This is a genomic window from Salegentibacter sp. BLCTC (assembly GCF_015143665.1).
Lineage (GTDB): Bacteria > Bacteroidota > Bacteroidia > Flavobacteriales > Flavobacteriaceae > Salegentibacter > Salegentibacter maritimus.
Window position 1 is genome coordinate 173015 of the sequence record NZ_WYEW01000007.1, and the last position, 115343, is coordinate 288357.

Consider the following 115343-nt stretch of genomic DNA (forward strand, 5'->3'; position numbering starts at 1 on the left):
GTTATATTCTTCTTCGCTTTCTACTACAATCTTCATTTGCATATTATAGTGTGCGTCCCCGCAAATCTTATTACAAAGCAAGAAGTAATCGAATTCATATGAGTCTAATGGTGCTTCTCCTTCAGCCATTAAAGCTTCGCTATTCTCTTTTCTTATCTCATTAATGGTTTTAACCTTATCTACCATATACTCTGAGTTTCTCATTTCTTCGGTAGTAATATCCGGGGTAAAGGCAAATTGTGTCACCATTCCGGGAACAACGTTCATTTGCGCCCTAAAATGTGGGAAGTAAGCAGAGTGCAATACATCTTGCGACCTAAATTTAAAAAGGACCTTCTTTCCTACCGGAAGGTGGAGCTCTGTAGTTATCTTATCATCATCTGCATAACTATCGTTCACATTAAGACCAACCGTATTTATACCTTCAATAAAACGAACATTGGCCTCTCCAAGCGTATTGTCCTCACCTGCATATCTAGCCTGCCAGCTAAATTGCTTTGCATATATTTCAATTACAATAGGGTCTTCATCTTCCCCAATATTCATAATATCACTCCAGGTAAAAAGACCATAAATAATTAAACCTGCAAGGGTAATTACCGGAATAATGGTCCAAATAAATTCCAGTTTGTCGTTATCGGCAAAGAACAGCGCTCGATTGCCCTTCTTTCCTTGATATTTATAAGCGAACCAATGCAGTAATGCCTGTGTAATTACCTGCACTACCATAATGAGCCCAATAGATATAAACATTAAAGTATCTACCTCATTACCATGTTCAGAGGCCGATTCGGGAAGATATAATTTACTCCAGTGCCAAAAACTATATGCCATCCCAATATAAAGGAATATCATAAACCAAAGCATAAGCTTTGCTTGCTGCCTATTATCATTATCATTAGCTATCGCCGAACTTTCGGCGCCAGGGCCTTTAGAAAGCTCAAAAATCTTAGACATTTGCCAACCGGTAACGGCCAATAGGGCTAGTACAATTATTACTAAAAATACGGTCATTTTATAATTTCTTCTTTAAACAATCTTTTATTAATAATGGAAATGTTCACTTTCCTTAATATATGGGTTACGTTTAGCCAGCAATGGAGCTTTGGTAAGCGCATTAAAGATTACAAAAGTAAACAATCCTCCAAAGAAAAACACTGCACTAATTTCAGGCAAACCTATAAACCAGGATTCTCCCACCGTTGCCGGCATTACCATTGTAAAAACATCTAAATAATGTCCAACAAGTATAATAATACCCGTCATTACAACAAACCAGTTCATTCTCTTGAAATCGCTGTTCATTAATACTAATAGTGGGAAAAGAAAGTTTAAAGCTACCATACCAAAGAAAGGCAAGCTATAGTTCTCAATTCTACTAATAAAGTACACTACTTCTTCAGGAATATTAGAGTACCAGATAAGCATAAATTGTGAAAACCAAAGGTAAGTCCAGAAAATACTTATTCCGAACATAAATTTAGCTAAATCGTGAATATGACTATTATTCACAAAAGGCAGATAGCCTCTAGACTTAAGGTAAATACTAACCAAAGCAATAACAGTAATTCCAGAAACAAACATACTTGAGAATACATACCATCCAAATAAAGTACTAAACCAGTGCGGGTCTAAACTCATAATCCAGTCCCAGCTCATCATAGATTCAGAAACAAGGAAGAAAACAAGAAATCCTGCAGAAAGTTTGAAGTTCTTTTTGAAGTACGCATTATCTGTAGCTTCATCAAGCTTTCGTGAATTTTTAACAAGAAAATGTCTAAACAAAAACCAACCTGCAAGGAATATAGCAGCTCTTATAAGAAAGAAAGGTACATTTAAGTAAGCTGTTTTGTTCTGAATAATTTCGTCGTGTGCCACTACCTCCGGATCCATCCAAACGAATAAATGGTTTAAGTGGAAACCTGAAAGTGCCAAAAGAACAAACATAATAATACCTCCAGGAACAATATAAGCTGAGATAGCTTCCATTACCCTAAACAATACCGGAGACCAACCTGCTTGTGAAGCATACTGCAAGGCATAAAATGCCAGGGCTCCCAATGAGATCATAAAGAAAAAGAAAGCAGCTACATAAACAGCAGCCCAGGGTTTATTTTGCAATTGATGCAACTTATGCTCCAAATGTTCTGCATCGTGTGAACCGGCAGCGTGCGCATCATTTACCACCCCTTGCTCGGCATCAGCAAAATTTGCTTCAGCTTCTTCATGGTGAGATGTTTCACCGTGATGCCCTTCAGTGGCTATTATTTCCTTAACATCATCCAAATTTGATGGCGCCTGTAGAAACCCAATTACAAGTCCAATAGCACCAACAATCATAAAAATAATTGCTGTTAATTTTAATTTACTGGATAGCGTATACATATTTATAGATCTAAATGCTTTGTTCTTAATTATTGTTTTCTTCCTCTACGGTTAGCGCAGCTCCTTCGCCCTGAGCTTCCTGTGCATTTTGCTGTGCTCTATCTACCTCTACCGGATTTGCTTCAGCAACCGAGGCTTCTTTTACTTCTTCAAACGGGATTTCCTCGCCACCTTCCAGCTCATTTTTTAAGTTCATTACATAATGGGTAATCTTCCAACGTTCCTCTTCACTGGTTTGTACAGCATAAGAACCCATAGAGTTTAACCCGTAGTAAATTACATGATAAACACTTCCTTCTGTAATGGCACGTCCTACATCATCATACGAAGGAACCCCCAGAATTTTTTCACGTTCTGTTAAAATTCCTTTACCATCACCATTATCCCCGTGGCATACAGCACAATAAATAGTGTATAACGCCTTCCCTTCGTTAAGGTTATCTTCAGTATATGGAAGAGGATTATTTAGGTTGGCTTTAGCATTAGCCAGTCCTTCTGGCGAATCCTCATAATCATAAGGCATCCATCCCCTTGGAATAGTTCCCTCTACCGGAAGTTTGGCTTCCTGGCCATTTTCAAAAATATCATACTCCCCATAAGTCTCGTATCCTACCGGCTTGTACATATCTGGCATGTATTGATAATTAGGTTTGTCGCTATCTGCACAAGACATAACAACTCCTCCCACTAAGAACAATACTATCGCTTTATAGAACAAATTTTTCATTCTGTCTATTTATTATCTATTAATTTAATTTCTGCAGCCCCGGTATCATAAAGAAATTTAGTTAATTCCTCTACATTGTTATTTGCAACATCAACTTCCATTAGGAACATATCATCAGTTGTTCTAACGTCTGGGTTCTCTGCTTTTTTAAATGGCCAAAGTTTACTTCTCATATAAAAAGTAATCACCATAAGGTGTGCTGCAAAAAACACAGTAAGCTCAAACATAATCGGCACGAAGGCAGGTAAATTTTCTAAAAAACTAAAACTAGGTTTTCCTCCAATATCCTGAGGCCAATCCTCTATCATGATAAAATTCATCATAGCAATCGATACCGCAAAGCCCACAAGCCCGTAAAGGAAAGAGGTAATTGCCAATCGTGTAGGTGCCAACCCCATGGCTTTATCCAAACCGTGAACCGGCATTGGGGTGTAAATTTCACCAATATGATAACGAGCTTCTCTCACCTGCTTCACACCTTGTAAAAGCAAGTCATCATCATTATAAATAGCGTGTATAACTTTTGATGCCATCTTAATTACTTATTTTTTAGTTCAGTTGCCTGTGCTACCCAGTCTCCTCTCATAGAAGCATTAGGGAAGTTCTCTATTACTTCATCAAGCAATTCAAAATCGTCTTTGGCAAGTTTACTTACCTGAACATAGGTATAAAGCCCTAATTGATGCAAACGTTGTTCAAGGAAAGGACCTACTGCTTTTAGTTTTTGTAAGTTATCTGCAGTTTGATTCTCAGGATTAAAAGAACCTGTTCTACCTAACATTGCATCTATTCTGTCTTTTTGTACTTCAGTAAGTACTAAAGCATCAGCATTTACGGTATCATTATGCTCAGTATTACCTTCTGCATTAGTCGAATCGCCATTTTCAATTTTCTTATCAAGCTTGGTAGCGATATTTTTCTTAGGCTCACCAACATTAACCGGAGTATAGTGCTTTACATCGTCTCCGTGCTCAGATCTTAGTTTCTTATACTTATCTCCAGAAGATTTAAGTATGGTTTTAACCTCTGCCTGTGCAATAACCGGGAAAGATCTTGCATACAAAAGAAACAACACAAAAAAGAATCCTATTGTTCCAATAAAAATACCAATATCAACAAAAGTTGGAGAGAACATTGTCCATGAAGATGGAAGGTAATCACGATGTAGTGAAGTAACAATAATCACAAAACGCTCAAACCACATTCCAATATTCACAACAATAGAGATAAAAAACGAGAACATGATACTGGTTCGCAATTTCTTAAACCACATAAACTGCGGAGAAAATACATTACAGGTCATCATGGCCCAATATGCCCATGCATAAGGCCCGGTTGCTCTGTTAAGAAAAGCATATTGTTCATATTCTACACCAGAGTACCAGGCTATAACCAGCTCTGTAATATAAGCTACCCCAACAATAGAACCTGTAATCATAATTACAATGTTCATCAATTCAATATGTTGTACGGTAATATAATCTTCAAGATTAGACACCTTTCTCATTATTATAAGAAGAGTATTCACCATAGCAAACCCGGAGAATACCGCTCCTGCAACGAAATAAGGAGGAAAGATAGTGGTATGCCAACCAGGAATTACCGATGTAGCAAAGTCAAAAGATACAATAGTATGCACCGAAAGTACTAAAGGCGTTGCCAAACCGGCAAGAACCAAAGAAACTTCCTCAAAACGCTGCCAATCTTTTGCACGTCCACTCCATCCAAAACTTAAAATTCCGTAGATCTTTTTATTGAAAGGAGTAATTGCACGGTCACGAATCATTGCGAAATCAGGTAGCAATCCTGTCCACCAGAAAACTAATGAAACAGAAAGATAGGTTGAAATAGCAAATACATCCCAAAGCAGGGGTGAGTTAAAGTTTACCCACAAAGAACCAAATTGGTTTGGAATTGGAAGTACCCAATAAGCCAACCAGGGTCTTCCCATGTGAATTAAAGGGAACAAACCGGCCTGCATCACAGAGAAGATAGTCATCGCCTCTGCAGAACGGTTAATTGCCATTCTCCATTTTTGCCTAAACAACAATAGTACAGCAGAGATTAGCGTACCGGCGTGCCCAATACCTACCCACCAAACAAAGTTGGTAATATCCCAGGCCCAGCCAACAGTTTTGTTAAGTCCCCAGGTTCCAATACCTGTGGAAATAGTATAAATTATACAACCTACACCCCAAAGAAAGGCAATAAGGGCAATTGAAAAGACAATCCACCAGGATTTATTCGCCCTTCCTTCTACCGGTGCCGCCACATCCACAGTAACATCGTGGTAGGTCTTATCCCCGGTAACTAAAGGCTTTCGTATAGGTGCTTCGTAATGAGACATATCCTTATTAATTGATTTCTTTATTAATTTATTAAGCTTCTGTGGTATTTCTAATTTTCGTCTGGTACATCACATTTGGCTTTGTACCTAAATATTCCAATAAATGATACATTCTATCATCTTCCTTCTTATCTCTAATCACAGCACCTTCATTGTTAATATCACCAAATGTCATAGCCCCCTTATCACAAGCTGCAGAACAAGCAGTTTGGAATTCACCATCTTCAACTTCACGTCCTTCACGTTTAGCATCAAGAATGGTCTTTTGAGTTTTCTGGATACACATAGAACACTTCTCCATAACCCCTCTAGAACGCACAGTTACATCAGGATTAATAACCATTCTACCAAGATCGTTGTTCATATGATAGTCAAACTCCTCATTTTCGGCATAGTTAAACCAGTTAAAACGGCGTACCTTATAAGGGCAGTTGTTTGCACAATATCTAGTACCCACACAACGGTTATAAATCATTTGATTTTGCCCCTGTCTTCCGTGAGAAGTTGCCGCAACAGGACATACAGTTTCACACGGAGCGTGATTACAGTGCTGGCACATTACAGGCTGGAATATCACCTGAGGATTATCTGCAGGCTCCTCCAACTCCCCAAATTCAGATAACGAACTACCTAAACCAGATATATTCTCTTTCTTATCTAAATCGTCTATAAAACTATCTTCAGAAGAATAATACCTATCAATACGCAACCAATGCATATCCCGGGAACGTCTAACTTCACTCTTCCCTACAACCGGAACATTATTTTCTGCATGACAGGCTATAACACACGCACCACAACCGGTACAAGCATTAAGATCTATCGAGAGATTAAAATGATGACCAACACTACGATCAAAACTATCCCACATGTCAACTTCAGGAGAAGTTACAGGCTTTTCAACGTGATCTAACGAAACCTGCGGAACAACATTCCATTCCTTTGCATCTTTCGTATTAAAAATCTCTAAAGTAGTTTCTTTAATAATATCTCCACGCCCCATTAAAGTACTATGAAGCTGAACACAAGCAAATTCATGAATTCCAGGAGCTTTCTCAATGCTTACAGATTGAACTGCGCTTAAGTTTTTATATAAAGAATAGGCATTTACACCTACCTGCATTTCCTTTTGTATTGCAGCTTTCTTTCCATAGCCAAGAGCAAGTCCTACCGAACCTTTAGCCTGACCAGGCTGAATCATCACAGGCACATTTTTAACTACAATACCGTCTAAAGTTACATTAGCGTAACTTCCATTTAAGCCACCATTAGCTACATTCTCATTCTCAAGCCCCATTGCATCTGCATCGGCTTTTGAAACAGTAAGGTAGTTATCCCAGGAAGCCCTTGTTAACGGATCTGGCATTTCTTGCAACCACGGGTTGTTGGCTTGCTGCCCATCACCCATAGAAGGCTTAGTGTAAAGCGTTAACTCAATTCCACTAGCCTCAGAATCACTAGAAAGCTCACTTACAGCTCTAGAAATATCTACAGATTCAGATTGCGAAACCACTGCTTCAACAGGAGAATTAGCTTTAAAAACACCATCGTGCAACGCAGTATTCCAGGAAGAAATACTACCGCTCCAGGTTTCTTTTATATACTCGTGATAAGATTTATCATTTCCAGACCATTTTAACAAACAATCCTGAAACTGCCTTGTATCAAATAATGGTCTAATAGTAGGCTGCATCAAAGCAAAATCTGAAGCAGTATACTGGATATCCTGCCAACTCTCTAAATAATGAGGAGTTGCCGCCACAAATTTACAAAGCTCAGCGGTTTCATCAGGTTTCATACTAAAAGCTAAAGAAACATCCACACCAGCTAATGCCTCAGTGAATTCCTTAGCGTTCGGCAAAGAATAAGCCGGGTTTACACCCGCCATCAATACCGCTCCAACAGCACCAGACTTCATATCTTCAACTGCCTGCATCACCTCTTCAGCATCACCCTGACGAATCATACGAGGATTATCAGTATTCATCACACGGCTTCCAAGCGCCTCGTTAATAGCCAGCACTATAGCCTGAGCATTCACGTCTGGAATACCAGAAACAACTACAGCCCCACTTCCAGCTTTTCTCAATTGACTGGCCGCTTTCACAACAGCATCATCTATTTTGGCCGGTAAATTACTGGTAGAAGAACTTCCAGAAACATAACCATATAAAGCTGCCAACACAGCTTTTTGCTGCGAAGGGGTAACAGGGTAACGCTTATCAGCATTCGCACCTGTTAAACTCATATTAGATTCAAATTGAATATGCCTTGACATCTTACCATTCTCAGGAATACGCCCTTTTGCATATCCAGCATCATAACCACCCCCCTGCCAATCACCAAGGAAATCAGCACCAACAGAAACAATGGTTTCCGCTTTAGAAAAATCATAATTCGGTAATGCACGCATCCCAAATTTAGCCTGATAAGCATTCAAAGCATCACTTTCAGAAACAGTGTCATAAACTACATGACGTACATTAGGATACTTTTCCGAAAATTCATTAATCAATTTTGTAGTTGAAGGACTTGCAAAAGTTTGAGTTAACAACAAGATATCTCCAGAAACATTATCAAGAGCAGATCCGACCTGGCGATCAAACTCCTCCCAAGACACATTCTTCCCTTCAATCATTGGGCGTCTAACCCTATTAGAATCATACATTGACAATACCGAAGCCTGTACACGGGCATTCACCCCTCCTTTAGCTTTCGACAAGTCATTATTTTCAATTTTTATAGGCCTACCTTCCCTTGTTTTTACTAACACACTCGCAAAATCAAAACCATCTGCAATTGTAGAGGCATAGTAATTAGCAACCCCGGGAACAATACGCTCCGGCTGCACAACGTAAGGTATAGATTTAATAACAGGCCCTTCACATGCAGCCAGTGAAGCTGCTGCCGTACTAAACCCAACATATTTCAAGAAATCCCTTCGTGAGGTTTTTGAACTCTCAAGCGAATCTTTATCCCCAAGGAATTCATTAACCGGAATTTCTTCAGCAAATTCTTTTTGTTGGAGCGTCTCAACAACAGAGCTGTTTTCATTTAGCTCTTCAACACTTTTCCAGTATTTTTTGTTTGATGACATATATATCTAGATATTAACTTCTTTATTAACCCCGAACAACCGGGAAAAAATTTTTAGTAATGGCATTTAGCACATTCAAGACCTCCCATTTGAGCAACAGTAAGTTCTTCTACACCGTATTTTTTAGATAACTCTTCGTGAATTTTCTCGTAATACTCATTGCCTTCCATTCTAACTTTGGTATCACGATGACACTCTATACACCAACCCATAGTTAGCGGCGCATCCTGATAAACCACTTCCATCTCCTCGATAGGACCGTGACATTTTTGACATTGTATTCCACCAACAGTCACGTGTTGTGAGTGATTAAAGTAAGCAAAGTCTGGCAAATTATGAATTCTAACCCATTTCACAGGCTTTTCTTCCCCTGTATAATCTTGCTCAGCAGGATCCCAACCAACAGCATCATACAGCTTAGCTATTTCGCCATCATAAAACTCCTTTGAATACTCAGCAGTAGCAGTCTCTGGAGAAACCTCTGAGATAGTCACATGGCAATTCATACACACATTTAAAGATGGGATTCCAGCATTTTTAGAGGTTCTAGCCGATGAATGACAATACTTACAATCAATCTGGTTATCCCCAGCATGTATCTTATGAGAATAATGAATAGGCTGAATTGGCTGATACCCCTGATCTATTCCAACCTGCATAAAGAAACCATAAGCAAACCATCCAATTACCAGCAAGCCAAAAACAGCACTCACCAGAACCAGAAATTGGTTCTCAACAAAAGACTTCCAAATTGGCTTCCCTTTTGTTTTTTCTGGAATCACAACCCCACTTGCCTGAGCAAAGTTCCTTAGCGTCCTGTTTACCAAAAACAACACAGTAAGCAACATTATCAAAACAAAAACCAGGATACCTAAAATAACATCTACCGAAACACCACCACCTGAAGACTGCCCTCCAGCACTTTCAGCACCAGCCTGCGCAGCTTTAGGCTCCGGCTTAGGCTGCTCTACATAAGCAAGTATATCATCAATATCTGCATCTGACAGTTGAGGGAACGCCGGCATAGCCGTTTGATTATACTCTTCGTATATCGCAACAGCCTCATCATCTCCTGAAGCGATTAACTCCTGACTGTTCTTAATCCACCGGTACAACCAATCCATATCCCTCTTTTCGGTAATCCCATGAAGGGCCGGACCAATAGAAGCAGAGTAAGGCTTGTGACATGCTGCACAAAGTGAATTAAACAGGGATTTCCCATTCGCGGGATCCCCAAGGTCTGACATAGCAGACGAATCTCCTGAAGATTCATCAGTTTGCTCCTGGCCTTCAGAAGAAGCCTCTTGTGTAGCTTCCTCCTGTGCAATTCCCAAAACACTGAATGAGATAAAAAATGCTACACTTAAGAGCAATAGTCGCGAAGTTGAATGGCGGTATTTCACCTTTTTCATATTATAAGTTGAATTAACGTCTTAACTTTGGTACGATTTTTAAAGGCTCAAGCCTTAATAATATTAACATTTCGCACCTTTAAATTCGGCAACAAAAGTAATACTTAAAGTCGATTTTAGGAATGTTACATAAGTGTTAATCGGTAATTTATACTAGTTCTAAATAATAAAACACATCTTGTTTAAGTTATTAAATTATACTTTTGCCATAAATAAATAAATATGAGAAAATTAAGCTTAAACAAACTTCTATTAAGTTGTTTTGTCTCAGGCATTTCTTTGCTAAATTTAACAGCACAAGAGGGCCAGGTGAATATTACTGAAGACAACAAAATAACTAAACTCTTAGAGCTAAAATCTGAAATGAGCAGTGCTAATGAAATTGGAGACCGCTATAAAATCCAACTTTTCTATGGCAATAATGGCGAAGCTAATGAAGTGATTAAAGAGTATCGCAGCAAATTTGAATATCCTTCTATTATAGCCTATGAAGCCCCCAACTACAAAGTATGGGTTGGAAATTTCAGAAACAGGCTGGAAGCAGACAGGGCCCTTTTAAAAATAAAAGAAAATTTTCCCTCTGCATTTATACCAAAACCCAGAAGAAAATAAGCCAACAAACCAGGTTTCAACAAAACCAGATATAAAAAAAGCGGCTCAAAGCCGCTTTTTTTATTAAAGATTAAAACCAAGTTTATCTCAGTTTCTTTTTAACCTCTACTTCTCGGAAGGATTCTACTACATCTCCTTCTTTAATATCATTGTAATTCTTAATCTGAAGACCACAATCGTATCCTTTAGAAACTTCTTTCACATCATCCTTAAAGCGCTTCAAAGAAGCAAGCTCCCCGGTATAAATAACAACACCATCTCTAATTAAGCGTACACCAGAGTTTCTATAGATTTTCCCTGAAGTAACCATACATCCTGCGATGGTTCCAACCTTAGAAATTTTAAAAGTCTCTCTAATCTCTGCCGTACCCGTAATCTCTTCTTTCAGCTCTGGAGAAAGCATTCCTTCCATCGCATCTTTTAGATCATTAATAGCATCGTATATAATAGAATAAGTTCTGATATCAATTTCTTCCTTATCAGCTACCTGCCTTGCGTTTCCGGCCGGACGAACATTAAACCCAATGATTACCGCATCTGATGCCGAAGCAAGCAACACATCACTTTCTGTGATAGCCCCAACTCCCTTATGGATTATATTCACCTGAATTTCTTCAGTAGATAATTTAAGGAAACTATCGGTTAAAGCTTCTACAGAACCATCAACATCACCTTTAAGGATAATATTAAGCTCTTTAAAGTCACCTAAAGCAATCCTACGTCCAATTTCATCAAGTGTAATGTGACGCTGAGTCCTAACAGTTTGCTCACGCTGCAACTGAGTTCGTTTAGCTGCGATATCCTTAGCCTCACGCTCATCTGTCATCACCTTAAACTTATCTCCTGCCTGAGGCGCACCATCCAGACCCAAAATAGAGACTGGTGTTGAAGGTCCTGCCTCCTTCACCTCATGACCACGCTCATCGTGCATAGCTTTCACCTTACCGCTGTGGCGACCTGCCAATACATAATCACCAATTTTTAGAGTACCTGCCTGCACAAGAATAGTAGCTACATATCCCCTTCCTTTATCAAGGAAGGCTTCCACTACAGTACCAGTGGCTATTTTATTAGGGTTAGCTTTTAACTCAAGGATCTCAGATTCCAATAAAACCTTCTCCAAAAGATCTTCAACCCCCATTCCTGTTTTAGCTGATATATCGTGAGACTGAACTTTACCACCCCAATCTTCCACGAGCAAGTTCATACTTGCCAGCTTTTCTTTAATCTTCTCTGGATTCGCCGTAGGCAAATCAGCCTTATTAATTGCAAAAACAATAGGAACACCTGCAGCCTGGGCATGTGAAATAGCCTCTTTGGTTTGCGGCATCACATCATCATCGGCAGCAATAACAATAATTGCTATATCAGTCACCTGAGCTCCACGCGCACGCATTGCCGTAAAGGCTTCGTGCCCCGGAGTATCCAGGAAAGTCATTTTTTGACCATTCTTAAGCTTTACACCATAAGCTCCAATATGCTGTGTTATACCACCGCTTTCCCCTGCAATAACATTTTCTTTACGAATATGATCTAACAAAGATGTCTTACCGTGGTCTACGTGCCCCATTACAGTAACAATTGGCGCCCTAGTTTCAAGATCTTCCGGGTTCTCAGGAACCTCTTCTACAACCTCATCAATATCTGCTGTTACAAAGTCAACTTCATAACCAAATTCATCTGCCACAATAGAAAGGGTCTCAGCATCTAAACGCTGATTCATCGTTACCATCATTCCAAGAGACATACAAGCCGAAATTACTTTCGTTACCGGCACATCCATCATCGTAGCAACTTCACTAACGGTTACAAATTCTGTAACCTTTAAAGTTTTACTATCTGTCTCCTGCTGAGCAAGATCATCTTCTGAACGTTGACGGTGTTGATCCCTTTTATCTCTTCTATATTTAGCTCCCTTACCCTTACCGGATTTACCCTGAAGTTTTTCAAGGGTCTCACGAACCTGCTTTTGCACTTCTTCTTCGCTAGGCTCTTCTTTAGCAATAGGTTTAGATCTTTTCCTTGGATTTTTCTTACCTCCCTGGTGAGCCCCTCCGGGCTTCACATCTTTACTAATTCTACGCCTACGTTTCTTGCGCTTATCTTTTTCCTTTTTATCCTCGGCAGCCTTCTTGTCATCTTTTTTCTTTTCCGGCTTTTTAAATTGAGAAAGGTCAATTTTCTTCCCGGTAAAATTAGGCCCATCAAGCTTAGTGTAATTGGTCTTATGAGTGGTAGACTCAACCTCTTTTACTTCTTCCTTTTCAGAAGATCCGGCTTCGGTCTTCCCAGGCGCCTGAGGCTTTTGCTCTTCTTTAGGAGAGGTTTCTTCTTTTGGTTTTACAGCATCAGACTTATCTTTCCTGACTTCTGCTTTCTTAACTTCAGGGGTTTTGGCTTCAGGCTTCTTGGCTTCCTTGGGCTGTTCAGGCTGCACTGGCTTTGGCTTTTCTTCTTCTTTTTTAGCTTTTGGCTTTGGCTTAGGCTCCAAGTCAATCTTGCCTACTTTTTTCGGACCAGCCAATTTTGTTCTTGAAGAAACTTCTGTTTCTTCTTTACGCCGCTCATCTTCTTTCTTCTCCTCGGCCTTGCGCTTTTCTTCAAGCTCTTTTTCTCTTGCTAAACGCAATTCTTCCTTCTCCTTTCTCTTTTCTTCACCCACCTCTTTAGACTCAACTTTCTTGGATTTGTCGGTCTCAAATTCATCAGAAAGCACCTGATAAACTTCGGATGAGATTTTAGTAGTAGGACGTGCTTCTATATCGTGACCTTTAGAATTTAAAAATTCTACAGCCCGGTCTAACGAAATATTGAATTCACGTAATACTTTGTTTAGTCGCATTGTTTTTGCTTCAGCCATAAATTGCCCTCTAAATTAACCTCTTTTAATTATTTATATTCTAATGAATATTTTACTACTCCTCAAATTCTTCTCTTAAAACCTTCACCACTTCACGAATGGTTTCTTCTTCTAAGTCGGTAAGCCTAATAAGGTCTTCCAATTCCTGTTCCAAAACACTTTTCGCAGTGTCCAGTCCAACTCTTGAAAACTCCTTAATCACCCAACTTTCAATTTCATCAGAGAATTCTTTTAACTCTACATCTTCTTCAACTCCTTCTCTGAAAACATCTATTTCATAACCGGTTAGCTGCCCGGCCAATCTAATATTATGCCCTCCACGACCAATAGCTTTAGACACCTCTTCAGGCTTAAGCATTACCTCAGCGGTTTTATTTTCTTCATCTAGTTTAATAGATGTTATTTTCGCAGGACTTAAAGCCCTGGTAATATACAATTGGTCATTATTGGTGAAATTAATCACATCTATATTCTCATTCCCCAGTTCACGCACAATACTATGAATTCTAGATCCTTTCATCCCTACACAAGCTCCAACCGGATCTATTCTATCATCATAAGTATCTACCGCCACTTTTGCCTTTTCACCAGGGACACGAACTACATTCTGTATAGTGATTAAGCCATCAAATACCTCAGGGATTTCCTGTTCAAACAATTTCTCAAGAAAAACCGGAGCGGTACGCGAAAGTATAATGGTTGGCTTATTTCCTTTAAGCTCAACGCTTTCTATTATTCCTTTAACATTATCTCCTTTTCTGAAAAAATCTGAAGGAATTTGCCGGTCTTTTGGTAAAACAATCTCATTCCCATCGTCGTCTAACAAGATAATCGCCCTATGCCTAATATGGTGAACCTCTGCAGTGTATATCTCACCTTCAAGCTCTTTAAAATGCTTAAAAATATTAGTGTTATCATGTTCGTGAATTTTAGAAATAAGGTTTTGCCTTAAAGCTAAAATAGCACGACGCCCTAAATCTACAAGTTTCACTTCTTCTGAAACGTCCTCTCCAACTTCAAAATCAGGCTCAATTTTCCTGGCCTCGGTAAGAGAAATTTCCTGATTAGGATCCTCTACCTCTCCATCGGCAACCACAACCCTATTTCTCCAAATCTCGAGATCTCCTTTATCTGGGTTTACAATAATATCAAAATTATCGTCTTCACCATACTTTTTCTTCAATGCACTTCTAAACACATCTTCAAGGATGGCCATAAGCGTTACACGATCTATCAATTTGTCATCCTTAAACTCCGAAAATGACTCAATCAAGGCGATATTTTCCATATCAATTTTGAGGTTAAAATGTTATCATGACTTTAGCACTGGTAATTTCAGAATAAGGCAAAACCAACTCTTTTTGAACGGTATGTTTTCCTTTTCCTACAGGTTTTGGCTCTCTGGCTTTCCAGTTAAGCTTAATCCCATTCTGATCTACTTCAGTTAAAGTCGCTTCAATTTTTTCGTTATTGGTAGTCACCTCTAGCTTTCTGCCAAGGTTTTTCCGATACTGCCGCTCCAGGTGTAAAGGCTCAGAAACTCCCGCCGAGCTAACTTCCAAAGAAAAATCTTCTTCATCCCTGTCTAGATTATGCTCAACCTTTCGGCTTACTGCTATACAATCGTTAACAGAAACGCCATTATCACCATCTATTACTACAGAAATCTTGTTGTCTTTAGAGACATTAAGGTCTATTAAAAATAATGAATTATTTTCCTGAAAAGCTTCCTTCAACAAATTTTCTACTTTATCCTGCAACATAGCTTATAAAAAGAGGGGACTTTATGTCCCCTCGCTGTACTTTTTTAGTTTCAACGCTGCAAATATAATAATAATTTCAGAGAAAGAAAACCAGACTTTAAATGAAATTTTATTCTTAACTTTAATAAAGCAATCATTTTTAATCTCTTAGAAACATTTATGAAAAAGATCCTCGTTCCAACCGACTTCTCGGATACCGCTGAATATGCCTTGAAAATTGCCGCTCAATTGGCAAAAAAGCACCATAGTGAAATCTATCTTTTACATATGCTAGAGCTACCTATGCAGCTTATAGACCCTGTAGGTAGCGGCAATAACCAAAATTTACCGGAATCGTTGTTTTTTATGAAGTTAGCCCACCAACGATTTGCCAAGCTAATGGCCAAACCTTTTTTAAAAGATATAAAAGTTCACGAAACGGTAATGTTTCACCAGGCTTTTGATGGTATTATGGAAGTAAGCGAAGAATATAAGTGTGATATTATTATAATGGGTTCCCACGGCGCAAGCGGATTTAAAGAAATGTTTATTGGGAGCAATACAGAAAAGGTGGTTCGCTCTTCTAAAATCCCTGTTCTTGTTATAAAAAACGAACACGAAAAGTTTGAAATACAAAACTTTATTTTTGCTACCGATGCAGACACTTACAGCCGAAGCACCCTGGAAGCCGCTTACGATTTTGCAATATTGGCCGAAGCTAAATTTCACATACTTTTTATAAACACTCCTAATAATTTTATTACAAGTAACGAAGTTAGGAAGCGAATAGAAAACTTCGTTTCAGGCACCAGGGTAAAGGACTACAAAATACATATTTACAACGATATAAGTGTAGAGAAAGGAATCCTAAATTTTGCTTTAAAAAAACCAAAAACCTTAATTGGAATTGGCACTCATGGCCGCAAAGGTTTGGCCCATTTTTTTAATGGCAGCATTAGCGAAGATTTGGTAAATCACGCAAACATGCCTGTGCTAACTCTCAAAATTTAGATAAAAGATTTTAAAGCACCATTTCTAATATTTTTCCACAAATAATTCCAAAAAGACCTGGTTTGATACCGTTGGGTTTTAATATCTCTCTGCTCTTTCTCTGCTGAAGTAGCCTTGTTATTAACAATTAGATTTGCTAAAGCAGAAAGGAGCTTATTTTTTTCTTTTCCGTCTTCCCGAAGCACCTCAACTTTAAAATCGTTGTAAATCAATTTCATATCACCTGTGGCACTTTTATTATCTCCCACGAAATTAAACCGCATATTGTTAATTCCCCCCTGCGCCTTTACGTTTAAAGCCGGCTGTAAAAATTTATTAATCCCTTCACTTGAGATATTATCTAACTGCCCAGAAATTGCAAATGCATCTACAGCACTGGAAATATCAAAATTCCAGTTTACAGTAAGATTAGCCTCTCCCATAAATTGAGTTTTCACATCAATAACTGTTTCAGGAAAATCATTTGCATCCATCCCCATATTGGTAATATTATAAATACTGGCATCTAAATTTTTAAAACTAACCTTGCCAGCACCCCTTTTTGCCCTTACCAATTCTTCATATTCTACATTCAAATTCCGCACTTTAACAGTATCAAGTTTTAATTTAAAAGGCAACTCCCTAATCATTTTACTATACATAGGTTTCCGCCGGGTATCATCCTCAATTCGTTTATCGCGATAAATTTTTATATCGCTATCTTCTATTACAAGTTTATCACTAAGAAGGCTTAGAGAATCATTTTTAAGGTTCCAGTTAAAAGAATGAAAAGTAAATTCATTCAAAATTAAATTGAACCTATCCTTCTCATACGGAATTTGCTGTTGAAATTCCTGCTTACTATATAGAGGCTTAATCCTTAATTTACCAAAATTAAGCGAGTCTCCCTGCATTTCTATTTTCTCTACAAAAAGGTCATGTTCTTCATTAAGATTAAAGAATAAACTATCTGAGACCAACTGAAGGGATTCATAATCAAAAGGAAGCCCCGTTTTTAAAGATTTTCTATCTACGCTCACACCACTCATTTCAAGTGATGTGATGCGAGAAAAAAACTGCTCCTTAAGCGAATTTTCCTTAGTCATTTTAAAGCTACCATCAACAATCTTCAGGGATTTAATAAGCAATTGCTGTTTTACCGAACGTCCTTCCTCCAAACTATCTTCTTCTTTCCCGCTAATTGCGTCTGTAAAAATTGTTACTTCGGGCTTTATAATTTCTAAGCTAGTAACTTCTACATTTTTATTGCTTAGGTACTCCAGAATATCCACGCCCTCTATTCGCACCTCCCTGGCAGTGATTATTACTTCTTCATCGCGATAAACCGCCTTGTTTAAGGAAACACTTCTACTCAGCATACTCGCATTCAAGTCCTTATAATTAAAGGTAGCTTTTTTAAGACTTTCTTCTAGTGATGTTTTTATTTTATGCTCTATAAATAAATTACCTCCAATAATAATGGCCAGGAACATTAAAAGAACACTACTAACACCAAGAACTATTTTAAACCTTTTCTTCAAATTATCATTTTTTTATAATTGAAATTTACAATTTCAAAACACGCAGCGTCCCTGTTTAAGAGTTTTTAACTTAAAAATTTAACCCCAAAGTTTTCTTTGCGTTAAATTTTAGTAAAAGGCCATAAACATCAAATTTTCAATGGTTTTTGATTGTATATTTGCTCTTCAATCCAGTAAAACTCATGATTTTAAAACTAAGCATCAAAGTAATATTTATAGCCGTAGAAATATTTCTGGCGGTGTACAGCTTTACGCTTAGCGATAGTCTGCTTATTAAATTTTTATTTTTTGCAGTAACAGCAGTAATTATAGCTTTTTCTCTAACTAAAATAACTAATAAATTACTCCCTTTGGATAAGGATTATATTTCTTCTGAAGAAAAAAATAATTAGAGCATTTCGGTTATTGCCGATTAAAAAGTTTTTAAATAAATTAGTTGTTTTTCAGGCCACTCCCATTACTACTAACATAAAGCTTTTGCTGAATTAGAATCTAAAGCCTGGAATTAGAATACAAATTTTAAAATCTTTCTAAACAGCTTCTTTTCATTATATTAATTTTTATGAAGCTAATTTGTATTTCAGACACCCATAACAAACACGAACAAATTTCAATTCCCGATGGCGATATATTAATTCACGCAGGAGATATTACCGAAGGTGGTACCGAAAGAGAGGTTCGCAACTTTCTGGAATGGTTTGCTTCCCAACCACATAAACATAAAATATTTATAGCTGGAAATCACGACTTTTATTTTGAAAAAGCCTCAGATAAGGAAATTAAAGAAATCATACCAAAAAATGTATCCTATTTAAAAGATAATACCGTAAGTATTAACAACATTAAATTTTGGGGCTCACCCATAACTCCCGGAGACGGCACCTGGGCTTTTAATAATAAACAAACGCAGAGTATAAACAAACATTGGGAACAAATTCCAGAAGACACTCAAATTCTCATCACCCACACTCCCCCCTACAAGATTAAGGATATTTTAAAGAATGGGCAGCATGCGGGTTGCGCCTCTCTTTTAAAAATCCTGCAAAAACGCCAAATAAAGATTCATATTTTTGGACATGTTCACGATTCTTACGGTGTCACTTCTATTACAGGAACCAAATTCATTAATGCATCTTGCCTGGACAATAAGGACAGGCATCTACATAAACCTATAGATATCTTAATTTAAGCAAACTACCTTGAAACAAGCTCGCGGGGCATTCGTTACAAACAATGTTTAATTTCGAGGTTAGCCTTGGGTTATTACACCCCCTTTTCGCTGCCAAGAAACACAAAAACTTCTTTTAATCGCTATAGAGAAAGATCTTCAATTCATATGTAAGGCAATTCTTTCATTTGAAACTATTTAAGGTTTAATTAAAAGTAAAAAACCTACTTTAGTCGTTAAATATTTGCTAATCACAGGATTATTAAATGTTTTTTAACAGAGATAAAGAAATCTAAGTGTAATTTAGCCAACGCTAACACCTATAATACCAATAACTATGAAATTAAATCCTAATCCTGATACAACTCTAGATGATTTTAAGAGCTTAATTTCCCATAGTATCTTTCACCTTAAATCAGAAAAAAATTCAAATTACACAATATTGCACCGTGCCATTATTAAAAAATATTTTGACGCCAAAAATGTTCAAATTAATTATAAAAAACACACGGTAGATTTACAGATACCTGTAGGAAAAAGAAAATATACAGGAATTACTTTCGAATGCCAGGATTTAGAACGTTTTCTAAAATCCTGCCTAAAGAAAGATAAGAAAAGTATTCTATTTTATCAGGAGGCGTTAAGTCATTACAACATATACCGGGCAGCTTAGCATTATAAGCTCCCACACTCCATAAGCCGTCTAAAACGTGTATACCTGTCAAACTGAACCGAATTCAGGATGACAATTATAAAATCTTTTAGACGGCTTTTTTATTCAGTTATTATTAGCCACATAGCTTAGGCCTGTCTCACATAAATTGGTTAATTTTGAACTTTTTCAGCAAAAAGCCACAATTCAAACACTTTTGCAGCGTTAATCAGATATTATGAGCAAAAATCAACAACCTACAGATTATAAGAAGTACTTCATTTTTGAAAAAAAGAATTATAAATTTATGTTTATTGGGCTAGCAGTTATTAGCCTGGGGTTTATATTAATGGCAGGTGGCGGTAGCGAAGACCCCAATACCTTTAACCCCGATATCTATAACTTTCAACGCATTAGATTGGCACCAGCCTTAGTGCTTCTTGGCTTCGCGATAGAAGTATATGCAATTCTTTTAAATCCAAAAAAATAATACATTGAACGAATTAGACGCTGCCATTCTTGGAGTTATCCAGGGGCTAACCGAATTTTTACCTGTTTCCTCAAGCGGGCACCTGGAGCTCGGTAAAGCATTGTTAGGCGATAATAGCATACCTAGCGAATCTCTATTATTTACTGTAATTCTCCACGCCGCAACTGCTTTGAGTACTATAGTGGTATTTAGAAAAGATGTGATGGAAATTTTAAGGGGATTTCTAAAATTTAAATGGAACGAAGAGTTTCAGTTTTCGCTCAAAATTGTACTTTCTATGATTCCCGCAGCCCTGGTTGGACTTTTCTTTGAGGAGCAATTAGAAGGTTTATTTGGCGGAAATATAATTTTTGTTGGTTTCATGCTTATCGTTACGGCACTCCTACTATGGCTGGCAGACAAAGCCAAAAACACCAACAAACCGGTAAGCTACAATAATGCCTTTGTAATTGGTGTAGCCCAGGCCATTGCTATTTTACCCGGTATATCCAGAAGTGGTGCTACCATCTCCACATCGGTGCTATTAGGTAACGATAAAACCAAAGCCGCAAGATTTTCTTTTTTAATGGTGGTGCCATTAATATTAGGTAAAATTGCCAAAGATCTTCTAGACGGTAATTTAATGGAAAGCACTACCTCTTTTCCGGTACTCGCAATAGGTTTTGCAACTTCATTTATAGCAGGACTTGCAGCTTGCACGTGGATGATTAGCATTGTAAGAAAAAGCAAACTTTCCTATTTTGCGATTTATTGTTTTATAGCAGGAATTGTTTCTATAGCCGTTGCATATTATAATTAGAAACCTCAAACAGCCTTTATGACTACCGCAAGTAAAAAATTTACTCCCGATGATTTTAAGAACGGCCAGGTTCTCGTTTTTAATAAACCCCTGGAGTGGACTTCCTTTCAACTGGTAAATAAAGTACGTTGGTTAATTAGAAAAAGTTGCGACATAAAAAAAATTAAGGTAGGTCACGCCGGCACGTTAGATCCCCTGGCAGATGGGGTTTTGGTAATCTGCACCGGAAAATTTACAAAAAAAATTCCCGAATTACAGGGAACCGAAAAGGAATATACCGGCACTTTTACCCTGGGAGCCACCACGCCATCTTTTGATATGGAAACCGAAATTGACAAAACTTTTGAAACCAAGCATATTTCTAAAGAAAACATAGAAGCGGCTGCTCTCCAGCTAACCGGAGAAATTGAACAGGTACCTCCTGTTTTTTCAGCTTTAAAAAAGGATGGCAAACGCCTTTACGAATATGCCAGAAAGGGAGAAGAAGTTAAGGTTAATAGCCGACCTGTCACAATAAAAGAATTTGAGGTTGATGCCTCAAGGTTCCCTCAAGTAGATTTCAGGATAGTTTGCAGCAAAGGCACTTATATAAGAAGCATAGCAAACGATTTTGGCAGGGCACTTCATTCCGGTGCTTATCTTTCGGCATTAAAAAGGACCCGGGTTGGAGAGTTCAACATAAAAAGTGCTTTAGACCTTGAGTCTTTTGAAAAATTATTACCTTCAGCATAAAATAAACCAACTCAGGTTTTGTTTTATAGCAATGGATTTTTTTGAAAAACATAAAGCACTTATTCTTACCCTACTTTTTTGTTCGGTTCTAATCCTTGGACTTTATAATTTCAACCTCTCTCAAAAGAAAGATTTTGAACAACAAATGTTAGTAGACCTGGAAGAATATATTAAAACCAAAGAATCTAAAGAAGAAAACCCAAAAGAAGATCCCGAGCCAAAAACCAACCAGAAATCACCAGAAACTCATAGAGCTTTTAACGAAAATCAAAAGGCTAGAGAAGAAAATTTTAACCGGGAACTGGACAAGATTTTAGAGAAAAACAGCCGCAACCAGGAAGAAAGTTCAGAAAAAGAATCTTCATCCAACACAGAAGGAAGCATAGCTACCGGAGAAAAAAAGGAAAACAAAAAACGATCAGACGGGGATGATTCTTCCAGAAACATTTCAAGCCAATCGGGAAGTTTAAGAAATAGTTCTATCTCGTTTTCCCTTCGTGGTCGAAACGCGGTTTCTATTCCAAACCCTATATATACCTGCGATACCCCTGGGAAAATTGTAGTAAATATCACTGTAAATACCCAGGGAAGGGTAACCAGCACTGCTATAAACAAAGCAAGTTCTAACTCAAACAATGAATGCTTAACCGAAAAGGCATTATCCTATGCTAAAAATGCTGTATTTTCGAAGTTAGCGGGCCGAAATGCACAACCCGGCACAATCACCTATAATTTTAAACCCTAATAATGAAAAAACTAAACCGCTGCGGATGGTGTGAAGGCGATGCTCTTTATGAAGCATATCACGATGAGGAATGGGGCGTACCCATATATGACGATGCTACTATTTTTGAATTTCTTATACTCGAAACCTTTCAGGCCGGTTTAAGTTGGATTACCATTTTACGAAAACGCCAAAATTTCAGGAAGGCATTTGATGATTTTGATTATAAAAAAATTGCAAACTATTCCGAAGAAAAAATTCAGGAATTACTTCAAAACCCCGGAATTATACGGAATAAACTAAAGATTAGGGCTACCGTAACCAATGCTAAGGCTTTTATAGAAGTTAAAAAAGAATACGGAAGTTTCAGCAAGTATATTTGGGGGTTTGTTAATGAAAAACCTATTCAGAATACACTAGAAAATTACAAAGAAGCCCCCGCAACTACCCAAATTAGTGATAAATTAAGTAAAGATCTAAAAAAGAAGGGGTTTAAGTTTACAGGACCTACAGTAATATATGCACATATGCAGGCTACGGGAATGGTGAACGATCACGAAACCTCTTGTTTTAGGCATTCAGAGGTAAAAAAACTGGGAAAATGACTCTATATCTTTATCACTCTTATCTCAATTCGTTGGTAACAGTATAGCTATAGTCTACTAAAACAATTTCTCCTGAACCATCTGGGTAAACCGCTTCTTCATATTCTTCATCAATTTCCTGAATATCTTCAAATTCTTCCACACAGGTTCCACCTGCTACAATTACGGGGCAGTGAGCATCTTCCCCATACCCAAGAATACTCCAGGTCATTTCATCTTCCTGCCCTTTATAAGCTAAATTTACCCGAGAATAACCTTCCACATCAAAAGAAGAATTATTAGTATGCGTAACCCTATAACTTAAGGTTATTGTACCTTCGCGTTCATCTCTGTTATACTCAAAATAATCTAATTCAGATACAATATTAACCTGTTCAGGTTCTTTCGGCTCATTATTAGAAGGTTCACAGGCCAATATTGTTATTAGAAATAGGCAGCCAAATATTTTTTTCATTTAGATATCTTTTTATCTATAAATTTATGAAGAAAAACCTAAATAGCTAAGAAATTCATCTCGCGGAATTTCTTCGGCACCCAGGCTTTCTAAATGCCTTGTATAAACCTGGCAGTCTATAAGTTTTACTCCCTCTTCTTTTAACTTATTAACCAATGTAATAAAGCCGTATTTAGAGGCATTGCTCACCCTGGTAAACATACTTTCACCACAAAACATATTTTTATCTTTCAGGTAAATCCCATAAAGACCGCCAACTAAATCCCCGTTCTCCCAAACTTCTACAGATTGCGCTATATTAAGTTTGTGTAAACTGTTATAACTTGCTATCATCTCCCGGGTAATCCAGGTACCATGCTGACCATCACGCCTTATTTGAGCGCAGGCTTCTATTACCGCGTTAAAGTGTGTATTAAAGCTTACTGTATACTTCTTTTTTCTAAGCAACTGTTTCATGCTTTTAGAGACTTTTAATTTTTCAGGGAAAAGCACCATTCTAGGATCCGGGCTCCACCACAGCAATGGCTGTGAGGCATCATACCAGGGAAAAATACCATGATTATATGCATAGATTAATCTTGAAATACTTAAATCTCCCCCAATAGCCAATAAGCCCTGTTCATCTGCTTCAGTAATGGGTGGAAATTTTTCGTTTGGCTCTAAATAATGCAATTAAATGGTTTTATAGGTTTGTGAGGAAATGTACAAAAAGAAAAAGCTTAGCCCTCTTAATAGGATGCTAAGCTTTTTATAATTGGAATTGTTTTCTGCTTTAAGGTTAAACCTTAAAAAATAGAATCTTTTAAGATAACCTCATTAATTTTCTTTGAAGAAAATCTCTAGAATGGAAGATCGTCATAATCTTCTTCATTTAGATTATTTGCCGGTTCAAAATTATCTGGTGGTGGCACATTTTGCCCTCCGGTTGGCTGCTCTGCCTGTAAATTCTCTATTCTCCACCCCTGGATAGAATTAAAATATTTTGTTTCTCCTTGTGGGCTCACCCATTCTCTACCTCTTAGGTTAATTCCAATTTTTACAGGCTGCCCCACCTGAAAATTGTTAAGCAAGTCTGTCTTGTCCTGTACAAACTCCACCATAAGATGTTGCGGATATTGCTCCTCGGTAGTCACTACCATTTCTCTTTTTCTAAAACCGTTATTCCCAAAGGTTTTGGTTTCCCCTATCAATTTAATTTTACCTTGTACTTCCATCTTAATCTGTTTTTGCTAATAATAATTTCCAGGCAGCATCAACATTGTTCTTTTCTAAAAACAACTGTGCCTGTGTATGAATATCTTCTTTGTTGCTAGTTTTTACCAAATCTGCCAAATCTTTATTTTCGGCTATAAAACTGTTAATTTGTTTTCTTTGAGGGAGGGCTTCTACATTACCCAGTTTCCCTAAATCGTTCCCGGTTAGTATTTTACTTTCCCTAATTTCAGCCGGGATCGCATCTACTCCTATCCCAAGGCTTGAAAGTGGTTTTGGTACCTCGAACATTCCCGGGTTGGCACGGGTATACCAGTTACCACCCATTCTTGCTACGAGATCTATTTTATGCTGATCTATAAAACCATCTTCATCTAGAATGTGTTCATTAATATGCATTTTAAGAACCTCACAAATCACCAGGTTTCCGGCACCTCCTTCCTGGCCGGTCTCAATAACCTGCTTTACTTTACATTCAAATTGCACCGGAGACTCCGCTACTCGAAATGGCCGTACCAGCTCAGACTTCAACATTGAAAAGCCAGCTTTTTCAAATTCATTTACACCTTCAGCATACTCGGTACTTGAAAGGGACATTTGCTGAACAATATCATAATTCACAATATTGATCACCACCTCATCTATATCTTTTACATTGTTGTAAGTATGCTTCACCGTATTATCACGACCTCTTCTGGCAGGAGAAAAAATTAGCGTAGGTGGATTAGATCCAAAAACATTAAAAAAACTAAATGGCGATAGGTTAGGACGGCCATGAGCATCTATAGTACTGGCAAAGGCAATGGGCCTTGGCCCAATAGCTCCCAGCAAATAACGATGAAGTTTTCCTGTACTAACCTCCTTAGGATCTATAGTAAGCATACTTATTTTTTGGCAAAGGTAACGAAACCATTAGGGAATGAAAAGCCGGGTTATGCAATAAAATTCGTTTAAAAACGCTTATCTTTAAATCTTTCAAAGCTTAAAGGCCTTTATGAACTTTACAGACGAACGTAGCTTTAATCGCTGGTTTATTATTATTTCTTGTTTTATTGTTGTGGGTCTGGTATTATGGAACACCAGTATTTTTTTTCAACGTTTAAAAGAAGACGAAAGGGCAAAAATGAGCGTGTGGGCTAAAGCACAGGAAGCCCTGGACAGGGAGCCCCCTCCTGAAGATGCCGATTTAGATCTTATTCTTGAAATTTTAAACAACAATACATCCATACCCATTATCCATACTGATGCCGATGGAAAAATTGCCTATACCACTAATATAGACCCCGGTAAGCTGGAAGATACAGCACGTGCAAAGAAATTATTAGCCGACCTGAAAGATGAAAACGAGCCTATAATTATCAATCTTGGAAATGGAGAGAAACAATATATCTACTATGGGAACTCTCCCGTTTTAAACAGCCTTAAATATTATCCCGTAGGCCTTGTACTTATAGGGTTCCTGTTTATTGGTGTAGTCTATTTCTTTTATACCACTACTAAAAGTAGCGAGCAGAATAAGCTTTGGGCCGGGATGGCAAAAGAAACGGCACACCAAATTGGCACCCCCTTATCCTCCCTTATTGGCTGGACAGAAATCCTGAAGCAGGAGAATGTAAATACTACCTACATAGTAGAAATGGAAAAAGATATTTCGCGTCTGGAAACCATTACAGAGCGATTTTCTAAAATAGGCTCTGCCCCCATTTTGGAAGAAACAAATATCATTGCAGCCACCCAACATAGTTTTGATTATTTGAAAAGCAGAAGTTCAAAACTTATAGCGTTTAGCATTGATGTTCCCGAAGGAAGCATACCTGTAATGCTAAATCAGCAGCTTTATAGTTGGACTATAGAGAACCTTGTAAAAAACGCTATAGATGCTATGCGCGGAAAAGGAAAATTAAACATCAGCATTCAGGAAGATCAAAAATGGGCACATATTTTCATTAAAGATACAGGCAAAGGGGTAGAAAAAAATAAATTCAATCTCATTTTTGAACCCGGCCATACAACCAAAAAACGAGGTTGGGGCCTTGGTTTATCTTTGGCAAAAAGAATTATTGAAAGCTACCACCACGGTAGGATTAAAGTAGCAGAAAGCGAAATCAACAAAGGCACTACTTTTAAAATTTCGCTTAGAAAAATTTAGAATCCAGAAAGCTTTTCCCGGAGATTTGTGGGAATTGCGCAACTCCTGTTTTTATTAAAATCGTAACATACCACCACATCTTTAGCCTCGGCACAAACAGCGTCTTCTTCATCTAGAATTAAATGTTTTAAGCCGAAACTGCTATTCTTAATAAAATCCAGTTTAGTTTTTACAATGGCCTTACCGGGATAATACAGCGACTTTTTAAAATCACATTGGGTTGAAACCAACATAGTCCCTATATTGGTTTCTTCATACATTTTGTAAATCCCCGACGCTTCCCAGAAATTTACCCGGCCAGATTGCAGATAACGCATAAACGAAATATTATTTACATGCTTATACATATCTAAATCGCTCCAATCTATTCTTAATTGGAGCGTTAATTTATAGTCTTCAATCTTCATTACAGGTTCACGTGAATAGAAGATGCCAATTTTTTAAACTCCTCGTCTTCCATTTTAATACTTTTAGAGAAATCCATATCGCTCATCGAGTTAAGCGGAATAAGGTGTACGTGTACGTGCGGCACTTCCAGGCCAACCACTGCCATTCCAACGCGTTTACATTCTATTGTTTTCTCTAAAGCAATAGCTACTTTTCGGGAAAAACGCATCAATTCCTGATACACCTCTTCTTCCAGGTCAAAAATCTTATCTACCTCTTTCTTCGGAATACAAAGAACGTGGCCTTTTGCATTAGGGTTTATATCCAGGAAAGCCAAAAACTGACTATCTTCTGCTACTTTATAGGCAGGGACTTCACCTTTTACAATTTTTGTAAATAAACTAGACATAATACATATTGAATTAGTTGGTTATTTTAATAAATATAAAATCCTTTTCACAAAAACCTGGTTAAAGGTATTGGAAAAGGATTTTTAAAACTGTTAAAACTGAAAATCTACTCTCTCCAGATCTCCAGAACCTTAAATTTCATAGTACCACTTGGCACATCAATCTCTGCGATATCACCAACTTCCTTGCCCAATAAACCTTTTCCTATAGGGGAGTCTACTGAAATCTTACCCGCTTTAAGATCGGCCTCACTTTGAGCTACCAATTTATATTTTACTTCCGCACCATTGGTTTGGTTCTTTATTTTTACATGGGAATGTACCAGCACTTTCGAGGTGTCTAATTGAGACTCGTCTATAACCCTTGCATTTGCAACCACTTCTTCCATTTTAGAAATCTTCATTTCTAAAAGGCCCTGTGCTTCTTTTGCTGCATCATATTCGGCATTTTCACTCAAATCTCCTTTATCCCGGGCTTCGGCAATAGCTTCTGAAGCTCTTGGCCTTTCTACATCACGTAAATGGTTTAGTTCGTCTTTCAATTTTTTAAGCCCCTCTTTCGTATAATAAGATACTTTGCTCATAACTACATCGTTTATATAAATAGAAAAAATCCCATAACGCGACGGGATTTAATTAACAAATATAATAAATTTACACCTTGAAAACAATAATATTATTTAGCGAAATATTTATCGATCTCATGAAAAAAAGGCTTATTTTACTTCTATTTTCAATATTTTTTAGCGCGTGCTCCCCAAATGATGATAATTCGCATAACAACCCTAACCTTATCAATTTAAATTTTAGGCTTCAGCTAAATTTAGATTTCCCAGAATATAATGATCTTCAATATCCCGGTAATAGCTTTGTAACTTATAACCAGGGCATACGTGGTGTTGTGGTTTACAACATAAACAATACGCAGTACACTGCTTTCGAGCTAAGCGACCCTAATCATCCGCCAAACAATTGTTCGGCCATGACTGTTGAAGGGGTAGTTGCTACCTGTAATTGTGAAGATGCCAATGCTTATAATATAATTACGGGCGAATTACTGGAAGGTGATGGAAAGTATTCTATGAAGCCTTACCGAATTGAACGCCGCGGAAACAACATAGAGGTTTATAATTAAAAACCTCTCCCCTCCCATAAAAAAGAAGGAGAGAGGCGACAAACAAATTAAAATTTCAAGGTAATTCCACCTAAAAGGTTAGTGGTAGCTTGCGGATAATATCCGGCACCATCAAGGGTTTGCACCCCGGTAGCAGTATCTGGGTTTTCTATATTAAATGTATAGTAATAGCCGTTAGACACATATTCTTCTCCAAAAATATTATTAACCAATCCTGTAAAAACCACTTCTTTAAAGAATGGTGCATTTCTCCAGGTATACTGAATATTAAAATCGTTCACAAAATAAGCATCTAGCTTAGATGTTTCAACTTCAATATTACTCATATATTGCTCGCCTACATATTTTGAAAGAAGGCTTAATTCAAGCCCGTTTACCGGTAAATAGCTAATTCTGTTACCCCCTACTACAGAAGGAGAGAAAGAGATATCTGTATTGCCATAGTCTACGAGTTCCCCATCCCAGGTAGCTACAAAATCTTTATTTTTATTTTGACTTAATGCCAGGTTTGGCCTTAGCACTACTTTTTCTGAAAGCCTAATTACCGCATCTATTTCCAGGCCTAAACGATAGCTGTTTCCACTATTTTCCCGAATAAAAGCACCTACATCATCAATACCACCGGTAAGCACCAATTGGTTTTGATAATCCATATAATATAAATTGGTATTTAATTGAACCTTCGGGCTATTATATCTCCAACCTAATTCATAATCGTTTAATTCCTCATGTTCCGGATCTCCGTTTTCATAATCGCTTCTTCTTGGCTCTCTATTGGCACGGGCATAAGAAAAGTAGAATTGATTTTGACTGTTCAATGCATAGGTTAAACCTGCCTTAGGATTAAAGAAGGTAAAAGAATCGTCTATAAGAAATTCGGTTCCTTCAGATAACATTCCCTCAGTTTCATAGTCTATGGTTCTAATTTGCATATCTAAATATCCGGCCAACTTCTCTGAAATTGCATAGGTTGCCTTTCCGTAAAGGTTGAAATCTGTTTTTGTTCCCACGTTTTCATAATACGGCTCATAAGGGTCCTTATTTTGGGCAAAACGAGTATAGATTACTTCGCCAAAGTGATCGCCGATATATCTATTCCAGGCACCACCAAAATTAACATCCCAATCTGCATCCTTATAATTTAACCCAAAAGTGGTTCCATAGAAATCATTATCCAGCCATTTAGTCCCTACAAGGTCCGATGTACTAACCTCCTCACCATTAGCCTGAAAATTTGGAAGTCCAAATTCATTTAAAGTGGCATCTTCCTCATATTCTTCATAATAACCACGACCATAGGTATAGTGGAAAGCCAGGTTAGAAGACCAGTTACTGCTATATTCCTGGTTCCATAATAGCTGATAATGATCTTGTTTATAATTATCGGTTTGATTCTCGTAAAATTTAGTATTTCCTTCCTCATCGGTATATATTCCGGCAGGATTATAGGTTCGGTCGTTTTCAAGGGTTTCCCCATCTATACCGTACCAGGCCTGGTAAGTTCTTTCACTTCCGCCGAAAGTTATAGCCTTAACCAGTGTATTTTCGTCTACATACGTGGCTTGTAAAAAGTAGGATTTTAAATCGCTGCTGGCCCTATCTATATAGCCATCGCTCTTAATTTGTGAAGCCCGGCCGGCAATTTCCCAGTGATCGTTTAATAAACCTGTACTAAATTTAAGTGTATGTTTATGGGTATTAAAAGAACCATAACTATTAGAAATTTCGGCATTTGCTTCTTCGCTATAAGCATCGGTTAAAATATTAAGACTGGCGCCAAAAGCTCCTGCACCATTGGTAGAGGTTCCTACTCCTCGCTGCAATTGTAAATTTTCTACAGAAGAAGCAAAATCTCCCAGGTTCACCCAAAAAGATCCAAGGCTTTCAGCATCATTATAAGGAATACCATTTATAGTTACGTTTGTACTCGTCGTTCCACTTCCCCGTACTCTAAGTCCTGTGTATCCAACACCGGCACCAGCATCACTGGTAGTAACCACATTGGGCATATAGTTCATAAGAATAGGAATATCCTGTCCCAGGTTTCTGTCTTCAATCTCCTCATTGCTAAGGTTGCTATAAGTTATGGGGGATTGTGCGTTCACCCTTAAAGAAGATAGGAAAACCTCATCCAGAACTTCCTGTACGTCTGCAAGGTCTACATTTAGGGTTTGATCTTGATTGAGTTCTACGTTTAAACTTTTTTGGTTTCCGTAAGAAAATACAAGCTGGTAATCACCTTCTTTAAGCTCCAGGCTATATTTCCCATTTTCGTCGGTAGCGGTTCCTTTGCCCGATTCTACGGCATAAACGGCAACACCCTCTACCGGGGTTTCCCCACGGGTAACCTTACCTTTTAAAATGTGGGTTTGAGCTAAAGCCTGCAATGAAATAAGGCATAGGCCACTAAAAAATAATAAAGATTTCATTCGTAATAAATTATTTTACGAATAAAAGGGGCTATTATTCTTTGGTTTTTGAATTAAATAAAAAATCCTGAAATTGCCCACCGGTGTTTTGGCATTTTCAGGAGTACATACTTTTTACGCTTTCTGCGTATGTCCCTTGGCAGCATTACCCGCCCAGGTTCTTTGGGTATGATCTCAGCCACACTTAAGTGGCACCCCTTTGAGATTGGCCGCAAATGTATAAAGCTTTTATGGATATACCATACGTTTTAGGTCTATAAATTTATCGTTTAAAATTAATTCTACAAGCCCAACTGAGGCCACCTTAGCTCAAAAAATTAAGAACACTCAATTGCCGGTATCGTTTCGTATAAATGGCGTAATTTTGGTGACAAGAAATTTATGCGAAATACAAAACGATCAATAACTTATAAAGTAATTAGCGGCTATCTCTTAATAGCCGCATTAGCTGCTGTTGCTGTTTGGCTGGTATGGAACCAGGTGGTTGCTTTTAGCCAGGTTTCAGAAAAAAACAACAATAACAACGAACAGCTTTTTATGCTGAGCGATATCACCACCAGCTTATATGAAACTGAAAATTTAAGCAGGCAGCTTATTCAAACCGGAAATGAAGCAGGCCTTGATAAATACCAAAGTCAAATAGACAGTATAAAACTTAATATTAATAAGTTAAAAACCGGTTATGCCGATAGTTCGATAAAAAATGAACTAGATAGCATCAAAAAATTACTTTCTGACAAGTCTACCAACCTTCAGGAATTATATGAATTAAGAGAACAACAGCGAAATCAAAACTATTACTCACAGGTTTTAACCGAATTAAAAAAAGTAGATCCTTCTTTTGATGATTATAATTACAACCAACGTTTCTCTAATCTGGAACCACACCAACGAAGGCTATTAATTAGATTGCTGGAATATTCGCGTGAAGACAATGCCGAAAAACTCACCAACCGAACAGCCGATTCTATAATAGGTTCTGTTAGAAATGTATTAAGTGAATTGGAAATTGCTACCAGGCGTTTTCAAAATACTGTAGATAAAAAAGAACAGGAATTTCTGGAAAATGATATGATTATTAACCAGCAATTGCGCCGTTTACTGGGGAAAATTGAATTAGAAGAGCGGGAAGCCTCCATACAACGGGCAAAAGTTTCCCAGGATATGATAAAAGAGAGCTCTCAAATTTTCATAATTGCCGGAATAGTAAGCTTCTTAATTATATTATTATCACTTATTTTTATCATTAAGGATATCACTAAAAGTCAGCAGTACCGTAGCCAACTGGAGGAAGCCAAAGATTTTGCAGAAACCTTATTAAAAAGGCGGGAACAATTTATGGCCGCCATTACCCACGATTTAAGATCGCCTTTAAATACGCTTATTGGCTATACAGATCTTATTGAAAAATCTTCCTTAAACACCAAGCAATCGCATTATATAGACCAGGTAAAAAAATCGTCTAGCTTTATTTTGCATCTGGTAAATGATTTATTAGATCTTTCTAAACTGGAAGCAGGAAAAATGACGGTGGAAAAACTACCGTTTAATCCGGCTAAACTCATAGAAGATACGGTTTACAATGCTCTACCGGCTCAAAGAAATGAAAATGTATCTATCGTTTTTCGGGCTTCTAAAGCTTCAGATACGCAAGTTCTTAGCGATCCATTTAGAATAAAGCAAATTATTGCCAATTTAATTACCAACGCCTATAAGTTCACCAAAGAAGGTGAAATTAACATCCAAATAGACCTTAAAAAGGAAATTGAAGACAGTTACTGCCTTGTTATTTCAGTAAGAGATACCGGTATTGGTATTTCAGAAGAAAAACAAGATGAGATATTTGAAGAATTCTCACAGGAAAACACAAAAATAGAAAAAGCATACGGCGGAACAGGACTTGGACTTGCCATTACAAAAAGCTTAATTGAGTTGCTTAAAGGTGAATTAAAGCTAAAGAGTGAACAGGGTAATGGTAGCGAATTTATAGTTTTTCTCCCGGTTAGAAAATTGGCTACTGAAACTATTAAAGAGCCGGAAAAATTAGCTACACCAGAATTACCTGACCTTACCGGCAAAACAGCACTCATTGTAGACGACGAACCCTCCCAGCTTTCCTTAACACGTGAGTTGCTAAAATCTATGGGAATGCAATGCGATAGTGCATTTAATGGAAATGAAGCTCTGGATAAACTGAAAACCCGAAACTATTCTTTGGTATTAACCGATATACAAATGCCAGAAATGGATGGTTTTGATTTAATTAAAAATATAAGGAAAAAGTATAAAACCGGAGAGTTACCTGTTATTGCCTTATCGGGAAGAACAGATGTTGATGTAGAAACATATAAACTGGCCGGATTCAACAAAAGCCTTTTAAAACCCTACAAGCCAAAAAAACTTCAGGAAAGTATTGCCGATATTTTTAAACTGGAACTTAAAAGCAAAATAAATAATAACCTACAACATTCTAAGAATAATCACTATAACCTTCAGGATATTTATGATTTTTCGGCTGGAGACCAAGAAGCTGTTCAAAGTATTTTAGAGGCCTTTATTGAAAGTTCCAGGTCACAAATAGAACTTATTGCACTGGCTCGCAATGAGAATAATTTTAAGGAAGTGGCCAGATTAGCGCATAAGATGGCACCTATGTTAAAGCAAATAAAGGCAGTACCCTTAGCGAAAAAACTAGAGAGATTAGAACAGCATGAAGCTTTTACAAACCAGGAGTTCAAGGAGTTGAGAACCGGCATTTTAAGCCTAATGAAAGAACTCGAACAGGAAATTAAAGTTTAATATTATACTGTTTTAGTTTGTTGTAAAGTGTTTTACGATCTATAGAAAGTAACCTGGCAGCTTTACTCTTATTTCCTCCAGATTTTTCCAAAGCATCTAAAATTAACTGCTCTTCGTTTTTATTTTTAAATAGACCATATTCGGTTTCTGTATTCGTATGGTTTGCCGTTGCAATTTCATGTGGTAGCACTTTAAGAGGTATCATCTCGTCCTGGGTAAGCAATGCTGCGCGCTTTACCATATTTTTTAATTCCCTTAAATTCCCGGGCCAGTTATAGTTCTTAAAAGCTTCTATAGCACTTTCGGTAAAACCTATCACATTTTTCTCCAATTCGGTATTGGCCTCATCCAGGAAATATTCTGCAAAAAGCATTAAATCTTCTTTACGCTCCTTTAGAGAAGGAACCTTAATTGAAAATTCATTTAACCTATGGTAAAGATCTTCCCTAAACTCACCATCTTTTACAGCTTGCGCAAGATCTTCGTTAGTAGCGGTTATTACCCGAATATCTACATGCAACTCATTATTGCTACCTACGGGTTTAATTTTTCTTTCCTGAAGAGCCCTTAATAATTGAACCTGTAATTCATAGCTTAAATTACCAATTTCATCCAGAAACAAAGTACCACCATTTGCTGCTTCAAAATGCCCGGTTTTGTCGTTTATAGCCCCGGTAAAAGAGCCTTTTAAATGCCCAAAAAATTCACTGGAAGCCAATTCTCTTGGAATCGCACCACAATCTACTGCAATAAATGGCTCACCGGCACGCTTACTCTGTTCATGAATACTCTTTGCCACCTGTTCTTTCCCGGTTCCACTTTCGCCCATTATTAAAACAGACATGTTTGTAGGAGCTACCAGCTGTATATAATCACTTAATTTTAGCGCAGCTTCGCTAACTCCTTTTACAAAACTAGTTTCCTTAGGTATAGCAGCAGGTTTTGATAATGGTTTAGCTTGTTTTTTCTCCTTCCCCGGTTTTACCTGGGTATGGGTTAGGGCATTTTCTATAGTTTGTAAAATTGATTCAGGCCTAAATGGTTTAGATACGTAATCAAAAGCTCCAATTTTCATTGCCTCTACCGCCATACTAATTTCGGCATAACTGGTCATAATAATAACCTGAGTTTCGGCATTTTCAGCCTTTACCTTTTTTAGAACATCAAGTCCGTTTGTATCAGGTAACCTAACATCAGAAAGAATTAGGTTAAAAGCGGTTTCTTTTAACTTTTTAAAAGCTTCTAGTCCACTAAAAACCAATTCAACCTCATAGTCTCGCTTAATCAGAAACGTTTTAAGCATGGTTCCAAAAGGCACATCATCTTCAACTATAAGAATTCTTGTCATTGATTTTTATTTAAACGTCTTGCAAATTTAACAATCTAAAACTCATTAAGTTTAAAATAAGCATAAAAAAAGAGACCTCGTTAAAGGTCTCTCTTCAATGACAATCTAAATTATTTATTAACCTGTCATTGGGTGGTATCCATTTTCCAATTTACAAAAAGCAGCGTTTACATAAAATCTTTCCATTCTTAAATGACTAAAAAAAGTGTTAGTTAGTAGGCCGTTAAGGCTTTTTAACCATTTAAGATTTTCTTCCTTTCATTACTTTGTTGCTCTAAAATTGGCACCGAAAGAGTTGGTTTCTCTTAATATTCGGTTGTTAAATTAAAATCTCTGTTGATCCTTTTGGTAGGGCAAAATAAGATCAACAAAGATTAGTGGTTAGTTGAACCGATAAAACTATTTATCTTCTTTTTTTATCCAGTTCCCGTCTTTATCGATATAAGCCTTTTGTTTTTCTCCATCTACATTAAGCGACAGCTTATATATTTGCTTCCCGTCTTTTTCTTTTACCCAGGCTTCTTCTGCAACAGCTCCATTTAGGTCAGTCATTATTGCATCTTTAATTGCTTGTGGAAGCACCAGTACATCTACTTTTTTATAATCCTCCTGAACTTCCTGTACCTCTTCTACATCTTCCATTTGCTCCATCTTTTCGGGATCTTCTACCTGAGCCTGAACATTTTGACTAAATAAAAACATTCCTCCTGCGGCCATTAAACTTAATCCTAGCTTTTTCATAATGATAAAATTTTAGATTTGTGGTTATATTATGCAAAGTATATAGGAATAATTATACCAAAACCTTATGTTTTCAATTAAAATATTGATTATCAGTAAATTAAAGCATCGCTGAGTTTAGAATTAGCAAAATATTATGTAGAAAAACACATCTTTTAAGAGAACATTATGTAGAAGTGTGGATTACCAAAAGTAAGCCACAAAAAAAAGAGACCCTTAGGCCTCTTTTTCTCCGAAAATCTAAATTATACAACAGTATCTTAAGCTGCTATATTTACTTTAATTTAGCATAAGTGAGATATAAAAAATCATACCACTTACCACCCAAACCCTTAATAAACTGAAAACAAACACATTGGTTAATAAAATCCCCAAATCTCTACACACAACAAACAAAAAAACAGGGGATTATTTCTACACAAGTGTAGAAAAGCACCCCATTATTTTAATGGATCACCTCTTCTAGCTTTCTTTTCGGCATTTATTTTCTTGGCTTTGAGGCGCTTTAATTTTGCCGCTTTTCCGGGCTTGGTCTTCTTTCTAGCTTTAGGTTTTTTTATATTTTCCCGCAACAGATCAAAGAATTTTTCAATAACAATTATCTTATTTTTATGTTGACTTCGGCTTTCTTCACTATGCAAAATTAGAAGATGATCTTTAGTAAGTCTTGAAGCCAATTTCTTTTGTAAGCGCAATTTCTCCTCTTCCAAAAGTCCTTTAGAAGTTTCCACATTGAAATAAAGTTCAACCTTCGAAGAAGTTTTATTTACGTGCTGGCCACCGGAACCTGAGCTTCTCACGGCTTTAAAACTGAGTTCCCGTGTTATTTGCGCTTCATCCAAAACAAATTAATTAGGTTGGTGAGAAGGCTTTAAAAGATCGGCTACTGTTTTTACAGGATTAAAAGTTTCTAAAGGAACCTCCACAAAAACCGTATTCCAATATGCCATACCACCATTCCACAAACCAGGTCTCTCTAAAGCTTTTAAAGCTTTTCCATCCTTGGTTTTATGAGCAATAAAACTCATATTATCATCTACATACTGCTGAAGTTCAAAACTTTCTCCTTTATAATTTTTAAGACTACAGGCAATGTCTACAGGATTAAAATGAGTAGAATTATTAAGGATCTCCAATTGCTCTGCATTATCCTTGTCTATTTGTGCTCCTTCAATAATTTGCAACGAAATTTCACCATCTTCATTTTTAACCAAAAAAGGGCCACCTCCCGGTTCACCTTCATTTTTTACCATTCCACATACCCTTACAGGCCTGTCTAGTTTCTTACATAAATACTGCATTTTCTCCTCCCCTGTAAACTTGTTAAAAGAAGAAGTTACTTTCTCAAAAAGTTCTTTTTCCAAAAACTCTGCTATTTCGTCTAATTTAGTTTCCGAAATATTTCCGGCATCTAAAAGTCGCATATAGTCAAAAATCTGATCTTGCAGGCTAAGAAGTTTTCCGCCCAGCATTTTCTTCATTTCAACAACCTCAGGAATATTCTTATTAATCACTACATTATCTATGTTTTTAATAAAAAGAACATCGGCGTCCTGCTGTTGCAAATTTTCAATTAAGGCACCATGCCCTCCCGGTCTAAAAAACAGTCGGTTCTCTTCATCTCTAAAAGCTTCATTATTCTCATCTACCGCTATAGTATCGGTTTTTGGATCCTGATAGGAGTAGGAAATCTCAAATTTAGTATTAGTAGCTTCCTCTAGTCTTTCTTTTATTCTTTCAAATTCATTTTCAAACTTTTCTTTATCCCCGTCAGAAACTGTAAAATGTAATTTAGTTACACCATCTACCGAAAGATATTTTGCCGAGCTATGTAAATGTTCCTCAAAGGCGGTAGCAGTAAAATCATTATAAGCATGAAAAGGAACCAAACCTTTTGGCCAGTCACTCAGCCCAAGTCCCGAATTAAACAAAATTGTTTTAACTAAAATGATTTGTTGCTCATCGGTGGTTTTATTAGAAAAATTCTCGGTATTATCATTTGCCTTTTTCAGGGCTTCTTCATAAAATGGAAGCTTCTCTATTTTCTCAAAAAACAATTGCAGGCCTTTGTTTTCTTTTCTATCTAAATAATCACGTAGGCCTTCTTTATCGGGTTCAAACTCATCTACAAAATTATGTAGTGCCTTAAACATTCTTGTTGCTGCACCAGAAGCAGGAACGAATTTCAGCAGCTTAAGTTCTTGTTTCCTGTTTTCAAAAGTCTTTATAAATTCCTTTTGCTTTTCAACACTATAAACAAAAATCCCATTACCAGGGGTTGCTGCCTGTTGTATATCAACTTTTATATTTCCTCTTTCAAATATTTGAATTTGTCTTTCAACCTCCTGGGTTGAAAGGCCTTTTTCTTCAATTTGCAAAATATCTATTTCGCTAAACTCCACGTCTATTTACCTTTTAAAAGTTTGTCTATTTCCTCTATAGCTACATTAAAACGATCTATAAGATCGCCCTTTAAAACTACGTAAGGCTTTTGATGATTTTTGAGCTCTTTCTCAAAGCGTTTGAACATACCTATTCTATCGTCAGGTTTATCCCGAAGATCATCTGGTGTCCAGGGAACGTCAATATACGTTAAAAAGTACAGATGGTATTGGTTGTTTAACGCATGTTTAAGAAGTTGCGAATCGCAAAAACCATCGTAATAAGCCTCTGAATAGACTTTTAGCTCTAAAAGGTTGGTATCACTAATTAGCAATTTATTAGCTTTTTCGGTAAGCGTATTTTCACGTTTCATTTGGCCTTCTGCAATAGGGATTAAATCTTTAGGTTCACAAACCTTCCTTTCTTTATCCCATTTTTCCTGAAGATATTCCCTCATAAACTCTTCTACCCAAACGGTATTATAATGATTAGCCAGCATTTCTGCCAGGCTTGTTTTTCCGGTAGATTCGGGTCCAAAAAGAACTACTTTTATGACGGACGAAGGTCGTTGCGCAAGTTTTTCTGCCATGCTTTATAGCCGTAAATAGCGATTATAGTGAATACAAAATATTGAAGGGCCGTTAAGGTAAGGCCTTTATAAAAATAGAGAGGTACCGAGATTACATCTCCAATAATCCAAAAAATCCAGTTTTCAACTTTTCTTTTGGCCATTAGCCACATACCTACAAAGAAAATTGCCGTGGTAAAAGTATCTATATAAGCCGTCCAATTGATCCATTTATCAAAATATTCATAGACAGCAAACACAAAAAGCAGGGTAGCAATAAAAATAAACAAGCTTTGCCAATTTTCTCTTTGGGTAGTATTGGTAATAGGCGTAAAATGCTCGGCATCTACTTTCCGTGTCCAAATATACCACCCATAAATACTCATAGAAAAATAATAAGCATTTATCATCATATCGCCCAGCAATTCCCATTGCCAAAGTAGATAAACAAATATCATGGTGCTTATAATCCCGGTAGGATAAACCAAAATATTGTTTTGTTTGGAATAAATTACCGAAAGAAAGCCGAAAACTACCGCAATGGCTTCCAGTATTATAAATAAGGTTGGATATCCGTAATATTGATCAAAGAAAAAATCAAAAATCGGCTGCATAGTTGCTAAGATCAGATTTTACAATTTTTATATGGATGAGACCGTGGTCTATTGCTTCAAAGGCATCTTTAATTTCTGAATTCAAAACCTTCATCACCTCATCATAATCTCCGTAAACCTGGGTGCTGAGAGGATTCTCTTTTATTTGTAAGCCCGAAGCCCGCAATTTCTTAATGAAATTGATAACCCTGGGTTCAAAATCTTCCTGTAAAGGACTTAATGTGAGTTCTACTGAAATTTTCATTGTCATCTATTTTAGGCCACAAATGCACAAATAATATGTAATATATTCGCCTAGGCAAGCCAAATTTAAAGATTTGAAATTAGTATTGTTGCTACTTAAACTAACAATTTAGAAGAATTTAATTTTACTTCATCACCTTTCAAAGAAAGGGAACGAATTTCGCTTTATAGAACGAAATAGGTGGTAACAAAACCTTAAAACCCAAAACAATAGCTATCAGGAATACCCCTCCGACTTTTATGCTAAAAAAGCGTAAACCCCAGCTCCCCTTAGAAAAAATGGGAGGAGCTTTTAATTTTGGCTCCATTAAGGTTCTATTCAAATCAAAAAGTATTAGTGGATTCGTGGCTAAAACTTTTTTTAAAGCTATGGCTTTACATTACAGGATAAAACTCACTTTTCAAATTGCGTTCCCATTACAATCATATCAGCACCAGCCTTATAGGCGCTATTTTGTTGTACCCTACTTCTAATCCCGCCACCAACAATTAAAGGAATTGAGATTGCCTTTTTTACTTCGGAAATTATTTCTTCGGAAACCGGAAAATCTGCACCACTACCGGCTTCCAGGTAAATCAGTTTTTTTCCGGAAAACTCTCCGGCCAAAGCGGTATCAACAATCGTTTCTACCTGAAATTGGGGAATTGGCTTTGTTTTACTTATTCGCTGCACTGCACACTCTCTACCTCCATCTATTAAAATATAGGCTGTTGGGATAATTTGCAATGAGCTGTTTCTTAAGTTTTCTACCGACTTTATTTGTTGTTCTATTAAATATTCGGGATTTCTTCCAGAAAGCAAACTTAAAAACAAGAGTGCATCTGCGGTTTCGGTAATTTGGGAATAATCGCCCGGAAATAAAATTACAGGAAGATTCGTGTGTTTTTTTATCGAGTTTACCGTTTTTTCGGTTTTACATTTTGCTACACTGCTACCCCCTACAAAAATATGGGATGTTTCTTTCGGAATTCTTTTTAAGTAAGCTTCTGCTTCGGGTCCTTTAAATTTATCGGGGTCTATTAAAATAGCGAGCAATTTCTCCCCTTTAGTTGAAGCCCGGGAAATTTCGGCATAAAAATTTGGCATTAATTTTCTCCTTTTTTAGAATCTCCCCAGCCATACACACAGGTAAAACCTTCAAATTCCAGAAATTTCATTTCGTAAAAAGATTCTTCTCCTTTAAAATTCACTTTTGCCGTGGTCTCGGCATCATCAAAGTCAAAATCGGTAACATTTATATGCTGCAAAAATCCAAGTCCGGGTTCGGCATGCATTTTATAAATAGACTCTTTAGCTCCCCAAACAATGGTGAGTTTTCTTATTAAAGCTTCTTCATTAGCCACCGTGTGATATTCACTTAAAGGAGTAAATTTATTAGCTATTTTTAAAATTTTATCCCGTCTTTTTTCAATATCTATCCCCACCTTTTTATCGCTTAAAATAATAGCGGTAAAATTAAAAGAATGCGTAATAGATATATGCTTGCCATTTTTTAAATGGGGTTTTCCCAAATTATCATAAAAAAGATCATGATCTACGTAACCCGCTTGTGCCATTAAATGACGAATACTCATAAAGCCCCTCCTATGAATTTCAGATTTCATTCCATCTACGCGATTTTGACAATGATCGGTAAGCTCTACTCCTTTACTCAAATCTTCAAAAGACTCTTCTACCTTCCAAATGAAGACTTTAGTGTGCGGATCTACTGTTATTGTTTTGTAAAGTGGCATGTAGGTTTGTTAAAGATTCCTTATTTTTGTGCTTGAAAAAAATTGCTAATTCAAATATAATAATATGTCGACTAAAACAGTGCCGTATACTGCCTATAAAGTTAAGGATATTTCCCTGGCTGATTGGGGAAGAAAAGAAATTGAACTTGCCGAATCTGAAATGCCGGGCTTAATGGCACTTCGTGAAGAATATAAAAACGAACAACCCCTAAAAGGAGCACGTATTGCAGGATGTCTTCATATGACTGTGCAAACTGCCGTACTTATTGAAACCCTGGTTTCGCTTGGTGCCGATGTTACCTGGAGCTCTTGTAATATTTTCTCTACACAAGACCACGCTGCTGCGGCAATTGCTGCTGCCGGAATTCCGGTATATGCATGGAAAGGGATGACCGAGGAAGAGTTTAACTGGTGTATTGAACAAACCTTGTTTTTTGGTGAAGAACGCGAGCCACTAAATATGATTCTTGATGATGGTGGTGACCTTACCAATATGGTTTTCGATAAATACCCAGAGCTTGCAGAGGGTATTCGTGGGCTTTCAGAAGAAACCACTACCGGGGTTCACAGACTTTATGAAAGAATGAAGAACGGAACTTTGGTAATGCCGGCCATTAATGTAAACGATTCGGTTACCAAATCTAAATTCGACAATAAGTACGGATGTCGTGAAAGTGCTGTTGACGCTATTCGCCGTGCTACCGACGTAATGCTTGCCGGAAAACGCGTAGTTGTTTGCGGTTATGGCGATGTTGGTAAAGGTACTGCTGCTTCTTTTAAAGGAACAGGAGCCATAGTAACCGTTACAGAAATAGATCCTATTTGTGCTTTGCAAGCCGCTATGGATGGTTTTGAGGTTAAAAAGCTGGAGACCGTACTTCCAAAAGCCGATATCGTGATTACCACTACCGGGAACAAAGATATTGTTAGAGGTGAGCATTTTGAAGCGATGAAAGACAAAACCATTGTTTGTAATATTGGGCATTTTGATAACGAAATTGATGTTGCCTGGTTAAATAATAACCACGGAGATACTAAAGACGAGATCAAGCCACAGGTGGACAAATACACCATTAACGGAAAAGATATTATTCTTTTAGCTGAAGGCCGACTGGTAAACCTTGGTTGCGCCACCGGCCACCCAAGTTTTGTAATGAGTAACTCGTTTACCAACCAAACTTTGGCACAAATTGAGCTTTGGAAAAACTCTGATAAGTATAAAAATGAAGTATACATGCTACCAAAACATTTAGATGAAAAGGTTGCCAAACTTCATTTAGAGAGAATTGGAGTAGAATTAACCGAATTAAAACAAGACCAGGCCGAATATATTGGTGTTGAAGTAGAAGGGCCTTATAAGCCTGAATATTATAGATATTAATTGAATCATTTCCGCACTTCAATTATACTCAACATAAACTAAGGCGGAAATTTCTTTAAAAATATCTCTCTAAGAATTAGACCTCACAGATTTTGTAAATCTGTGAGGTCTTTTTATTTATTAAACGTCATCCTGAACTTATTTTAGAATCTGAGCAAATTTTTAGCAAAAGCCATTCTTAATTACCACTCATAAACCACACAAAGAAAATAATAGCAACAAGCACTACAAGTACCGCAAGCAGCACAAAAACCCATTTTCCCACCTGTGGCTTTCTTCTTTCAGAATGTGACATCTGCTGAAATGTTTTACCTGTATAAGGATTATCTAAAAGGCCACTTCTTTTAATAATTTCGGTAGCTTTTGTTCTTTCGTCTTCCTCAACTTCTATTCGCATTCCATCATTCCCTAAACCGCCAATATTGGCCGCACTATCAATAGCTTCTCCATAAGTTCTATAAGCTACTCCTTCCTCATCAAAAAGATTTTTGAGGATAGAAAGCTCGTGCCGACTGGAAGTACGAAAAACAACTATATAACTCATAATTAGAAACTTAAAGCTTTACCTAAAGATACAAAAAAACCCCTTCCAAAACTCGGAAGGGGTTTCAATATACTCTAAAAGTCCTTTTTGCCTTTATAAGGCTTCAAAACTCTATGCTTCAAACGGTTCTACAGAAACGTAAGATTTATTGTCTTTTTTCTTAGTGAATTTCACAAGTCCGTCAACTTTAGCGTGTAAAGTATGATCTTTTCCTGCGTATACGTTTTCACCTGGGTTATGTGCAGTTCCTCTTTGTCTAACAATGATGTTTCCTGCCACGGCAGCCTGACCACCAAAAATCTTTACACCTAAGCGTTTCGATTCTGACTCTCTACCGTTCTTAGAACTACCGACTCCTTTTTTGTGTGCCATTTTACTTTAGTTTTAAGTAGATTAATAGTTAACTTAAAGCTTCAATTAATTCAGCTTTCTTCATAGAAGAATAGCCTTCAAGACCTTTCTCCTTAGCCATCTCTTTCAATTCAGCTACGGTGTACTGACTTAAATCTTCCGATTTCTTATCAGATTTGGTTTCTTTAGGTGCTTCCTCTTTTTTAGCTGAAGCAGCTTTTTTTCCACCTTTTACATCGATGCTTTCAATTACGATCTCGGTTAAAGCCTGGCGATGACCGTTTTTCTTCTTGTAACCTTTACGTCTTTTCTTTTTGAAAACAATAACTTTGTCTCCTTTAAGGTGACGTGTGATTTTTGCTCCTACAAGAGCACCATCTATAGCCGGGGCGCCTAGATTTATGTTGTCTCCGTCTCCGGTAAGAAGAACTTTGTCAAAAGAAACGCTATCTCCTTCTTCTCCGCTTAGACGGTTAACAAACACCTTTTGGTCTTTCGCAACTTTAAATTGCTGCCCTGCTATCTCTACAATTGCATACATAGTGTTATGATTAATTAATTTATGCTATATTTCGCTTGGCTTTTAACAAGCGGGTGCAAATATACTTCTAAATAATTAATTCACAAAGCCTAAAAAGATTTAATAGGTATGCTGTTGGCCTTCTTTGGTATTCCAGGAATCTTTAAACAACTGCATATAAGCTAAGGTAAGCACCAGGCTGGTTGCAAAGCCCATTACTGCAACCACAAATAAGACGATTCCTATATCTGTTCCATAATCTGTACGCCACATATTTATAAGGTTACCAAGAAAATCTGGATTTAACTCTGTAGCATAAAAAGCAAAGAAAACAGTAAAAACAATAGTAGCGTTAAATCCGGTAAGGAGGCTTGCCATAAAGCCTTTCTGATACTTAAACTTTGTACCTTTATCGTCTCTGTAGGCCTTTAATGCCAACCACATCCCTAACGCCATTATCACGCCGTTAAATAAACTAAATAAAGGATAGATGTGTGCATTGAAAACCGATAATATCAAAAAATAAGCAATTAACCCTACTGAAATTAAAAGCCCGTATTTAATTGGAATACTAAAATTTTTCATAGCTCTGGTAGATGTTTTTATTTATAAATTTCGAAAAAATATATCGGTTATTAACTTAATAGCTTGTTAATTTTGACACTTTTCGCACAAAATTTATATTTTCCTCATTATTCCCTATTTTTATTGTAACAATTCACCATCTTTAAACACTAACCAAACGCATTAATAAAAACCTATTCAAAAATGATTAAAAATTTAAAAATGGCTGCCATTGCACTAGCTTGTAGTGCAGCAGGAATTGCCCAGGAGGTAGAATTTACCGAATACAACCTCGATAACGGATTAGAGGTTATTTTACACCAGGATAACACTGCCCCGGTAGTTACAGTGGGAGTAATGTATCACGTTGGCGCAAAAGATGAAGAAGAAGGCCGCTCTGGTTTCGCCCATTTTTTCGAACACCTTTTATTTGAAGGCACCAAAAACATTGAACGTGGTAAATGGTTTGATATTGTGGCCGCAAATGGGGGCAGCAACAATGCAAACACCACACAAGACCGCACGTACTATTATGAAACTTTCCCCTCTAATAACCTTGAACTGGGTTTATGGATGGAATCTGAAAGAATGCTGCATCCCGTTATCAACGAAATTGGTATAGAAACCCAAAATGAAGTGGTAAAAGAAGAAAAGCGTTCACGTATCGATAATGCCCCTTACGGAAAAATAATATACTCTACCGGTATTAACAAATATGTGTTTAACAAGCATCCTTACAAAAACTCCATTATTGGTACTATGGAAGATCTGGATGCCGCTGAACTCGAAGAATTCAAAGCTTTTTTCGATAAATATTACGGCCCAAATAATGCCACTTTAGTTGTAGCAGGCGATATAAAAATTAATGAAACCAAAAAGATGATCGAAAAGTATTTTGCTGAAATCCCCAAAGGGAATGAAGTAGAAAGAGTTTCGGTTAAAGAAGAGCCTATTACTGAAACTATTACTGCTACCGAATATGATAGCAATATTCAAATTCCGGCAAAGTTATTTGTTTACCGCACCCCTTCCATGAAAGACAGAGACGCCTATGTGCTAGACATGATTTCCTCTATTCTTACCGATGGAAGAAGCTCTAGAATGTATAAGAAAATGGTAGACGAAGACAAAACCGCCTTACAGGTTTTAGCCTTCCCAAGATCTCAGGAAGATTATGGAACCTATGTGATGGGCGCACTTGCTTTAGGAGAAACTCCGCTAGATACTTTAGCTGCTTCCATGGATGAAGAAATTGATAAACTTCAAAATGAACTCATCTCTGAAAAAGAATACCAAAAACTTCAGAACAAATTCGAGAACCGCTTTGTAAACTCCAACAGCAGTATATCGGGTATTGCTTCTTCATTAGCAACTTACAATGTTCTTTATGGAAACACCGATCTAATTAATGAAGAGATTGAAATCTATAGGGATATTACCAGAGAAGACATCAAAAGAGTAGCCAACCAATACCTTAACGAAAATCAACGTCTAGAATTAGACTACCTTCCAGAAAGCGAAAAAGAATAACATAAAAAATAAATAGAATGAAATTTAATATACTCACATTATTTATCGCCTGTTTTTTGACCACCACGGCAATAGCACAGGTAGACCGTTCTAAACAACCCGAACCGGGACCGGCACCAAAGATTAATCTAGGGCAACCAGATGAATTTGTATTACAAAACGGGCTAAAAGTTTTGGTAGTTGAAAACAATAAACTACCACGTGTTTCTGCATCCCTGATTATAGATAATAAACCTCACGCCGAAGAAAAACCGGCCACCTCATCTTTAGTTTCTGCCTTAATGGGCACGGGTACCCAAAACATATCTAAAGACGATTTTAACGAAGAAATAGACTTTTTGGGAGCCAGTATAAGTTTAGGGGCTGAAAATGCTTCTGCACGTTCACTTTCTAAATTTTTCCCAAGGGTTATGGAACTTATGGCTGAAGGGGCTTTAAGGCCAAAATTTACCCAGGAAGAGTTTGAAGCCGAAAAAACCAAACAAATCGAAAGTCTAAAGTCTATCAACAAAGATGTAGGTTCTATCGCCAGCCGGGTTAGTGCAGCCTTAGCTTATGGAGTTGACCACCCTTACGGTGAATTTGCTACCGTAGAAAATACTGAAAAAGTAAGCCTGGAAGATATCGAAAATTTCTACAACACTTACTTTAAACCCGGTAACGCATATCTGGTTGTAGTTGGAGATATAAAAACTTCTGAAGTTAAAAAACTTGCCGAGAAAAATTTTGGAGACTGGGAAGCCGGAACTCCAAATGAACAGGAATTACCAAAGGTAGCTAATGTAGCCAATACACAAATCAACCTGGTAGATATGCCCAACGCGGTACAAAGCGAACTAAGGCTTCAAAACACCATAGATTTAAAAATGGCAGATGAAGATTACTTCCCGGTATTGGTGGCAAACCAAATTCTAGGAGGTAGTTTTGGAAGTTACCTAAATATGAACCTTCGGGAAGACAAAGGCTACACCTATGGTGCAAGAACAAGTACCGGAGCCGACAAATATGCCTCTAGATTTGTTGCACAGGCAAGTGTTAGAAACGCAGTAACCGATAGTGCTATTGTAGAATCTTTAAAGGAAATAAAAAGAATTAAGACCGAACCGGTAGACGCTAAAATTTTAGAAAACGCTAAAAGCAAATTTGCAGGAGACTTCGTTTTAAGACTAGAAAGACCTTCTACTATCGCCAATTATGCACTTAACATTAAAACCAACGATCTTTCAGATGATTTTTATGAAACTTTTTTAGAAAATATAAATGCAGTTACCGCCGAAGACATTCAACGTGTAGCCAACAAATATTATCAAACCGACAATATGAGAATTGTTGTGGCAGGCAAAGCTTCAGAAATTGCTGAAAATCTTGAAAAAGTTGAATTTAACGGAAAAACAATTCCGGTTAAATACTACAACAAATTTGGCGAAGAAGTTGAAAAACCACAAACTAAAGAAGTTGATGCATCGGTAACGGTAGAAAAAATTTATGCAGACTATATTGAAGCAATTGGGGGACGTGATGCTGTGGAAGATGTAGAAAGTGTAGTTATGAAAGCCGAAGCCAGTGTACAGGGAATGGCTCTAAACCTAAGTCTAAAAAGAACTATGGATGGTAAATTAAACCAGGAAGTTTCTGTTGGCGGTAACGTAATGAGCAAACAGATTTTTGATGGTAAAGCTGGATTTGTAATGGCGCAGGGTCAAAAAATCCCTTACAATGAAGATCAAATTAAAACTGCTAAATTAGATGCTAATCCATTTCCAGAACTAAAGGTTGGAGACGCAACTCTAGAAGGAATTGAAACTGTTGAAGGTAAAGATGCTTACGTTGTTGCACTTAGCGACAACTACAAAGCTTACTACAACGTAGAAAGTGGTTTAAAAATGCAAACTGTACAAACGGTATCACAAGCAGGGCAAACCATGACCATTCCTACAGGATATAGCGATTACCAGGAAGTTAAAGGAGTGAAATTCCCTTTTAAAATGACTCAGGCTGCAGGCCCACAAACATTTGAATTTGATGTTTCCGAAATCCTTGTTAACGAAGGAGTTTCAGCTGAAGATTTTGAAGAATAGTGATTTTTGTTAATGTTAGAGGGAACCGGCCAGCGATGGTCGGTTCTTTTTTTTTCTAAAACTATATTTCATGAGATTTGAAACCGAAAAACATCTTTTACCGCCTTATTTTAAGATTATCTCTTTTGCAATTACTGCCCTGGCATTAATTTCTGCGATAATAAGCTTTAATGAAAAACTGAACCTGGATCCAAATATTTTCCTGCCACTTGGGAAATACTTATTCTTGTTAGCGCTGGTATTTTTTTCATTCTCGAGAGAAAAAAATGAAGAAAAAAATTTTAATCAACTTAGGTTAAAATGTCTGATTTCAGCAATAATTTTCGCTAATATCTTCTTCCTTTTTAATACTTTTATGGAGTTACCCGAATCGGTTAAGCATCGTGAATTTATGTCTGCCTTCGAGGTTTTATTGATCTTTCATATATACTATCTGGTTTCCTTTTATTATTATAAAAACAAATAAACCAAACGACATTAAAAATTTAAATTAGGTTGCCTGTTTTCTAAACTTAGAGAACACTTTTTTAGATCGGTTTACAATAAACACTCCTATCAAGATTACAAAAGCTGAAAATAATTGCCAGACACTAAAAACTTCGCCGTCTAAAATCCCCCAACCTAAAGCAACCACTGGTATCGTATAAGTAACGGAAGCGGTGAACACCGGATCTGATATTTGCACCAGTTTATTAAAAATTATCATAGCGACCCCAGTTCCAATCACCCCCAAAACAGCAACATAACCTATAGATTGCTGTAAAACATCATTAGATAGCTCACGTTCAAAGAACCCAGAATAATATAAAATTAACAAACCAGGCAATAGCAAAACGCCAAAACTTCCCGCTGCGATTGCCAGCGGACTAATATCACTCATATGGGTCTTCAAAATATTAACATTCATAGCATAGCAAGATGCTGCCACAATAACCAAAAGTGAATAAAGGTAATTTTGGTCTGGGTTGATACTGGCACCACTTAAAATTAAGCCTGCCGTACCTAGAAGCCCCACTACAACTCCTAAAATTTTATTCTGATTGAATGCTGCCTTAAAAAATAAAGCCCCAAAAATAAGTGTCATTAAAGGAGTGGCCGCATTTAAAATTGAAGCAATAGCACTATCTATTTCGGTCTCTGCAAAAGAAAAGAGATAAACCGGAAAGAAATTTCCCAGTATACCCGATATCAGCACCCATTTCCACTGTCTTTTTCTAATATTCAGCATTGATTTAAAACCAATAAGTAAAAGAAAAACCGCCGCAAAAATTATTCTAAAAGAACCTACTTCCAGGGCCGATAAACCAACAAGTCCCTTTTTAATAAGAATAAAGGAACTTCCCCAAACAAGAGAAAGTATAACCAGGTAAATCCATTTCAATTTTTCCAAAGGCATATTTCCACATTTTTAAAGCTGCAAAAATCGGTATTACTTTAGAGCTAAAAAGAAATTCAACAACTAATTTTAAAATGATTTTAATGCAAAACCCGGCACAAAATTACATGCAGTTTTCTACATCTCTAGTACAATCTTTTATAGCAATTTAGCTAAATTGGGAAACAAACGGATTTTCAAAGAAGTACAAGAAGCTAAAACCAAAAAAAGCTCTTCGGAAAGAATTAATTAGAATTTGAAGTTAAATTTTCCCAACTGAAAGTTTCAATAATATGTTTCATATCTTCTTTTAAGTAATCTGCAGCGGGAATAATAGAATCGTAATTGGGTTTAGCCCTAAAATAGGCCGAAGCGGTTACAAAATGATTTACACTATCGGTAAGATAAAATTGAGCCTGGGAAGCCGCATCTCCGGAAACCTCATAAAACATCCCATAAACATCCCGAAGCTTATTTGTATAAACATCTCCTTCAATAGCATCAGCTTTGATAGTATGCTGCAAAGGAAGTTTCTGAGCATCTGCTAACAAAGAATCCAGATTATTATTTATTCGCTGATAAGTTATAAATATAGTACCGTTAAGCTCTTTATACTCCAGGTCTACCCAACAAGGAATATTGTTTCGGGAGTCTTTGATTTTCGCCAGGGTATTAATTTCAAAATTATAGGGACAGTTAAGTTGTGCAGCCCCGTATTTTGCCTCGGGATAATTTAGCGATAAAAAGGCACGAGGTTTTGGTGTTGTTGCATCTTCACCGCAAGCGGCAAACAACAAAAGCAACAAGAAAAACCCACAATATTTCATAGCCTCAAATATTTTAAACTTCTACCGGTGAGATATTTACTTTTATTTGTTTTAGCCGTTTGTTATCTAAAACCTCTACTGTAAAACTATAGTTCAAAAAGTAGATAACATCATTCTTTTTCGGAAAACCTCCTGAAGTCTCCAATAAAAAACCGGCAAGGGTATCTGCTTCCCCCTTCCTCTCTTCAAAAGCCACCGGATCCTCAATTTTCACAATGCGGTAAAAATCCTTTAACGGGGTTTTCCCTTCAAAAACATAGGTGTTTTCATCTAATTTAGAGTACACCAGGTCTTCATCATCAAATTCATCGCTAATATCACCAACAATTTCTTCAATAATATCTTCCAGGGAAATCAAGCCACTGGTCCCACCATACTCGTCTACTACAATTGCCAGGTGATTCTTTTTAGTTTTAAAATCGTTAAGTAAATCATCTAACTTTTTATTCTCGGGAACAAAATAAGGCTCCCGTAACAAGCCTGTCCACTCAAAGTCCTTTTTATCGATAAATGGCAATAAATCTTTAACATATAAAATACCTATTACTTTATCTATATTTTCTCGGTAAACCGGAATTCTAGAATACCCCCTATCTATAATTTCAGGAATAATTTCTTTATAAGCCTGACTCTCATTTAAGGCAAAGATGTCCATTCTTGGGCGCATTACCTGCTTGGTATCTGTATTTCCAAACGAAACAATGCCTTGTAATATTTTTTGCTCTTCCTGGGTGGTATCTTCTTCACTAGTAAGCTCTAAAGCCTGTGATAAATGGTCTACACTTATAAAAGCACGCTGCTTCCCAAGACGGTTGTGCATAAAAATTGTAACTGCTCTCATTGGGCTACTAAGAGGCGTAAAAATGGTATCAAGAAAATTTAAGGGACGTGCCATAAAATTGGAAAACGCCACGTTATTACGACTTGCATATACCTTCGGTAAAATCTCACCAAATAAAAGAATGATGAAGGTAACTACCCCAACCTCAATAAGAAACTTAAAGTTAATACCGTAAAACACAGTATTCATCCCACCAAAAATTTCATCGGCAATATTATCAAATAGCAGCACCACTGCTATGTTAATAAAATTATTGGCCACCAGGATAGTAGCCAACAGCTTCTTGGGTTTGTCCAATAAGTTTACCACAAGTTGCTGGGTTTTACTTCGCTTGCCGTCTTCGGTTATTACATCGGCAGGAGTTAGCGAAAAGAAAGCCACCTCTGCCCCAGAAATCAAGGCTGAACAAAGTAAAAGCAGCAATAGCACCAAATAGCCTATTAGCTGCGTAAAATCAAAAGCGGCCCATAACAAAATCAAACTGGGAGGTTCTGAATCCAAATGATGAGGTTTTAATTAAACTTAGAAAGGCAAATCGTCTTCCTCTTCTTCCTTTGCCATAGATTGACCGGCAAAATTATCATTTTTAGGCGTGTTTTGTTGGTTTTGAGAAGGAGAATTTTGTTGTTGCATATTTCCGCCACCTTCGTTCTCTCCTTTTGGCGTTAAAAAAGTAAAATCTGTACATTGTATCTCTGTAGTATAACGATCATTTCCCTGGTCGTCCTGCCACTTTCGGGTTTTAATTCTACCCTCAATATATACCTTATCGCCTTTTTTAAGATATTTCTCGCAAATTTCTGCAGCCTTATTACGCACTACAATATTATGCCACTCGGTATTGGTAACACGTTCGTTAGTGGTACGGTTAGTATAGGTTTCGTTGGTAGCCAACGGAAATCGGCCTATTGCGCCACCCCCTTCAAAATAATGCATTTTCACGTCGTCTCCCGTATGCCCAATTAGCATTACTTTGTTTAATGTACCTGTCATCTCAATTAATTATTTTTAGTCAAAAACGGCTCTTTAATTTACACCCTAAAATACTGAAAAATTTATTGCTAATTAAAGCCAAACTCCATAAAACTTTAAACAAATTATATAGAATAGGTCTCCAGCCCGGTTTCTTCAATGAAATTAGCAATTAAAACCGGAACGGGATAATTCTTAACCTGCTTTACAGGAATTCCCTCTCCACCTACTCTCTCAGCTTTCACCCACCAAAAATGCGTATAAATATGTTGATGTGAAAGCCTATGCACCACGGGTTTTTTATTATGCAACTGCAAAGACATCTTTTGTTCTCCCAAAATCTCCTTTAAATTTTCTTCGGAAAGGAAAGCCTTATCGCTTACCGGCTTCTCAGTTTCAATTAATGGAAACTCGTATAAACCGTTCCAAATTCCTTTCCCGGTTCTTTGCTGAAGCAAGGTTTTATTTTCTTCAGAATACACTACTAAATAATTAAAGTAGCGTTTTTTAATTTTAGTTTTCTTCAACTTAACCGGCAAATCCTTAATTTTATCCTTTTTCAAGGCCAGACAGGCCGAATTTAAAGGACAAGTCTCACAAAGCGGATTTTGCGGTTTGCATTGTAATGCACCAAATTCCATGATGGCCTGGTTAAAAGTAGCAGGGTCTTCTTTATCCAGAAGTTCTTCAGCCAAAGCCCTGAACTCTTTAATACCTGATGTAGAATTTATAGGTGTATCTACATCAAAAAAGCGAGATAAAACCCTGTAAACATTTCCATCTACTACCGCTACAGGTTCATTATAGCTAATAGAAGCAACCGCAGCCGCAGTATAATCTCCAACCCCTTTTAACTTTTTAAGTTCTTTATAAGAGCCCGGAAAAACACCATTTAGTTCATCGGCTACATATTTAGCACTTTCATGCAGGTTTCTTGCGCGCGAATAATAGCCCAGCCCCTGCCACAATTTTAACACCTGCTCCTGCTTAGCTTTAGCTAGGTCAAAAACACTTGGAAAAGCATTTATAAAACGTAAATAATAGGGCAAACCTTGCGCTATTCTGGTTTGTTGAAGCATAATTTCGCTTAACCAAATACGATAAGGATCGCTGGTTTTGCGCCAGGGCAGTTCGCGTTTATTCCTCAAATACCAATTAATCAAGACTTTAGAAAAAACCATACACAAAATAGACTTGATGCAATATTAAAAGTTTATTCCGTTATTATTTAATGAATTAGGCTTGAAATATTGCAGATTTAATTCTTATATTTGCGCCCTTGAAAAATATAGAAATCCCAATTTATAATATTAAATAGTACGAAAATGACGAAAGCAGATATTGTAGCAAACATTTCAGAAAAATTAGGAATGGAAAAAGGTGATGTCCAGGCTACTATTGAAACCTTCATGGATGAGGTTAAAACTTCATTAGAAAGTGGAGATAACGTATATTTAAGAGGATTTGGAAGCTTTGTTGTAAAAACAAGAGCCGAAAAAACCGGAAGAAATATCTCTAAGAACACAACAATTAAAATTCCCGCACACAACATTCCGGCCTTTAAACCGGCTAAAATTTTTGTAGAAGGAGTAAAAACTAACGTAGAAGTTAAGTAAATTGAAACTCTAAAATAGTTTCGCTATAAAATAATTTATTAATTAAAAAGGAACACTATGCCAAGTGGTAAAAAAAGAAAAAGACATAAGGTAGCTACGCACAAGCGTAAAAAAAGAAACAGAGCTAACCGCCACAAGAAAAAGTAGTTTTCATACTACTTTTTTTGTTTAAAACGTTCATTGAAATTGAAACCTAGCTTATTAATTCACAAGCTTAGGGTTTCTTCAGGATTAAAACCCTGTGATAAAATAATGTTTAATCCATCTGTAACTGCTTAGGCAGCTATAGATATAAATCTAATAGAGTGTGGACAAAGAATTAATTATTAGGTCCGAATCCTCTGCTGTAGATTTTGCCTTACTGAAAGATGGAAAACTTATTGAACTCAACAAAGATGAAGACGGCAACAAATTTAATGTTGGCGATATTTTTATCGCTAAAATTAGGAAGGCCGTACCCGGGTTAAATGCCGCATTTGTAAATGTTGGCTACGAGAAAGATGGTTTTTTACACTATCATGATCTCGGCCCCCAGGTTTCTTCTATGCTTAAGTTCATAAAACGTGTAAGCACAGGTAAATTAAAAGATTATTCCTTAAAGAATTTCACATTCGAAAAGGATATTGACAAAGACGGGGTAATTACCGACGTCTTAAAGTCAAATCAGTCGTTACTGGTTCAGGTTGTTAAAGAACCTATTTCTACCAAAGGCCCAAGAATAAGCTCAGAGCTTTCTATTGCGGGTCGTTATATTGTATTGGTCCCCTTTTCTAATCGCATTTCGGTTTCACAAAAAATTGAAAGCAAAGAAGAAAAAGACCGGTTAAAAAGATTGGTAAAAAGCATTAAGCCCAAAGGTTTTGGGATTATTGTTAGAACCGTAGCCGAAGGCAAAAAAGTAGCAGAACTGGACAGAGACCTTCAAAATTTAATGGGTCGCTGGACAGGAATGTGCAAAAAGATGTATAAGCCACATCATCCCTCTAAAGTATTAGGAGAATTAAACAGGGCTTCTTCCCTGTTAAGAGATATTTTTAACGACTCTTTTACTTCTATTACCGTAGATGATGAGACGCTTTATACTCAAATTAAAGACTATGTGGGCGAAATCGCCCCAAGCAAAGAATCGATTGTTAAATTATATCAATCTAATGTTCCAATTTTTGAAAAATACGGTATCGAAAGACAAATAAAAACTTCATTTGGGCGCACCGTCTCTATGAGCAAAGGCGCCTACCTGGTAATAGAACACACCGAAGCTATGCACGTAATAGACGTAAATAGTGGGAACCGTTCCAACAAATCCAGAAACCAGGAAGATACCGCATTAGAGGTGAATATGATTAGCGCCACAGAAATAGCCCGGCAATTGCGTTTACGCGATATGGGTGGTATCATCGTGGTAGACTTTATAGACATGGGCAAAGCCGAAAACCGCAAAACCCTGTTTGATCACCTTAGAAACGAAATGAGTGACGATCGTGCAAAACATAAGATTTTGCCACCGAGTAAATTTGGGTTGATACAAATTACAAGACAACGCGTAAGGCCGGAAATGAATATTAAAACCCGTGAGGAAAATCCAAACGGTACTGGTGAAATTGAAGCACCAATTCTTTTAATAAACAAAATTAAAACCGACCTGGAAAAACTCATTAAGAAAGATCATAAAAAGATCACCTTGAGTGCGCACCCATTTATTGCAGCCTTTTTAACAAAAGGCTTTCCATCTCCCCGCTCGCAATGGTTTTTAGACCATAAGCGATGGGTGAAAATTTTACCAAGAGACGCTTACACGTATATGGAATATCATTTTCACGATAGAGAAGGAAATGAAATTCTTTAATCTTAAAAACGCCTTTCGTTAATTCGGAAGGCGTTTTTTTTATGCTTGATCCTGAAAATTCAAATTTGATTCCACTACTATTAATTTTTACTTTTATAGCCTTAAATTTGATTCTTTCATTCTAAATTTTGAAAACATCCCAGGAGTCATACACAATTAAAGAAGCAACCATTAAACTGATGCAGTTTTGTGCTTACCGCGATCGTTCCCATAAAGAAGTTGAGGAAAAACTAAATAAAATGAATATGATCCCCGCTGCGCAAGAGCAAATTATTATACAGTTAATGCAGGAAGATTTTTTAAATGAAGAACGTTTTGCCCGTAGTTTTGTAAGAGGAAAATTCAGGATAAAAAAATGGGGAAAAATAAAGATTAAACAGGAATTGAAATTCAGGGAAATTTCTTCGCCCATTATTAAAATAGCACTCACCGAAATAGAACAGGAAAAATATACCGCTACTTTATACGAACTGGCCGAAAAAAAACTTGATTTACTTAAAGAACCAGACACTTTTAAAAAAAAACGAAAATTAGCCGATTTTCTGCTTCGCAAAGGCTATGAGAGCAATCTGGTTTATGAAGTGGTAAATGAGCTCTTAGAGTAGCTCTTATAGCCCTCACTAGTTTAGAAAACTTTAAGGTTTGTAGGTATTTTAAATCTTATTCCTTTTATGGGTTCGTTTTATGGCTTGCTCATTTTTATAATCTATCCACTTCTGGCCTCTTAGCTTGCGCATATAGTTATCAAAATTACGCATAACCACCAGGTTATAAACCGCTTTAGAAAAATTGGTAAGCCTTCTGGGCGTGGCCCTTAAACTCATAGAAAAACCAGGCGTTACATAAGTCATTTGGTGCCAATAACCTTCGGGCATATATAAAGCTTCCCCATGATTTAATTCGGTTACATAACCTTTGGCCTTTTTTAAAACCGGGAATTTCTTAAAATCAGGATTATTAAAATCGATATCTTCACGGGATATAAGTGCGTGCGGAACCTTATACAAATATTTCCCTTCTGAAGGAGGATAAATTATACATCGTTTTTTTCCGTGGAAATGAAAATGAAGAATATTGGCAAAATCGATGTCGTAATGCATAAACACCTTAGAGTTCTCACCACCAAAAAACAATGTGGGCAACTGTTTTATAAATCGAATTCCGAGATCGGGAAATTTAAAGTCGTTTTGTAAAACCGGTACTTCTTTTAATAAATGATAAAGAAAAATACGGTAATTGGTTGGCCCAGATTTAAGCAGCTCTATATAATTTGCCATCTTCATCTCTGTATGTGGCTCGTTGAATTTTTGTTTTGAATTAATAGGCCTGTCATCATACAACGGAACCACTTTTTCGCCCGCAACCTCGCTTATATAATCTAAATCCCACTTTTGCACAGCAGGCCAATCATCTACTAGATGCTCTATAACCACGGGTTTTTGTGGACGTACATAATTTTCTAAAAAGTCTTTTTTAGAAATAGTTTTAAGCCTGGGTATGGCTTCCAGGTGTAAGCTCTCTTCCTTCTCCATCATTCAATTCCGGCACTTCTGTGCGTATTTTCAATCGCTTTTTTATTCTTGTAATCTATCCAATCCTGCCCCTTTATCTTACGCATTAAATTATCGTAATTTCGGGTAATAAGCAAATTTTTAAGCACCTCGGCAATACGTCCCGGCTTTTGAGGCAATGACCGCAGCGTCATAGATAAACTTGCGGTTTCATACTTAATATAATGCCACCATTTACTGGGAATATACAAGGCTTCCCCATGTTGTAAAGTAGCTTCAAAACCCTTTGCTTTGGCCAGGGCCGGATATTTTTCAAAATCTGGGGCATCCATATTTATAATCTCCATACTTACAATAGAGTGCGGAACGTGATATAAAAACTTAGTTTCAGAAGGAGGATATAGAATCACCCTTTTTTCGCCTACAAAATTGAAATGAAAATTATTGGCAAGATCCATATCATAATGCATCACCACACTACTGCCTTCGCCTCCCACAAATAAAACAGGCAACTTTTTAAAGAATTTCACCCCAAGATCTGGATATTGAAAATCATCAATTAACTCCGGACAATTTTGCAACAGGTTAAAGAAAAACATCCTAAGATCTGTAGGGCCTTTTTCAAGAATATCTATGTATTCGCGCATAGGGACTTTCATAGCCGGGCCATGGGAGTTTTGCCGACCCTTTGCCGGTTTACCATCATAAAGCGGTACTACAACATCCCCGGCTTTGTCCCTAAAATAATCAAAATCCCACTTTTTTGTTGCCGGCCAGTTAGATGAAAGTGCTTCAAAAACAACCGGTTTTTCGGGTATAAAATAGTCTTTCAAAAATTCTTCTTTTGAAAGGTTTTTAACCCGCGGTATGTCTTGCAGATTCAATCTCAAAGTTGAATTATGTTTTAAGCCTTGGCCTTAGACTTTTGTTGGGCTTCTATATTACGCTCAATAGTATGCCCGGGCCTTGACCATTTTGGTTTTTCACCTAAATTCTGATATTTAGATTCTTCAGCTGAAACACTTTTAGGCTGCTCCTTTTTCTCAAATGCTTTCTGAGGGTTCAAACCTAAAGATTTAAACAGTTCCATATCTTCATTTACATCGGGATTTGGCGTGGTAAGCAGTTTATCCCCGGCAAAGATCGAATTTGCCCCTGCAAAGAAACACATCGCCTGCCCTTCCCTACTCATTTGGGTTCTTCCTGCCGAAAGTCTCACCTGGGTTTCAGGCATGACAATCCTTGCGGTAGCAACCATTCGCACCATTTCCCAAATAGAAACAGGTTCCTGTTCTTCCATAGGGGTTCCCTCAACGGGCACCAAAGCGTTAATCGGTACAGATTCCGGCTGCGGACTTAAAGTTGAAAGAGCTACCAGCATTCCTGCCCTGTCGTCTACACTTTCCCCCATTCCTATAATTCCACCACTACAAACCGTAACGTTAGTTTTTCTAACATTCCCAATGGTATCTAACCTATCCTGGTAGCCACGGGTAGAAATCACTTCTTTATAATATTCTTCTGAAGAGTCCAGATTGTGATTGTAAGCATACAAACCGGCTTCAGCCAGACGCTGCGCCTGGTTTTCGGTAATCATTCCCAGGGTACAGCACACTTCCATATCCAGTTTATTTATGGTTCTTACCATCTCTAAAACCGAATCGAATTCTTCACCATCCTTTACGTTTCTCCAGGCAGCCCCCATACAAACCCGGGAACTTCCAGACTCCTTAGCACGCAATGCCTGGGCTTTTACCTGGCTCACACTCATAAGGTCGTTTCCTTCTACATTGGTATGATACCTGGCAGCCTGCGGGCAGTACCCACAATCTTCCGGGCAACCACCGGTTTTTATCGAAAGTAAAGTTGAAACCTGAACCGTATTGGGGTCATGGTTTTTTCTATGTACAGTAGCCGCTTCATAAAGCAGCTCCATTAATGGTTTATTGTATATCTCTAGAATTTCTTCTTTTGTCCAGTTATGTCTTGTGGCCATAAAAATAGATTTGATTCAAAAATAAATAAAACTGCGCTTTAATATAGCTTCAGTTTAGAAAGATTTCTAAATATATTACTTTCTACTTATTAAAACGGAAACCGCGTTTCCGCCAAAACCAACGGCATTCACTAAAATATTTTCCAGACGTGCCGGTGTCTTGCTAATTTTAGAAAAAGGAACTTCAATAAATTCCTGATGCTGAAGCATTAAAGCTGCAAGTTCTATATTAAGAATTCCTGATGCAGCAAATGTATGCCCCAGCTTCCATTTATTACTGGTTATTGCGGGCGTATTTTCACCAAAAAGGGCTTTTATAGCATTTACTTCTGAAAGGTCTCCTTTTATGGTTCCCGGCGCATGCATCACCACCGCATCAATCTTTGAAAAATCCTTTTCCCCAATGGCCATTTTCATGGCTCTTTGTAAAGATTCTCCGTTTTCAGAAATTGAAACACTATGTTTTAAAGTTTCTGTGGCATAGCCAATACCCGTAATTTTAGCGATGGCATTTTCAGAATTTTGCTTTTGAAGTGCCAAAATTCCCGAAGCCTCCCCAAGAATCATGGAATTTCGCTTTTTCCCCATATCCAGGGCACGGCATGGGAAATCGAGGTCTTCTGAAGCATAAATTTTCATCGCTTTCATTTGGGCAATTGTAAACGCTGTTAAAGCAGCTTCACTCCCACCGGCCAGAAATTTATCCACAAAACCCGCTTGCATCCAGGCAATGGCATTTACCACCGCATGTAACCCTGTTGAACAGGTAACGCTATGTGAAAATGCAGGCCCCTTCGTTTGAAGGTCTTGCGAAACCCAGGAAGAAATATTTCCTAAAGTAGTAGAAGGGGAAGCTTGTGTAGCCGCTTTTCCGGTCTCTAAAAATTCCTGATGGTATTTTTCAAATAATCCGGTAGCACCACGGGAACTACCAATATTCACACCAATGTCCTTCTCATCTTCCCAACCTGCTTCCTTAATAGCTTTTCTAGCCGAATAAATAGCAAACAAAACCGAGTCGTCCAGCTTTTTATAATTAAGTTCCTGGCCACGAAGCGATTTTATAGCTTCTTGTACTTGTTCCGGTAAAAAAGCCCCAAAACCTTCGGTTTTTCCAAACTGATGCTTGGTAATAAAATGTTTTGGCTTTTTATAGTTCTCCCAAATTTCTGCTCTGGATTGACCTAGAGCAGAAACAGAACTTAATGAAGATATATATACGGGTGATTTCAAAAGAAAATAATTTTTCAGCAAAAATACAGTCTGCAGCACCAATCACTAAATGTTTCAGTACAAAATATTAATTGCAATCAAAAAACTACTTCGGGATATTACACCCTTTGGCAGTGCCAATAAATTTTGAAACATCATTTTAAAGCCCCACAAACTTAAATTATTCTTTAAATGCTATTCAACAACTTTTCAATAACCTGATAGATTTTATCCAATTCGGGTTGCGATATGGTAAAAGGCGCCAAAATATAAATGGTATTTCCAAGCGGTCTTAAAAAGACACCATTATCCATAAAATGCTTAAAAAGTTGATCTCTTAGACTACCATAACGCTCCATTTTCACATTTAAATCAAAGGCATAGATCACGCCTAGTTGACGACGATTGGTCACCCTTGGATGACCTTTTATTTTTTCATCAAAACTTTGGTGAGATTTAATAACCGATTTAATTTTTTGTTGAATTCCTTCGGAAACCAATAATTCTATTCCGGCAATGGCAGCAGCACAAGCCGGTGGATTTGCAGAATAGGTGTGCCCATGAAATAGGCCTTTTGAAATATCATTATCATAAAAAGCATCGTAGATTTTTTGCGAACAGGTGGTTAGCCCCATAGGCAGCAAACCGGCGGTTAATGCTTTAGACAGGCACATTACATCTGGTTTATTCTGCAAATAATCTGAAGCGAAATTTTTTCCGGTTTTTCCAAAGCCGGTCATCACCTCATCGGCTACACAAACAATATCATGCTCTTTGCAAATTTTCAGGATTTCATCTAAGCCTGCAGCGTCGTGCATTTTCATTGCTGCAGCTCCCTGCACCAAAGGTTCATAGATAAAACCTGCAATATTGTTTTCAGAAATAAGGTTTTTGAGTTTCGAAATTACTTCAGTATTATTTTCTCCCGTTGGCACCGGAATTCGCAAAACCTCAATAAAATGCTCTTCAAAGGCACCATTATACACCGAAAGCCCAGAAACAGACATAGCACCAAAAGTGTCGCCATGAAAGCCTTCTTCAAAAGCCAGCATCACATTGCGATTATTTCCCTGGTTATGGTGGTATTGCAAAGCCATTTTAATTCCAATCTCGGTGGCAGTAGAACCATTATCATTAAAAAACAGTTTCTGCTGATTGCCCGGCAAAATCTTAATAAGTTCTTCTGAAAGCTTTACTGCGGGCTCGTGGGTAAATCCGCTAAATACTACCTGATCCAGGTTTTGCATTTGCTCTGCAACCTTTGCGGTAATATATTCATTGCAATGCCCATACATGGCGGTATACCAGGAAGCAATTCCATCTATAAATTCGCTTCCATCTTCAGCATAAAGTATACTTCCTTTTGCTTTTACTATTGGCAGCGCTTTAGGAGAAATTTTGTGTTGGGTTAAAGGATGCCAAAGGTGTTTTTGATCTCGGGTAACTAAATTCATTTTATATATTCTCAGGAGGTTATCTGGAAAAGTTTTTTAAATCGTTATTCTGAATTTATTTCAGAATCTAAGTTGTGGTATTTAGAACTTTTTAGAAGCTGAAGCAAACCCGCCAGAAAGGACGGGAAGGTTCAGGTTGACAAAATTAGACTTTTTAAATAATCTCTACTTTTAATTTATTTCAATTTCTCTCTAAATATCTCAGCGTATTCTTTAATCACATTTTGATCGAAATAGGGTTCCTGTTCTATTCTTCCAAGAATGTTTACACCACTCATTTTCTCAATAATAGATTCGGTGGTTTTATTTTCTTCACCAGAGAATATAATTCCGAAACAGTGCAAGCCTCGCGATTTTAAAGCTTCTATAGTTAACAAAGTATGATTAATACTCCCTAAGTAATGGCGGGAAACCAGGATGATACGATCTGCGGGCAGGATTAAATTGGCTATCGTCTCTTTATCACTAATAGGTACCAATAGACCTCCGGCACCTTCAATCACAAGATTGTTTTGTGTTTCAGGGCGGGTAATATTTTCAGCATTAATTTTTATCCCATCAATTTCTGCCGCTGCGTGGGGGCTCATCGGTGTTTTTAACGCAAAGCTATTTTTATGAAAAACGGTTTTAGCATTAGAAACTAATTTTTGTACTTTATGGCTATCTGAATTATCAAGATCTCCCGCCTGGATAGGCTTCCAGTAATCTGCCTCTAATGCTTCGGTTAAAATTGCCGAAACCAGGGTCTTTCCAACTTCGGTGCCAATACCGGTAACAAAATAAGTATGTTTCATTATTTATAAATTCAATCTCTAATAAGGAATTCTTCTATACTCAATAAGGTTTGGTATAAAACTAATTTTATATCAATTTTCTTGTTCGTTTAAGCTGAAATTTTCTTCACAGTTTTCGCAGTGGTAATCGTATTTATAGTGAATTGGCAGTGCGAAGGTGAGAAATGAAAATAAAAAAGCCAAGAAAGAACGCACATCTTTAATATGCGTATAAACTTTTACACGAGCACTCTCACATTTTGGGCAAATCACAGGCCTCCCTTCATCATCCAAAGAGTAACTTTCTATCTCCTTTAAAATTGCCCTGGCGCGCTCCTCATCCTCAGTATAAACATTTAATTTTATGCCGCCAACAGCCTGACTCACCAAAGGATCTGTATCTATAAGGACCTGGTCTACCAAAAACACCTGTATTCCTTCAGATTGTAGCTTTCCTTTTACAATTTGTGCTTCAGACGAGTATTGAAACCTGGCAATAGTTACAAAAGTATTCATGTCTTTATATAGTTTATCATAAAATGAGAATCAAGCACCGCCATATAATTAATCCTGTTACAGCGAATTTCAGGATTCAATATCATACTGGTGATATCAGTAATTTAGCGAGTATTTTTAAAACCCGGTTAATTTCCTCTTCCGAATTAAAAGCATGAATACAAAATCTTAATCTTTCTTTATCTTTTGGTACGGTTGGAGAGAGTATAGGTTTTACATCAAAACCTTCTTTATTGATGTTTTGGGCTACATATTGCACCTGGTCATTTCCTGGGATTATACAACTTTGAATAGCCGATTTACTTTCAAGAAAAGCACTCTCCAAATTATTTTTTACTACTTGTTCTCTAAAATAATGAATATTGTTTTTTAAGCTTTGTATTTGTGAAATTCCACGATAAAGCTCACGGTAAACCACCAGAATAGTCGCCACCGAATGTGGTGGTAAGGCTGTGGTATAGATAAAACTTCTTGAAAAGTTAATCAGGTAATCCTTTAGGCTCTTACTTCCTAAAATTACAGATCCGTGACAACCGGGAGCTTTGCCAAATGTGTTTATGCGGGCAAAAACTTTATGTTGAATTCCAAGCTCCTGAACCAAACCCTGCCCTTTTTCACCAAAAATACCGCTAGCGTGGGCTTCATCTACTATTAAAAAAGCATTGAATTTTTCTGCAACTTTAGCAAGCTCTTCCAAAGGTGCCATATCACCATCCATTGAAAAAACAGATTCTGTAACAATATATATTGCTGCCCCCTCCTGCTTATCTATCTTTAAAAGCCTATTTTGAAGGCTTTCTATACTGTTATGTTGAAACTTATAGGCCTTAGCATGGCTAATTGCAATACCATCTCTAATGGAAGCATGTGCAAGCTCATCGTAAAAAATAAAGTCTCCACGCTGTGGAACCGAAGCAAAAAAGCCAAGATTAGCATCATAGCCAGAATTAAAAACTAATGCTGCATCAGTTTGATGAAATTCTGCCAAAAGGTTTTCGGTTAACGCATACAACTTATGGTTACCGGAAAGCAACCTGGAACCGGTGGCTCCATTATATAGAATATTATGTTGCTTTAAGACGTCATGGGCCTTATGGTAAATTTTTTCGGAAGAAGCTAATCCAAGATAATCATTAGAAGAAAAATCTATAAGGGATGATGATGAGTTAAGAACTCTAAAAGCCCTTTCCTGCTTTCTATTCTCTAAACTTTTAGCTAATTTTAAAGGTAATTCCTGCATTTTGCAAAACTACAACTTTAACCAACTAATAAATATGGAACTGGCAGAATTTAGCATAAGCATTGGTCTGGCAGCCATAGCCGGACTATTTATAGGTATAGAAAGAGAATTTTCTGGGAAAAGCGCAGGATTAAAAACAAACGCCCTTGTGGCACTTGGAGCTTGTGTTTTTATATTGGTTTCGCTAAAATTTAAAGGCGATGAATTTGTAGACACCTCCAGGGTTTTGGGACAGGTAGTTACGGGAATTGGTTTTATTGGTGCCGGCACCATACTTCAGCATGGTAAGAATGTACAAGGCTTAACTACTGCGGCTACCATTTGGTGTAGTGCCGGTGCGGGAGCACTTGCAGCATTACAAATGTACACCGAACTTTTAGTTGTATGCTTAACAATAGTGGCCATAAACCTTCTTTTTGGTTTTATTGAGCGCAAGTTAATGGCAAAGAAAAGAACACAAAAGGAAAATAAAAGCTAAAAGAATACACAGCAATAGCCTTAAAGTCTTCTTAAACTATAGAGTTCCTGTTTTAAATAGCCTATTGCGAAGCCTCATCATCCATTTTAGAATGATCTACGTTATCTTCAGGGCTATCGTCTGTTTCACTCTTTAAAATATAGGAGTTTTTCTGATATTTTCCACGAAGATCATCCATAATAGAACCTTTCCACAACTTAACCCCCATAAAATAAGAAGCCCGTCCAATTAAATGTGCACTAACCGGTGCAGTTAAGAACACAAAAAGAATAATCACTAAAGCTCTGGAAGTAGTAGAAAGGTCGTTAAAGAAAACTGCTGTTCCCACTAAAATCAAACCCACTCCCAGGGTTGCAGCCTTAGTATTCACCGAAATTCGCATGTAAGTATCGGGCATTCTTATAAGTCCGATTGCCGAAAGCAAAACGAACAAGGTTCCTAAAGTAACTAAAATTACAATTATTACTGAACTCATTTCTTTCTATTTCTTTTTTCAAGGTAATAAGAAAAAGCTACTGTACTTAAAAAAGCAATCAATGCAAGAATCATTGCGGTATCTAGAAAAGTAGATCTTCCGTGTATAATACTATACACACCAATAATTCCAATCCCGGTAGTGATTAAAACATCTAGAGCAATAATCTTATCGGCAATGCTTGGTCCCTTTATAAATCGGTAAACTATAAGCAATACCGAAAAGGCCAAAATTGGTAAAATTATATAATATAAATAATCGGTTAGCGTCATCTCAATATTTCCAAAATACGTTTTTCAAATCCATTTTTTATCCCATCGATAAATTCCTGCCTATCGGTTATATACATGCTATGCACATAAAGCACCTTTTTATCGTTAGATACATCAAGGCTTAATGTACCCGGCGTAAGCGAGATCATATTTGCCAGAAAAGTTATCCCAAGGTTGCTTTGTATGGTAAGAGGAACTTTAACAATTCCCGGTTTCATTCTAAAGTTTGGGGTAACCACTTCATAAGCTACCTGCAAATTTGCTTTAAACAGTTCCCATAAAAAATAGAAAAAGAAAGCAATAACTTTAGGAAGAAGCATAAAATACCGTGCATCACTACTTCCTCGCGTAATAACCCACAGAATAAAGAAATTCACAAGGAATCCAAACAGGTAATTTTGAAAACTAAAATCTCCTGTAAGGGCTACCCATACAAAGGTGAGTAATAAGTTAGATACAAACCTGCTCTTCATTATTCGGATATTTGTGTGTTAAGTACCGCATCTATATAAAGTTGGTTATCTATTAATTCTGATGCAATTCTTGCTGCCAGGGTTTGAATATGTTCTGCACCAAAACCTACATACAAAGTCACCATACTTAAGAAAACAATAGGTACTATTATTTGAATCCTTTTTATTTTTTTAATCTTGTGGTAATACCTAAACTTAGGTTTAACCGGTATTTCCTGTGCATCTTTCCAGAAAACTTCGGCCCAAAGCTTTGCTATTACCACCAAGGTAATAAAACTTGCAAAGATAATGGCTGCCAAGCTCCAATAACTTCCTGTATCAAAACTAGCGGTAATCAACGATATTTTAGGCCAAAAACCAGATAAAGGTGGGATTCCAACCAATGAGAACAATGGGATAAACATCAACAAACTCAACTTTGGATATTGGGCATAAAACCCACCCAATGCACGTAAGCTATTAGAGCCTTTAATGCGATAAATCAACCCGCTAACCATAAATAAATTTGTCTTTACAAGGATATCGTGAACCAGGTAAAAAATTGCTCCGGCTATGGCTACTTCGGTAAACATTCCCAATCCAATAATCATATAACCAATATGGCAAATAATTAAGTATGAAAATACTTTCCTAATATTATTTTGAACCAGCGCACCCAAAGCTCCACTAAAAAGTGTAAAAATAGCGAGCACCAGTAAGATTTGATCCAGGAACACATCTTCAACAAAAATCAGGGTAAAAACCCTAATCAAGGCATATACACCTACTTTAGTAAGCAAACCACCAAAAATGGCCGATACAGCCGAAGGCGGCGTATGATAAGAAGCCGGCAACCAAAAATACAGAGGAAAAACCGCCGATTTAATTCCGAAGCCAATTAAAAATAAAATAGCGGTAATCTCTACCAGGGCCCGGTTTTCAACTGCAGCTACCTTATTGGCAAGATCGGCCATGTTAAGGCTTCCGGTTAAACCATAAAGCACCGCAATGGCGGTTAAAAATATCATGGAGGCCAGGAAATTAAGTGTAAAATATTTTACAGCCCCTTCCAATTGAGCTTTTTCACCACCAATAGTTATTAACACAAAAGAGCTAATTATAATAATTTCAAACCAAACATACAGGTTAAAAATATCACCGGTTAAAAAAGCCCCGGTAAGTCCTAATAATAAGAAGTGAAATATGGGAAAATACCCAAATCTTAATCGGTCGCTAATTACAGAACCCGCTGAAAATATCGAAACCGCCAACCCGGCAATAGAAGTTAATAAAACCATGGTTATTGCAAAGGTATCGGCGATAAAGGTTATACCAAAAGGCGCCTCCCAACTACCTGCCTGCACGGTTTGAGTTCCATTGTTCCAAATATAGGCAAAGACACCTATGCTAACACCAAGGTGAACAATACTACCAAGTATACTAATTACACGCTGCGCTCCAATTCTTTTCCAAAAAAACATCAGCAAAATAGCCAATAATAATTGCAGCAGTAAAGGATATAATATTAATTGTTGTGTCATGAATCTTCGTCTGTTGCGTTCATTTCGTCCAGATCATCGGTTTTAACCACCTTATGCGCTCTTTTCACAAGAATAATGGCAAAAGATTGTAAACCGAAACTAATTACGATAGCGGTTAATATTAATGCCTGTGGAACAGGATCTGCGTATGCCTCTAAAAACACTTTGGATTCTCCGGGGATAATTGGCGGTGCCCCTTCAGTAATTCTTCCAAGAAGAAATATAAGCAGGTTGGCCCCGTTTCCTAAGAGTATAATTCCAATAATGAGTTTCACCAAACTTCTGCGAAGCATCATATAAATACCCGCAGCATACAGAATCCCAATAATTATCGCTAAAAGAACTTCCATAAATTAAGCTGATTCTGAGATTGTAAATATTATTGTGAGGGTAACACCTATTACCACAAGGTATACCCCAATATCAAAAAATAAAGCTGAGCCTACATTACCAATTACAGGGAAAGGTTCGGGGAACCAAAGCCCTGTCATAAAAGCCTGATCAACAAATATTGGAGACAACCCGCTAAAAAAAGCAAGAGCTAAGCCTACCGGCATTAAAAAACCGGGGTGAAATCTCAATAAGTTTTTAGTATCATCCAGGCCATTGGCGAAAGCGTGCAATACAAATGCAATTGCAGCAATTAAGCCACCCACAAAGCCACCGCCCGGCAAATAGTGCCCGCGCAATAATATAAAAATAGAGAACACCAGCAATACCGGTAATAGGTAATTAGAAGCTGTTCTTAAAATTAGCGTACTCATCTGTATAAATTTTAGTAAGCCTAAATGGCTTTTAACATTGTCTTTACTGGGACCTATCGGTACTTTTCAGCCTTAGTTTCAACAAGCCAAAAACACCTATGGCTGCGATAGCCAATACTGAAATTTCCATAAATGTATCTATGCCCCTAAAGTCTACAAGAATAACATTTACAACGTTCTTTCCATGGGCCATTATATAAGCATTTTTAGCATAAAAATCACCAACCTCACTATTGGTTGGTTCAGCTAAAACCTGAAGTGCCAATAGGCATATTACTGTACCTAAAGCTGCCGACAATACCCCATCCCTAATCCTCATTTTATAGTCTGAAAGAGTCAAATACTTCGGCAATCTATATAGCACCAATACAAATAAAATTACGGTTAACGTATCTATAGAAAACTGCGTCATGGCCAAATCGGGCGCACTGTAAAAAACAAAAATCAAACAAATTGCCAAACCAACAACACCCATAGCCGCCACGGCAGCAAGTCTAGATTTTGTAAAAACCGTATAGAAAACCCCGGCAATTAAAATTAAGGCTACCACCAATTCATAAGCAGTAACCTGAGATAGTTGCGTATGATCTATCACTACTCTAGAACTTCCAAACATAATGTAGCTCACCAAAACAACCAGAAATAGCACGATTGTAGTCACATAATTTCTTAAATAGCCATTTTGGAATACATTAGTCCAGAATGCAGAAAACACATTAAAATAGTGCGTTCCTTTTTCCAGAATACTTTTTGGCGAAATAAACTCTAACTTTCCAATCTTATTTTCAAGTTTTACTGAAGGTTTCACTAGAAAGTAAAGAAGAACACCCACGGCAATAGTAATAGCACTTAATAGCAAGACCGTATTGAAACCATGCCATAACGCAAGGTGATACTCTGAAGCATCAGCTCCTAAAGCTGAAACCACAGGTTTCACTAAAGCCGATTCTATTATCATTGGAAATATCCCAAATATGAGACCTAAAACAGCCAGGATAATTGCCGGCCCCCACATTAAGAAATCGGGGGCTTTTACATTTGTATACTCTTCAGGAAGCTTTCCGGTAAAAGGTTTTATTCCAGCTACAAAACCGGCCCAGAGCAATAATATTTTAGTTAAAACAATAGCTACCACGATAACTACTGTAAAAGCTTCAGCGTGCAAACTAGCTTCATAGGTAAGCTCTTTCCCTAAGAATCCAACTGTTGGCGGAATACCCGCACTTGAGATCGCTGCTAAAATACCTGCAATTGCCACAGGCATCATAATTTTTCGAAGTCCTGCCAATTTGGTTACATCCCTGGTACCCGTTTGGTGATCTATTATTCCGGTTACAAGGAATAAAGTAGCTTTATATAAGGCATGAACAATTATAAAAACCGAGGCAGCCAAAAAAGCATCCTTACTTCCTAATCCAATTAAGAATACCAGGATTCCAAGGGCAGAAATAGTAGAATAAGCTAAAACTCCTTTAAGATCGGTTCTAAAAAGGGCGTGTACAGCAGAGTAAACCATCGTAACACCACCTACAATTATTAAAGTAGTATTCCAAAATTCCTGATCTCCTAATACCGGCGTAAAACGCATAAGTAGATAAATACCCGCTTTTACCATCGTCGCCGAGTGCAAATAAGTTGAAACAGGAGTAGGCGCCTTCATGGCACCGGGCAGCCAAAAATGAAAAGGAAATTGAGCCGATTTCGTAAATGCAGCAACAAAAATAAAAATCACTGCTAAAATATAGTATTCACTACCGGCAATAGCCTCCTTCATACTCAGCATTTCAGAAATACTATACGTACCACTAATACTGCCTAACAACAAAGCTCCTGCCAACAAAGAAAATCCCCCAAAACCGGTTATCCCCAATGCTGTTAAGGCAGATTTTCGTGAAGCCGGATTGGTATTATTAAAACCAATAAGAAAAAATGAACTTATACTGGTTAACTCCCAAAATACAAACATAGAGATTAGGTTATCAGAAAGCACCAACCCAAGCATGGCCGCCATAAAAAGGCTTAAATATCCGTAAAACCTATCTAAATATTTGTGCCCCCTAAGATATGAGGCGGTATATGCAAACACCAGGAAACCAATCCCGGTAATCATTAAGGAAAAAAGAAGCGAAAGGCCGTCCAGTTTAAAACTGAGATCTACGCCAAATGCCGGAACCCATTGGTAAGTTCTACTAATAATTTCTCCTGAACTAATCTTTGGAATAAAACTGGCAAAATAAGCAAAAAGACCTGCCGGGATAAGCGCCGAAAGGATGGCCATTTTCCCCCTGAAGAACTTTCCTGTAAATACCAGAAACAACGCGAATAAAAAACCTAAAAGTATTGCTGTTAGCATATATTATCTCTCAAAAAGTCCGTTCCTCGCAAATATAATAGATTTATTGAAGTTTTATTACCAAAACCCCCATAAAGCTGCAGAAAGCACACCGATTTAGCAGCTTCTCATTTTTAATCATTTCCTGAAGCCTGTTTCTTAGCAAATTTCTTAAAATGCTGAAATTAATTTACCAATTATCATTAACAGAATTATTGTTTTTCAATAATTAAATATAAATTTGTTATTGTTAAACAATAACCATCTAAAAATGAAATCTTCAGAATGGCTTAGTAATATTTTCAGCATAGCTTATTATCTTATGATCTTTGGCTGGATAATTTTACTTGGTTTTCTACTTTATGCAGTCTTTATTAATCCATGGGATATACTTAAAATATTGCGAGATGCTGAAGAGTTTAAAATCGAATCGGGAAATGCACTATACACCACTTTAACCTATGAACTATTATCAGGCGGATTTTGGATTTACATCTTCCTATTATTTAAAAAACTTGATGAAAAATTTACTTGCCGGCCAATTATTTACGAGATTTCAGATTACAAGCTTCAAATTAATTGGCCAGTTAATTATATACATTACTATTATTGACGCCCTGGCATATTTTATATTCAGGATTATATTTCAAGGACGTTTAAGAATAAGTGCAGATCTATCTGATTTTTGGTTTGTGATAGGCATAGGCTTATTTTCAATATTCCTTTCGAGTATTTTCAATAATGCTAAAATTTTAAAAGAAGAAAACGAATTAACCGTTTAGTTATGCCAATTATAATAAATCTAGATAAAATCCTGGAAGATCGGGGCATAAAAAGCAACGAACTGGCGGAAAAAGTCGAAATTACCAAAGCAAACCTTTCAATTTTAAAAACAGGAAAGGCCAAAGCCGTTAGATTTTCAACTTTAGAAGCGATTTGCGAGGCTCTTAACTGCCAGCCCGGGGATATTTTGTATTACACCCCAAAAGACTAATTAAAGCTTCCTAAGTTTTTTTCTGTTTTTAATTTTTGCTAAAAGCCTGGAGAAATTAATATTGTCAAAAACTAAACCACTTACGATAAAAACAAGCCCTACGATTGTGGACAAAAGAATAGTCTCTCCCAGCACAAAATAGATAACTATTAAAGATAGAAAAGGCACCAAATAGATAAACTTACTAACCTTTGCGGCATGAGAAGATTTCTTTAAGGCTAAAGACCAAATTACAAAAGTGATTCCCATTTCAAAAAGACCAACATAGGCAGCCGCAGCATAGCTTTCTATCGAAAAAGAAGGAAACTCTGAAAATGCAAATAGCGCAATACTAATATATATTATTCCAAACAAAAAGTTAAGGAACAACTTACTGATTTCATCTCTCTCATCTTTTATATTATATATCCAAAACAAAGCCCAGATCACGGCAGAAGCAAGCCCCAACAATGCCCCATAAGGGTTGCTAAAAGAGAAAGATAATAAATTGCCTTGTGTAGAAATTACTGCTACCCCCAAAAAGCTAATAACAATAGCTATAAAATTTTTAACGCTAATCTTTTGACCTAGAATAGGAATAGAAAGTAAGGTAATCATTATTGGCCATGTATAATTTAAAGGCTGCGCTTCCTGTGCAGGCAGTAAAGAGTAAGCTTTAAATAGGACTACATAATATACAAAAGGATTTACCAAACCAAAAACAGCCGATTTCAAATAAGCTATTTTCGGAAAGCGAAAAATCTCTTTTAATTTCTTCTGAAGAACCAGTATAAAAAACAAAGAGATTAAAGAACCTAAAACCGCAAGAAACAGCAATTGTAGATGGTCAAAATACTCTAAAGACAACTTCATGGCCGCCGCTACCGTGCTCCACAACAGTACAGCCAAAACCGCATATAGATAAGCTTTATTTTGCTCCTTAACAGACTTCACTGCATTTACAATTAGTAATTAAACAGACAAAAAAAAAGCCGGACGTTTGTCCGGCTTCTCAAGTATTAAATATTCTAAAATTAATCGGCCAGAATAATAGCTTTATTATCTTTCAATTCTAAAACACCACCTTTTATCGTATAATAAAGAATATTACTACTGCCTTTATCTTTTCTGAAGTCTCCAGAAAGCTCATCGTCCAGCTCCTTGTTAGAGGCAGCAAGTTCTATTTTAACTTCACCTTCAACCAAAGTAGAAACTATAGGCGCGTGATTATTCAGCATTTGAAATTCTCCGGCATGACCGGGAACTTTTACTGCATTAATATCAGCTTTAAAAACTACAGCTTCAGGGGTTACTATTTCTAAGTACATATCTTTTAGTTTACAGCCTACAACTATTACAAGGACATCATATTTTATTTTGTGTTACCTACAATTGCGGCTAAAAATAAATTAGTCTTCTTCAGCCAACATTTTTTCTCCGGCCTCAATGGCTTCTTCTATAGTACCTTTAAGGTTAAAAGCCGATTCCGGAAGGTGATCTAATTCACCATCCATAATCATATTAAATCCTTTAATAGTATCTTTAATATCAACCAAAACTCCTTTTAAACCGGTAAACTGCTCGGCTACGTGGAAAGGCTGAGATAGGAAACGTTGTACACGTCTGGCACGTGATACAGCAAGCTTATCCTCTTCAGAAAGTTCTTCCATACCAAGAATAGCAATAATATCCTGCAATTCTTTATAACGCTGTAAAAGCTCTTTTACTCGTTGTGCACACTTATAATGATCGTCACCTAAAATATCGGCAGTAAGAATTCTTGAAGTAGACTCTAATGGATCTACCGCAGGATAAATACCTAGCTCGGCAATTTTACGTGAAAGTACCGTAGTTGCATCCAGGTGGGCAAATGTTGTTGCCGGCGCCGGGTCGGTAAGGTCATCGGCAGGTACGTAAACAGCCTGTACAGACGTAATAGATCCATTTTTAGTTGAAGTAATACGCTCTTGCATCGCACCCATCTCTGTTGCCAAAGTTGGCTGATAACCTACCGCAGAAGGCATACGCCCAAGAAGTGCAGACACCTCTGAACCAGCCTGTGTAAAACGGAAAATATTATCTACGAAGAAAAGAACATCTTTCCCCTGGCCATCTCCCGCTCCATCACGGAAAAATTCGGCTATTGTAAGTCCTGATAACGCCACACGAGCACGTGCCCCTGGCGGTTCGTTCATCTGTCCAAAAACGAAAGTTGCTTTAGAATCTAACATTGCAGTTTTATCGACCTTTTTAAGATCCCAACCGCCTTCTTCCATAGATTCAGAAAAAGCGTCACCATATTTTATAATACCAGATTCAAGCATTTCACGAAGAAGGTCATTTCCTTCTCGAGTACGCTCTCCTACCCCGGCAAATACAGAAAGACCACCGTGGCCTTTTGCGATATTATTAATTAATTCCTGAATCAATACAGTTTTACCTACACCGGCACCACCAAAAAGACCAATTTTACCACCTTTTGCATAAGGCTCAATAAGGTCAATTACTTTAATCCCGGTAAATAAAACCTCTGTAGAAACAGATAAGTCCTCAAATTTTGGTGCTTCCCTGTGGATAGGCATTCCATCTTTTCCAGATTTAGGAAGCTCTCCAAGACCGTCAATAGCATCTCCAACAACGTTGAATAAACGACCATATACATCTTTACCAATTGGCATTTGTATAGGTGCTCCTGTAGCAACCACTTCTACACCACGGCTTAAACCATCGGTAGAATCCATAGATACTGTTCTCACAGTTTCTTCTCCAATGTGCGATTGCACTTCTAAAACTAAAATGGAACCATCTTTTCTGGTGATTTCCAAAGAATCATAGATTTTTGGCAATTCAGCATTCTCTGAGTCGAACACAACATCAACTACAGGGCCAATAATTTGGGCAACTTTACCTGTTACTTTAGACATTATTTAATTCTTTAATGTTTTCGTATTTAAAATATCTGAAAACCCCAATATTATAATTCACAATGCGTTAAAAACGCAGAAAGGTATTTTCAGGCTGCAAAGATAGTTTTTTCTAAATAAAATCATACCTCTCTTAAAATAACTTTTTTCAAGCTTAGAAAAGCGAGCAAAATTAAGCCTTAAGCAGCCATTAAAACAAAAATCCCTCCTGAAAATTTCAAAAGGGATTTATATATTCTTACTTAAATCGAATACGCCGTTATTCTACCGTAACCGACTTAGCTAAGTTTCTGGGTTGATCTACATTTTTCCCAAGCATTACCGCAATATGGTAAGACAACAACTGAAGCGGAATGGTTGTAACGAGTGGTGTTAAAGGCTCCAGGGTTTCAGGCACTTCAATTACGTGATCGGCAAGTTCTCTTACTTCGGTATCACCTTCGGTAACAATAGCTATAATTTTACCTTTTCTAGACTTGATTTCCTGTATATTACTCACCACCTTCTCATAATGCCCTTTTTTAGTCGCTATCACTACTACCGGCATTTCTTCATCAATAAGTGCAATAGGACCGTGTTTCATTTCGGCAGCCGGATAGCCTTCAGCATGAATATAGGAAATTTCTTTAAGCTTAAGTGCCCCTTCCAATGCAACCGGAAAGTTATACCCCCTACCCAAGTAAAGGCAGTTTCTGGCATCCTTATAAATATCGGCAATCATCTTTATATGTTCATCACCCTCTAAAGCACTTTCAATTTTAGAAGGAATACGCTCCATTTCCTGCAAATAGGTCATGAACTCTGTATGAGAAATAGTCCCATTTTGTTTGGCAAGTTTTAAAGCCAATAAAGTAAGTACTGTAATTTGAGTGGTAAAAGCTTTTGTTGAAGCCACACCAATTTCGGGGCCGGCATGAGTGTAAGCACCTGCATGGGTTTCTCTTGAAATAGAAGACCCCACCACATTACAAACCCCAAAAGCAAATGCACCTTTCTCCTTGGCAAGTTTTATAGCCGCCATCGTATCGGCAGTTTCCCCACTTTGGGAAATTGCTATAATGACATCTTTTTCTGAAATAATAGGATTACGATACCTAAATTCTGAAGCATATTCCACTTCTACAGGAATCCTCGCCAATTCTTCAAAAATATATTCGGCAACTAAACCGGCATGCCAGCTGGTACCACAGGCCACGATAAGAATTCGTTTCGCATTAGCTATACGTTCCAGATTATCGTCTACTCCTGCCATTCTAATTATACCTTCGTCGGGCAACATCCTACCCCGATAAGTATCTTTTATTGCAGTTGGTTGCTCATGAATTTCTTTAAGCATAAAGTGCTCATAACCACCTTTTTCTATCTGCTCTAGATTAAGTTGCAACTCCTGAACATAAGGAACCACTAAAGTATCGTCATGAATCTTTCGTACTTTAACCTCTTTCCCCCTGCGTACCACAGCCATTTCCCCATCTTCCAGGTAAATTGCATTATTGGTATACTCAATAAAAGGCGAAGCATCTGAGGCTATAAAAAATTCATCTTCCCCAACTCCAATGGCAAGCGGACTCCCTAAACGAGCCACAACAATTTCATCTGGTTTGGTTTTATTATAAACCGCAATTGCATAAGCACCAATAGTTTGGTTTAATGCAATTTGAACGGCCTTACCAAGCTTAACACCTTCTTTTATAATTACATCTTCAATAAGATTAACCAATACTTCGGTATCGGTATCACTTTTAAAGGTGTACCCCCTGGTTTTCAATTCTTTTTTTAAAGCATCGTAATTTTCTATAATGCCATTATGAATAATAACTAAATCTCCCGAATTTGAATAATGCGGATGACTGTTTACATCGCTTGGCTCTCCATGAGTAGCCCAGCGTGTATGGCCTATCGCAACATTTCCGTTGGTAGTTATGGTATTTTCAAGTTTTTCTTTTAGAGCCGCAACCTTACCTTGTGTTTTGCAAAGCTTAAGTTCTTCTCCATCATAAAGGGCAATTCCTGCACTATCGTATCCACGATATTCCAGTCTTTGAAGCCCCTTAAGGACAACGGGATAAGCATCCCTGTGCCCAATATATCCTACAATTCCGCACATAATAGTATATTGGTATTAGTTAGTAAATTATTTAATCTCTGTGTAGTATATTCTAAGTTTTAATCGTTTCTCTTCATCGTTTGATAGGTTACCGTGCAAAACAGTGCCCTCGGGGGTTGTAATTACTTCTGATGGTATTGTCTCAATATCATCAAGCCCTCTCACACCTGATTGTAATGGGGTAATAGGACCGTCTCTTCTGTCTAAAAATACATTGTTAATATTATCAACCAACACCAATCCCAACCGAACATTCTCAGCATCATCCTCCAAAATATTGGTTACGTGCTGGGTAAGATTTATTTTATATCCAACAGGCTCATCATTAGAGGCATCTTTCAAAATTTTAGAAAAGGAAGTTAGGGAATTAAGTGGTTGGGCAGAATTAAAATCCTGAACAAAATTACGAGCAAAACTTAAATCTGCCAGCAACCTTCCATTATCAAGGTCATACAAATAAAGCCTATTATACTCATTCATCTCACTAACAAAGCTTTTATCTACGTAAAAATTAAGATTAACCTCGTTAATAAGCCAGTCTTTTTCTTTTAAAGCCTCTATTTGCTCTTCATCCTGAAAAAGCTCTATCACCGCCATACTTCCTTCTCCCCCATTCAGGAAAAGCTTTTCAGCACCTGCTTCCGCATTACTTTCTTCTATAGCCTGCAATATATCTCCCGGATACTCTCCTTTAAAACTATTTACAATAGTACTACCCAAATCAAGTTTATATTGTTTACGACGTCTTATGGTATCTGTACCGCCATCATCATTGGTAGTTTCCACCTCATTGGTATAAAACAGTTCTATTCCGGCACCAGACTCTTTATTAAGGTTGAAAAAGATCATGGTCCCATCTTCTTCTTTTGGCTCAGCTTTAATAAACATTCCGCGCAAGTAATTCTTAAAATTATTATTATTACTAAGTACGCCAGAACCTTCTTTTTCGATAATTTTTTCCTGAAAATACGCAGTCGGAAGTTTAATTCTTAACGCCGGACCGGAAGCAATGGTATCTTGCTCACCCTGGTCATTTTCTTCATAGGAAACAATAGCCTGATTAGAAGGCAGAAAATTATCATTTTCGTAAATCACCTCCCCAGTAAGGTTTTGTTCAAATAAATCTTGCTCATCTGAGTAATAACGTTGACTATCCTGAAAATCGGCATCTGGATCTAAATCTCTCAAATAATAATTAGATTCCTGAATAGAAATTTTAATTGGAGTGTTGCCATACACAGAGTCTAAAGCATAAGTTATATTCCCATCTTCATCTGAATCAGCTTCAGTACTAAAATAAGGAATTGTTAAAACCACACTATCAAGCTCTGGTTCTGTACCAAAAGTAGGGTTTTGTGTAGGTAGTGAAATTTGAGTAAGAATACTTGCTGTGGTTTGCCCGTAAATAGGATGATCATAAACCCCCAATAAATGGTTTCCAAGCTTATTTGTTTGTACTGAATTGATTTTTTTACTGTAGGCAGTAACTTCAACCTCCTCTAGCTCAAGATCACTGGTATTTTCAATAATCTCACCTCCAACAGTACTATACTCATCATCACAGGCCACAAAAGCAAAAACAACAACAAGTAAAGTTGCTGTTTTATACATCATTCTCATTAAATTCATTCGATAAAAATTTCTATTCAGATAAAACTTCGTTAGTATAAAAATCCTGATAAGCCTGGCTAAATTCTTCCCTATTTTTATAAGGAAGCAATGGCTTATTAATTCTGGTTAAATATGTAGCAAGTTCTTCAGGGATATTATCACCGGCTGTAATTACCGCATCTGAATGATCTGCTGCCAGCTTCATTAAATTAACAAAGTTTGGGGTTTTTAAATGTTTTATATCTTCTTTCTCCATTCCGTCATACAAGACTTTCTCCTGCATCTCTTCATCTAACGTTCCTTCGAAGTCTTGATTGTATACAGAAGTAACTATTTTTGCACCATTAAACAAAGGCTCATTCCCATAATAACATCTTAGATACAACGGAAGCAGGGATGCCAGCCAACCATGTACATGAATAATATCGGGCGACCAATTTAATTTTTTCACGGTTTCTATTACTCCTTTAGCAAAAAAGATGGCACGCTCGTCATTATCTTCAAATAAGTTACCATCCTCATCAGTGAGAGTAGCTTTTCTTTTAAAATAATCTTCATTATCTATAAAGTAAACCTGCATTCTTTCCTTAGGAATAGATGCCACTTTAATAATTAATGGCATATCTAGATCATTAATCACCAAATTCATCCCAGAAAGCCTTATCACTTCGTGAAGTTGGTGGCGGCGTTCATTGATATTACCAAACCGGGGCATAAAAATTCTTATTTGCCCTCCAATATTATTTACCATTTTTGCGGCTTCAAAAGACGTGGATGATATTTCGGTTTCGGGCAGGTAAGGAATAACTTCAGATGATACGTATAATATCCTCTTATCTTTCATAAATAGATGGCTTTAATTGCGATTGCGAACAAAAAACACGCAAAATTACAAAAATTTATGCAGATTGCTAGTAATATATTAAGTTTGCACGCTGTTAATTTTATAATAAAATGCAGGTTTTCAAAGAAAAAACCCTTCTAAAAGCGGCGGTTAAGGCCGCAAAATCCAATGTAAAAACCATTGGTTTAGTCCCCACCATGGGGGCATTACACCAGGGACATTTATCCCTGGTAAAACAAGCATTACAGGAATGTGATCAGGTGATTATCAGCATCTTTGTAAACCCAACCCAATTTGACAACCCTGCCGATCTTGAGAAATATCCGCGTACTTTAGAGGAAGATATAAGGCTTTTAAAACAAGCCGATCCTGAGCTTTGGATTTTCACTCCCACAGCTAAAGAATTATATGGCGAAAATATAAGTGCCGAGCAGTTTAATTTTGATGGATTAGAGCAAGTAATGGAGGGAAAACACCGAAACGGACATTTTGACGGGGTTGGAACCATCGTAAAAAGACTCTTCGAAGTAATTACGCCACACAAGGCTTTTTTTGGTGAAAAAGATTTTCAGCAATTACAAATTGTAAGAAAATTAATTGATAAAACCGGACTTCCTGTAGAAATAGTAGGCTGCCCCATTTTAAGGGAAGAAAATGGATTGGCAAGAAGTTCCCGAAATGAGAGGTTGAATACTTTTGAGCGTGAGGAAGCCTCTTTTATTTACAAAACCCTGCTTAAAGTTAACGAACTATTTGGCACAAAAAGTGCAGAATATATTCAAAACTGGGTAGAGGGGCAATTTAAAAATCATCAGGTTTTAAAACTAGAATATTTTGAGATTGCCAATACCCAAACATTAGAAAAAATTAACCGAAAAAGAAAAGGCAATACCTACCGTGCATTTATCGCGGCCTATGTTGGAGAAGTTAGGCTTATAGACAATATTGCCCTAAATAACGAAGAATAAACTATGCAAGTTCACGTAGTAAAATCTAAAATACACAGAGTAAAAGTTACAGGTGCCGATCTTAATTACATAGGCAGTATTACTATAGATGAAGATCTTATGGAAGCTGCCAATATAATTGAAGGGGAAAAAGTCCAAATTGTAAACAACAACAATGGAGAACGCCTGGAAACATATGTAATACCGGGTCCAAGAAATTCTGGCGAAATTACCTTAAATGGTGCCGCGGCCAGGAAAGTTGCCAAGGGCGATATTTTAATATTAATCGCTTATGCTATTATGGATTTTGAAGAAGCAAAATCATTTAAACCTTCACTGGTATTCCCTAATGAAGAAAACAATCTTTTGAGCTAATTCATTTGAATAAGAACCTGGTTAAAATACTTAAAATTATACTCCCACTTTTACTGGGAGTTTTTTTAGTTTGGTATTCCCTAAATACCGCCACACCAGAAGAAAGGGAAGAATTGTGGCAAAATATTTTAAACGCCAACCCCTGGTTTTTACTACTATCTATGGTTCTTGGCGGCCTCTCCCACCTTTCGCGTGCGTACCGCTGGAAGTTTATGCTAGAACCTATGGGCTACAAACCCAGGCTCCTCAATAGCTTTATGGCCGTAATGGCCGGGTACCTGGCAAATTTCGGAATTCCAAGATCGGGGGAAGTTTTGCGCGCAGCGAGTCTCTCCTCTTATGAAAAGATCCCTTTTGAAAAAGCATTCGGGACCATTATTTCTGAAAGAATTGCCGATGTTGTTATTATGCTGTCTATTACGGCATTCACATTATTACTTCAAACCGAATATTTACTCACTTACTTTAGCAATAATAATATTAACCCCTTAACCAGTTTCGGTTTACTTATAGCTCTTTTATTACTTGGCATTATTATACTTCAGTTTATAAAAAGATCACAACTCTCATTTTTAGTTCGCATAAAAAAAATGGCACGCGGACTTTTAGAAGGGATGCGAAGTATTTTTAAAATGGAACAAAAATGGGCATTTATCTTCCATACCCTGTTTATATGGATTATGTACATTCTAATGTTCTATGTAATTATTTTTGCCGTTCCCGGAATGGAAAAAGTTAGTTTCTCTGTAGTTATGGCTACTTTTGTTGTGGGTTCTTTTGCAGTTTCGGCTACCAATGGCGGAATTGGCGTTTACCCCGTGGCCATTGGTGCTATCTTAGTTGTTTTTGGCATTTCTAAACAAACCGGCGAAGCCTTTGGATGGATTACCTGGAGCACACAAACCCTTTTGGTACTTATCCTGGGCGGACTTTCCTTCATTTTCCTCCCAATTTTCAACCGTCGGAAATAAATTATATCTTGTGTTGGTTAAACAAAACCCAACACCTATGATTAAAAAATTACTAATTTTTGTGCTGCTGGTAGCACCGCTACTAAGTTCAGCACAAACACTTTATGAAACTATTTCTTCCCAAAAACTTGGGGAAATAAGGGAAATTAAAATTCAATTACCAAGAAATTACGAAGAAAACACCGAAAAAACCTACCCGGTAATCCTGGTATTAGATGGCGACTATCTATTTGAACCCATGGCCGGCAATGTAGATTATTATTCCTATTGGGAAGATGCCCCCGAAATGATTGTAGTTGGCGTCAACCAAAGTAAATCGCGTATGGACGATGCTTATTATGAAGATCGAAATTTTCTTCCGGCAAATAAAGGCGCAGCCTTTTTTGAATTCCTGGGAATGGAACTTTTGCAGCATATAGATAATAAATATAGGACTGCCAATTTTAGAGTAATTGCGGGCCACGATTATACGGCAAATTTCATTAATTATTACCTGTTGAAATCCAATCCTATTTTTCATGGCTATATCAATTTAAGCCCGGACCTGGCACCCCAAATGGTAGATCGTATCAGCAATGCCTTAAGGAAATCTGAAACCAAAAAATGGCTTTATTTGGCTACCGGAACCGATGATATCCCACAGCTAAAAAACGGGATCGAAGCCCTTAACGAACAACTAACAGCTTTGGAAAACGATTTGGTAACCTATGAGTTTGATAATTTTGAAAATGCTACCCACTATTCTTTGGTAGGAAAAGCAATCCCTGCCGCCCTCGAGAGCATTTTTAATGTTTACAGACCTATAAGTAAGAAAGATTACAATGAGCTTTTGCTACAAACTTCGGTTTCTTCAGTAGAGTTTTTAACCGATAAATATGAAAGCATAAACGAGCTTTTCGGTATTGAGAAAAAAATACGCTTAGAAGATTTTATGGCCATTCATAATGCGATTGAAAAAACGAAAAGATGGGAAGATTACAAAGGTTTAAGTGACCTGGCTTATGACAACTATCCCGGGACTATGCTTGGCACTTACTTTGAAGCTCGTTACGAAGAGGAAACCGGCAATCCTAGAAAAGCAATGCGAACCTACCAAAATGCATACGGACAAGAAAAAATAGCATTTTTAAACACCGATTTTATGCTGGCAAAAGCCGATGCAATTAAAAAAGATTTCGGTTATTAGCAGCAAAATTTAAAGCTAAATGGCCAAGGTTAAATCAACGTTCTATTGTCAAAATTGTGGAAGTCAATATGCGAAATGGCAGGGCAAATGCAGTTCGTGTGGCGAGTGGAATACCATTGCTGAAGAAATTGTAGAAAAACCAGATAAAAAAGACTGGAAAACCGCTACCCATAACCAGGCAAAACGAACTTCCAAACCTTTAAAAATAGCTGAAATTGAAAACAGCCCCCAAAACCGATGGAATACCGGCAACACCGAACTGGACCGGGTTTTAGGCGGCGGACTTGTACCTGGATCGCTCACCCTACTGGGCGGTGAACCGGGCATAGGAAAAAGCACATTGCTTCTTCAAATTTCACTTCAATTAAACTACAAGGTATTATACGTTTCAGGAGAAGAAAGTCAGCAACAAATAAAAATGCGGGCAGAACGTATTAATCCTGTCGCTGCCAATTGCTATATTCTTACCGAAACCAAAACCCAAAATATCTTTCGGCAAATTGAAAGCATTGAGCCCGAAGTGATTATTATAGATTCTATTCAAACCCTGCACAGCGATTATATTGAAAGTGCCCCGGGGAGCATCTCCCAAATTAGGGAATGCACAGCAGAACTTATAAAATTTGCAAAAGAAACCAACACCCCGGTTATTCTAATAGGTCATATCACAAAAGAAGGCAGTATTGCAGGCCCAAAAGTACTGGAGCATATGGTAGATACCGTTTTGCAGTTTGAAGGCGATAGAAACCACGTATATCGAATTTTACGGGCTCATAAAAACCGATTTGGCTCTACCCACGAACTGGGTATTTACGAAATGCAGGGAAGCGGTTTACGAGAAGTAAGCAACCCCTCTGAAATTCTTATTTCCAGGAATGATGAAGATCTTAGCGGCACAGCCATTTCGGCCACTTTAGAAGGAATGCGCCCTCTTATGATAGAAATTCAGGCGCTGGTAAGTACAGCTGTGTATGGAACACCACAACGGTCGGCTACAGGTTACAATGTAAAACGGCTAAACATGCTATTGGCTGTTTTAGAAAAACGAGCTGGTTTTAGGCTGGGCGCCAAAGATGTTTTTTTAAATATTACCGGTGGAATTAGTGTAGATGATCCTGCAATAGACCTGGCCGTAATTGCTGCTATTTTATCTTCAAATGAAGATATCTCTATTCCAAAAGATATTTGTTTTGCTGCTGAAGTTGGCCTTGCCGGAGAAATTAGACCGGTTACCCGTGTAGAGCAACGTATTATTGAAGCCGAAAAACTCGGCTTTGCTTCAATCCTGGTTTCCAAACAAAGCAAGGTCCCAAAAAGCAATTTCAACATCAATGTGATAAAAGTTGCTAAAATTGAAGATGTTGTAAGCCATTTGTTTGGGTAACCCAGCGATTGGGGGAATAAAAAAATAGCATCTTAACCTGGCACAATTACTGCTTTAATTTGCACGGAAACGCAAGATTATGAAGCAGATAAAATTTTTAAGCCTATCCTTAATTTTAATAATTTCCGGATGTTCGCAAATTAATAAAGCATCTGATTTTATAACTAATCCTACCGCAAAAGAGCAGTATAAACGTGATTTGAATATTTCAGATGAACTATTTCAAATTTGGGAAAATTCGGCTGAAACGGTATTTCAGGATAGTGTAGGCATAAATCTGCCTTATGCCGAAACCGGTAAATTCTTTCCTAAAGGTTTTTCAGTGTATTCTTATGAAATTAAGCTTCAACCCGGAGAGGTTTTAAATGTTGAAGTGAAAACCGATTCTACCGGGCAAGTTGTTTTTATAGAGTTATTTGAAAAGATAGGCGATTCAACAAACGTATTTGAAAAGATCAAAACTTCAGGTTTCCGGAAGAAAAGATTAAGTTTTGAAGCCCATAAAAAAGCTACCTATAAATTAGTTATTCAACCCGAAATTGAAGCGCACACCCCTTTCACTTTTAAAATAGAGAAACAACCGGCTTATCTTTTTCCGGTGAGTGCCGGCTCAAATAGAAATGTACAAAGTTACTGGGGCGATAATCGCGATGGCGGTGCCAGGCGCCACGAGGGCATAGATATTTTTGCTAAAAGAGGAACCCCAGTAGTTGCTGCTACAGATGGTAGCCTTGGCTTTACCGGCGAAAAGGGACTTGGTGGCAAGCAGGTTTGGCTGCGGGACCCAAAACGCAAGCAATCGCTTTATTATGCGCATTTAGATAGTATTGCCAATATCTCTGGGAATGTAAAAAGAGGAGATACTTTGGGCTTTGTGGGCAACACAGGTAATGCCAGGACCACACCCCCACATCTACATTTCGGAATTTATAAAAGCTATCGCGGCGCCATAAACCCCTTACATTTTGTATATCAAACCAACGTTCTGGAAAACGAACCTAAGAAATTAGACAGCACTCCACATCAATTGCTAGTAAAAACCAACAAAGCCAATCTTAGAAATAAGCCGACAACTTCAGGCTCAAAAATTTTAAGCACCTCCAAAGCCAGGGATACCCTGCAATTTTTGGGAAAAACTAATGAATGGTACCATATAAGGACCTCAGCAAACCAAGCTTCTTTTATACACCAAAGTTTGGTAGCCCCAATAGCTCCTTAAACCCTGGAGAGCAAATGATTATTATTAAGGTGCAGGATTTGGATAGGTTTCGTGAACTTTATTAATCTCGCCTAATATTTCCTCCGAAAGTTCAACCTCTATACTTCCAATATTTTCAGTCAACTGTTTTAAAGAAGTGGCACCAATAATATTACTGGTTACAAAAGGTCGCGTATTTACAAATGCCAAAGACATTTGAGCGAAATTCAGGTTATGCTTTTTAGCAATTTCGCTATAAGCTCTGGTAGCCTTTACTGCCTGCTCATTAGAATATCGTTTATACTGCGAAAATAAGCCCAGTCTTGAATTGGGTTCTACGCCATCTAAATGCTTTCCGGTTAAAGTTCCCATTCCCAATGGAGAGTAAGGAAATAAACCTATATTTTCACGATGAAGCACTTCTGTAAGTCCAATTTCATCTTTTCTATTTAGCAAATTATACGGATTTTGTACGGTAATCATCTTGGGAAGATTATGTTTTCTACTTTCCTCCAAAAAACGCATTACTCCGTATGGAGTTTCATTAGACAAGCCTACCTGCCTAATTTTCCCCTCTTTTACAAAGCCGTTTAAAGTTTCCAGGACTTCCTGAAAGTTTTCTTCCCAGACTTCATTTTCATCGTGCTCGTAGCCTAATTTTCCAAAGAAATTAGTGTTTCGCTCCGGCCAGTGCAGTTGATAAAGGTCTATATAATCTATTTGAAGTCGTTTTAAACTCTTGTGCAAGGCATCGGTAACTGCTTCTTTAGAAAAACCCAGGTTTTCCCGTATATGTTCCATAGCATTTCCCGGCCCAACTACTTTTGAAGCCAGCACTACCTCTTCCCTTCTACCCGATTTTTTAAACCAGGAACCAATAATTTCTTCTGTACTACCCTGGGTTTCGGCTTTTCCGGGAATAGAATACATTTCTGCTGTATCCAGGAAATTCACCCCTTTATCTAGCGCTAAATCTATTTGTTCGTGGCCTTCGGCTTCAGTATTTTGCTCGCCCCAGGTCATAGTACCCAGGCATATTTTACTAACTTTTATATCGGTATTGGGTAGCTTGGTATATTTCATTGGTTTTCTTCGGAAATGATTATTTATTCGTTTAGCAATTTAGTTACCTCATCTAACTTTGGTGTTAAAATTACCTCAATTCTTCTGTTTTTCGCTTTCCCTTCAGCGGTATCATTAGTGGCAATTGGCGCATACTCCCCACGGCCGGCTGCGGTTAAATTCTGCGGATCTATATTGTTATTTTCCTTTAAAATTTGCACAATAGAAGTTGCTCTTTTAGTTGAAAGGTCCCAATTATCCTTAAGTGTACCGCTTCCCCTGTAAGGCACATTATCGGTATGGCCCTCAATTAAAACCGCGATATCCGGGTTTTGTGCCAATACTTTCCCTAATTGATTTACCGCCTGTCTACCTTCAGCATTTACGGCCCAGCTTCCCGAGCTAAACAACAACTTATTTTCCATAGAAACATAAACTTTTCCATCGCGCTGTTCTACGGTTAAACCTTTCCCTTCAAAATTGGTAAGTGCCTTGGAAATAGCATCTTTTAGCGCATTCATTTTGGCATCCTTGGCCGCAATTAAGCTTTCCAGTTCATCTACCCTTCTAGAGCGGGCATCTAAATCTCGTTGCAATTTATCTAATCTGGCTTGCTCTGCTACCAACGCCTGTTCTTTCTCCTCTAATTCGGCTAAAAGTTCACGATTTTGACGGGAATTTTCTGCAATAGCTGCAGAACTGTTTTCTTCCAGCGCATCGTAAGAATCTTTTAGGGCAGCATAATTTTTTCTGGCACTTTCCAACTCATCTTTTAACCGGTCTCTTTCTGCAGTAGCTTCAGCATAATCTTCTTTTAAGGCTGAATATTCTTCATCTAAATCTCTATATTTTTCGAGTTCAGACTGTGTATTTCTATTTTCCCTTTTTAAATCAGCATGCCTGCTTTCAAGTTCCTGGTATTTTTTTGAAGACACGCAGGAAGTAAACATAAAAACCCCTGAAATTGCTAAAGCCACTACTTTTTTCATCACTATATATTATTATTTTATTTAAAATTTTGATTCTAATTCTACCAACACAGGACAGTGATCGCTGTGTTTGGCCTCGGGTAATATAACGGCGCGTTTCAGTTTTTCTTGTAGGGGTGTTGCCACTAAATTATAATCTATACGCCAGCCCTTATTATTGGCCCGGGCATTGGCGCGATAACTCCACCACGAGTATTGCTCTCCCTCTTCATTAAAGTGCCTAAAAGAGTCTATAAACCCACTTTTCATAAAATTATCTATCCATTTTCGTTCTTCCGGTAGAAATCCAGATACGTTTTTAAGTCGAACAGGATCGTGAATATCTATAGCTTCGTGACAAATATTATAGTCTCCACAAATTACAAGATTTGGGAAATCCTGTTTAATCTTGTCTATATACAGCTGAAAATCGTCCATAAACTTAAATTTATGTTCCAACCGGGCAATATTGGTTCCCGAAGGCAAATACAAGCTAATGATAGAAAAATCTTCAAAATCTGCCCTTATGGTACGCCCCTCGTGATCCATATAATCTATCCCGGTACCATATTCTACATGTAAAGGTTTATGCTTACTTAAAATTGCAACCCCGCTATAGCCTTTTTTTTGTGCAGGATACCAATAATGATACGGATACCCGGCCTCTTTAAAATCGTCCAGGTTTAATTGTTCCGGTTGGGCTTTTATCTCCTGCAGGCACACCACATCTGGATTTGCCTGTTGCACCCACTCTAAAAAGCCTTTTCTTATGGCCGCCCTAATTCCGTTTACGTTATAGGAAATAATTTTCATGAAAGTCAATTTTCCCCAAAAATAAGGCTAAATGCAAGATTTACAAGTTAGATTATTGAATTTCCAGCAGTCTTTTGGATTGTTGAAAATGCCTTTCTTCGTGTGCCAAAATAATTTTAAACGCAGCCTCAAGTTTATAAACAATTTTTGGATTTGCCGGCGAAGATATTACCGCGTTATTCTTTAAGAGATCTTCAGATTCTACAATTTTTTGTTTTAATTTTTCCTGATGTTCAAGAAATCTGGTTAATATTTCTTCTGAAACTTGAGTTTCCGAAGGCTTCCAAATAGAGAATGTTTTTGTTTTTTTGGTGGTTTCAGGCTGTACCGATTTTAGAATTGTTTTTCCGAAGAAATTTACCAAAAAACCAAATCTAGCAGCAAATGGCTTTTTATGACTTTTATCGCGAAGCCTGTCTATCATTGGAAAATAGGACTGGTTAATTAAAATTAGATGTTCTAAATTTTGCGCAATACTCCAGGTCTCTGTATTTGGTTTATGATGAATTTCGGCCTCATTTAGTTGCCCAAACTCTGTTTTAAACTTCAGGGTAATTTCATCTAACCTATTTAAAAATTCTTCGGTATACATATTTTCTTATCATTCTACGATAAAGCGTTTCACCTTTCCAACCTCCCGGGTCCCCATTCTTACAAGATAAACTCCTCTTGCCGCATAAGACATATCCAGTTCGTACACATAGCCGCTACCCGAGTTTTGCACCTGGTTTTCCAACATTTTTTGTCCTAAAATATTATGTACCGTAACCCGCAAGGTTTCCTCATAATCGGTCTCCATTACAATTCTAAACTGCTGGTTCTCTTCTGAAACTACAACAAGTTCAGCTTCGTTTAAAATAAAGTCTTCAATATCTAAGGTAGAATCGGTAATATTTACAGAATAGTCGTGGGTTGTGCCATACTCCATAATCTCGCAAGGATTATTTAGATCTGTTTCAAAATCTACATCCCCTGCCCTAATTCTCAACAAGTGTTGTCCTAATTCTGCATCAGCCGGAATACTAAAATTTGTATCGTGCCATTCTCCTGCCGTAGGAATAATTTCTGAAGTTATTAAACGCTCCTCATCACTAAATACCGCATCGTCATTAAAATCTATCCACATAGAAAAACGCTCGGCATTCTCAGCGGTTAATTCACCAAATAAAGATTGTACCGAAACGGTAAACTCACTTTGGGAGCGATCTAAATTAGCAGAAAGACCAATAAAATCGGCATAGCCATTTCCGCAGGGAATACGTTCGTTAAGCACATTTTCCAGCTCAAAAAAGAAAATTCCATCGCCATAACTACAATCGCCACCTTCAGGAATACAATCTAAATTAGCAAGTGTTTTTACCGCGGTATCGTTGGTAGGGTCAAAATCGTTTGTTAAGCGCGTTCCCCCGGTAATCCTATAGCTTCCGGAAGGAGAAATATCTGAAGTTTGGTTAAACGTGTATACCTCCAAACCTCCCACCGGCAGGGTTCCGTTAAAAACTTCCCTAACCGGGGTGTTATTTCCTATTTGATAGAATACCGGAAAATTTTGTTGTGGTTCCCCTCCAAAGTTTTCTATACTTATGCTTATCTCTTCTGAAGCACTAAAATTTTCTCCGGTTTGTGGTGCATCAATTGAAGTTACCCCAACATCGTTTGGAGGTAAGTTTTTAATAGAAGTAAGCAAGCTATCATTTTCAGCATTTTCATCTCCCGCCAAATTTGTACTAAAAACAAATTCATAGGTTCTCCCAACCTCCGAAAGATCGGCTTTTGCAGCAAAAGTAAATTCTGCCGAGCTCGTGGCAGGAATACTTTCTTCAAATATTTCGGTAATCTCGGGGCCACCATCTACGCTATAGCTTACTTCAAAATTAGATTGCGCATTGCGACCGTAGTTTCTTATTTTAATGGTAATTTCTTCATTAGCACCCAAACTGGAATCTTCCGGACGTACCAAAGAAACCACGCCAAGATCGTTATCAAAATCTGGTGCAATTTTAAATACGCCTACGTGGTTTTTTCTTTCAGGACCTACAAAATACTCCCCATTATGCCAAAAAGTAAGCCCATCGGCAGGGTCTACGCTTAAATGTGCATAATCCCCATACCTGGAGTTAGGATTAGGGCTTTCGCCTTCAATAATACTTTGTTCCTCTATAGTCATAACTCCGGGCTCATCGTTTTTATATCTTCCTGTATAGCGTAAAGAGGGAAAAACCGGGTTTTGAGGATTATCGTTTAACACGGTATAACCAAGGGCAATATTACCCTCTTTATCCAAACCAATACTGCCGCTAAACCTGTCGCTATTATCGGGGGCGTAAGTCCCCTCCTGATGAACACTCCAGGGACCACCATCGTTTTGTTGCCTAAGCTCATACCACCTTATTCCGGCGTGTTCTGCGGCACCAGGGTTTACATCTACTACAAAATTCATTACCACGGCATTATAGTCCTGGAAGCGCCTATAGGTGGTCATATACATCATAGTGGCTTGCAACACATCAATTTCGGGAGTGTCGCTTCCCGGTTGCGACAAATTTGAAAAAGAACCTCCATCAAAAGTGGCGATAAATGGTGAGACGCCCTGGGCCGAACCCAATTCCTGAGATTCAGCTATTGTGGAATTAGATGGATTATTCCAATCTACATTAATAAGCCAAAGTTTTAAATGGTCTTCGTTAACACCTGCCCAGGCATCGTCTTGAAGGTAAACAATAGGGGAATTTCCTCGCGGTGGCAACTCCTTGCCTATAGCCGAAAAACCGGCTGGGCTATAAAAACCATTGGTTTGTATTCCGGGTAAAGGAAAAGACATTATTTGCGCCGTTTGTCCCAAGAGCATTTTATCCCTTTCTAAAGCATATACAACCTGGCTGGTAGCTGCAGTTTGAGAGTTTTTATTGGTAGTAATATAATAGCCGTCTCCCCAAACCGAGATTTTAGGATAATCTGGTAAGACCCCATTGGTTGTAAACCTGTAGGTATACCACCCATCATTAACAGGGTCTGGGCCTTGCGATACAGCAATTAAAAAGCTTTCTGGCGTATCGCTAAATTGTGAAATTATAAACCTATCGGCAAATTCATCATAAAGTATAATGGGGTCTCCCAGGGTTTCATTGGTAAACTCGCCACCTATGCTGGCTAAAGATGCCGGTTGCCTAATTTGATTCCCCGATTTATCGAAAATTGAAAAAGCAGAATTCCAACCATTTACGTAATGATTTGGGCCTGCAGCCCCCGTGGGGTCTGTGGGTGTGGCTTGTGTAGATGCAGCTTCAAAAGTAAAATTAGGAGCTTTTACTGATATCTCTCCCATTTTTTGCTGAATTCCGGAAGTTTTACCCTTTGGCAAACCTTTACCTGGCACAATTTTGTTAATACCTCTATTCCTGGGATTATAAATTTTGAATTTCTTTTCGGGTACAATTAATTTTCTCCTGGCCATCGCAGAAGAAGAAACCGCACTGGCTGAGTCTATGTAAACAGGACCCGAGCTTTCCCGCTCCTGACCAATCACTGCCATCTGAAAACCAAAAATTAAAATTAATAGGAATATAATTCTTCTCATATTGAAATAAGGCTTCTTTTACACTCTAAAAATAAGGATTCTATGCTTATCAAAAACAAAAGGAGCGATTATCTTAAACAATCGCTCCTTCTTTATAATAAAAATTCCCTTTTTTATTTATTTTTTTATCCAGCTTTTAAAATCGACTTCCTGCTGAATAATATTTTTAAGCTCTGTAATGGCAACGCGCTTTTGCTCCATAGTATCTCTATGGCGAACAGTCACTTTTTTATCTTCAAGCGAATCGTGATCTACCGTAATACAAAGCGGGGTTCCCACAGCATCCTGGCGACGATACCTACGCCCAATAGCGTCTTTTTCGTCATATTGAACTCTAAAATCCCATTTTAATTCTTCTACAATTTCCTGGGCAAGTTCTGGCAAACCATCTTTTTTAACCAGGGGAAGAACCGCTGCTTTGGTAGGAGCGAGTACAGCGGGTAATTTTAGTACCGTTCTGCTGGTACCACCCTCCAGCTCCTCTTCTTTTAAAGAGCCTGAAAAAACGGCTAAAAACATTCTATCTAAACCAATAGAAGTTTCAATTACATAAGGCACATAATTTTCTTTCATTTCAGGATCGTAAAAACGCAATTTCTTTCCAGAATGCTCTTCGTGCGCTTTTAAATCGAAATCTGTTCTTGAATGAATTCCTTCTAATTCCTTAAAGCCAAAAGGAAAATTAAATTCTATATCTGTAGCGGCATTCGCATAATGCGCCATTTTCTCGTGATCGTGGAAACGATAATTTTCTTCTCCTAAACCTAAAGAAGCATGCCAATGCTGGCGGGTTTCTTTCCAATGTTCAAACCATTTTAACTCCTCGCCCGGGCGCACAAAAAATTGCATCTCCATTTGTTCGAATTCCCTCTGGCGGAAGATAAATTGTCTGGCTACAATTTCGTTTCTAAAAGCCTTTCCTATTTGGGCGATTCCAAAAGGAATCTTCATCCTACCTGTTTTTTGCACATTAGAAAAGTTTACGAAAATTCCCTGTGCCGTTTCAGGACGTAGGTATAAATCGGTAGCAGAATCGGCTGAAGCTCCCAATTTGGTTCCAAACATCAGGTTAAACTGCTTAACATCTGTCCAGTTTTTAGAACCGGTTTCGGGGCAGGCAATACCCAATTCTTCAATTAATGCTTTTACATCGGCAAGGTCTTCATCGGTAAGTGATTTGGCCAAACGCTCCAGAATCTCCTTTTCTTCTTTTTTGTAACGAATAACCCTTGGGTTAGTAGTCACAAACTCCTCTTCATTAAATTTATCGCCAAAACGTTTCCTGGCCTTTGCTATTTCCTTTTGCGCCTTTTGATTGAGCTTTTCTGCATAATCTTCAACCAAAACATCGGCCCTATAGCGTTTTTTAGAGTCTTTATTATCAATTAAAGGATCGTTAAAGGCATCTACGTGTCCGGAAGCCTTCCAGGTGGTTGGGTGCATTAAAATTGCCGCATCCAAACCAACGATGTTCTGGTGCAATTGCACCATACTTTTCCACCAATAATCTTTGATGTTTTTCTTTAATTCTGCTCCGTTTTGCCCGTAATCATAAACAGCACTTAAGCCGTCATAAATTTCACTCGATGCAAAAATATACCCATACTCTTTAGCATGGGATATTACATTTTTAAAAAAGTCTTCTTGTTTTGCCATAGCGCAAAAATAAAAAAACCGCCCTGATAAACAGCAGGGCGGACTTTGATTTTTAAGTTTTAATTATTTTAAGTTAAAAGAGGCTGTTCCCAATAAAGTTGCATTTGCATAAACATAGACTTTATAGGTACCTTCAAGCAATTTATCTTCCTGGGTATTGGCCAGTAAACAAACGTCAAGTTCGTTATTTTCGTAGTATACTTTTGAAGCAGCACTATAAACCATAGCCCCACCCTCGTGTTCTACTACAATTTCGTCGCCTACCAATTCATTCTCAGGATTGTAAACCTGTACATACATGTTTCTTTCGCCGGGGCCGGCAAGATCGTTTGCGGTAATCGTAAAACAGGTTCTTACCTGGTCTATTCTTCGGGTACGATCGTTTTCTACCAATTTTCCGCTATTTCTTACAATTACCCCTTCCCCGCGAAGATTTGTTATCTTTAATTGGGCTGCCCGGTCTACTTTATTTGCAAGGTCCTGGTTTGTAGTTTGCAAAGAATCAGATATACGGGTGCGTTCTTCTAAAATCACGTTAGTACTGTCTAGAGTTTGGGACATCATCTGGTTTTGGCGGTTCAAACTATCTACCACTCTAAACAAACGTTCTTTTTCGGCTTTAAGGTTTCCTATTTCACGACGATAGCGCGATATTAAAACCAGGTTGGCTTCATTTTCCTCAACCGAATCTAATAAACGCTCAATTCTATCCCTTGCGTCTACCAGATTCTGATCCATAATTTCATTTTCCTCAATGGCCTCATCGTATTTAACGATTAAATCATTAAGTTCATCTTCTATTACCTGCTTTTCCTTGGTAAGAATTGCTTTATTTTCTTTCTCTTCGTTGTAGAATTTAATTGTATAAATACCTAAGGCCAGCAAAGCCACGGCTAAAACTCCCGTTAAGATCTTAAGCGCTGTGTTATTCTTCTTTTCGGTCATCATAGTAATAATATTTGTTTGTAAATTTAGGAGATTATCAAGGCAACCTACAAGGACTTAACAAATGTTTCACGATTTAACAAACCTGTTCTATCCAAAAATATGCAATTGCTGTGACACCCAGCTTTTAAAAGCTGAAAAAGTAATTTGTACTGCTTGTTTACATCAACTTCCAACTACTAATTATCATTTAGATAACGAGAACACGACAAAAAAAGTATTTGATGCCCGTCTAAGTCTTGAAAATGCTACTTCGTTGCTATATTTTAGAAAAAAAGGGTTGGTACAAAAGCTTATTCATAATTTAAAATACAGGAAACAGGAAGATGTCGGGTATTTTCTTGGCAACTGGCTTGGAGACCAATTGGCTTCCCATCCAGGGTTTAGCAATGTTGATTGTGTGCTTCCGGTACCGCTTCATCACAAAAAATTAAAGAAAAGGGGATTTAATCAGGTAGCTGCTTTTAGCAAAGTACTCGCCAACAAGTTAAACGCAAAGTATATAGACGATGTACTGGTAAAGAAATCTGGTTCCCGAACTCAAACATTAAAAAAACGACTGGGAAGATGGGGAGTTATAGATGCCACTTTTATGATAGAAAACCAAAAAAAGCTAGAAAACAAACACTTACTTCTGGTAGACGACCTCGTTACTACCGGTGCAACCCTGGAAGCTTGCGGAAACAAACTCCTTCAAATTAAAAATACTAAATTAAGTATTGCCACAATGGCAATTACAGACTGATACACACCTTAAAACCTAAAATAATTGTTTCTTTGCTATTAGATTTCATTTTTTAATTATGCTGAAGAGAATTCCCGGAATTTTAATAGTTGCCGTATTGGTTTTGTTGTGCGTGCAATGCGCAAAAAAAGGAATGCCGGAAGGTGGACCTAAAGATGAAGAGCCCCCAAAATTTATTCGAGCAACTCCCGAAAACTATAATACTAATTTCAATGCAGATGAAATTAGAATATTTTTTAATGAGTATATAAAACTGGAAGACGCCAGGCAACAAGTAGTTATTTCACCGCCTATAGAACCACGCCCGGCCATGATGCCTATGGGTTCGGCTCGTAAAGATGTGCGCATACAAAACCTGGACTCCCTACAGCCAAACACCACTTACACCATTAATTTTGGAAAAAGCATTGTAGATAACAACGAAGGCAATCCCCTTCCTTACTTTAAATACGTATTCTCTACGGGAGATTACCTGGATTCTTTAAAAGTTTCAGGAAGTATAAAAGATGCCAACCTAAAGGCTCCGTCAGAATTTATTTCTATTTTTTTATACGAGGTAGATTCTACTTTTTCTGATTCGTTGGTATATAAAGAAACACCAAGGTATATTACCTATACGCTAGACAGTACTGTAAACTTTGAGCTGGAAAACCTTAAAGAGGGAACTTACCAAATACTTGCTGTAGAAGACAAAAACGATAATTATAATTTTAATCCCAAAACCGAGAAAATAGGATTTATAGAGAACTATATCACCCTCCCAACAGATTCTACCTACGAGATTAGCATTTTTAAAGAAAATCTGGAGTTTGAAGCCGAACGTCCCAAATTATTAAAAGGCAATCAAATACTTTTTGGTTATCAGGGTTCTAAAGGTGTAGATAGTGTTAAGATTAATCTATTAACCCCTAAACCGCAAGGTTTTGAATCTAGAATTGTAAAAGATCGCGAAACCGATACTCTTTACTACTGGTACAATATTAGACCTGAAAATGACAGTCTTTCTTTTGAGGTGGTGAGCCCAACACGACGTGACACCTTATTTACAAAAATAGCTGAAGCCGAAAGGGATTCCTTAAAGTTAAACGCAAACCCGACGGGTACAATTGCATTCCAGGAAAATTACCGATTACAGGCAAATACACCTATTACAGAGTTTAACAAAGAATTAATTAGCATTATGGATGCTGATTCCAGTCTGGTAAACTTTGATGCCGAAATACGAAACCTTGAAAACGAAATTATAATTTCATTCGATAAAGAAGAAAGCAGTAAATATGAGGTAACGACATTGCCCGGTGCAGTAACCGACCTCTTTGGTGATACCAACGATACCATTAAAAGTAGCCTTAGCACCAAATCTTACGCAGATTATGGAAGTATTATTTTAACACTTCAAAATGTAAATCGGTATCCAATTATAGTACAGCTCACTAACGAAAAAGGCGAAGTACAGCACGAACAGTACGCCAAAGGAGGAAATAATTTTCATTTCCGTTTTCTAAAACCGGGAAAAAACCTAATCAGGGTAATTTTTGACGATAATGAAAACCAGAAATGGGATACCGGAAATTATCTTAAAAGAATCCAACCCGAAGAAATCCAATATTATAGGGATACGGTAGAGGTAAGATCTAACTGGGATATTTCAGAGACTTTTATTTTAAAATAAATGTATCCCGATCCTGAAGGAATTTAAAATGACTTCGGGTTTCCATTAATTGTTGTTTATCCAAGCTAACTTCCTTTACAAAGGCTTCTTCCCTGTTTAACTCGGTTAGATTTTGGCCTAATCCGTCATAAACTGCGCTATGCCCATTGTATTCGGCTTTATTCCCATCGTTTCCGGTTCGGTTTACCCCAATGCAGTAACTCATATTCTCTATGGCCCTTGCCTTTAAAAGTGTGTCCCAAGCAAAAACCCGTTTTTTTGGCCAGTTGGCAACATAAATTAGCAAATCGTAATCTTCGGTATTTCGTGAGAAAACCGGAAATCTTAGGTCATAACAAACCAGTGGGCAAATCTTCCAACCCTTATATTCAACTACCAACCTATCTTTTCCGGCGGTATAAGTTTTATGTTCGTTAGCCAAAGTAAAGGTGTGACGTTTATCATAGGTTTTATAAGTTCCGTCAGGAAAAACGAAGAAAAGCCTATTAAAATAATTATCATTTTCGGTAATGATAAGGCTTCCGGTTATCGCAGCATCTTTCAGTTTTGCAATTTCACGCATCCACTGTAAACTTAAACCATCGGTCTTTTCTGCCAGTTTTTCGGCATTCATACTAAAGCCTGTGGTAAACATTTCGGGTAGTACAATTAGATCTACATCTTCAGAAATCGCTTTAATTTCTTCTGAAAACAAACTACGATTAGCTTGCGGATCTTCCCATTTTAAATTAGCCTGTATTATTGCAGTATTTAGTTTTTGTGCCATACCCAAAATTACCAATTTTTAAATTCCTGCTGCTAAATCATTGTTAAACAATTGTAGAAAACTCACATTATAAATAGTTTTAAGATGTAAAAATTGAAATCATGAAAGTACAGGATTTATTACAGAAAGATTCTTATTCTAAAGCGGCAGGCAGAGGTTTACTGGCAGGCGTTATTGGCGGATTGGCTGGTACGGCAGTAAAAAGCCTTGTAGAGCATTTTTTGCCCGTGCGGAAAGTTGAACAACGCTCAGCCCAAATACAAATTGTAGACGATCTTTCTACTAAAATAACCGGCTCTCCGGTTAGTGTTCAAAACGAAGAACTTGCCGAGCAACTTGTAAACTTCCCAATTGGAGCCACTGTTGGCGCGGCATACGGTTTTGGCAAAAAAGACAATAAAGAATTAAATATTAAAGATGGGATTATTTTAGGTGGCTCTACCTGGGTTTCTACCCATGAAACCTCGCTTCCTCTAATGGGCCTGGAACCAAAACCAACCGATGTTCCTTTAAAAATGCAATTTAACGAACTATTTGCACACGTTCTTTTTGGTATTACAACCGAAGTTGTTCGTAGCACCGTACTACAAAGATTAAACGAAAGGGATTAGTTTTCGAGGCTTTTCAGCATTCTTTTAATTCTATCTTCCAATTTTTCTGAAGATAATTTTTCCCTCAATCTGTCAGTAATAATAGGAAAAGAGAAAGGAGTTGGTTTTTGGCAGTTTTTCCAAACAATCTCCTGTTTTTGTATACGCTCTAAAGCCATTCTTAATCGACCTTCTTCCAACTGATGCTCAAAAGTTTCCCTAAAGGATTGCAAGTACAATAAATTATCGTTTTCGTAATCTCTAAAAACGCTAAAAAGCAATTGCGAGCTACTTTGCAAATGCTTGCTTTTTATCAATTTGTTTGGGTAACCGGTAAATACCATTCCGGCTATAACAGCGATATCCCTAAATTTTCGCCGGGCCATTTCGGTAGCGTTTAAACTTTTGTAAAGATCGTCCATAAGGAATTCTGCCGAAAATAAATCGTTGTCTAAAACCTGTTGCATATCAATTTCCTGGTCTGAGAGTAGTTCAAATCCATAGTCATTAAAAGCAATACTAAATGAAATGGGCGAGAGCAAACTAATGCGATATGCCAGCAAACTTCCCAGCGCCTCGTGAACAAAACGGCCTTCAAACGGATAAAAAATGGCGTGATAACCTTCCCGGGTTTTAAAGGTTTCGACTAAAAATTCATCTTTGTTTGGAATAATAGATTCTTTCTGCTGCCTTTCCAAAATTGGTTGCAAAGCTTTTAATTCCGATGACTTCCGGACTGCGCTCGAAGTGATATCTACATAGGTTGAAGCAGCATACATTTCTTCCCGAAGCAGTTCACTCATTTGTGCCGAAAATGCCATCCTACCACCCATCCAACTAGGCACTTTAGAAGTTTTTTTCTTCGATTTTCGTACTAAAACCTGCATACTTTTAATACGCACCAACTCCAGGTTTCTCCCGGCAAAAGTAAACACATCGCCGGGTGCAAGTTTAGAAATAAACCACTCCTCAATCGTGCCTATATAACCTCCCTTAAGGTATTTTACGCTTAAAACCGCATCACTCACAATTGTCCCAATTTGTAAGCGGTGGCGCATCGCAATGCCACGATTATTTACCTTAAAAAGACCATTTTCTTCAATTTCAATTTTCTTGTATTCATCATAAGCCTGTAAACTTTGGCTGCCATTGGTAACAAAATTAAGGACCCACAGCCATTCGTCTTCAGTAATTCCCTGAAAACAGAAAGTCGATTTTACCTCGGGCCAGATTTCCTTCGGAAAAAAACCATTGGAAACCGCCAAAGTGGTTAGGTATTGCACGAGGACATCAAAACTCAACAAGTACGGAATGCGATCTTCTACCGCGTTCTTTTTTACCGCCTTTTGTAAAGCTGAAGCTTCAACAAGCTCTATAGCATGGGTGGGTAAAAAATGGATAACACTTTCTTCACCGGGACGATGGCCGCTTCTCCCCGCCCTTTGTAAAAACCGGGCTACCCCTTTTGGGCCGCCAATTTGAATAATGGTTTCTACCGGTGCAAAATCTACTCCCAAATCAAGACTGGAGGTACAAACCACTGCCTTTAAGGTTTCATTTCTAATGGCCTCCTCAACCCAAAGTCGGGTTTCTTTATTAATACTCCCGTGGTGCATGGCTACCTCCCCCGCAAATTCAGGATATTTTTCCATTAATTTCTGAAACCATAATTCGCATTGAGACCGGGTATTGGTAAAAAGCAGTGTAGTTCTGGAATTCTTTATAATTGGCACTACCTCATCAATTAAATGCAATCCCAAATGCCCACGCCAGGGGAATTTTTCCATTTTCGGTGGAATAATAGATTTTACAGTTATCTTCTTCTTTAAATTCGCTCTAATTAAAGTTGAATTTTGAAAGGCTTCGGAATCAGGACCGAGCAAAACTTCCCTGGCCTGCTCTAAATTCCCAATCGTTGCCGAGATTCCCCAGATTCGCAAATCTTTTGAAACCGTTTTTAAACGAGATAGGGCCAGTTCCATCTGCACACCTCGTTTTGTGCCCAGTAATTCGTGCCATTCATCAACCACCACGGCACTTAGATCTTTAAACGTTTTATCGTAATTTTTGGAAGAAAGTAGTAATTGCAAGCTTTCGGGGGTGGTAATAAGTAAGTCGGGCATGGATTTTTTTTGCGCTGCACGAATTTTTTGTGGAGTATCTCCCGTTCGTATACCTACTGTTAATTGGCTCTCAATATCGTCGGCAAATCGCTGTGCAGCCTGTTCAATTTCTACCGAAAGTGCTCTTAAAGGTGTAATCCAAATAGCTTTTAATCCTTTTTTATGTTTGATTTTATAACCGGGGTTTTGCTTTAAATAATCCAGTACTATCGGTACCCAAAGCGCATAGGTCTTTCCACTACCCGTAGGTGCGTTTAAGAGGCCGTTCTTTTTCTGCAAAAAGGCAGTCCAGGTTTGTTTCTGAAAAGCAAAAGCTTTCCAGCCCTGGTTGGAAAACCAGGTTTCTGCTATTTCAGTAAGTTGATTTCTATTCATGTTACAACCCTTCCGTCTTATTCAGCTACCACTGAATAATTCACCTTCCCTTTAAAAGGGAAGGAACCATTTTTATTTTTAATTAGCACCTCACCTTGCTCCCCTACTTTCTAAAAAGGGGTGCCCGATAGGGCGGGGTGGTCCACTTTTTAAAATTGAATAAGTTGATTTCTATTCATGCTTCAACCCTTCCGTCTTATTCAGCTACCGCCGAATAATCCACCTTCCCTTCAAAAGGGAAGGAGCCATTTTTATTTTTAATTATCACTTCACCTTGTTCCCCTACTTTCTAAGGAGGGGTGCCCGACAGGGTGGGGTGGTTTATTTCTTCTTAAAATTATCTTCAATCTCCTTCAAAACCGAAGGTAGAAAGTCAAAAACCATCCTATTTTCAAACCGTATTACTTTAAATCCAAAATCTTCCAGTTTTTTAGTCCGTTTTTCATCTTTTTCTTCAGAGAGTGGAGTTTTATGTACCTCTCCATCTAACTCTATGATTAGTTGCTCTTCCGCGCAATAAAAATCCACTATAAAATTTTCTATACTATGTTGCCTTCTGAATTTTCTTCCTTTAAATTTTCTTCGTTGTAATTGTTTCCACAAAAATGCCTCTGCAGGAGTTAAGTTATTCCTTAATGCTTTTCGGAAAGGCTGCAAGAACTTTTTGTTATGACCTGGTTTTTTCATTGGTTTTAAACTTTATCCTTTACCCTTCCGTCTTATTCAGCTTCCACTGAATAATCCACCTTCCATTTAAAAGGGAAGGAACTATTTTTATTTTTAATTATCACTTCACCTTGTTCCCCTACTTTCTAAGGAGGGGTCCCCGACAGGGTGGGGTGGTTAATCCGGGATTAAATCCCGCAACTCACCCAGCGTATTTGCTTCATATATATTTTTATCGGTTCGCCAGCGTATCATTCTCGGAAAACGCGTTGCTACTCCACTTTTATGCCGTTTGGATTCGGCGATCCCTTCAAAAGCAATTTCAAACACATGATGTGGCGTTACACTTCTAACAGGACCAAAACGCTCTAAGGTGTTTTTTTTAATCCACGCGTCAAGTTTTCTAAATTCAGCATCGGTTAAACCGGAATAGGCCTTCGCAAAAGTGACCAGTTCTTTTTTTTCATCATCCCATAAACCAAAAGTATAATCGGTAAATAGATTGCTACGTCTTCCATGACCGCGCATGGCATAAGTGAGCACGGCATCTACCGTAAGCGGATCTACCTTCCATTTCCACCAATCGCCTTTTTTTCTTCCCACTAAATATGGGGAATCCAATCTTTTCAACATCAAGCCTTCCGATTTTTCTTCCCGGGCCCGTTCACGTTCTTTAGCCACTTCAACCCAATTTTTAAAAGATATACGCTTTGATAAGTGCAATGGAATTTCTTCCGTAGAAACCTTATTATAAAGTTTCTCCAGAATTTTTCTTCTTTCTTGAAAAGCTTTATTCCTAATATCTTCTCCCTGCCATTCTAAAATATCGTATGCTTTTAAAATAACAGGCGTTTTACTAAGCAGATTTTTAGTAATATTCTTTCTTCCTATTCGGGTTTGCAGATCTTTAAAGCTTCCTATACTACCTTTTGGAAACGGCAATATTTCGCCATCCAGGACAGTTCCATTAGGAATTTTATCTACAAAGCTTTGAAATTCGGGGTATTTATCGGTTACCAGTTCCTCACCACGACTCCACACAAAAAGCTCATTATTTCTCACGATTACCTGGGCGCGAATACCATCCCATTTATGCTCGGCACTCCATTGGGCTACATCCCCAAGCTCTTCAACTTCCCCATCTATTGCATAAGCCAGGTAAAACGGATAGGGCTTAGACAAATAATCTTCTTCGTTTTCTTCTAAAATTAGTTTTTTAAAGGTGGTTTTTTCAGGTTTCCAATTGCCCATCATTTTATAAGCGAGAATATCCTCATCAATATTAGTAGCTTTTGAAAGGGCACGGGTCATTAATTTTTGACTCACGCCAATGCGAAAACTCCCGGTAATGAGCTTGGTAAACACAAAACGTTCATAATAATTAAGCGCAAGCCAATTTGTATGCAGGTATTCCTTTTTTGTCGATTCATCTTTAGGTTTCAGTTCAATGATCTCCTGCAGAAATTGGTTGAGGCTTTTTTCGGTATTTTCTTTGGCAGGGGGTATCACAAGGGCAATTGTCTCGGCCAAATCGCCTACAATATGATAAGACTCTTCAAATAACCACAGGGGAATGTTAGCGAGCTCTGAAGCCCATTCACGCATTAAGGTAGTATTTACCGGTCGCGGTGGGCGCCTATGTGACAAAATAGCTATGGTCCATACCTTATCCCTATCATCGGCATTTTTAAAATAATGGGTTAAAGCCTCCACTTTCAGCGTGGTTTTATTAGTGCTATCAAGGGTTTTTATAAGCTCTGCAAAGTGCTTCATCTTAGTTTAGTTTATTTACTTCCCGACTGCAGGTGAAGTGACAAAACATTTAAATTTCTTTTTCATTTTTTGACTCTTCTTCTCCTGTTTCACCTTCATATTGTGTTTCTTCAGTCCTGGCATCATAACCTAGTTCACGTAAATAACGAGAGAAAATGTCGGTATACCCGTGGGTGCAAATCACTTTTTCGGCACCCGTAGCTTCTATAGACTTTAGCAAGCCCTGCCAATCGCAATGATCTGAGAGTACAAAACCGCGGTCTATGGCACGTCTTCTTCGAGCTCCACGAAAAGTCATCCAACCGCTGGCCGAAGCTGTCACATAAGGCACCATCTTTTTTATCCATGGACTGCCATGAGCACTGGGTGGGGCCACTACAATATTTCCTTTAAATTCATCTTTTTTGGTATCGCGCGTAATTCTTGTGGTTCCTGGCATTTCAGCTAAAGGGCGAACTACATCTGTCATATTCTCTATTGCACCATGAGTGTAAATTTTGCCGATTGAAGTATCGAGATGTCTTAACAGGCGTTGAGCTTTTCCCAGGGAATATCCAAAGATTACCGAAGTTCTTCCATCTTCTTTATTTTGCTGCCACCATTTATTAATTTCGGTAAAGACCTCCGCCTGTGGTTGCCATTTAAAGGCTGGTAAACCAAAAGTACATTCGGTGATAAAAGTATGGCATTTAATAGGCTCATAAGGCACTGCTACCCCATCAGGTTCATCTTTATAATCGCCGGTAAATACCCAAACTTCGCCTTTATACTCTACCCTAATTTGGGACGAACCAATAATATGGCCTGCCGGATGCAGGGAGAACTTAACACCATTAATGGTAAAGGTCTCGTTCCATGCTTTCCCCGAAACTTCTATTTCCCCCAGTCTATGTTTAATAATAGGAACATTACTATGATGGGTTATATATTTTTTATGCCCCCAGCGGGAATGATCGGCGTGACCGTGCGAAATAATAGCCTTATTTACAGGTTTCCAGGGGTCCAGGTAAGTATCTGCTGCCTCGCAGTAAATACCTTTTTCATTAAAGGCGAGTAAAGGTGGATTCATTTATAAGAGATACTTTAATTTGAAAATACCCAAAATGCCACGCTAAAAAAAAGGATTAAGAAAAGATTAGCGATTGATGAAGCATCAAACATTTTAGAGTTTTTTTGATAAGATATACTTGAAGCTTTAAGTATATTTGTCTATATATAAAAATTAATAAAATGTCATTTTCAGATTTATTTGGTTCAGGAGAACACCTCCGCAACATCAATCATTTTGCTTCTATTGTAAATCTTGCAAGTGTAGATGGGGATATTAACGAAAAAGAACGTGTTCTCTTAGAACGTTTTGCTCGCAAACTTGATATTAGTGAGCAAGAATATAAAATGCTAATTAAGAATCCGCAAGAATTTCCTATTAGCGCCTATAACAGTGTAGAAAAGCGTTTAGAGCGTTTACACGATTTATTTAAAATTATTTTTGCCGATCATGAGATAGACCATGAAGAAGAAGCGCTTATTAAACGATATGCCATAGGTCTTGGTTTTTCTAACGAAAACGCCGAAAACATTATAAAAAGGTCTATTCAGATTTTTAGCGGACAATTGAATTTTGAAGATTACAAATATCTATTGGGTAAGTAATCGGGAATATTAAAATAACATTTTAGCTAAATTTAAAAAAGGCTATCTCAAAAGTGCTGGGATTCGTCATTGCGAGACCCCATTCAAAAAAAATTGCCACCAATACACTAATATTACTTATGATTAGTGGATTCGTGGCTTTTTTTATTTTTAATCGTTGGATTTTAATTGCCAATAAATCCGCAGCTTACAAAATTCCGTCATTGATAGGAACGAAGCAATCTATAACTTTTTGAAAAACAACAAGAAGGTTACTTCACTTCGTTCGTAATGACGTTGATATCTTCTCCTTTTAGATAGTAAAATTTCATATATAGTTATATTTTTCAACTATACTTCTGCATAAATTCTTCTGCTTTATCTACCATATTTTTACTTCCGCAGAAAAAAGGCGCACGCTCATGTAATTCTTTAGGCTGAATATCCATAATTCGGGTAAAACCGTTGGTAGCTTTTCCTCCGGCTTGTTCTACAATAAAAGCCATTGGGTTGCATTCGTATAACAACCTTAGTTTACCGTTATTGGCTTTTGAGCTTTTGGGATAGATAAAAATTCCGCCCTTAATCATATTTCTATGAATGTCTGAAACCATAGAGCCAATATAACGAGAGGTATAGGGCCTGTCCTCTTTCTCTTCCTGGCAATATTTAATATATTTTTTCACTCCCTCGGGGAAATGCACATAATTTCCCTCGTTCATAGAATAAATTCTTCCGTTTTCGGGAAACTTCATATCGGGGTGTGATAAATACCAGGAACCTAAAGCCGGATTCAAAGTAAATCCGTTTACACCACAACCTGTAGTATACACCAACATAGTGGAAGTTCCATAAATAATATAACCGGCCGCCACCTGCTTATTTCCCGGTTGCAAAAAATCTTCTTTAGTTACCGGGGTTCCAATGGGGGTAACGCGCCTGTAAATTGAAAAAATGGTACCAACCGATACGTTTACATCAATATTAGAACTGCCATCCAGTGGGTCCATAAGTACCACATATTTATTCTTATTGTCATTGTTCTTACCGGAAATGGTTATAAAATCGTCGTTCTCTTCTGAAGCTATACCACAAACAATTTCGCGATTTATTAAAGTTTGAATAAAAGTTTCATTGGCATAAACATCTAATTTTTGCTGGTCTTCCCCCTGAATGTTTGTATCGCCGTGCAACCCCAGAATATCTACCAAACCTGCTTTATTCACTTCGTGATTTACAACCTTAGCCGCAAGCCGTAAAGATCTAATTAAGCGGGAAAGCTCGCCCGAAGAATAAGGAAAAGCTGCCTGATTTTCTATAATGAATTCGCCTAAAGTTTGATTTTTCTTAACCATTTTGAATCAATATCGTTATTTGTTTCAAAATTATTCATTTTTCTTAATTACTAAAACGTTATCGTAATAAAGTATAGAAAATTCTAAAAAGTGTAATTAAACCAAATTAAAAGGAATTATTTATATTCTTTAGGAGGAAGCATACAGAATAACCCATTTTGGCAATTCATTTTTTACTTTTGTACGCAAAGCAAACAACATACAATGAAATTTAAAATTAGAGAAGCGAAACCAGAGGATATGCCGGCAGTTTTAGAACTTATACAAGAACTGGCTGAATTTGAAAAAGAACCCGAGGCGGTAATTATCTCGGCAGAAGACCTTAAAAAAGACGGCTTTGGAGAAAACCCGGCTTTTACTTGTTTTGTAGCCGAGGCTAATGGGAAAATTGAAGGTATGGCCCTATGTTATTTTAGATATTCAACCTGGAAAGGAAAAACAGTGCACCTGGAAGATCTTGTAGTAAGGGAAAGCATGCGAGGCGAAGGTTTGGGAAATGCCCTGTATACCCGGGTAATTGAATTTGCCAAAGAACAGGGTGTAAAGCGAACTGAATGGGTTGTTTTAGATTGGAATACACACGCACGCGAATTTTACAGCCGTAGCGGCGCCACTGTCTTTACCGATTGGTGTACCGTACAAATGGATGAGAGTGCCATGAATAACTTTCTTAAAAAACAATCACGTTAATAATAAATTAAGCCTCTTTAATTAGGCCCGGGTCTTAAAATCTATTCCTATTTTTGTATAGAAATATCAATGTTATGGAATACAAAATACGTGAAGCCAGGAGAGAAGATATGCCCGCAGCTTTTGAGCTTATAAAAGAGCTTGCGGCTTATGAAAATGCTCCCGAGGAGGTTGAAATTCAGGTAGAAGACCTGGAACAGGAAGGCTTTGATGACAAAAATTTTAAATGCTTTGTAGCCGAAGTAAATGGTAAAATAGAAGGGATGGCGCTCGTTTATTTTAGGTTTTCAACCTGGAAAGGACGTACACTACACCTGGAAGATCTAATTGTTAGAGAAAGTATGCGAGGCACAGGGCTTGGTGGTGCACTTTACAAAAGGGTTGTAAAATACGGCTACGATAATAACGTTAAACGAGTAGAATGGGTGGTTTCTGAAGCTAATAAAAACGCACAGGAATTTTATAAAAATACCGGTGCAGATATCAAAAAAGATTGGTATACCGTGCATATGGATGAAACCGGAATCCAGAAAAATATCGATTAAAATTTTATGAAGGTTTTTAAATTTGGAGGGGCATCGGTTAAAGATGCAGCCGGGGTAAGGAATGTTCAAAATGTATTGGAGAAAACCGGAAACGGCCCAAAAGTAATTGTTATCTCGGCCATGGGTAAAACTACCAATGCGCTAGAAGTTGTTATTAAAGATTATCTTTTTGAAAAAGATGTACCTAAAAGCCTTCAGGCAGTAGAAGAAGCTCATTTTGAAATTTTAAATGATCTTTTTAAAGGTTCTCAAACTACAATTTTTAATAAGGTTCATGAACTTTTTACCGAGCTTAGAAATTTTCTTCAACATAATAAATCTGAACAATACGATTTTGTCTACGACCAGGTAATTTGCTACGGAGAGTTAATTTCCACAACTATAGTGAGTGCCTACCTTAACAGTCAACATATTGAAAACAATTGGATTGATGCCAGGGAAGTTATAAAAACAGATAGTGTTTACCGGGATGCCGGTGTAAATTGGGAAGAAACCCAGGAAGCTATAAGGCAACACCTAAATTTAAATAAAGTAAACATTACACAGGGCTTTATAGGTTCAGACTACAATAATTTCACCACTACGCTTGGGAGGGAAGGAAGTGATTATACCGCAGCGATTTTTGCCTATTGTTTAAATGCGGAAAATGTTACTATTTGGAAAGATGTACCCGGGGTTTTAAATGCCGATCCCAGGGTTTTTAAGAACCCTGAACTGCTACAGCATATTTCCTATGAAGAAGCCATAGAACTTGCTTTTTATGGAGCTTCGGTAATACATCCAAAAACGCTACAGCCCCTTCAACAAAAGGAGATCCCTCTTTTTGTAAAACCTTTTTTAGCCCCCGAAAGCAAAGGTACCAAAGTAGGAAAAGGCAGCATGATTTTTCCTGAAATCCCATGTTTTATAGTAAAAAGAGACCTGGTTTTAATTTCACTCTCTACCCTGGATTTTTCATTTATGGTAGAAGAAAATATAAGTGAAATTTTTAGGCTTTTTCATCAGTATCAGATGAAAGTTGATTTAATTCAGAACTCTGCGATTAGTTTTTCGGTATGTGTAGACAACAAATTCAACCAATTAGAAAAACTTATTCAGCACTTAAAAGCCCGATTTAAAGTTAGTTTTATCCCCGGGGTTTCCTTATTCACCATAAGACATTTTAATGACGAAGCTATTGCAAGCCTTGAAAAAGACAAAGAAATTTTATTAAAACAGCTTACCCATAATACCCTTCAAATTGTAACCCGCAATTAAGTAATTTTATGTTGTTGCTAAATTAAAACAGTCTAAAAATGGGAATTGTAAGTGCCAAAGAAGTTGCAAAAGTAATGAACCTTGAAAAATTGGGTGCTGTGGGAACTTCTATAGGCTGGCTTATACTCAAAACCACTAAACTTTCCCGGCTCAATAAAGAATATCAAAAGCGTAAAAACCTAAACGGAATTGAATTTATAGATTCTATCTTAGAAGGCTTTGAAATAAACTTTGAAATTCCCGAAAAAGACCTGAAACGCATCCCGAAAACAGGGCCATTTATCACTATTTCCAATCATCCTTTAGGTGGGATAGACGGGATGATTTTAATGAAATTATTGCTACGTGAGCGCCCCGATTATAAGGTAATCGCAAATTTTCTTTTACATCGTTTAGATCCGTTAAGGCCTTACATTATGCCGGTAAACCCGTTTGAGGACCATAAGGAGGCCAAATCCAGCCTGGCCGGAATTAAAGAAGCCATAGCGCATTTAAAAAAAGGCAAGGCACTAGGAATGTTCCCCGCCGGCGAAGTTTCCACTTATAAAGATCATAAGATAATTGTAGATAGACCCTGGGAACCGGCCGCGATGAAACTTATACAAAAGGCCAATGTTCCCGTAGTGCCCATTTATTTTCATGCTAAGAATTCTACTTTTTTCTACCGCTTAGCGTCTATGAGCGATATTTTGCGAACTGCAAAACTCCCCAGCGAAATGCTCACGCAAAAGAGACGTAAAATTAAGGTGCGCATCGGCAATCCAATTAGCGTAGAAGACCAATTAGAACACACCAATATAGAAACATATACGGCATTTCTACGCCGAAAAACCTATATGCTTGCCAATGTTTTTGAACAGAAAAAGCTTTTTGATAAAATTCCAAAGAGCTTAAAGTTGCCTAAAAATCCAAAAAAGATTGCGGGGGAAACTGCGCAGATATTAATGGAGACCGAGGTTGAAAACTGTAGGAAAATGGACAAGCGTTTATTGTCCAGCAAGAATTATGAAGTTTTTTTAGCCAAAAAAGAAGTGATTCCACATGTGGTGGCCGAATTGGGGAGGCTGCGTGAAATTACCTTTAGGGCAATTGGTGAAGGCACCAATAATGCGACAGACCTTGATAAATTTGACGAATATTATTACCACCTGTTTTTATGGGATAACGAGGCTAAAAAAATAGCCGGGGCCTACCGTATGGGTATGGGAAGCGAAATTTACGCCAATCATGGAATAAACGGCTTTTACCTTCAGGAACTTTTTAAGTTTGAACCCGAACTTCATAAGATGATGAGCAAATCTATAGAAATGGGGAGGGCTTTTATAGTAAAGGAATATCAGCAAAAGCCAATGCCGCTCTTTCTACTTTGGAAAGGCATTGTGCACTGTACTCTACGTTTCCCAGAACATAAATACTTAATTGGTGGGGTAAGCATTAGTAATAAATTTTCAAACTTCTCGAAATCTTTAATGATCGAGTTTATGAAATCTCATTATTACGATCCTTATATCGCTCAGTTTATTAAACCAAAGAAAGAATTTAAGGTAAAACTAAAAGACGCAGATAAAGATATTATATTTGATGCCAGCAAAGCCGATTTAAACAAATTCGATAAGATTATTGATGAAATTGAGCCTGAAAATATGCGTCTTCCGGTGTTGATCAAGAAATATATCAAGCAAAATGCAAAAGTAGTGGCGTTTAATGTAGATCCACTTTTCAACAACTCGGTAGATGGGTTAATGTATATACGCATTGCCGATTTACCCGAAAGCACTGTAAAACCGGTAATGGAAGAATTTCAGAAAGAATTGGAGGCGAAATTCAACTCGCAGCATTAAGCTGTTAATTTCATGTTATTCTGAAGCATACATTATGTAGGCTTTTATTTCATTCTTATCTTGAAAATACAAAAATATTAACTAGACATGGAAAAGATATTAATAGCCGGGTCAACCGGACAAACAGGAAAAAGGGTCATTGAAATTTTGAATAATACCCAAAACTTTAAACCCGTTGCTATGATTCGCAAAGAAGAGCAGAAGCAAATCTTTGATGACATGGAAGTAGAAAGTATAATCGCAGATCTTGAAGGCGATATAGACCACGCTTTTAAAGGAATAGACCGGGTTATCTTTGCGGCCGGTTCAGGAAGCAAAACCGGCCCTGACAAAACCATAGCTGTAGACCAGGAAGGTGCTAAAAAAATGGTTGATGCCGCTAAAAAACATAATGTAAAGAAATTTATTATGCTTAGCGCAATGGGAACCGATAATCCGGAAGAAGGTGGTGATTTAGAACATTACCTAAAAGCGAAGAAAGAGGCAGATGATTATCTGGTAGACAGCGGAATTGTTTACACTATTTTACAACCCGGCAGGCTTACCGACGATATGGGGCTTGCTAAAGTAAAATTAGCTCCAAAATTGAAAGAGCGAGGCGAGATTTCCCGTGATGATGTAGCTTTTTTATTGGTAATGTGCCTGGCCGATCCGCTAGGTAAAAACATGGCATTTCAAGCACTGGAAGGCGAAGAATCTATTAAATCGGCACTTGTAGAGTTAAGCCAGAACAATTAATAAGCATCTTATATGATAAAAAGCTGTTTGGAAATTCCACAAGGTAGATCCTGAAACAAGTTTAGGATGACGCTAGAATTTCCAAACAGCTTTTTTTATTCTATAAATTATCTTTTACAAATTTTTCGCACCAGGCCTTTATTTCGTCCCTGGTGGTTTTAAAAGCTTCCTGAATTGCTTTTTCTGAAGCCTCTACTTTAGAAGGATCTGCAAAATTATGATGCAGCCTAACAGCATTTTTAGAAGGAATAAACGGGCAATGCTCATTTGCGTGATCACATACGCTAATAATAAAATCGAAATCTATAGTCTTATATTCATCTATATGATTGCTGGTATGTCCTGAAATATCTATTCCGTCCAGCTTCATTATTGCTACCGCCTTTTTATTTAAACCATGCGTTTCTATTCCGGCACTATAAATATTAGCTCGAGATTTGGCAAAATGTTCAAGATAACCATGTGCCATTTGGCTTCGACAGGAATTTCCGGTGCAAAGTACAAGTATGTTTTTCATACACTAATTTTTAACAGCAACCACTTCCCGGTGCACATGCATTCTCATTCACCTCTTCGGCACTTTCTACTCCGCAGGTCTCTTTCGCCTTACAATCGGTAGGATTTACAGCTAGTTTTATCATTAAGTTTTCGTTTTTAATTTCAAATCCGGTAACAAACAACTGTGCGGTATGAAAGTTAGCGTTACTATATTCGAATTTCACCTCAGCTTCTAAGTCGTAGGCTTTCATTTGCCCTACTTTTTCCAGGATTGCAAGGGCTTTCGACACTTTCATAAAAGCTGTTTTACCAATTTCTTCTGGGCTTTCCCATAACTGAATAATCGTTTCGTTCCAGGAATCTGTTCCTGAACCGCAGTCTACCGAGTCTATTTTAATATGTTTTACTTCGGTAATATGATAATTGGCTCCAACCAATAGATTCGGTGCATATTCAAAAAGAAGTGCTTTTTCCTGATGTGATTGCAGTACATCAAATAATTCTGAAGTTTTCATAATTCAAATATTTATATATCGCAATATTACGATTAATATAAATTATAAAAAAGGAATAGAGACTAATTTTTCCGGTTCGATTCAAAAAAAGTGTATTTCCATCTTATAAAAAAGCCCGGTCATTAGGCTCCCAAAGTTCTATTTTATTTCCTTCAGGATCCATTATCCAGCCAAATTTTCATTCTTTTACCTTCTGAATTTCATCGAAAACTTCCACTCCTTCCTCTTTTAAGGTTTCCAACAGTTTTTGATTCGATGACTCCAATTTGCAGATTGCTTCTCTCAATAAAAATCGGGATCACAATGACAAAAAATTTACCGTTTTAAAGAATAAAAACTTTAAAGTATTAGATTCTGAAATAAATTCAGAATGACGTAACATCATAAAAAAACCTCACAGGCCTGCAAGACCTGTGAGGTTTAAACTATTTTAGATAAGGGTATATTACCTTCCTTCCCCTTTTCCAAATTTATCGATAATTTTTCCGGCAATTACACTTGCCAGTTTTTCGTGAGATTCTTTGGTCCATCCTGCTACGTGGGGGCTTAAAATCACGTTATTTAAAAACATTAATTCCCGCATAGGATCCGGAATTTGATTTTCTATACTCAATGAAACGTTCTTTTTGTTAGAAAAAAGACTTTCAAAAGAAGCCTTTTCATATTCTAAAACATCTAAACCGGCACCAAGTACACGCCCATCTTTTAAAGCATCCACAAGATCTGCGGTTACTACATTTTTACCACGGGCAGTATTGATAAACCAAAATGGCTTTTTATAGGCATCAATAAACTCTTTATTGACCATCTGGTCGGTTTCCGGCGTCCAGGGGGTGTGTAGGCTCACTACATCGCATTTCTCACGAAATTCTTCCAAAGACACCTGTCTGGCATTTTCGTCGCCTACATTTTCTTTAATATCATAACAAAGCACTTCCACCTCAAAGCCACGTAATTTTTTAGCAAAGGCTTTTCCCATATTTCCATAGCCCACAATTCCTACGGTTTTTCCGTCTAATTCCAGGCCTCTATTTTCTTCCCGGTGCCAAAGGCCGTCCCGTACTTCCCTATCTGCTTTATTTAGTTTATTAAAAAGGGAAAGTAGCATGCCCAGGCTGTGTTCCCCCACCGCATTTCGGTTTCCTTCAGGAGCCGAAAACAACGTAATTCCATGTTTTTCGGCATACTCTACATCAATATTTTCAAGACCGGCACCTACTCTGGCAATAAACTTTAAGTTTGGAGCAGCATCTATAAATTCACGATCTATGGTATACCGACTTCTAATTACAATTCCGTCGTACAAATGCTGATTTTCAAGGGTTTCTTCCCGAGATTGGCTATAGCCCTCTATATTATGATGACCGGCATCGTCTAATTGTTTAATTAAAGTTGGATGATTTGTATCTGAATGTAAAATAATCATTGCTCTAAAATGAGTTTTTATTTTTTATAACATAACGCCGCCTGGAGAACATACCAAAATAGCATCTCCTCATTACGTTAAATTAAGTTTGAAAAATGGAAAAATTGTATAAAAATGATGGCGGTTTCATCTTTCTTTACCCACTATGTGAGATTTTATAAGCCTATTTAAAATTTACACGTCAAGCTGAACTTGTTTCAGCTTCTACCAAAACAAGTTTAGGATGCGTATTTAAACAGCCTAATTAATAGTTTCAAAAAATTCCTCAAAATCTTCGATGAGGTACTTTAATAACGAACAGGCAAAGGTAAAGAATGATTTTTATAATGAGAAACCTATGCTGGTTAAGTTAAAAACCAAGCATTAATTTAGAGATATAAAAAAAGAGAAAAATACCGAAAATATCATTACTGGTTGTGATAAAAGGCCCTGTAGCAATAGCGGGGTCAATGCCTTGTTTATTTAAAATAATAGGCACAAAAGTTCCTACCAGTGCCGCAACTATAATTACCGAAAGCAAAGATGCAGCTATGGTAAAGCTCACCATTTGATCCTGGCCTACGAGCAAGCCAAATAAAATAACGAGTACCCCCAGGGAGATTCCATTTATTAAACTTAGGCCCACTTCTTTAACCAGGCGCTGTAACAAACTTCCGCGCAAATTATCGTTGGCAAGCCCCTGCACTATAATCGCGCTAGATTGCACCCCAACATTTCCGGCCATGGCCGCAATTAAAGGAGTAAAAAAGAACAAAACCGGGAACTGTTCTAAAGCTTCTTCGAAGCCTTTCATGATATAAACACTGCCCAATCCTCCAAAAAGCCCAAGAACCAACCAGGGCAAACGCGCTCTTGTTAACCTTAAAAGGCTATCATCTGCCTCTACGCTTTCCGAAATACCGGAAGCCATCTGATAATCTTTTTCAGCCTCTTCTTTTATAAAATCTACAATATCATCAATAGTAATCCTACCCACCAATCGACCCATTTCATCTACTACGGGAATCGCTTCCAGGTCGTATTTTTGCATAATTCGGGCCACCTCGTCCCCTTCGGTATGTACATTTACAAAATCTACCTGTGGGATATACACATCACTAATATTGGCGTGACTGGGGGCGGTAAGTAAATCTTTTAGAGATAATCTTCCCTTTAGTTTTTGTTTATCGTCTACCACATAAATAGAGTGTACACGGGTAACATTTTCGGCTTGTTCCCGCATCTCTTTCATACAGCCGGTCACACTCCAATTCTCGTTAACCTTTACGAGCTCTTTTGCCATAAGTCCCCCGGCAGAATCTTCATCATAACGGAGTAGTTCTACAATGTTATCGGCGTGTTCTTCATCTACAAGTTCTGCAATAACATTTTGTTGGCGTTCGGGAGACAGTTCTGAAATGATATCGGCCGCATCATCGGTATCCATTTCTTCCAGCTCTTCTGCAATTTCTTTGGCAGAAAGTGTTTCCAAAATACGTTCCCGAACCCCCTCCTCAAGCTCCATAAGAGCTTCTGCTGTTTTTTGACTATCTAAAAGTTTCACCACATACGTGGCCTCTTCTAAAGATAGTTCGGTAATAATTTCAGCAATATCAGCGTGGTGTACATCTTCAAGATGCAATAATAATTCTTCGTTGTTTCCTTCGG

At 37.6% G+C, this 115343-nt stretch carries 114 protein-coding genes, 1 pseudogene and 1 riboswitch (2 of these 116 running past the window's edge); of the genes and pseudogenes, 39 read left to right on the forward strand and 76 right to left on the reverse strand.

From position 1 onward, the window contains the following. The 7 genes in view from GUB10_RS10405 to GUB10_RS10435 are tightly spaced (at most 53 nt apart) and all read right to left on the reverse strand, a layout consistent with a single transcriptional unit that may run on beyond the window. A protein-coding gene (locus GUB10_RS10405) for a cytochrome c oxidase subunit II (protein WP_193711388.1) crosses the window boundary here: on the reverse strand, positions 1-1014 show its 5' portion. 54 nt of this gene lie to the left of the window's left edge; the window shows 1014 of its 1068 coding nt (coding positions 1-1014); it begins with the start codon at positions 1012-1014; its stop codon lies off the left edge, out of view. Positions 1015-1044: 30 nt separating this feature from the next. After that, positions 1045-2385: a quinol:cytochrome C oxidoreductase gene (locus GUB10_RS10410; protein ID WP_193711389.1), complete on the reverse strand. Its 1341-nt coding sequence runs from the start codon at positions 2383-2385 to the stop codon at positions 1045-1047. Between the two features lie 25 nt (positions 2386-2410). Continuing rightward, on the reverse strand, positions 2411-3112 hold the full coding sequence (locus tag GUB10_RS10415; RefSeq protein ID WP_193711390.1) for a cytochrome c: 702 nt from the start codon (positions 3110-3112) through the stop codon (positions 2411-2413). A gap of 5 nt (positions 3113-3117) precedes the next feature. Beyond that, positions 3118-3645, reverse strand: coding sequence for a DUF3341 domain-containing protein (locus tag GUB10_RS10420; protein ID WP_193711391.1), 528 nt, complete (start codon positions 3643-3645; stop codon positions 3118-3120). A gap of 5 nt (positions 3646-3650) precedes the next feature. Beyond that, positions 3651-5459: an NrfD/PsrC family molybdoenzyme membrane anchor subunit gene (nrfD, locus tag GUB10_RS10425; RefSeq protein WP_193711392.1), complete on the reverse strand. Its 1809-nt coding sequence runs from the start codon at positions 5457-5459 to the stop codon at positions 3651-3653. A 31-nt stretch (positions 5460-5490) separates the two neighbouring features. Then, positions 5491-8556, reverse strand: coding sequence for a TAT-variant-translocated molybdopterin oxidoreductase (locus GUB10_RS10430; RefSeq protein ID WP_193711393.1), 3066 nt, complete (start codon positions 8554-8556; stop codon positions 5491-5493). A 53-nt stretch (positions 8557-8609) separates the two neighbouring features. After that, positions 8610-9968, reverse strand: coding sequence for a cytochrome c3 family protein (locus GUB10_RS10435; protein WP_193711394.1), 1359 nt, complete (start codon positions 9966-9968; stop codon positions 8610-8612). 222 nt (positions 9969-10190) lie between these two features. Here GUB10_RS10435 and GUB10_RS10440 point away from each other — a divergent pair, with 222 nt between their 5' ends. After that, positions 10191-10580: an SPOR domain-containing protein gene (locus tag GUB10_RS10440; RefSeq protein WP_193711395.1), complete on the forward strand. Its 390-nt coding sequence runs from the start codon at positions 10191-10193 to the stop codon at positions 10578-10580. 82 nt (positions 10581-10662) lie between these two features. Here GUB10_RS10440 and infB read toward each other — a convergent pair whose 3' ends face one another. Genes infB through rimP form a run of 3 tightly spaced genes read right to left on the reverse strand, consistent with a single transcriptional unit; the run spans position 10663 to position 15203 of the window. Next, entirely contained in the window at positions 10663-13440 is a 2778-nt protein-coding gene (gene infB / locus GUB10_RS10445; RefSeq protein ID WP_193711396.1) for a translation initiation factor IF-2, read from the reverse strand. A gap of 55 nt (positions 13441-13495) precedes the next feature. Further along, complete coding sequence (gene nusA, locus GUB10_RS10450; protein ID WP_193711397.1) at positions 13496-14728, reverse strand: transcription termination factor NusA; 1233 nt, start codon at positions 14726-14728, stop codon at positions 13496-13498. Positions 14729-14741: 13 nt separating this feature from the next. Beyond that, complete coding sequence (gene rimP / locus GUB10_RS10455; protein ID WP_193711398.1) at positions 14742-15203, reverse strand: ribosome assembly cofactor RimP; 462 nt, start codon at positions 15201-15203, stop codon at positions 14742-14744. Between the two features lie 159 nt (positions 15204-15362). On the opposite strand from rimP, the gene GUB10_RS10460 reads away from it, so the two are divergent. After that, positions 15363-16193, forward strand: coding sequence for a universal stress protein (locus GUB10_RS10460; protein WP_193711399.1), 831 nt, complete (start codon positions 15363-15365; stop codon positions 16191-16193). Here GUB10_RS10460 and GUB10_RS10465 read toward each other — a convergent pair. Continuing rightward, on the reverse strand, positions 16190-17713 hold the full coding sequence (locus GUB10_RS10465; RefSeq protein WP_193711400.1) for a hypothetical protein: 1524 nt from the start codon (positions 17711-17713) through the stop codon (positions 16190-16192). The two genes, GUB10_RS10460 and GUB10_RS10465, sit on opposite strands and share 4 nt — an antisense overlap. 182 nt (positions 17714-17895) lie before the next feature. On the opposite strand from GUB10_RS10465, the gene GUB10_RS10470 reads away from it, so the two are divergent. The 8 genes from GUB10_RS10470 (at position 17896) to GUB10_RS10505 (ending at position 22883) form a co-directional block, all read left to right on the forward strand. Beyond that, a complete protein-coding gene (locus tag GUB10_RS10470; RefSeq protein WP_193711401.1) occupies positions 17896-18105 on the forward strand; it encodes a hypothetical protein in 210 nt (69 codons plus the stop codon). Between the two features lie 170 nt (positions 18106-18275). Further along, on the forward strand, positions 18276-18902 hold the full coding sequence (locus GUB10_RS10475) for a metallophosphatase domain-containing protein (RefSeq protein WP_193711402.1): 627 nt from the start codon (positions 18276-18278) through the stop codon (positions 18900-18902). A 316-nt stretch (positions 18903-19218) separates the two neighbouring features. Then, positions 19219-19554 (forward strand): hypothetical protein, encoded by a 336-nt coding sequence (locus tag GUB10_RS10480; protein WP_193711403.1) that lies wholly within the window; start codon positions 19219-19221, stop codon positions 19552-19554. A 217-nt stretch (positions 19555-19771) separates the two neighbouring features. After that, a complete protein-coding gene (locus tag GUB10_RS10485; RefSeq protein WP_193711404.1) occupies positions 19772-20023 on the forward strand; it encodes a DUF3098 domain-containing protein in 252 nt (83 codons plus the stop codon). A 4-nt stretch (positions 20024-20027) separates the two neighbouring features. Beyond that, on the forward strand, positions 20028-20822 hold the full coding sequence (locus tag GUB10_RS10490; RefSeq protein ID WP_193711405.1) for an undecaprenyl-diphosphate phosphatase: 795 nt from the start codon (positions 20028-20030) through the stop codon (positions 20820-20822). 18 nt (positions 20823-20840) lie between these two features. Then, positions 20841-21554 carry a tRNA pseudouridine(55) synthase TruB gene (gene truB, locus GUB10_RS10495; protein ID WP_193711406.1) on the forward strand — a complete coding sequence of 238 codons (714 nt, stop codon included), beginning with the start codon at positions 20841-20843 and terminating at the stop codon, positions 21552-21554. 31 nt (positions 21555-21585) lie between these two features. Continuing rightward, a complete protein-coding gene (locus GUB10_RS10500) occupies positions 21586-22299 on the forward strand; it encodes an energy transducer TonB (RefSeq protein ID WP_193711407.1) in 714 nt (237 codons plus the stop codon). A 2-nt stretch (positions 22300-22301) separates the two neighbouring features. Next, complete coding sequence (locus GUB10_RS10505) at positions 22302-22883, forward strand: DNA-3-methyladenine glycosylase I (RefSeq protein WP_193711408.1); 582 nt, start codon at positions 22302-22304, stop codon at positions 22881-22883. A gap of 19 nt (positions 22884-22902) precedes the next feature. Here the strand turns inward: GUB10_RS10505 and GUB10_RS10510 are convergent, their stop codons facing one another. The 4 genes from GUB10_RS10510 to GUB10_RS10525 form a co-directional block, all read right to left on the reverse strand. Then, positions 22903-23337, reverse strand: coding sequence for a hypothetical protein (locus GUB10_RS10510; protein ID WP_193711409.1), 435 nt, complete (start codon positions 23335-23337; stop codon positions 22903-22905). Between the two features lie 24 nt (positions 23338-23361). After that, on the reverse strand, positions 23362-24009 hold the full coding sequence (aat, locus tag GUB10_RS10515; RefSeq protein ID WP_193711410.1) for a leucyl/phenylalanyl-tRNA--protein transferase: 648 nt from the start codon (positions 24007-24009) through the stop codon (positions 23362-23364). 167 nt (positions 24010-24176) lie between these two features. Next, positions 24177-24551: a DUF3127 domain-containing protein gene (locus GUB10_RS10520; protein WP_193711411.1), complete on the reverse strand. Its 375-nt coding sequence runs from the start codon at positions 24549-24551 to the stop codon at positions 24177-24179. A 1-nt stretch (position 24552) separates the two neighbouring features. After that, a complete protein-coding gene (locus GUB10_RS10525; RefSeq protein ID WP_193711412.1) occupies positions 24553-25431 on the reverse strand; it encodes a flavin reductase family protein in 879 nt (292 codons plus the stop codon). 112 nt (positions 25432-25543) lie between these two features. Here GUB10_RS10525 and GUB10_RS10530 point away from each other — a divergent pair, with 112 nt between their 5' ends. After that, positions 25544-26698: a HAMP domain-containing sensor histidine kinase gene (locus GUB10_RS10530; protein WP_193711413.1), complete on the forward strand. Its 1155-nt coding sequence runs from the start codon at positions 25544-25546 to the stop codon at positions 26696-26698. On the opposite strand, the gene GUB10_RS10535 is transcribed toward GUB10_RS10530, so the two are convergent. The 3 genes from GUB10_RS10535 to greA form a co-directional block, all read right to left on the reverse strand. Further along, positions 26695-27105, reverse strand: coding sequence for a thioesterase family protein (locus GUB10_RS10535; protein ID WP_193711414.1), 411 nt, complete (start codon positions 27103-27105; stop codon positions 26695-26697). The two genes, GUB10_RS10530 and GUB10_RS10535, sit on opposite strands and share 4 nt — an antisense overlap. Next, entirely contained in the window at positions 27105-27494 is a 390-nt protein-coding gene (locus GUB10_RS10540; protein WP_193711415.1) for an HIT family protein, read from the reverse strand. The genes GUB10_RS10535 and GUB10_RS10540 overlap by 1 nt, the downstream gene beginning before the upstream one ends. Before the next feature lie 107 nt (positions 27495-27601). Then, the gene (greA, locus tag GUB10_RS10545; RefSeq protein WP_193711416.1) at positions 27602-28078 is read right to left on the reverse strand and encodes a transcription elongation factor GreA; all 477 of its coding nucleotides are present in this window, start codon (positions 28076-28078) and stop codon (positions 27602-27604) included. Between the two features lie 119 nt (positions 28079-28197). On the opposite strand from greA, the gene GUB10_RS10550 reads away from it, so the two are divergent. Beyond that, on the forward strand, positions 28198-28629 hold the full coding sequence (locus GUB10_RS10550) for a hypothetical protein (RefSeq protein ID WP_193711417.1): 432 nt from the start codon (positions 28198-28200) through the stop codon (positions 28627-28629). Positions 28630-28676: 47 nt separating this feature from the next. Here the strand turns inward: GUB10_RS10550 and GUB10_RS10555 are convergent, their stop codons facing one another. Beyond that, the gene (locus GUB10_RS10555) at positions 28677-31058 is read right to left on the reverse strand and encodes a TonB-dependent receptor domain-containing protein (protein WP_193711418.1); all 2382 of its coding nucleotides are present in this window, start codon (positions 31056-31058) and stop codon (positions 28677-28679) included. 114 nt (positions 31059-31172) lie between these two features. Then, a riboswitch (TPP riboswitch) is annotated at positions 31173-31267 on the reverse strand. 172 nt (positions 31268-31439) lie between these two features. Between GUB10_RS10555 and GUB10_RS10560 the strand changes: the two genes are divergently transcribed. Next, positions 31440-33857 (forward strand): hybrid sensor histidine kinase/response regulator, encoded by a 2418-nt coding sequence (locus tag GUB10_RS10560; RefSeq protein WP_193711419.1) that lies wholly within the window; start codon positions 31440-31442, stop codon positions 33855-33857. Here the strand turns inward: GUB10_RS10560 and GUB10_RS10565 are convergent. From GUB10_RS10565 to GUB10_RS10605, 9 genes are all read right to left on the reverse strand, one after another. Then, positions 33847-35205 (reverse strand): sigma-54 dependent transcriptional regulator, encoded by a 1359-nt coding sequence (locus GUB10_RS10565; protein WP_193711420.1) that lies wholly within the window; start codon positions 35203-35205, stop codon positions 33847-33849. The two genes, GUB10_RS10560 and GUB10_RS10565, sit on opposite strands and share 11 nt — an antisense overlap. 399 nt (positions 35206-35604) lie before the next feature. Further along, positions 35605-35946: a hypothetical protein gene (locus GUB10_RS10570; RefSeq protein WP_193711421.1), complete on the reverse strand. Its 342-nt coding sequence runs from the start codon at positions 35944-35946 to the stop codon at positions 35605-35607. Positions 35947-36386: 440 nt separating this feature from the next. Next, positions 36387-36788, reverse strand: coding sequence for an alternative ribosome rescue aminoacyl-tRNA hydrolase ArfB (arfB, locus tag GUB10_RS10575; protein WP_193711422.1), 402 nt, complete (start codon positions 36786-36788; stop codon positions 36387-36389). Positions 36789-36794: 6 nt separating this feature from the next. Then, positions 36795-38348: a DUF4301 family protein gene (locus GUB10_RS10580; protein WP_193711423.1), complete on the reverse strand. Its 1554-nt coding sequence runs from the start codon at positions 38346-38348 to the stop codon at positions 36795-36797. Between the two features lie 2 nt (positions 38349-38350). After that, the gene (locus GUB10_RS10585) at positions 38351-38917 is read right to left on the reverse strand and encodes an AAA family ATPase (protein ID WP_193711424.1); all 567 of its coding nucleotides are present in this window, start codon (positions 38915-38917) and stop codon (positions 38351-38353) included. Further along, a complete protein-coding gene (gene pnuC / locus GUB10_RS10590; protein ID WP_193711425.1) occupies positions 38878-39510 on the reverse strand; it encodes a nicotinamide riboside transporter PnuC in 633 nt (210 codons plus the stop codon). Before pnuC ends, GUB10_RS10585 begins: the two co-directional genes overlap by 40 nt. Continuing rightward, a complete protein-coding gene (locus GUB10_RS10595) occupies positions 39494-39754 on the reverse strand; it encodes a YkoF family thiamine/hydroxymethylpyrimidine-binding protein (RefSeq protein ID WP_193711426.1) in 261 nt (86 codons plus the stop codon). Before GUB10_RS10595 ends, pnuC begins: the two co-directional genes overlap by 17 nt. A gap of 393 nt (positions 39755-40147) precedes the next feature. Next, positions 40148-40840, reverse strand: a complete 693-nt coding sequence (locus GUB10_RS10600) for a geranylgeranylglyceryl/heptaprenylglyceryl phosphate synthase (RefSeq protein ID WP_193711427.1) — start codon at positions 40838-40840, stop codon at positions 40148-40150. After that, positions 40840-41487, reverse strand: a complete 648-nt coding sequence (locus GUB10_RS10605) for a 4'-phosphopantetheinyl transferase superfamily protein (RefSeq protein ID WP_193711428.1) — start codon at positions 41485-41487, stop codon at positions 40840-40842. Before GUB10_RS10605 ends, GUB10_RS10600 begins: the two co-directional genes overlap by 1 nt. A 64-nt stretch (positions 41488-41551) precedes the next feature. Between GUB10_RS10605 and ahcY the strand changes: the two genes are divergently transcribed. After that, the gene (gene ahcY / locus GUB10_RS10610) at positions 41552-42868 is read left to right on the forward strand and encodes an adenosylhomocysteinase (protein WP_193711429.1); all 1317 of its coding nucleotides are present in this window, start codon (positions 41552-41554) and stop codon (positions 42866-42868) included. Positions 42869-43046: 178 nt separating this feature from the next. On the opposite strand, the gene GUB10_RS10615 is transcribed toward ahcY, so the two are convergent. From GUB10_RS10615 to GUB10_RS10630, 4 genes are all read right to left on the reverse strand, one after another. Beyond that, positions 43047-43412: a DUF2007 domain-containing protein gene (locus GUB10_RS10615; RefSeq protein WP_193711430.1), complete on the reverse strand. Its 366-nt coding sequence runs from the start codon at positions 43410-43412 to the stop codon at positions 43047-43049. A 111-nt stretch (positions 43413-43523) separates the two neighbouring features. Beyond that, the gene (rpmA, locus tag GUB10_RS10620; RefSeq protein WP_193711431.1) at positions 43524-43784 is read right to left on the reverse strand and encodes a 50S ribosomal protein L27; all 261 of its coding nucleotides are present in this window, start codon (positions 43782-43784) and stop codon (positions 43524-43526) included. A 28-nt stretch (positions 43785-43812) separates the two neighbouring features. Then, on the reverse strand, positions 43813-44304 hold the full coding sequence (gene rplU / locus GUB10_RS10625) for a 50S ribosomal protein L21 (protein ID WP_193711432.1): 492 nt from the start codon (positions 44302-44304) through the stop codon (positions 43813-43815). Positions 44305-44403: 99 nt separating this feature from the next. Further along, positions 44404-44868, reverse strand: a complete 465-nt coding sequence (locus GUB10_RS10630; RefSeq protein ID WP_193711433.1) for a DUF4199 domain-containing protein — start codon at positions 44866-44868, stop codon at positions 44404-44406. A 183-nt stretch (positions 44869-45051) separates the two neighbouring features. On the opposite strand from GUB10_RS10630, the gene GUB10_RS10635 reads away from it, so the two are divergent. The 3 genes from GUB10_RS10635 to GUB10_RS10645 all read left to right on the forward strand — a co-directional run bounded on the left by GUB10_RS10635 (position 45052) and on the right by GUB10_RS10645 (position 48921). Beyond that, on the forward strand, positions 45052-46377 hold the full coding sequence (locus GUB10_RS10635) for a pitrilysin family protein (protein WP_227740368.1): 1326 nt from the start codon (positions 45052-45054) through the stop codon (positions 46375-46377). A gap of 17 nt (positions 46378-46394) precedes the next feature. Beyond that, a complete protein-coding gene (locus GUB10_RS10640; protein WP_193711434.1) occupies positions 46395-48455 on the forward strand; it encodes a pitrilysin family protein in 2061 nt (686 codons plus the stop codon). Between the two features lie 70 nt (positions 48456-48525). Beyond that, positions 48526-48921, forward strand: coding sequence for a hypothetical protein (locus tag GUB10_RS10645; RefSeq protein WP_193711435.1), 396 nt, complete (start codon positions 48526-48528; stop codon positions 48919-48921). 24 nt (positions 48922-48945) lie between these two features. Here GUB10_RS10645 and GUB10_RS10650 read toward each other — a convergent pair whose 3' ends face one another. From GUB10_RS10650 to mutY, 5 genes are all read right to left on the reverse strand, one after another. Continuing rightward, a complete protein-coding gene (locus GUB10_RS10650) occupies positions 48946-49851 on the reverse strand; it encodes a DMT family transporter (RefSeq protein WP_193711436.1) in 906 nt (301 codons plus the stop codon). A 224-nt stretch (positions 49852-50075) separates the two neighbouring features. Next, a complete protein-coding gene (gene gldD / locus GUB10_RS10655; protein ID WP_193711437.1) occupies positions 50076-50657 on the reverse strand; it encodes a gliding motility lipoprotein GldD in 582 nt (193 codons plus the stop codon). Between the two features lie 13 nt (positions 50658-50670). Continuing rightward, entirely contained in the window at positions 50671-51999 is a 1329-nt protein-coding gene (locus GUB10_RS10660; protein WP_193711438.1) for a gliding motility-associated protein GldE, read from the reverse strand. Between the two features lie 21 nt (positions 52000-52020). After that, positions 52021-52491: a single-stranded DNA-binding protein gene (locus tag GUB10_RS10665; protein WP_193711439.1), complete on the reverse strand. Its 471-nt coding sequence runs from the start codon at positions 52489-52491 to the stop codon at positions 52021-52023. Between the two features lie 104 nt (positions 52492-52595). Beyond that, complete coding sequence (mutY, locus tag GUB10_RS10670; RefSeq protein WP_193711440.1) at positions 52596-53651, reverse strand: A/G-specific adenine glycosylase; 1056 nt, start codon at positions 53649-53651, stop codon at positions 52596-52598. A 126-nt stretch (positions 53652-53777) separates the two neighbouring features. On the opposite strand from mutY, the gene GUB10_RS10675 reads away from it, so the two are divergent. From GUB10_RS10675 to GUB10_RS10685, 3 genes are all read left to right on the forward strand, one after another. Further along, positions 53778-54086 carry an HU family DNA-binding protein gene (locus tag GUB10_RS10675; protein ID WP_255351554.1) on the forward strand — a complete coding sequence of 103 codons (309 nt, stop codon included), beginning with the start codon at positions 53778-53780 and terminating at the stop codon, positions 54084-54086. A 307-nt stretch (positions 54087-54393) separates the two neighbouring features. Beyond that, a complete protein-coding gene (locus GUB10_RS10680) occupies positions 54394-55932 on the forward strand; it encodes a ribonuclease E/G (RefSeq protein ID WP_193711441.1) in 1539 nt (512 codons plus the stop codon). Positions 55933-56057: 125 nt separating this feature from the next. Next, a complete protein-coding gene (locus GUB10_RS10685; protein ID WP_370591093.1) occupies positions 56058-56537 on the forward strand; it encodes a regulatory protein RecX in 480 nt (159 codons plus the stop codon). A 48-nt stretch (positions 56538-56585) separates the two neighbouring features. On the opposite strand, the gene GUB10_RS10690 is transcribed toward GUB10_RS10685, so the two are convergent. The 8 genes from GUB10_RS10690 to GUB10_RS10725 form a co-directional block, all read right to left on the reverse strand. After that, complete coding sequence (locus tag GUB10_RS10690; protein WP_193711442.1) at positions 56586-57467, reverse strand: cupin-like domain-containing protein; 882 nt, start codon at positions 57465-57467, stop codon at positions 56586-56588. Further along, positions 57464-58333, reverse strand: coding sequence for a cupin-like domain-containing protein (locus tag GUB10_RS10695; RefSeq protein ID WP_193711443.1), 870 nt, complete (start codon positions 58331-58333; stop codon positions 57464-57466). The genes GUB10_RS10690 and GUB10_RS10695 overlap by 4 nt, the downstream gene beginning before the upstream one ends. A gap of 14 nt (positions 58334-58347) precedes the next feature. After that, positions 58348-59439 (reverse strand): biotin synthase BioB, encoded by a 1092-nt coding sequence (bioB, locus tag GUB10_RS10700; RefSeq protein WP_193711444.1) that lies wholly within the window; start codon positions 59437-59439, stop codon positions 58348-58350. A 75-nt stretch (positions 59440-59514) separates the two neighbouring features. Then, positions 59515-60672 carry a beta-ketoacyl synthase N-terminal-like domain-containing protein gene (locus GUB10_RS10705; protein ID WP_193711445.1) on the reverse strand — a complete coding sequence of 386 codons (1158 nt, stop codon included), beginning with the start codon at positions 60670-60672 and terminating at the stop codon, positions 59515-59517. Positions 60673-60839: 167 nt separating this feature from the next. Beyond that, entirely contained in the window at positions 60840-62105 is a 1266-nt protein-coding gene (bioA, locus tag GUB10_RS10710) for an adenosylmethionine--8-amino-7-oxononanoate transaminase (protein WP_193711446.1), read from the reverse strand. Between the two features lie 176 nt (positions 62106-62281). After that, the gene (gene bioD, locus GUB10_RS10715) at positions 62282-62899 is read right to left on the reverse strand and encodes a dethiobiotin synthase (RefSeq protein ID WP_193711447.1); all 618 of its coding nucleotides are present in this window, start codon (positions 62897-62899) and stop codon (positions 62282-62284) included. 72 nt (positions 62900-62971) lie between these two features. Next, positions 62972-63394, reverse strand: a complete 423-nt coding sequence (locus GUB10_RS10720) for a DUF2007 domain-containing protein (protein ID WP_193711448.1) — start codon at positions 63392-63394, stop codon at positions 62972-62974. 82 nt (positions 63395-63476) lie between these two features. After that, positions 63477-64634 carry a pyridoxal phosphate-dependent aminotransferase family protein gene (locus GUB10_RS10725; protein WP_193711449.1) on the reverse strand — a complete coding sequence of 386 codons (1158 nt, stop codon included), beginning with the start codon at positions 64632-64634 and terminating at the stop codon, positions 63477-63479. 34 nt (positions 64635-64668) lie between these two features. Here GUB10_RS10725 and GUB10_RS10730 point away from each other — a divergent pair, with 34 nt between their 5' ends. Then, positions 64669-65112, forward strand: a complete 444-nt coding sequence (locus tag GUB10_RS10730) for an MgtC/SapB family protein (RefSeq protein ID WP_193711450.1) — start codon at positions 64669-64671, stop codon at positions 65110-65112. A 61-nt stretch (positions 65113-65173) separates the two neighbouring features. Here the strand turns inward: GUB10_RS10730 and mnhG are convergent, their stop codons facing one another. From mnhG to GUB10_RS10765, 7 genes are read right to left on the reverse strand one after another with little or no spacing between them, the layout of a single operon-like run. Further along, positions 65174-65587 carry a monovalent cation/H(+) antiporter subunit G gene (gene mnhG, locus GUB10_RS10735; protein WP_193711451.1) on the reverse strand — a complete coding sequence of 138 codons (414 nt, stop codon included), beginning with the start codon at positions 65585-65587 and terminating at the stop codon, positions 65174-65176. Then, a complete protein-coding gene (locus GUB10_RS10740) occupies positions 65584-65859 on the reverse strand; it encodes a cation:proton antiporter (RefSeq protein ID WP_075325587.1) in 276 nt (91 codons plus the stop codon). The genes mnhG and GUB10_RS10740 overlap by 4 nt, the downstream gene beginning before the upstream one ends. Further along, on the reverse strand, positions 65856-66332 hold the full coding sequence (locus tag GUB10_RS10745) for a Na+/H+ antiporter subunit E (RefSeq protein WP_193711452.1): 477 nt from the start codon (positions 66330-66332) through the stop codon (positions 65856-65858). Before GUB10_RS10745 ends, GUB10_RS10740 begins: the two co-directional genes overlap by 4 nt. Then, positions 66332-67852 (reverse strand): proton-conducting transporter membrane subunit, encoded by a 1521-nt coding sequence (locus tag GUB10_RS10750; protein ID WP_193711453.1) that lies wholly within the window; start codon positions 67850-67852, stop codon positions 66332-66334. The genes GUB10_RS10745 and GUB10_RS10750 overlap by 1 nt, the downstream gene beginning before the upstream one ends. Further along, complete coding sequence (locus GUB10_RS10755; RefSeq protein WP_079719904.1) at positions 67849-68202, reverse strand: Na+/H+ antiporter subunit C; 354 nt, start codon at positions 68200-68202, stop codon at positions 67849-67851. Before GUB10_RS10755 ends, GUB10_RS10750 begins: the two co-directional genes overlap by 4 nt. A gap of 3 nt (positions 68203-68205) precedes the next feature. Beyond that, on the reverse strand, positions 68206-68616 hold the full coding sequence (locus GUB10_RS10760) for a Na+/H+ antiporter subunit B (protein WP_193711454.1): 411 nt from the start codon (positions 68614-68616) through the stop codon (positions 68206-68208). Positions 68617-68659: 43 nt separating this feature from the next. Then, positions 68660-70969 carry a putative monovalent cation/H+ antiporter subunit A gene (locus GUB10_RS10765; RefSeq protein ID WP_193711455.1) on the reverse strand — a complete coding sequence of 770 codons (2310 nt, stop codon included), beginning with the start codon at positions 70967-70969 and terminating at the stop codon, positions 68660-68662. A gap of 250 nt (positions 70970-71219) precedes the next feature. Here GUB10_RS10765 and GUB10_RS15965 point away from each other — a divergent pair, with 250 nt between their 5' ends. The 3 genes from GUB10_RS15965 to GUB10_RS10775 are packed head-to-tail and all read left to right on the forward strand — an operon-like array spanning position 71220 to position 71942. After that, positions 71220-71561, forward strand: coding sequence for a hypothetical protein (locus tag GUB10_RS15965; protein WP_227740376.1), 342 nt, complete (start codon positions 71220-71222; stop codon positions 71559-71561). Beyond that, positions 71467-71730: a DUF2975 domain-containing protein gene (locus GUB10_RS16155; protein ID WP_370591094.1), complete on the forward strand. Its 264-nt coding sequence runs from the start codon at positions 71467-71469 to the stop codon at positions 71728-71730. Before GUB10_RS15965 ends, GUB10_RS16155 begins: the two co-directional genes overlap by 95 nt. A gap of 2 nt (positions 71731-71732) precedes the next feature. Further along, entirely contained in the window at positions 71733-71942 is a 210-nt protein-coding gene (locus tag GUB10_RS10775) for a helix-turn-helix transcriptional regulator (RefSeq protein ID WP_193711457.1), read from the forward strand. Here the strand turns inward: GUB10_RS10775 and GUB10_RS16160 are convergent, their stop codons facing one another. The 6 genes from GUB10_RS16160 to GUB10_RS10805 all read right to left on the reverse strand — a co-directional run bounded on the left by GUB10_RS16160 (position 71943) and on the right by GUB10_RS10805 (position 79407). Then, entirely contained in the window at positions 71943-72875 is a 933-nt protein-coding gene (locus GUB10_RS16160; protein WP_370591090.1) for a DMT family transporter, read from the reverse strand. Between the two features lie 80 nt (positions 72876-72955). After that, a complete protein-coding gene (locus tag GUB10_RS10785) occupies positions 72956-73249 on the reverse strand; it encodes a hypothetical protein (protein ID WP_193711458.1) in 294 nt (97 codons plus the stop codon). Positions 73250-73330: 81 nt separating this feature from the next. Further along, a complete protein-coding gene (atpD, locus tag GUB10_RS10790) occupies positions 73331-74845 on the reverse strand; it encodes a F0F1 ATP synthase subunit beta (RefSeq protein WP_193711459.1) in 1515 nt (504 codons plus the stop codon). 259 nt (positions 74846-75104) lie between these two features. Then, positions 75105-76952, reverse strand: a complete 1848-nt coding sequence (glmS, locus tag GUB10_RS10795; protein ID WP_193711460.1) for a glutamine--fructose-6-phosphate transaminase (isomerizing) — start codon at positions 76950-76952, stop codon at positions 75105-75107. Positions 76953-76979: 27 nt separating this feature from the next. Then, complete coding sequence (locus GUB10_RS10800; protein WP_193711461.1) at positions 76980-78581, reverse strand: DUF4270 domain-containing protein; 1602 nt, start codon at positions 78579-78581, stop codon at positions 76980-76982. Positions 78582-78594: 13 nt separating this feature from the next. Beyond that, the gene (locus tag GUB10_RS10805) at positions 78595-79407 is read right to left on the reverse strand and encodes a glycogen/starch synthase (RefSeq protein ID WP_193711462.1); all 813 of its coding nucleotides are present in this window, start codon (positions 79405-79407) and stop codon (positions 78595-78597) included. A gap of 110 nt (positions 79408-79517) precedes the next feature. Here GUB10_RS10805 and panC point away from each other — a divergent pair, with 110 nt between their 5' ends. From panC to GUB10_RS10835, 6 genes are all read left to right on the forward strand, one after another. Continuing rightward, positions 79518-80375 (forward strand): pantoate--beta-alanine ligase, encoded by an 858-nt coding sequence (panC, locus tag GUB10_RS10810; RefSeq protein WP_193711463.1) that lies wholly within the window; start codon positions 79518-79520, stop codon positions 80373-80375. Between the two features lie 3 nt (positions 80376-80378). Continuing rightward, on the forward strand, positions 80379-80729 hold the full coding sequence (gene panD / locus GUB10_RS10815; RefSeq protein WP_193711464.1) for an aspartate 1-decarboxylase: 351 nt from the start codon (positions 80379-80381) through the stop codon (positions 80727-80729). A 5-nt stretch (positions 80730-80734) separates the two neighbouring features. Continuing rightward, on the forward strand, positions 80735-81700 hold the full coding sequence (locus GUB10_RS10820) for a lysylphosphatidylglycerol synthase transmembrane domain-containing protein (RefSeq protein WP_193711465.1): 966 nt from the start codon (positions 80735-80737) through the stop codon (positions 81698-81700). Between the two features lie 37 nt (positions 81701-81737). Next, positions 81738-82886 (forward strand): alpha/beta hydrolase, encoded by a 1149-nt coding sequence (locus tag GUB10_RS10825; protein ID WP_193711466.1) that lies wholly within the window; start codon positions 81738-81740, stop codon positions 82884-82886. A gap of 19 nt (positions 82887-82905) precedes the next feature. After that, positions 82906-84270, forward strand: coding sequence for a DNA repair protein RadA (radA, locus tag GUB10_RS10830; RefSeq protein ID WP_193711467.1), 1365 nt, complete (start codon positions 82906-82908; stop codon positions 84268-84270). A gap of 79 nt (positions 84271-84349) precedes the next feature. Further along, entirely contained in the window at positions 84350-85489 is a 1140-nt protein-coding gene (locus GUB10_RS10835) for a M23 family metallopeptidase (RefSeq protein WP_193711468.1), read from the forward strand. A gap of 24 nt (positions 85490-85513) precedes the next feature. Here the strand turns inward: GUB10_RS10835 and GUB10_RS10840 are convergent, their stop codons facing one another. From GUB10_RS10840 to GUB10_RS10870, 7 genes are all read right to left on the reverse strand, one after another. Continuing rightward, on the reverse strand, positions 85514-86551 hold the full coding sequence (locus GUB10_RS10840; RefSeq protein WP_193711469.1) for an NADP(H)-dependent aldo-keto reductase: 1038 nt from the start codon (positions 86549-86551) through the stop codon (positions 85514-85516). Positions 86552-86574: 23 nt separating this feature from the next. Then, complete coding sequence (locus tag GUB10_RS10845; protein ID WP_193711470.1) at positions 86575-87519, reverse strand: OmpA family protein; 945 nt, start codon at positions 87517-87519, stop codon at positions 86575-86577. A 21-nt stretch (positions 87520-87540) separates the two neighbouring features. After that, positions 87541-88311: an exodeoxyribonuclease III gene (locus GUB10_RS10850; RefSeq protein WP_193711471.1), complete on the reverse strand. Its 771-nt coding sequence runs from the start codon at positions 88309-88311 to the stop codon at positions 87541-87543. Positions 88312-88363: 52 nt separating this feature from the next. Then, positions 88364-88903, reverse strand: a complete 540-nt coding sequence (locus GUB10_RS10855) for a DinB family protein (RefSeq protein ID WP_193711472.1) — start codon at positions 88901-88903, stop codon at positions 88364-88366. 9 nt (positions 88904-88912) lie between these two features. Beyond that, complete coding sequence (locus GUB10_RS10860) at positions 88913-91888, reverse strand: T9SS type A sorting domain-containing protein (RefSeq protein WP_193711473.1); 2976 nt, start codon at positions 91886-91888, stop codon at positions 88913-88915. A 117-nt stretch (positions 91889-92005) separates the two neighbouring features. Beyond that, positions 92006-93544 carry a glycine--tRNA ligase gene (locus GUB10_RS10865; protein ID WP_193711474.1) on the reverse strand — a complete coding sequence of 513 codons (1539 nt, stop codon included), beginning with the start codon at positions 93542-93544 and terminating at the stop codon, positions 92006-92008. A 63-nt stretch (positions 93545-93607) separates the two neighbouring features. Continuing rightward, positions 93608-94492, reverse strand: a complete 885-nt coding sequence (locus tag GUB10_RS10870; RefSeq protein ID WP_193711475.1) for a hypothetical protein — start codon at positions 94490-94492, stop codon at positions 93608-93610. A gap of 61 nt (positions 94493-94553) precedes the next feature. Here GUB10_RS10870 and GUB10_RS10875 point away from each other — a divergent pair, with 61 nt between their 5' ends. Further along, positions 94554-95234, forward strand: a complete 681-nt coding sequence (locus GUB10_RS10875) for a ComF family protein (RefSeq protein WP_193711476.1) — start codon at positions 94554-94556, stop codon at positions 95232-95234. A gap of 58 nt (positions 95235-95292) precedes the next feature. Next, a complete protein-coding gene (locus GUB10_RS10880) occupies positions 95293-96906 on the forward strand; it encodes an Ig-like domain-containing protein (protein WP_193711477.1) in 1614 nt (537 codons plus the stop codon). On the opposite strand, the gene GUB10_RS10885 is transcribed toward GUB10_RS10880, so the two are convergent. Beyond that, positions 96893-97672 (reverse strand): amidohydrolase, encoded by a 780-nt coding sequence (locus tag GUB10_RS10885; RefSeq protein WP_193711478.1) that lies wholly within the window; start codon positions 97670-97672, stop codon positions 96893-96895. The two genes, GUB10_RS10880 and GUB10_RS10885, sit on opposite strands and share 14 nt — an antisense overlap. Positions 97673-97773: 101 nt before the next feature. On the opposite strand from GUB10_RS10885, the gene GUB10_RS10890 reads away from it, so the two are divergent. Continuing rightward, complete coding sequence (locus GUB10_RS10890; protein WP_193711479.1) at positions 97774-98283, forward strand: DUF1440 domain-containing protein; 510 nt, start codon at positions 97774-97776, stop codon at positions 98281-98283. Here GUB10_RS10890 and GUB10_RS10895 read toward each other — a convergent pair. The 4 genes from GUB10_RS10895 to GUB10_RS10910 form a co-directional block, all read right to left on the reverse strand. Then, on the reverse strand, positions 98280-100760 hold the full coding sequence (locus GUB10_RS10895) for a ligase-associated DNA damage response DEXH box helicase (RefSeq protein WP_193711480.1): 2481 nt from the start codon (positions 100758-100760) through the stop codon (positions 98280-98282). The genes GUB10_RS10890 and GUB10_RS10895 overlap by 4 nt on opposite strands. A gap of 321 nt (positions 100761-101081) precedes the next feature. Continuing rightward, a complete protein-coding gene (locus tag GUB10_RS10900; RefSeq protein ID WP_193711481.1) occupies positions 101082-101447 on the reverse strand; it encodes an endonuclease domain-containing protein in 366 nt (121 codons plus the stop codon). Between the two features lie 156 nt (positions 101448-101603). After that, a complete protein-coding gene (locus GUB10_RS10905; RefSeq protein ID WP_193711482.1) occupies positions 101604-103199 on the reverse strand; it encodes an ATP-dependent DNA ligase in 1596 nt (531 codons plus the stop codon). A 49-nt stretch (positions 103200-103248) separates the two neighbouring features. After that, positions 103249-104268, reverse strand: coding sequence for a ligase-associated DNA damage response exonuclease (locus GUB10_RS10910; protein ID WP_193711483.1), 1020 nt, complete (start codon positions 104266-104268; stop codon positions 103249-103251). Positions 104269-104429: 161 nt separating this feature from the next. Here GUB10_RS10910 and GUB10_RS10915 point away from each other — a divergent pair, with 161 nt between their 5' ends. Beyond that, complete coding sequence (locus GUB10_RS10915) at positions 104430-104852, forward strand: TerB family tellurite resistance protein (protein WP_193711484.1); 423 nt, start codon at positions 104430-104432, stop codon at positions 104850-104852. Between the two features lie 326 nt (positions 104853-105178). Here GUB10_RS10915 and fbp read toward each other — a convergent pair whose 3' ends face one another. Beyond that, positions 105179-106186: a class 1 fructose-bisphosphatase gene (gene fbp / locus GUB10_RS10920; RefSeq protein ID WP_193711485.1), complete on the reverse strand. Its 1008-nt coding sequence runs from the start codon at positions 106184-106186 to the stop codon at positions 105179-105181. A 204-nt stretch (positions 106187-106390) separates the two neighbouring features. Here fbp and GUB10_RS10925 point away from each other — a divergent pair, with 204 nt between their 5' ends. The 5 genes from GUB10_RS10925 (at position 106391) to GUB10_RS10945 (ending at position 111257) form a co-directional block, all read left to right on the forward strand. Then, the gene (locus GUB10_RS10925; protein ID WP_193711486.1) at positions 106391-106876 is read left to right on the forward strand and encodes a GNAT family N-acetyltransferase; all 486 of its coding nucleotides are present in this window, start codon (positions 106391-106393) and stop codon (positions 106874-106876) included. A 74-nt stretch (positions 106877-106950) separates the two neighbouring features. Next, positions 106951-107421, forward strand: a complete 471-nt coding sequence (locus GUB10_RS10930; protein ID WP_193711487.1) for a GNAT family N-acetyltransferase — start codon at positions 106951-106953, stop codon at positions 107419-107421. Positions 107422-107427: 6 nt separating this feature from the next. Beyond that, complete coding sequence (locus GUB10_RS10935; protein ID WP_193711488.1) at positions 107428-108678, forward strand: aspartate kinase; 1251 nt, start codon at positions 107428-107430, stop codon at positions 108676-108678. A gap of 38 nt (positions 108679-108716) precedes the next feature. Next, positions 108717-110519 (forward strand): lysophospholipid acyltransferase family protein, encoded by a 1803-nt coding sequence (locus GUB10_RS10940; protein WP_193711489.1) that lies wholly within the window; start codon positions 108717-108719, stop codon positions 110517-110519. Positions 110520-110606: 87 nt separating this feature from the next. Beyond that, positions 110607-111257: an SDR family oxidoreductase gene (locus GUB10_RS10945; protein WP_193711490.1), complete on the forward strand. Its 651-nt coding sequence runs from the start codon at positions 110607-110609 to the stop codon at positions 111255-111257. Between the two features lie 100 nt (positions 111258-111357). Here GUB10_RS10945 and GUB10_RS10950 read toward each other — a convergent pair whose 3' ends face one another. The 5 genes and pseudogenes from GUB10_RS10950 to mgtE form a co-directional block, all read right to left on the reverse strand. After that, positions 111358-111774 carry an arsenate reductase ArsC gene (locus tag GUB10_RS10950; RefSeq protein ID WP_193711491.1) on the reverse strand — a complete coding sequence of 139 codons (417 nt, stop codon included), beginning with the start codon at positions 111772-111774 and terminating at the stop codon, positions 111358-111360. A 10-nt stretch (positions 111775-111784) separates the two neighbouring features. Continuing rightward, on the reverse strand, positions 111785-112270 hold the full coding sequence (locus GUB10_RS10955) for a DUF6428 family protein (protein ID WP_193711492.1): 486 nt from the start codon (positions 112268-112270) through the stop codon (positions 111785-111787). A gap of 103 nt (positions 112271-112373) precedes the next feature. After that, positions 112374-112517: pseudogene (locus GUB10_RS15970) on the reverse strand (VOC family protein); the annotation flags it as partial. 198 nt (positions 112518-112715) lie between these two features. After that, a complete protein-coding gene (locus tag GUB10_RS10960; protein WP_193711493.1) occupies positions 112716-113696 on the reverse strand; it encodes a 2-hydroxyacid dehydrogenase in 981 nt (326 codons plus the stop codon). 349 nt (positions 113697-114045) lie between these two features. Continuing rightward, positions 114046-115343, reverse strand: the 3' portion of a protein-coding gene (gene mgtE / locus GUB10_RS10965; protein ID WP_193711494.1) for a magnesium transporter. Its footprint extends 52 nt past the window's final position; only the last 1298 of its 1350 coding nucleotides appear in the window; the start codon falls outside the window, past its right edge; the stop codon is at positions 114046-114048.

What these genes read in the sequence shown, in the direction of transcription:
- GUB10_RS10410 (WP_193711389.1), bottom strand. Translation starts at nt 2,385, where the DNA reads ATGTATACGCTATCCAGTAAATTAAAATTAACAGCAATTATTTTTATG.
- GUB10_RS10415 (WP_193711390.1), bottom strand. Translation starts at nt 3,112, where the DNA reads ATGAAAAATTTGTTCTATAAAGCGATAGTATTGTTCTTAGTGGGAGGA.
- GUB10_RS10420 (WP_193711391.1), bottom strand. Translation starts at nt 3,645, where the DNA reads ATGGCATCAAAAGTTATACACGCTATTTATAATGATGATGACTTGCTT.
- nrfD (WP_193711392.1), bottom strand. Translation starts at nt 5,459, where the DNA reads ATGTCTCATTACGAAGCACCTATACGAAAGCCTTTAGTTACCGGGGAT.
- GUB10_RS10430 (WP_193711393.1), bottom strand. Translation starts at nt 8,556, where the DNA reads ATGTCATCAAACAAAAAATACTGGAAAAGTGTTGAAGAGCTAAATGAA.
- GUB10_RS10435 (WP_193711394.1), bottom strand. Translation starts at nt 9,968, where the DNA reads ATGAAAAAGGTGAAATACCGCCATTCAACTTCGCGACTATTGCTCTTA.
- GUB10_RS10440 (WP_193711395.1), top strand. Translation starts at nt 10,191, where the DNA reads ATGAGAAAATTAAGCTTAAACAAACTTCTATTAAGTTGTTTTGTCTCA.
- infB (WP_193711396.1), bottom strand. Translation starts at nt 13,440, where the DNA reads ATGGCTGAAGCAAAAACAATGCGACTAAACAAAGTATTACGTGAATTC.
- nusA (WP_193711397.1), bottom strand. Translation starts at nt 14,728, where the DNA reads ATGGAAAATATCGCCTTGATTGAGTCATTTTCGGAGTTTAAGGATGAC.
- rimP (WP_193711398.1), bottom strand. Translation starts at nt 15,203, where the DNA reads ATGTTGCAGGATAAAGTAGAAAATTTGTTGAAGGAAGCTTTTCAGGAA.
- GUB10_RS10460 (WP_193711399.1), top strand. Translation starts at nt 15,363, where the DNA reads ATGAAAAAGATCCTCGTTCCAACCGACTTCTCGGATACCGCTGAATAT.
- GUB10_RS10470 (WP_193711401.1), top strand. Translation starts at nt 17,896, where the DNA reads ATGATTTTAAAACTAAGCATCAAAGTAATATTTATAGCCGTAGAAATA.
- GUB10_RS10475 (WP_193711402.1), top strand. Translation starts at nt 18,276, where the DNA reads ATGAAGCTAATTTGTATTTCAGACACCCATAACAAACACGAACAAATT.
- GUB10_RS10480 (WP_193711403.1), top strand. Translation starts at nt 19,219, where the DNA reads ATGAAATTAAATCCTAATCCTGATACAACTCTAGATGATTTTAAGAGC.
- GUB10_RS10485 (WP_193711404.1), top strand. Translation starts at nt 19,772, where the DNA reads ATGAGCAAAAATCAACAACCTACAGATTATAAGAAGTACTTCATTTTT.
- truB (WP_193711406.1), top strand. Translation starts at nt 20,841, where the DNA reads ATGACTACCGCAAGTAAAAAATTTACTCCCGATGATTTTAAGAACGGC.
- GUB10_RS10500 (WP_193711407.1), top strand. Translation starts at nt 21,586, where the DNA reads ATGGATTTTTTTGAAAAACATAAAGCACTTATTCTTACCCTACTTTTT.
- GUB10_RS10505 (WP_193711408.1), top strand. Translation starts at nt 22,302, where the DNA reads ATGAAAAAACTAAACCGCTGCGGATGGTGTGAAGGCGATGCTCTTTAT.
- GUB10_RS10510 (WP_193711409.1), bottom strand. Translation starts at nt 23,337, where the DNA reads ATGAAAAAAATATTTGGCTGCCTATTTCTAATAACAATATTGGCCTGT.
- GUB10_RS10520 (WP_193711411.1), bottom strand. Translation starts at nt 24,551, where the DNA reads ATGGAAGTACAAGGTAAAATTAAATTGATAGGGGAAACCAAAACCTTT.
- GUB10_RS10525 (WP_193711412.1), bottom strand. Translation starts at nt 25,431, where the DNA reads ATGCTTACTATAGATCCTAAGGAGGTTAGTACAGGAAAACTTCATCGT.
- GUB10_RS10530 (WP_193711413.1), top strand. Translation starts at nt 25,544, where the DNA reads ATGAACTTTACAGACGAACGTAGCTTTAATCGCTGGTTTATTATTATT.
- GUB10_RS10535 (WP_193711414.1), bottom strand. Translation starts at nt 27,105, where the DNA reads ATGAAGATTGAAGACTATAAATTAACGCTCCAATTAAGAATAGATTGG.
- GUB10_RS10540 (WP_193711415.1), bottom strand. Translation starts at nt 27,494, where the DNA reads ATGTCTAGTTTATTTACAAAAATTGTAAAAGGTGAAGTCCCTGCCTAT.
- greA (WP_193711416.1), bottom strand. Translation starts at nt 28,078, where the DNA reads ATGAGCAAAGTATCTTATTATACGAAAGAGGGGCTTAAAAAATTGAAA.
- GUB10_RS10550 (WP_193711417.1), top strand. Translation starts at nt 28,198, where the DNA reads ATGAAAAAAAGGCTTATTTTACTTCTATTTTCAATATTTTTTAGCGCG.
- GUB10_RS10555 (WP_193711418.1), bottom strand. Translation starts at nt 31,058, where the DNA reads ATGAAATCTTTATTATTTTTTAGTGGCCTATGCCTTATTTCATTGCAG.
- GUB10_RS10560 (WP_193711419.1), top strand. Translation starts at nt 31,440, where the DNA reads ATGCGAAATACAAAACGATCAATAACTTATAAAGTAATTAGCGGCTAT.
- GUB10_RS10565 (WP_193711420.1), bottom strand. Translation starts at nt 35,205, where the DNA reads ATGACAAGAATTCTTATAGTTGAAGATGATGTGCCTTTTGGAACCATG.
- GUB10_RS10570 (WP_193711421.1), bottom strand. Translation starts at nt 35,946, where the DNA reads ATGAAAAAGCTAGGATTAAGTTTAATGGCCGCAGGAGGAATGTTTTTA.
- GUB10_RS10585 (WP_193711424.1), bottom strand. Translation starts at nt 38,917, where the DNA reads ATGGCAGAAAAACTTGCGCAACGACCTTCGTCCGTCATAAAAGTAGTT.
- pnuC (WP_193711425.1), bottom strand. Translation starts at nt 39,510, where the DNA reads ATGCAGCCGATTTTTGATTTTTTCTTTGATCAATATTACGGATATCCA.
- GUB10_RS10595 (WP_193711426.1), bottom strand. Translation starts at nt 39,754, where the DNA reads ATGAAAATTTCAGTAGAACTCACATTAAGTCCTTTACAGGAAGATTTT.
- GUB10_RS10600 (WP_193711427.1), bottom strand. Translation starts at nt 40,840, where the DNA reads ATGCCAAATTTTTATGCCGAAATTTCCCGGGCTTCAACTAAAGGGGAG.
- GUB10_RS10605 (WP_193711428.1), bottom strand. Translation starts at nt 41,487, where the DNA reads ATGCCACTTTACAAAACAATAACAGTAGATCCGCACACTAAAGTCTTC.
- ahcY (WP_193711429.1), top strand. Translation starts at nt 41,552, where the DNA reads ATGTCGACTAAAACAGTGCCGTATACTGCCTATAAAGTTAAGGATATT.
- GUB10_RS10615 (WP_193711430.1), bottom strand. Translation starts at nt 43,412, where the DNA reads ATGAGTTATATAGTTGTTTTTCGTACTTCCAGTCGGCACGAGCTTTCT.
- rpmA (WP_193711431.1), bottom strand. Translation starts at nt 43,784, where the DNA reads ATGGCACACAAAAAAGGAGTCGGTAGTTCTAAGAACGGTAGAGAGTCA.
- rplU (WP_193711432.1), bottom strand. Translation starts at nt 44,304, where the DNA reads ATGTATGCAATTGTAGAGATAGCAGGGCAGCAATTTAAAGTTGCGAAA.
- GUB10_RS10630 (WP_193711433.1), bottom strand. Translation starts at nt 44,868, where the DNA reads ATGAAAAATTTTAGTATTCCAATTAAATACGGGCTTTTAATTTCAGTA.
- GUB10_RS10635 (WP_227740368.1), top strand. Translation starts at nt 45,052, where the DNA reads ATGATTAAAAATTTAAAAATGGCTGCCATTGCACTAGCTTGTAGTGCA.
- GUB10_RS10640 (WP_193711434.1), top strand. Translation starts at nt 46,395, where the DNA reads ATGAAATTTAATATACTCACATTATTTATCGCCTGTTTTTTGACCACC.
- GUB10_RS10645 (WP_193711435.1), top strand. Translation starts at nt 48,526, where the DNA reads ATGAGATTTGAAACCGAAAAACATCTTTTACCGCCTTATTTTAAGATT.
- GUB10_RS10650 (WP_193711436.1), bottom strand. Translation starts at nt 49,851, where the DNA reads ATGCCTTTGGAAAAATTGAAATGGATTTACCTGGTTATACTTTCTCTT.
- gldD (WP_193711437.1), bottom strand. Translation starts at nt 50,657, where the DNA reads ATGAAATATTGTGGGTTTTTCTTGTTGCTTTTGTTGTTTGCCGCTTGC.
- GUB10_RS10665 (WP_193711439.1), bottom strand. Translation starts at nt 52,491, where the DNA reads ATGACAGGTACATTAAACAAAGTAATGCTAATTGGGCATACGGGAGAC.
- mutY (WP_193711440.1), bottom strand. Translation starts at nt 53,651, where the DNA reads ATGGTTTTTTCTAAAGTCTTGATTAATTGGTATTTGAGGAATAAACGC.
- GUB10_RS10690 (WP_193711442.1), bottom strand. Translation starts at nt 57,467, where the DNA reads ATGATGGAGAAGGAAGAGAGCTTACACCTGGAAGCCATACCCAGGCTT.
- bioB (WP_193711444.1), bottom strand. Translation starts at nt 59,439, where the DNA reads ATGGCCACAAGACATAACTGGACAAAAGAAGAAATTCTAGAGATATAC.
- bioA (WP_193711446.1), bottom strand. Translation starts at nt 62,105, where the DNA reads ATGAATTTAGTTACCCGAGATCAAAAACACCTTTGGCATCCTTTAACC.
- bioD (WP_193711447.1), bottom strand. Translation starts at nt 62,899, where the DNA reads ATGAAACATACTTATTTTGTTACCGGTATTGGCACCGAAGTTGGAAAG.
- GUB10_RS10720 (WP_193711448.1), bottom strand. Translation starts at nt 63,394, where the DNA reads ATGAATACTTTTGTAACTATTGCCAGGTTTCAATACTCGTCTGAAGCA.
- GUB10_RS10725 (WP_193711449.1), bottom strand. Translation starts at nt 64,634, where the DNA reads ATGCAGGAATTACCTTTAAAATTAGCTAAAAGTTTAGAGAATAGAAAG.
- GUB10_RS10730 (WP_193711450.1), top strand. Translation starts at nt 64,669, where the DNA reads ATGGAACTGGCAGAATTTAGCATAAGCATTGGTCTGGCAGCCATAGCC.
- mnhG (WP_193711451.1), bottom strand. Translation starts at nt 65,587, where the DNA reads ATGAGTTCAGTAATAATTGTAATTTTAGTTACTTTAGGAACCTTGTTC.
- GUB10_RS10740 (WP_075325587.1), bottom strand. Translation starts at nt 65,859, where the DNA reads ATGACGCTAACCGATTATTTATATTATATAATTTTACCAATTTTGGCC.
- GUB10_RS10745 (WP_193711452.1), bottom strand. Translation starts at nt 66,332, where the DNA reads ATGAAGAGCAGGTTTGTATCTAACTTATTACTCACCTTTGTATGGGTA.
- GUB10_RS10750 (WP_193711453.1), bottom strand. Translation starts at nt 67,852, where the DNA reads ATGACACAACAATTAATATTATATCCTTTACTGCTGCAATTATTATTG.
- GUB10_RS10755 (WP_079719904.1), bottom strand. Translation starts at nt 68,202, where the DNA reads ATGGAAGTTCTTTTAGCGATAATTATTGGGATTCTGTATGCTGCGGGT.
- GUB10_RS10760 (WP_193711454.1), bottom strand. Translation starts at nt 68,616, where the DNA reads ATGAGTACGCTAATTTTAAGAACAGCTTCTAATTACCTATTACCGGTA.
- GUB10_RS10765 (WP_193711455.1), bottom strand. Translation starts at nt 70,969, where the DNA reads ATGCTAACAGCAATACTTTTAGGTTTTTTATTCGCGTTGTTTCTGGTA.
- GUB10_RS15965 (WP_227740376.1), top strand. Translation starts at nt 71,220, where the DNA reads ATGAAATCTTCAGAATGGCTTAGTAATATTTTCAGCATAGCTTATTAT.
- GUB10_RS16155 (WP_370591094.1), top strand. Translation starts at nt 71,467, where the DNA reads ATGAAAAATTTACTTGCCGGCCAATTATTTACGAGATTTCAGATTACA.
- GUB10_RS10775 (WP_193711457.1), top strand. Translation starts at nt 71,733, where the DNA reads ATGCCAATTATAATAAATCTAGATAAAATCCTGGAAGATCGGGGCATA.
- GUB10_RS10785 (WP_193711458.1), bottom strand. Translation starts at nt 73,249, where the DNA reads ATGTACTTAGAAATAGTAACCCCTGAAGCTGTAGTTTTTAAAGCTGAT.
- atpD (WP_193711459.1), bottom strand. Translation starts at nt 74,845, where the DNA reads ATGTCTAAAGTAACAGGTAAAGTTGCCCAAATTATTGGCCCTGTAGTT.
- glmS (WP_193711460.1), bottom strand. Translation starts at nt 76,952, where the DNA reads ATGTGCGGAATTGTAGGATATATTGGGCACAGGGATGCTTATCCCGTT.
- GUB10_RS10800 (WP_193711461.1), bottom strand. Translation starts at nt 78,581, where the DNA reads ATGAATTTAATGAGAATGATGTATAAAACAGCAACTTTACTTGTTGTT.
- GUB10_RS10805 (WP_193711462.1), bottom strand. Translation starts at nt 79,407, where the DNA reads ATGAAAGATAAGAGGATATTATACGTATCATCTGAAGTTATTCCTTAC.
- panC (WP_193711463.1), top strand. Translation starts at nt 79,518, where the DNA reads ATGCAGGTTTTCAAAGAAAAAACCCTTCTAAAAGCGGCGGTTAAGGCC.
- panD (WP_193711464.1), top strand. Translation starts at nt 80,379, where the DNA reads ATGCAAGTTCACGTAGTAAAATCTAAAATACACAGAGTAAAAGTTACA.
- GUB10_RS10825 (WP_193711466.1), top strand. Translation starts at nt 81,738, where the DNA reads ATGATTAAAAAATTACTAATTTTTGTGCTGCTGGTAGCACCGCTACTA.
- radA (WP_193711467.1), top strand. Translation starts at nt 82,906, where the DNA reads ATGGCCAAGGTTAAATCAACGTTCTATTGTCAAAATTGTGGAAGTCAA.
- GUB10_RS10835 (WP_193711468.1), top strand. Translation starts at nt 84,350, where the DNA reads ATGAAGCAGATAAAATTTTTAAGCCTATCCTTAATTTTAATAATTTCC.
- GUB10_RS10840 (WP_193711469.1), bottom strand. Translation starts at nt 86,551, where the DNA reads ATGAAATATACCAAGCTACCCAATACCGATATAAAAGTTAGTAAAATA.
- GUB10_RS10845 (WP_193711470.1), bottom strand. Translation starts at nt 87,519, where the DNA reads ATGAAAAAAGTAGTGGCTTTAGCAATTTCAGGGGTTTTTATGTTTACT.
- GUB10_RS10850 (WP_193711471.1), bottom strand. Translation starts at nt 88,311, where the DNA reads ATGAAAATTATTTCCTATAACGTAAACGGAATTAGGGCGGCCATAAGA.
- GUB10_RS10855 (WP_193711472.1), bottom strand. Translation starts at nt 88,903, where the DNA reads ATGTATACCGAAGAATTTTTAAATAGGTTAGATGAAATTACCCTGAAG.
- GUB10_RS10860 (WP_193711473.1), bottom strand. Translation starts at nt 91,888, where the DNA reads ATGAGAAGAATTATATTCCTATTAATTTTAATTTTTGGTTTTCAGATG.
- GUB10_RS10865 (WP_193711474.1), bottom strand. Translation starts at nt 93,544, where the DNA reads ATGGCAAAACAAGAAGACTTTTTTAAAAATGTAATATCCCATGCTAAA.
- GUB10_RS10870 (WP_193711475.1), bottom strand. Translation starts at nt 94,492, where the DNA reads ATGATGACCGAAAAGAAGAATAACACAGCGCTTAAGATCTTAACGGGA.
- GUB10_RS10875 (WP_193711476.1), top strand. Translation starts at nt 94,554, where the DNA reads ATGTTTCACGATTTAACAAACCTGTTCTATCCAAAAATATGCAATTGC.
- GUB10_RS10880 (WP_193711477.1), top strand. Translation starts at nt 95,293, where the DNA reads ATGCTGAAGAGAATTCCCGGAATTTTAATAGTTGCCGTATTGGTTTTG.
- GUB10_RS10885 (WP_193711478.1), bottom strand. Translation starts at nt 97,672, where the DNA reads ATGGCACAAAAACTAAATACTGCAATAATACAGGCTAATTTAAAATGG.
- GUB10_RS10890 (WP_193711479.1), top strand. Translation starts at nt 97,774, where the DNA reads ATGAAAGTACAGGATTTATTACAGAAAGATTCTTATTCTAAAGCGGCA.
- GUB10_RS10895 (WP_193711480.1), bottom strand. Translation starts at nt 100,760, where the DNA reads ATGAATAGAAATCAACTTACTGAAATAGCAGAAACCTGGTTTTCCAAC.
- GUB10_RS10900 (WP_193711481.1), bottom strand. Translation starts at nt 101,447, where the DNA reads ATGAAAAAACCAGGTCATAACAAAAAGTTCTTGCAGCCTTTCCGAAAA.
- GUB10_RS10905 (WP_193711482.1), bottom strand. Translation starts at nt 103,199, where the DNA reads ATGAAGCACTTTGCAGAGCTTATAAAAACCCTTGATAGCACTAATAAA.
- GUB10_RS10910 (WP_193711483.1), bottom strand. Translation starts at nt 104,268, where the DNA reads ATGAATCCACCTTTACTCGCCTTTAATGAAAAAGGTATTTACTGCGAG.
- GUB10_RS10915 (WP_193711484.1), top strand. Translation starts at nt 104,430, where the DNA reads ATGTCATTTTCAGATTTATTTGGTTCAGGAGAACACCTCCGCAACATC.
- fbp (WP_193711485.1), bottom strand. Translation starts at nt 106,186, where the DNA reads ATGGTTAAGAAAAATCAAACTTTAGGCGAATTCATTATAGAAAATCAG.
- GUB10_RS10925 (WP_193711486.1), top strand. Translation starts at nt 106,391, where the DNA reads ATGAAATTTAAAATTAGAGAAGCGAAACCAGAGGATATGCCGGCAGTT.
- GUB10_RS10930 (WP_193711487.1), top strand. Translation starts at nt 106,951, where the DNA reads ATGGAATACAAAATACGTGAAGCCAGGAGAGAAGATATGCCCGCAGCT.
- GUB10_RS10935 (WP_193711488.1), top strand. Translation starts at nt 107,428, where the DNA reads ATGAAGGTTTTTAAATTTGGAGGGGCATCGGTTAAAGATGCAGCCGGG.
- GUB10_RS10940 (WP_193711489.1), top strand. Translation starts at nt 108,717, where the DNA reads ATGGGAATTGTAAGTGCCAAAGAAGTTGCAAAAGTAATGAACCTTGAA.
- GUB10_RS10945 (WP_193711490.1), top strand. Translation starts at nt 110,607, where the DNA reads ATGGAAAAGATATTAATAGCCGGGTCAACCGGACAAACAGGAAAAAGG.
- GUB10_RS10950 (WP_193711491.1), bottom strand. Translation starts at nt 111,774, where the DNA reads ATGAAAAACATACTTGTACTTTGCACCGGAAATTCCTGTCGAAGCCAA.
- GUB10_RS10955 (WP_193711492.1), bottom strand. Translation starts at nt 112,270, where the DNA reads ATGAAAACTTCAGAATTATTTGATGTACTGCAATCACATCAGGAAAAA.
- GUB10_RS10960 (WP_193711493.1), bottom strand. Translation starts at nt 113,696, where the DNA reads ATGATTATTTTACATTCAGATACAAATCATCCAACTTTAATTAAACAA.